Source organism: Flexivirga oryzae, from assembly GCF_014190805.1.
Classification (GTDB): domain Bacteria; phylum Actinomycetota; class Actinomycetes; order Actinomycetales; family Dermatophilaceae; genus Flexivirga; species Flexivirga oryzae.
In genome coordinates this window covers 171,523-286,865 of the sequence record NZ_JACHVQ010000003.1, presented here as the reverse complement: position 1 = coordinate 286,865, position 115,343 = coordinate 171,523, and the positions used below count along the sequence as shown (strand labels likewise).

Sequence of the window (115,343 nt, the reverse complement as noted above, 5' to 3'; positions counted from 1 at the left end):
TGGCGCGGCACCCGCGCCACGACCCGCGTCCTGTTCGTACCCAACCGGATCGGGGACCGGGAGCAGCGGTCGGCGTCGCTGCTGCAGCACGTCCCGGGCACCGATGTCTGGCACATCGCCTACCAGCTGCGGTCCGACCACCGCGGCTCCTACCAGTTCGCGGTCGACCACCAGCCGATCGAGGACGGCCTGTCCGCCGACGCGCTGCAGCAGCACCTCACCCGGCTGGCCCGCCGCGGCGTGCCGGATCCGCTCTGTCCGCAGACGGTTCCGACCCGGTGGCGGCCGGGCAGCGCGAGCGTCTTCGCACTGCCGGACGCTCCCTCGGAATGGTGGCGATCGGGCGCCGCGCGCGTCGCCGGTCGGGTCGACACCGTCGACTGGTCGCCCACTGCGCCGGTCGTCCCGCGGCCGGTGCACCGCTACCGCGCGCCGGGCGACGAGGCCCAGCCGTTGCTGTTGCTCTGCGACGGGGACATGTGGTTCGAGCACCTCGGCCTGCCCGCAACCCTGGACGCCGCCATCGCGGTCGGCGCCCTGCCGCCACTCACCGTGCTGGCCCCCAGCGCGATCGACCTGACGCACCGGTGGACCGACCTCGCACCGACCGGCGGGTTCGCCGACGCCCTGGTCGCGGCCCTGCCCGACCTCGCCGCGGATCTCGGGCCGATCCGCGCCGACCGGCTGGTGGTCGCCGGCCAGAGCCTCGGTGGCCTCACGGCGCTGTATGCCGCCGCACGCCACCGCGACCTGCACGGCGTCATCGCGCAATCACCCTCGCTGTGGTGGCGACCCGGTTCCGCGCACACCGTGCCGCACCTCGAGCAGCTCGAAGAGCCCTGGTTGGCAGAGGTGTTCGAGAACGCTCCGGCCAGCTCGACCACCGTCCGGATCGACGTCGGGGCACACGAGGGCGCCATGCCCCAGGCCGCCCGGCAACTGGCCGAGGTGCTCGCGGCCCGAGGACAACCGACGCGACTCACGGTCTACCACGGGGGCCACGACTATCCGTGCTGGCGGGTGGCGCTGCTCGACGGACTCGCCGCCCTGTTGTGCACCTGATCCAGAGCCTTTCTATATAGTCTGCGTCGTGGACGATTCCCGTCGACCTCCTCACGACCACCGGAGCAGCGACCGACCCAGTGGCCCGAGCGGTGGTGTGCCGCAATGAGATTGCACGGCAGCTTCGCACTCGTCACCGGCAGCAGCGGGGGGCTCGGCGCAGCCGTCGCCCGGGAACTCATCCGGCACGGCGTGCGTGTCGTCGTTCACGGCCGTGACGCGACGCGCACCGCAGCTGTCGCCGCCGAGCTCGGTACGGCGCACGTGCTCGGTGACCTGGCCGACCCGGCCCAGGTGCAGCGGGTCGCAGACGAGGCGACCACCGCGCACGGCCGGCTCGACCTGGTCGTGCACAACGCCGGCATCGGCTGGCAGGGTGGCTTCGACACCATGCCGCCCGAGCGGATACCGGAGATCGTGGCGACCGACCTCACCGCCCCGGTGCTCCTCTCGCGTGCGGTGCTCCCCAGGCTGCTGGAGCGTGGCCGCGGCCACCTGTGCTTCGTGACCAGCATCGCCGGACGCACCGGGGTCGCCGGCGAGGCGGTGTATGCCGCCACGAAGGCCGGCCTGGACGCGTTCGCCGACTCGCTGCGGCTGGAGGCGACCGGCAGTGGCGTCGAGATCAGCACCTTCGTGCCGGCAGTCGTCGACACCGACTTCTTCACCCACCGCGGGACGCCGTACGAGCGCCGCTCGCCGAAGCCCCGCGACCCCGAACGTGTTGCCCGGCAACTTGTTTCACTGATCGCCTCCGGTGGTAGTGAACGGTGGAGCGACCCCGCCCTGCGGGTCGCCCCGGTGGTCCGGGCGGCATGGCCCGCGGCATACAACCGGCTGGCGAGGCGTTGGGGGGAAGAGACACGTCTTTCGGGAGGAGACGACTGACCGATGCTCTGGTTGGTGCTGCTGCTCGCCTGCGCGGCCGCGTTCGCGTTCGCGCTGTCGGCCATGCTCGAGCAGCGTGCGGCCACCCAGGCCACCCGGTCGCACTCGCTGGAGACGGTGCACGGGTTCTCCGCGTTCGTGCGGGCGCTGGTCCGGCGCAAACTGTGGCTCACCGGTTTCGTCATCAACAACGTCGGCTTCCTGATCCAGGCGGCCGCGCTGCACCTGGGCAGTGTCGCGCTGGTGCAACCGGTCATGGTCAGCCAGGTGCTCTTCGCGCTGCTGCTCACCGGGCTGGGCAGCCGGCTGCGTCCGAGCGCCAGGGACTGGTGCTACGTGCTGTGCATCTGCGCCGGGCTGATCGTGCTGCTGTCGGTGAGCGGCGCCGCCCCACTGCACGGCACCCCCAACCGCGAACTGGTCATCTGGGTGCTGCTCGCCATGGCGGCGCTCGTCGTGCTGCTGGTCGGCTCGGCGCGCGGACAGCAGGACGCCCGCATCGCCAGCATGCTGCTCGCGATCGCGGCGGGCGTCTGCTTCGCCGGCAACGCGGTGCTGACCAAGCTGACCGTGGAGGACCTCTTCGGCCCCGGCGTGCTGCACACCGCTCTCGACTGGCCCGGCTACAGCCTGGCCGTCGCGACCGCCTCCGGCCTACTGATCGAGCAGGCCGCGTTCGCACACGGCACCCTGCCGTGGGCGGTCGCGGCCATGAGCATCACCAACCCGGTCATCAGCTACCTCGCCGGGATCTTCGGCTTCCACGTCGCCATCCCGCACACCGCGGGTGCCCTGGCGGCCGTGTCCGTCACCGCCGTCCTCATCGGCATCGGCATCAGCGGGCTGGCGCACTCGCCGATCACCCGCAGCAAGACGCAGGGGCATTCACAGGTAGCGGTGCCATCATGAGTCATGCCTTTGCCACCAGCGGCGGCCACACCGGCCTGTCAGCTGATCATCGACAAGGAATTCGTGCGCGCTTCGGCGCTGCGCGCGGGTCGGCTCGCTCTGGAGGCCGCCGTCGTCCCTGCCCTGCTGCTGTATGCCGCACTCGCGACGGTCGGGCAGTTCTGGGGACTGATCTCGGTGCTGGTCTGGTCCGGCCTGATCGTGGCGGTGCGACTGCGCACCCAGTCCAGTGTGCCGCGCACCCTGTTGATCGCCGTGTTGATGCTGGTCGGGCGCACCTCACTGTCGCTGGCGCTGTCCAGCATCTACGTCTACCTGCTGCAACCGATCGCCGGGTCGCTGATGATGGCGTTCATCTTCCTGGGCAGCGCCGCCATCGGCAAACCGATCACCAAACACCTGTGCCGCGACTTCATCGCACTGCCGCAGATGCTCTTCCACGACAAGCGGGCGCACCGGATGTTCAGCCAGGTCTGCATCCTGTGGGGTGCGTCCCGGCTGGTCGACGTCGGCATGAACATGGGCTTCCTGCATCTCGGCGCGCGCAGTGCGCTGCTGTCGCGCGGGGTCTTCAGCACGTCGCTGACGCTGCTGACCATCGTGGTCTGCATCGCGTGGGGCTGGAGCCGGCTGCGGCGGATGCCCGAGTTCTCCATCGCCTTCGCTTAGTCACCCCCTGGGTAGGTAGCCCAGACCGAGGCACGAGGGGGCGGTCAAGCGAACGACCACAGACACAGGCGAATGACCGCGCCCGAGGCACGAGGGGGCGGTCAAGCGAACGACCACAGACACAGGCGAATGACCGCGCCCGAGGCACGAGGGGGCGGTCAAGCGAACGACCACAGACACAGGCGAATGACCGCGCCCGAGGCACGAGGGGGCGGTCATGAGCGCGACCCACTCCCCGCACCACGGGCACCACGGACACTTCCAGCTGCACCTGCCACGCGTGCGGGTGCACTGGCCGGCGGTGCCGCACACCCGGCGCCCGCACCTGCTCGGCGAACTCGTCCTCGGCGGGGCACTGTTCGCGGCATACCTGTTCGTCGACTCGTTCGGCAGTGCCAGCCGCACGGCCGCCGCACGCTCGCACGGTGAGCACGTGCTGCAGCTGGAGCAGTGGCTGCACGTCGACGTCGAGCACGGGCTGAACAACTGGCTGGCCGCCCGGCCGGGGCTGATGACCACCGCCAACTACGAATACGCGACGACCTACCTCATCTCGGCGGCGCTGCTGCTGGTGATCACCTACGTGTGGACGCCGCGGCTCTACCGGCAGGCGCGCAACTCCTTCATCCTGCTCAATCTGCTGGCCTTCGCGTGCTTCGCGGTGCTGCCGGTGATGCCGCCGCGGATGCTGCCCGGTTTCATCGACACGGTCGCCACGGGCGGCACGGTTGGTTCGTGGGGCTCGCCGATCGTCGCCGACGCGAACCAGCTGGCCGCCATGCCGTCGCTGCACATGGCCTGGGCGCTGTGGGTCAGCGTCATGCTCGCGCGGATGGCGCACCGCCAGTGGCTGCAGGTGGTGAGCGCCGCCCACGTCGGGGTGACGTTGTATGTCGTGCTCGCCACCGCCAACCACTACGTCCTGGACGTACTCGGCGCGGCCGTGGTGGTGGGCGTCGCCGTGGCGGTCACCGAGTGGTGGGACCGCGGCCGGCCGGGCGACCGGCTGCCGACATCGGACGCGTTCTTCCTGGACGTCGAGGCGCCCGGGAACGCGCAGAACGTCGGTGGCCTCGCCCTGCTCGGCGGCGCGCCCAGCTACGCGCAGATCCGCGACAACCTTGCCGAGCACCTCGACGTGCTGCCGCATTTCGCCGACCGACTGGCCGGTGCGCAGACCCACCGCTGGGTGCCGGCCGGACCGATCGACTGGTCGCACCACCTGGTCGAGGTGACCCTGCCGGAGGGCACGGACCTGGACTCGTTCGTCGGTGAACTCACCGGTGCCGCATTGCCTCGGGACCGGCCGCTGTGGCGGGTCTGGTTGATCCGCGGGCTCGGCGACCGGGTGGCCTTCTGCATCGTCATGCACCACTGCATCGCCGACGGCATCGGTGCGGTCGCGAAGCTGTTGCACATCCTGGCGCCGCCGTACCAGCTGCCCGTCCCCGATCGTCCGGGACCGACGTTGCTGCGACGCGGCGGCGGCGTCATACAGGGGTTGGCGCAGTTGGCGACCGACGGGAAGCCCGCGGCGGTGCTGCCCGCAGGTGGGCCGCGGCGTGGTTTCGCCACCATCGACGTGCCCCTGGCGGCCGTGCAACAGGTCGCGCGCAGCCACCGGATGCGGGTCACCGAGCTGCTGCTCGCGGCGACCGGCATCGCGCTCGCCGAGGTGGATCCGGTGCTCGCGTCGGCCTGCGACGACCGGTTGCGCGTCTCGGTCCCGGTGATGCTCAGGGCACCGGGCGTGGGATCGGACGACGGCGGCAACCTGACGGGTGCGGTCATCGTGGATGCGCCGGCCCGTGCGACTTCGATCGAGGACGTGCGCGACGAGGTATGCCGCCTCAGCGCTGCGCTGCGCACCCCGACCCGGGCGCTGGCGTCGCGGTGGGTGATGTCCTCCGCACTGCGCGCGGTGCCGCACGGCGGCCGGCGGTGGTTCGCCCGGACGGTCTACGGCCGTAAGTACTTCCAGGCGATCGTGTCCAACATGCCGGGTCCGGACCAGGCGTTCACGCTGTCCGGCTGCCCGCTGCTGCGGGTGCACCCGATCCTGCCGCCCGCCCCCGGCATACCGCTCACGATCGGCGCGCTCAGTTGGAACGGCTCGCTGGGGATCACGGTCGTGACCGACGCCGACGTGCTCGACGCCCGGGCGTTCGCGGACGCGCTGCAGGAGCGGGTGTTGCAGACGCGGCGGGCCGATGACGACGGCGCGGAGATGGCGCTGCGCTGAGCGCGCGTACTTTCATCAGATGACATCGGACCGCGCTCTCCCGAATACCGCGGAGTGTTCTCCGTGTGGTTGCTCGGCACGTTGTTCGGTGCCGCCTTCATCTCGCTGATCGCCGGGATCCTCGGCGGCCATGGACGTCTTCGACCCGCGGGCCACCGCACCAGTGATGCGCATAACCCGCATCATTGGTGCTAAGCTTGTCACATGCGTACCACCGTCCGGCTCGACCCCGAAGTGCACGCGGCAGCGGAGCGCCTGCGTCGCGAGCGCGGCATCGGCCTGGGTGAGGCGGTCAACGAGCTGGCCAGAGCCGGTCTGGACCGGCAGGGCGTCGAGCAGACTCCGTTCGTGCAACGGACCGCGCCACTCGGCGCACGGATCGACATCTCGAACATCGCAGACGTCCTGGAGCTGCTCGATGAGACCGAGGAGTCATCCGACTCGTGATCGTCGACGCGAACGTGCTCATCTACGCCGTGGACGAGACGTCCGTACACCACCGGTCGGCAAAGGCGTGGCTCGAAGATGCCCTCAACGGTCCTGCCCGCGTTGGCCTGCCGTGGGTATCGCTGATCGCGTTCCAACGGATCACCACCCATCCCCGGGTGATGATCCATCCGCTCCGGGCCGCCGAGGCGTGGTCATTCGTGCAGAGTTGGGTGGATGCCGAGAACGCTTGGATAACTGTCCCCGGGCCCCGCCATGGCGACATCCTGCGGCGCTTCATCCTCGACGGCGACGTCCGCGGAAATCTCGTCACCGACGCGCACCTGGCTGCTCTCGCGATCGAACACGGCGTCGGTCTCTGCTCGTTCGACAGTGACTTCGCGCGGTTCGCGGATCTGCCCTGGTTCAATCCCGCTCAGGGTTGAGCAGTGTCGCGCTGATCAGTCCTCCGGGGGCGCACCCCACACCAGCGCCAGGAACAGCTGCGCGCGTTGATCCGGGTCGTCCAATGCATCGCCGAACACACCGCGCAACTGGTCGAGACGGTAACGGACGGTCTGCGGGTGGATGTGCAACTCCTTCGCGACGGCCGCGCGAGAGCCGAAGTGACGCAGCCAGCTGGCCAGCGTCTCGGTGAGACGCTCCTGGCTGCCCGCCGGCAGCTTGTCCATCGGGGCAAGGACCCGAGAACGCAACGCTGCCAACAGTTCCGGGTTGCGGTGCACGAGCAGCGTGTCGATGTGTTCGGGCACGAAGATCATCCGGTCGGGCAACACGCCCGCGCCCTGCAGGCGCCGCGCGCCACGGGCGACCCGCATGCTGCGGCGGGCCTCGGTGACCGCGACCGGGGGGCCGACCACCGCCGGCACTTCACCCAGTGCACGCTGCAGCCGCGGTCCGATCCCGGCCACCCACGGCACCAACCAGCCGACGACGTCACCGACGTGCACGACCAGCCACTCCGGATCCAGCCGCGGCCGAGTGGCCAGCGGCGGGTCGTCCTGGTCGCGCAGCAGCACGAACGCCAACTCGTCCGGCACCGCCCACCCCGCCTGATCGGCCGCCAGCAGCACCGCATTGCGGTCCGGCATGGTCGACATCAGCAGACCGGACAACTCGCCGCGAGCCCGGTGCGACACCAGGCCGCGCTCGGACTGCTCGCGCACGTAGCCGTCGGTGGTCCGTGCCGAGATGTCGTGGGTCAGCATGAACAGCGTCTCCGCCAGCCGCGACAGCCGCCGGGTGTCGAGCCCGACGTCCATCGCCTCGCGGGAGATGTGCGCCCAGGCCACCCTGGCGCCGGCCTGGTATGCCGTGAGGATGCCGTTCAGGTCGCGGCCCTGCTGGAACTGCGCGCGTCCCAGCTGGTCGAACATCGCGACCAGCAGCGGGTCCAGCTCCGGCGCCACCACCGGCTGCTCGAGGGCTTCACCGCTGATCGTCGCGAGCAGCCGGGGCACCACCTGGTCCGCGGCGTCCGACAGCGAAGTGCCCCGTTCCGACGCGAAGGCCAGACAGGCGGGCCACAACATCTCGAGTTCCTCGGCGACCGCCGCCATGATCTCAGCGAAGCGAGCGTGCAGACGTGACTGCAGGATCCGCAGCTCGGGCGGCGGTCCCGCGACCCCGGCGACCTTCAACGTCTGCCCCATAACACTCAGGTCTATCACTTGATGACAAACAATCTCCGGTTATGTCACACCTTCCGGTGCAGCGCCCCCGGACCCATTCACGGGAGGATGGAAGCAAATGATCGGAGCCGCCTCATCCCCCGACGTCGCCACGGCGGACGTCGCACCCGGTGCAGCGACCGAGAACTTCCCGGTTGCGCTGCGGATCCTGCCTGTTCGCTACCGGGACGCGCTGCTCGTGATCTACCGGGTGGCACGGACGATCGACCAACTCGGAGACGCTGCTCCCGGTGATCGGGTGGCGGCACTGACCGCCTTCCGGGCGGACCTGCACCGGTTGCGCGACGGGGGACAGCCATCGGAACAGGTGCTGCGTGACCTTGCGCCACAGGTGACGCGGTTTGCCCTGCCACTGCAGTGTTTCGACGATCTCATCGAGGCCAACCTGATCGACCAGCGCGTCACCCGGTACGCCGACTTCGACGCACTGCTGGACTACTGCGCGTTGTCCGCACACCCGATCGGCCGGTTGGTGCTCGCCGTCTTCGGGCAGTCGACACCCGCTCGCGTGGGGTGGAGCGACTCGGTCTGCGCCGCCCTGCAGGTGCTGGAGCACTGCCAGGACGTCGTCGAGGACCATGCCGCCAGCCGCGTCTACCTGCCCGCCGACCAACTCGCCGAGGCCGGGCTCACCGACACCACCATGCTGCGGCCGGCGAATACTCGTGCGCTGCGCGGCGTCGTGCTGCGCCAGGTCGCCACTGCACGCGAACTGCTCGACGCCGGCACGCCGCTCGTCGGGCAGTTGCGCGGCTGGGCACGCATCGCCGTCGCCGGGTATGTCGCCGGCGGCCTCGCCACCGCGGACGCGATCGACCACACCGGCGGCGACATCGTCACCGACGCTCCGGTCAAGCCGTCCCGAATCACCACGCTGCGACACGGCATTCGGTTGCTGCTGACAAGGAGGGCGTGAAGTGTCGATCGACGAGGCGTTCGCAACGGCGGAGCAGGTCACCCGCAGCGAGGCACGCAACTTCTACTACGGCATCCGGCTGCTGCCGGTGCGCAAGCGCCAGGGACTGTGCGCGCTCTATGCCCTCGCACGTCGCATCGACGACATCGGTGACGAGCAGGCCCCGCTGGAACAGAAGCGCGCCGCACTGTCCTTGGTGCGCAAGGAGTTGTCCGACATCGACTCCGCGACCGACCCAGTACTGGCCGCCGTCGCCGAGACAGCGCGGCGTTTCCCGGTGCCGCTGGACGCGTTCGACGAGCTCATCGACGGCGTCGAGATGGATCTCGCCGGCGCCAGCTACGAGACGTTCGACGACCTGCGCATCTACTGCCGCTGCGTGGCCGGCTCGATCGGCCGGCTCTGTCTGTCGATCTTCGGCAACGGCACCGATCCACGCGCCCCGCAATTCGCCGATCAACTCGGAATCGCGTTGCAGCAGACCAACATCCTGCGCGACATCCGCGAAGACCTCCTGCTCGGTCGGGTGTACCTGCCCCGCGCGGAGCTGGACGAGTTCGGTGTCCGGTTGCAGCTGGACGACGAGGGCACGCTGCACGATCCGGATGCGCGGCTCGCGACATACATCGGGTTCGCGGCGGAGCGGGCCCAGCACTGGTACGAGCTCGGTCTGCGGCTGCTGCCCGAGCTCGACCACCGCAGCGCTGCATGTTGCGCGGCCATGTCGGGCATCTACCATCACCTGCTGGTGCGCATCCAGGCGAACCCGACCGTCGTCTACGACCGTCGAATGTCGTTGCCCGCCCACGAAAAGGGGCGTGTGGCGCTCACCGCGCTCGCCAAGGCGGTGCTGCCCGTATGACGGGGCGTGCCCAGGTCAGGGTCTGCGTGGTCGGCGGCGGCCTCGCGGGGATCACCGCCGCCCTGGAGCTGGCCGACGCAGGCTGTGAAGTGACCCTGCTGGAGTCCCGCGCCCGGCTCGGCGGGCTGACCCATTCCTTCCGGCGCGGCGACCTGTGGGTGGACGGCGGGCAGCACGCGTTCCTGCGCTGCTGCACCGACTACCTCGGGCTGCTCGATCGCCTGGGTGTCCGGCACCTGACCTACCTGCAGGACCGACTCGACGTGCCCATCGCCAGTGAGGCATCTGCGACGCGGACACACCTGCGCCGCAACGACTTACCCGCCCCGTTGCACCTCAGCGGGTCACTGCTGCGGCACCGGTGGATGCCGCTGCGCCAACGATTGCTGGTCGGCCGGATCGCGCTCGCGTTGGGCAGGATCGACCCGGACGATCCGACAGTCGACGAGCAGACGTTCGGGGGCTGGCTGCGGTCCAAGGGCGCCGACAACCGGTCGATCGAAGTGCTCTGGGAGCTGATCGGCAAGGCGACGCTCAACGCCGACGCGGACCACTGCTCGTTGGCCCTGGCGGCAACGGTGTTCCAGCTCGGCATGCTCCAGGACAAGGGCGCCTCCGACCTCGGCTGGGCACGGGTCCCGTTGCAACAGCTACACGGAGACGCCGCCGAGCGTGCGCTGGCCGCAGCCGGATGTACGGTCCGGTTGCGCGGCAAGGTCAGCGCGATCGTTCCTGGTGACTCCGGGGTCGAGGTCACCACCGCAACCGATACGCAGCGGTACGACGCGCTCGTCAGCGCCGTCCCCCCTGCGGCGCTCGAACGCCTCCTCGATCCCGCCGTCCTCGGGCTGCCCTCCGACATCGCCGCGCGGCTCGGCCTGTCCCCGATCATCAACGTCCACCTGGTCCTCGACCGACCGGTCATGGACACCGATTTCGTGGCCGCAGTGGACAGCCCGCTGCAATGGGTCTTCGACCGCACCGCAGCAGCGGGCCTGCAGGAGGGGCAGTACGTCGCCGTGTCGATCTCCGCGGCCGACGACCTGATCGGGTTGACCAACGCCGAGCTGCGGGACTGGGCGATGCCGCACCTGCGCGCACTACTGCCCGGCCTGGCCGAGGCCGAGGTGCGCGACTTCTTCGTGACCCGTGAACCGGAGGCGACCTTCCGCGCGGCGCCGGGCAGTGCGCGCTGGCGGCCAGGGGCCAGGACGGCCTGGCCGAGGCTCGCGCTGGCCGGCGCGTGGACGGCCACCGGATGGCCCGCGACCATGGAAGGCGCTGTGCGCAGTGGTCATTCGGCTGCACAGGTCGTGTTGGACGGCCACTTCCACCCCGCCATCACAACGGAGGGACCCCGCATGAGCACCCCACAGCACTCTCCTTCACCCCGCACCGCCGACAGCGAGCTCGGCAGGGCGCAGGAGCTGACCCGCACCCTCGTCAACCCCGCACTCCACAAGGCCGTCGACACGCTCGACGGTCAGGAGCGGCTGGTCGTGGCCTACCACCTGGGCTTCGTCGACACGCACGGCAACCCGGTCGCCGAGGACGGCGGCAAGAAGCTGCGGCCGACCCTCGCGCTGCTCGGAGCCGCGGCCCTCGGAGTCGAGCCGGCGCACGTCGTCAGCGCCGCCGCCGCGGTGGAGCTGGTGCACAACTTCTCCCTCGTGCACGACGACATCATGGATCGCGACCGCACCCGACGGCACCGCGAAACGGTGTGGTCGGTCTGGGACGATGCGACAGCGATCCTGGCCGGGGATGCCTTACAAACACTGGCATTCGAGACCATGCTTGCCGACCCCAGCCCGCACGCCGCGGCCGCCGCGCACCTGCTGGCCACCACGACCCGTGAGCTGATCCACGGGCAGATGCTCGACATGGACTTCGAGACGCGCAGCCACGTCTCACTGGCCGAGTGCCGGACGATGGCCGCCGCCAAGACCGGGGTCCTGTTGTCCTGCAGCGCCGAGCTCCCGGCGGTGCTCACCGGTGCCGGCCGGGAGCGACGTGCCGCGCTGGCGGCATACGGACGCGGTGTCGGCGCGGCCTTCCAGCTCGTGGACGACCTGCTCGGCATCTGGGGTGACCCGGAGACGACCGGCAAGTCCAACCACTCCGACCTGCTGGCGAAGAAGCGCTCGCTTCCGATCAGCTGGGCCCTCGAACAACCGGGTAGTGACCCGATCGCCCAGTGGTTCTCGTCCGGAGAAACCACGGACAGCGAACTACGCCGGATCGCAACCGAGCTCGACAATCTCGGCGCACGCGACTGGTGCCGCAGCAGCGCGGACCAGGCGGTCGAGGGAGCGATATCGGCGCTCCACGGAGTCGACTTCGACCCCGCCGCGGTCGCTGGACTCACCGAAATGGCGCACTACGTCGCCGGAAGGGAAGTCTGAATCCCATGACAGAGACGCTGGCCGACACCAGCTCGGGAGGCACTGCCGACGTGGCGCGGTCCACGCTGGAACGTGCGGTGCAACGACTACGCGACCTGCAGTTGCCGAGCGGTGCGTGGAAGGGCGAGCTCGAGACCAACGTGACGATGGATGCCGAGGACATGATGTTGCGCGTCTTCCTGGGCATCGACACCGAGGAGACCCGCGACCGGACCGCCTGCTGGATCCGCAGCAAGCAACGGGCCGACGGCACCTGGGCGACGTTCGCGGGCGGACCCGGTGACCTGGCGACCACGGTCGAGGCGTGGATCGCGCTCCGCATGGCCGGAGACAAGCCGAATGCCGAGCACATGCTGCTCGCCCGTGAATTCATCGTCGGTGCAGGTGGGTTGGAGCAGACCAGGGTCTTCACCCGCATCTGGTGTGCGCTGTTCGGTTGGTGGGACTGGAAGGACCTGCCGAACATGCCGCCGGAGTTGATGTATCTCGGTAGGCGGGTCCCGCTGAACATCTACGAGTGGGGGTGCTGGGCCCGGCAGACGATCGTGCCGCTCACCGTCGTCGGCACGGTGCGTCCCGTGCGCCCGATGCCCTGGAACCTCGACGAGCTGCGCACCGGATCGACACCACCACGGCCGTCGGGTTTCAACATTCCCAACGCTTTCCAGCAGGCCGACAAGGTGCTGCACCTCTACGACAAGCACGCGATCGGCCCGGTGCGCCGCAACGCGCTGCGCCGAGCCGCCGAGTGGATCATCGCCCGCCAGGAGGCGGACGGTGGCTGGGGCGGCATCCAGCCGCCCTGGGTCTACTCGATCCTCGCCCTGCACGCCCTCGGCTACCCACTGGAGCACCCCGTGCTGCAGGCCGGCATCGCCGGCCTCGACGGTTTCACCATCACCGAGGACACCCCGGACGGCCCGATCCGCCGGCTCGAGGCCTGCCAGTCACCGGTGTGGGACACCGGGCTCGCCCTCAACGCGCTGCTGGATGCCGGTGTGGATCCACACGATCCGGCACTGCGCAAGGCCGGCGAGTGGTTGCTGGACGAGCAGATCACCACGGCCGGTGACTGGACGGTGCGCCGCCCGAAACTGCCGTCCGGCGGGTGGGCGTTCGAGTACGCCAACGACGTCTACCCGGACACCGACGACAGCGCGATCATCGTCATGGCGTTGCGCCGGGTGATGACCCACCGGGGTCCGCTGCAGCAGCAGGCGGTGTCACACGGGATCGCCTGGACCGCCGGCATGCAGTCCAAGGACGGTGGCTGGGGGGCCTTCGACGCCGACAACACCAGTCGGTGGCCCGCCCAGTTGCCGTTCTGCGACTTCGGCGCAGTCACCGACCCGCCCTCCGCCGATGTCACCGCCCACGTCGTGGAAATGCTGGCGGCCGACGGACGTTCGGGCGGCGCCCGGTGCAAACGCGGCGTGCAATGGCTGTTGGACCACCAGGAGCAGGACGGCTCCTGGTTCGGCCGCTGGGGCGCCAACCACGTCTACGGCACCGGAGCGGTCCTGCCCGCCCTCGTGGCCGCCGGGGTCAAGCCCGACTCCGCACCGATCCGTGCCGCGGTGCGCTGGCTCGCCGACCACCAGAACGACGACGGCGGCTGGGGCGAGGACCTGCGGTCGTACGACGACCCCGCCTGGATCGGTCGCGGTGAGTCGACGCCGTCCCAGACCGCGTGGGCCCTCATGGCGCTGGTGGCCGCCGGCGAGTTCGGGGCACCGCTGCAACGCGGCATCTCCCATCTCGCCGAAACCCAGCGGCCGGACGGCGGCTGGGACGAACGCAAATTCACCGGCACCGGCTTCCCGGGCGACTTCTACATCGCCTACCACCTCTACCGTCTCGTCTTCCCGGTCTGGGCACTCGGCCGGGCGGTCCGCGCCCTCGACTGGCACAACCGTGGTGGCTCTCGGCACCGCGAACGAACCTCCGGGGGATCGTCGTGAGCGAGCGAGGGCAGGTCCTGACACCCCTGCGCATCGAGCGGATGGCGGTGGAGCACGGGATGCGCCGTGCGCCATACGTTTCCGGTCGCGGCCCGGACGGGCGTCCACCGCGCACGGATGTGCCGACCGTCGTCGCCGGCGTCGCCGGTGCGCTGTCCCCGGACGTTCGCCCGGCCGACCTGGTCGTTGCCGACCGGCTCCGCACCGGCGGCGCCGACGTGGCCCTCCCGTCCGCACCGCTGCTCGCCGGCGCACTGCGCCGTGCGGGCCTCACCGTCCACGTCGGTGCCGTGGAGACGGCAGATCACGTGGTGACCGGTGACGAACGGCTCCGGCTCGCCGAGCGGGGTTCACTCGCCGTTGACACCGAGTCCGGCTATCTGGCAATGCAACTCGATCCGCGACAGCTGGCCGTGGTGCGCGCGATCGTCGACACTGCGGACGACCCGTTGGTGCACCCCGGCACCCTCAAGCGGGGTGTGGCGGCACTGCGCACGCTGCGCCGCGCCGCCCCCGTCATACAGGACTGGATGGACGCGTGCGCCGACCGCACGGTCGTCCGAGCCGAGCCCCAGTCATTCTGCGCCGGCGTCGAGCGGGCGATCGAGATCGTCGAGCGTGCCCTGGCCCGGCACGGCGCACCGGTCTACGTGCGCCGGCAGATCGTGCACAACACACACGTCGTCGCCGAGCTGGAGCGCCGCGGCGCAGTTTTCGTGCAGGAGTTGGAGGAAGTCCCGGAAGGTGCGGTCGCAGTCCTCGCGGCCCACGGAGTCGCACCGTCGGTGCGCGTGCAGGCGATCGAGCGGCGCCTGCAGGTGATCGACGCGACCTGCCCCCTGGTGGCCAAGGTCCACCAGGAGGTGCGCCGCTTCACCGGCGCCGGCCGCACCGTCTTCCTCATCGGGCACGCCGGCCACGAAGAAGTCGTCGGCACCCGCGGCGAGGCCCCGGACCACGTCGTCCTCGTCGAGTCGATCGACGACGCACGAACGGTGCAGGTGCCCGACCCGGACCAGGTCTCCTACGTCATGCAGACGACCCTCTCGGTCGAGGAGGCCGACGAGATCGCTGCCGTGCTGCGCGAACGGTTCCCGGCACTGCAGTCACCCCGACGTGACGACATCTGTTACGCGACCAGCAACCGGCAGCAGGCCATCCGCGACGTCGCCGCGGTCACCGACCTGGTCCTGGTCGTGGGCTCGCCCAACTCATCCAACTCGACACGCCTCACCGAGGTGGCCCGCGCAGCCGGGACCCGTGCCCACCTCGTCGAGGACGCCGCCGCCCTCGACCTGCGCTGGCTACGCGGCGTGCACCGCATCGGTGTCAGTGCCGGCGCATCCGCCCCGCCATCGCTGGTCACCGAGCTCATCGATGCGCTGGCCGCCCTGGGTGACCTCGAGGTCACCCACGTGGGCGGCATCACCGAGACCGTCCAATTCACCCTGCCCCGAGAGGTTGTCTGATGCCACACATGCCGTTCCGCCAGTCCGTTCGCCTCGGGCAGTACCTCGCCAAGCAGAAGCTGCTCCGCCGCGACAAGTTCCCGCTGCTCGTCGAACTCGAGCCGCTGTTCGCCTGCAACCTCGCCTGCGTCGGGTGCGGCAAGATCCAGGAACCGGCCGCGACCCTCAAACAGCGCATGCCGGTCGAGCAGGCCGTCGCCGCCATCGAGGAATGCGGTGCACCGATGGTGTCGATCGCCGGGGGCGAACCCCTGATGCACCCGAAGATCCACGAGATCGTCCAACAGTTGCTGGACCGCAAGAAGATCGTCTTCCTCTGCACCAACGCGCTGCTGATGGAGCGGCACATCGACAAGTTCACGCCACACCGCGACTTCGCCTGGATGGTGCACGTCGACGGCATGAAGGAACGGCACGACGCATCGGTCAGCAAGGAAGGTGGCTTCGAGGCGGCCATCGCCGCGATCAAGCTGGCTCAGTCGCGCGGGTTCCGGGTGATGACGAACACCACTGTGTTCAACAGTGATTCACCCCAGGATGTCATCGACGTGCTCGACTACCTCAACGACGAGATCAAGGTCGACAACATGCAGATCGCGCCCGGGTACGCCTACTGGAAGGCGCCCGACCAGGAGGGCTTCCTCGGCGTGGAGGAGACCCGCGCGCTGTTCTCCAAGGCGTTCGGGCAGGGTCGCCGCAAGAAGTGGCGGCTGAACCACTCGCCGTTGTTCCTGGACTTCCTGGAGGGCAAGGTCGACTACGAGTGCACGCCGTGGGCGATCCCGTCATACAGCCTCAAGGGCTGGCAGCGTCCCTGCTACCTGCTCGACGACGGCTGGGTCTCGACCTACCAGGAGCTGATCGAGGACACCGACTGGGAGGCGTTCGGTCGCGGCAAGGACGAGAGGTGTGCCAACTGTATGGCGCACTGCGGCTACGAACCGACCGCCGTGATCGCGACGATGGGGTCCCTGAAGGAGACCATCCGGGCGGCGGTGGCGTGATGTCCGCGCCGGAGCTGCTGCATCACGTCACCTCTCCCGGTGACCTGAAAGTCCTGCCGGGAGAGGCACTTCCCGAGCTTGCGGCACAGATCCGGCGCCGACTCATCGACGTGGTGACCCGCACCGGCGGCCACCTCGGCCCCAACCTTGGCGTCGTCGAGCTCACCATCGCCATCCACCGCGAGTTCGACGCGCCCAGGGACGCCATCGTGTGGGACACCGGGCACCAGAGCTACGTCCACAAGATCCTCACCGGGCGTGACGACCGGCTCGAGCAGCTGCGCACCGCGGGCGGCATCACCGGCTATCCCTCGCGGGCCGAGAGCAGCTTCGACATCGTCGAGAACTCCCACGCGTCAACGGCTCTGTCGTATGCCGACGGGCTGTCCCGCGGCTTCGAGATGACCGGCCGCAAGCGTCGCGTGGTCGCCGTCGTCGGCGACGGTTCACTGACCGGCGGGATGGCGTGGGAGGCACTGAACAACATCGGCGCGAGTGACCGCCCGGTGATCGTCGTCCTCAACGACAACGGCCGGTCCTACGACCCGACCGTCGGTGCTCTCGCCCGGCACCTGGCCGAGCTACGTGCCGGGACCGCGACATCGAACCTGCTGGAATCATTGGGCTTCGGCTACATCGGCGTCGTCGACGGACACGACTTCCGCGCACTGGACAAGGCGCTGAAGGCAGCCCGGGCCCACACCGGCCCGGTCGTGGTGCACGTCGTGACCCGCAAGGGATGCGGCTACCCACCGGCCGAGCAGGACGAGGCGGACCGGATGCACACCGTCAGCCCGGCGCCCGCGCCGGCCGCCGTCACCGACGACACGACCTGTGAACCGCGAACCGAAGCCTGGACAACGGTTTTCGGCCGGGAGCTCGCCGCGATCGGTGAGGAGCGTGCGGACATCGTCGCACTCACGGCGGCGATGCGGCTGCCGACCGGCCTCGGCGCCTTCGGCGAGCGCTTCCCGCACCGCCTGGTCGACGTCGGCATCGCCGAGCAGCACGCCGTGACATGCGCTGCCGGCCTGGCCACCTCTGGTCTGCACCCCGTCGTGGCGATCTACTCCACGTTCCTCGGTCGTGCCTTCGACCAGGTACTGATGGATGTCGGATTACACCGCCTCCCAGTGACTTTCGTGCTCGATCGGTCCGGCGTCACCGGGCCGGACGGGCCCTCGCACCACGGTATGTGGGACGTGTCGATGCTGCGGGGTGTCCCCGGCATCCGTATCGCCGCTCCGCGCGACAGCGTCCGGCTGCGCGAGCTGCTGCGCGAGGCGTTGGCCCACGAGTCCGGGCCGACGGTCCTGCGCTATCCGAAGGGCAGGGCCCCGGCACCTATCTGCGTGCACACCCGCATCGGGACCGTCGATCTGTTGACACCGCACCAGTCGTGCAGCCAGGTGCTCGTCGTGCCGAGCGGTCCCCTGGCGACCGTGGCTGTGGAGGCGGCCCGACGGCTCGCCGGGATGGGTGTCTCCGCCACGGTGGCCGACCCGCGCTGGATCCACCCGCTCGCACCGGAACTGATGACACTCGTCGCCGACCACCAGGTGGTGATCACGCTGGAGGACAACGCGATCGGCGGCGGGCTCGGGGCGGCACTGTCCATGGCGGCACACCGGGCGGGCCTCGCGACGCGCGTCATACCCATGGGGTTGCCGGTCGAGTTCGTCCCGGTCGGCGAGCGCGCCGACCTGCTGGCCCGCTACGGCCTCGACGCCGAGCACGTCGTCGACACGGTGCTCGCCACCCGGTGGCGCCGGGGCACCAGCAGGGCCGCGGCCGTCTCCCTCGCCAGCACCTGACCCCCACAACCGACCGGCTCAGAAAACACCGACAGGACAAGAAAACCAGCCCGTTTCGAGGCGGTTTTGCTTGTCCTGTCGGTTTTTGCTGAGCCTTTCGCTGAGTGGTGGGCGGGTGGCGGGCGGGGCCGCTGTCAGTGGGCCGGGCCCGCCGCCGGCGGGAGGGCCGCCCGGTGTGCGCCGCCGATCACGCTGCCGAGGTAGGCCGGGGCTCCCACGATGCCGAGCCCGACCACGCCGAGCAGGACCGCGTCACCCACCGAGTCCATCGCCCGGACGGCCGCCGCGACACCGCACACGACCGCCGCGACCGCCCACAACCGCTGCGCCGCCGCGCTCGTCTGCCGGCGCGCGTCCACGAAGGCCCACACGAACGCGACCACCGCGGCAACCACGAGAGGCACCACACCGACACCGATGTCGGCATTTGCTGCCGGATCGTCTCCGTCCAACAGCCAGATGGCGGCACGCAACAGCGCCACCGCCAGAACCATCACAACCACCGCGCGTAGGGCGCCCCCGATCAGTGTTCTCATACTCGCGAACCTAGGACCGCGCGAGCGGCCACGGATCGGTGGAAACACCCCACTACCCCCGGGTAGTTCTACTCAACCTCGGGCTGATCGGCCCACCAGCGCAGCAGTTCCTCGCGCGCTGCGTCCTCACCCACCGGCCCGTTGTCCAGCCGGAACGCGAGCAGGTGCTTGTACGCCCGGCCCAGCACCGGCCCCGGCTTGATGCCGAGAACCTGCGCGATCTGGTTGCCGTCGAGCTCCGGGCGCACCGCGTCCAGCTCCTCCTGCTCCCGCAGCGCGGCGATGCGCACCTCCAGGCTGTCGTATGCCGCCGCCAGCGCGGCCGCCTTGCGGCGATTGCGGGTGGTGCAGTCCGACCGGGTGAGCAGGTGCAGCCGGGGCAGCAGCGGACCGGCGTCGGTGATGTAGCGACGTACGGCCGAATCGGTCCACGGCGAATCGACGGCCCCGGCGACATCGCGGGACGGGACGCCGGGTCCGCCATACCCGTGGAAGCGCAGATGCAGCTCGGTCAGCCGCGCCACCTGCTTGACGGTGTCCTTGTCGAACCGCAGCGCCCGCAGCCGCTTGCGCACCAGCTTGGCCCCGACCATCTCGTGGTGATGGAAGGAGACCCCGCCGCCCTTCTCGAAGCGCCGGGTCGCGGGTTTGCCGATGTCGTGCAGCAGCGCCGCCAGTCGCAACACCAGGTCGGGGCCCGGCACCAGCTCCGGGTGCTCCAGCCCGGGCACCGTGCGCTGCCCCTCCAGCGCCATCGCCTGCTCCAGCACCGTCAGGGAGTGTTCGTAGACGTCCTTGTGGCGGTGGTGCTCGTCGATCTCCAGCCGCAGCGCGGGCAGCTCGGGCAGCACGAAGTCGGCGATACCGGTGTCGACCAGCAGCGCCAGGCCCGCGCGCGGGTCGGGCGCCAGGAGGAGTTTGACCAGCTCGTCGTGCACCCGCTCGGCGGAGATCATCTCGATCGAGCCGGCGAGGTCGGTCATCGCGGCACGCACCCGCGGGTCGACGGTGAAGCCGAGCTGGGCGGCGAACCGCGCGGCACGCATCATCCGCAACGGGTCGTCGCCGAAGGACACCTCGGGCGCCGACGGGGTCATCAGGGTGCGGGCCGCGAGCGCCGCCATCCCGTCGTAGGGGTCGACGAACTGCAGATCGGGCAACCGCAGCGCCATGGCGTTGACGGTGAAGTCCCGCCGCACCAGGTCCTCGGTGAGCGACTCGCCGAAACTGACCACGGGTTTGCGGGTCTGCCGGTCGTAGGCGTCGGCACGATAGGTCGTCACCTCGACGATGTCGTCGCCGCGGCGGGCACCGATGGTGCCGAAGTCGCGGCCGATGTCCCAGGTGGTGTCGGCCCACGGCTTCAGCAGGGCCTCGATCTGGTCCGGGCGCGCCGACGTGGTGAGGTCCAGATCGTGGGAGCGGCGCCCGAGGAAGGCGTCCCGGACCGGTCCGCCGACCAGCGACACCTCGTGGCCGGCGTTCGTGAACAGGTCTCCGAGCGAATGCAACAGCGGCAGGACCGGCGCCAGGTGACCGACGGCACGCCGCTGCAGTGCACCGAAGGAGACCTGTTCGTCGCTGACTGGGGGCTTGGGCACCCCCACAGGGTAGGCGAGCGCGTCACCCGCTCGCCGTCGCACACAGCCATCCACCCGTCAGTCCGATCCTCCGATCAGCCCGGTGCTCGCGCGCATGCGGTTTACAGTGTTGGAATGACCACCTATCCGCCGCGTGCCGACCGCCCCCTGCGGCGGCTGCCTGCGGTGGAGGAGACGTCGGCGGGTGGGGTGATCATCGACGTCGCGGGTGGCTTCGCCTGGATCGCACTCATCGCCCGACACAACCGCGCCGGACGCCTGGAGTGGTGCCTGCCCAAGGGCCACGTGGAGCCGGGCGAGACACTGGTGGAGACCGCGGTTCGCGAAGTGCGGGAGGAAACCGGCATCATCGGACGTGCCCTGGTCACCCTGGGCACGATCGACTATTGGTTCAGCACCCCGCAGTTGCGCATCCACAAGCGGGTCCATCACTACATGTTGGAGGCACTCGGTGGCGAGATCAGCATCGACGGCGACCCCGATCACGAGGCCGTCGACGCGCGCTGGTTCCGGCTGGACCGTGTGCAGCGGAAACTGACCTTCCCCAATGAACGACGCATCGTCCAGACAGCGTGGCAGCACCTGGCCCCGTCGGCATGAGCACCTGGTCGCGCTCTGCGCGGCGCTCCTGACCGCAGCACTGTGCCTGCTGCCGTTCGGCGCCTCACGCGCGGCCGCGGCCGCCGTGTCCAGCACGGTGCGCATCTCGTTGGTCGGCAACGAGCCCGCGGTGTCCGCGTCCGGTCAGGCCGTCATCGTCTCCGGAACGCTCACCAACACCGGGTCGGCCGCGATCGACGACCCGGTGGTGCACCTGTCGATCAACGGCGAGCGCCTGCTCGACACCCGGTCCGCGGCGAACGACTGGATGTCCGGGAAGCTCGATCTACCGGTGCAGCAGGTCGCCACCGGCACCACCGACCCCCTCGCGCCGGGAGCCACGACGTCGTTCGCCGTCACGATCCCGGGCAACAAGCTGAAGTTCTCCTACGGCCTGGCGTCGCTGCCGCTCGCCGTCACGGTCACCGACGGGCGCACGTCGAGCGCCTCCGGGGTCCGTGGCACCGCCCGCAGCACGCTGCACCAGCAGAACGCCACGGTCGACTCGCCGTTGCGACTCACGGTCGTCATACCCCTGACCCTGCCGGCCGACCCCGACCTGTTCGGGCCGTCGGGTGCGACGCGGGCGGCCGCCTGGGAGCGCGCGGTGGGACCCGATTCCCGGGTGCAGCGCCTGCTCGACGCCTTCGCCGGTATGCCGGTGGCCTTCGCGGTGGACCCGGAGCTGCTCGACCCACCGGCGGCCGCGGACGACAACGTGCCGTCCGCCACCCCCACCCCGTCGGGTAGCTCGACCTCCGGGACGCAGCAGTCGGACGGCTCCACCAGCGCGCAGTCGACTGAGGGCACCGAGGATGCCACGACCGCGCCGAACCCGACCAGCACGGCGGCTGCCACGTCCGGCGACGCCACGACCACCGGGACCGCGTCGGGCACCGCAACCGGCGGATCGACCGGTGACGAGAGCCGGACGACGACGTCGGAGTCGCCGTCGTCGTCCTCGTCCAGCAGCACCGCCGCTCCGAACTCCCCGGCCGGACGGATCGCGACGGCGGTCGACGGCCTCGCGCAGCGGCTGGCGGCCCTCGACGACCCGGGGTCGGTCTGGTGGCTTCCCGCGGACGACCCGGACCTGGTGGCACTGGACGCCGCCGGGCGGGACGGCCAGGCGTTGCTGCGCCGCGACCTCACCCGTGCGTTGCCCGACACGGCCACCGACATCAGCACCACCCGCGTCGTCATCCCGGCCGGTGACACGCCCCGTTCGATCGTCACCGCCGCAACCAAGCGGCTGGCCGGTGACGGCCGAGAGGCGATCGCGGTGCTGCCCGACCGGATGTTGCCTGCCGCGTCGGCCGCGGCGACGACTGCCACCCACCGGGCGTCCGGGACCTCCGGGGTGCTGACGTATGACGAGCGCCTGTCCCGACTGTTCGGCGCGTCGTCCACGTCACCAGGGACCCAGACCGGTCGCCTGCTCACCCAGTCACTGGCGATCTACCAGCAGTCGCCCGGCTCCTCCCGGTCCCTGGCCATCCTCGCCCCGCGCACGGGCGGCGCCAACCCGACGGACCTGGCCGCCCGGGTCGGCGCTCTCGAGACGGCTACCTGGCTGCAACTGCGATCGGGGGCCCAGACCGTGAAGTCGCTGCGCTCGGCCCCCCGGGCGACGCTGCTGACGCAGCCGCGCAAGGGCACGCCCTACCCGACGGTCCCTGCCACGGCGATCACGGTGACCGAGCTGCGCGACCTGGACCGGTCCCGGCGCCAGCTGGCCGCCCTGCAGAGTGTGCTGGTCGGCGGCGACGAGGTCCTGCCGCAGCGCACCCAGGCACTCGACATCATCGGCTCCACCCGCTGGCGGGGATCGGTCGCCCGGCTCGCCTCGGTCGCCGACCGCGACGACGCGGCCGTGTCGGCGATGCTGGGCAAACTGTCGATCCGGTCCTCCACCATCAACTTCTTCGCCGACTCGGGCGACATCAGCGTCACGATCGCCAACGACCTCAACCGGCCGGTGCACGGCGTGTTGCTGAACCTGCGGCCGCGCAAGGTCTTCATCCAGGTGACGGACGCGGAGAAGTCGGTCGACGTCGACGCCGGCGCACACGCCGCCACCCGGTTCCACATCAAGGCGGTGGGCGCGGGCACCGTCCCGGTCGACGCCCTGCTGCACGCACCCGACGGCGCACCGCTCGGCCCGCCCGGCGCGCCGTCGCAGCTGAAGATCAACGTTCATCCCACCTCGGGGTGGATCATGTGGGTGCTGGGCGTGCTGGCGGCGCTCGTCCTGGTGATCGGCCTGTGGCGCGCCGTACGCCGTGGCCCCCGCGCCGCGTCGGAGGCGACTCCGGCGGACGAACCGACCCCGGAGGAGACCATCGTCGACGCCGGACCGGGCGCCCCGCAGCCGACCGACGACGAGGGCACAGGAGACCGATGACCGACGAGCGCCGACCCACCCTGGGTCAGCTGTATGCCGAGTCCGGTGCACCGCCGTCCGTCCTGCAGGGTTCACCCGACAGCGGTGCCAGCCTCGGCATGCTCTACTCCGCCTGGATCGGCGAGGACTCCGGGTACCTGCCGCTGCCCGACCCAGACGTCGTACAGGCCCGCAAGGACGCCATCGCCCGCGGCGAGGACCCGGACGCGGCGGGCGGCACCACGGCCCTGCCGGTGCCGGTGCCCGAACCCGCCGCGGAGGGTGGTCTCGGACGGGCCAGCGCGATCATGGCCCTGGGCACCCTGACGTCCCGGGCGCTGGGTTTCCTGCGCACCATCCTGCTGGCCGCCCTGGTCGTCGGTGTGGCCGGCAACGTCTGGGACACCGCCAACACCATCCCCAACCAGATCTACCTGCTGCTGGCCGGCGGCGTGATCAACGCGGTGCTGGTCCCGCAGATCACCCGGGCGCTGAAGGACCCGGACGGCGGCAAGGCCTACACCGACCGGTTGCTCACGCTGGCCATGGCGATCCTGCTGGCCGCGACGGTGATCTTCATGATCGCCTCGCCGCTGGTGTTCAAGCTCGGCTACCTGAACGCGACCGGCGACACCTGGAAACTCGGCATCATCTTCTCGCTGATCTGTATGCCGCAACTGTTCTTCTACGGCCTCTACACGCTGCTCGGTGAGGTGCTCAACGCGCGCAGCAGCTTCGGTCCGCTGATGTGGTCGCCGGTGCTGGCGAACCTGTTCGCCATCGCCGGCATCGGCTGGCTGCTCCTGCAGTACCCGCACCACCCGATCACCGACCCGTCCGCGTGGACCACGCAGATGATCCTGGTCCTGGGTGGCTCGACCACCCTCGGCATCGTCGCCCAGGCGGTGGTGCTGATCATCCCGTTGCGACGCTCCGGGTACACCTGGCGGCCGAACTTCTCCTTCCGCGGTGTGGGACTGCGCAGCACCTCCACGGTCGCCGGGTGGGCGTTCGCCGCGGTCATCACCCAGCAGGCGGGCCTGTTCCTGGTCACCAGCAACATCCTCAACCAGGTGCCGTCGGCCAAGCTCGCCCAGACCAACGCGTTCCTGTTCTTCATGCTGCCGCACTCGCTGATCACGCTCAGCCTGATCACCGTGCTGTTCACCCGAATGTCGCGCGCCGCGCACGAGGGCCGCACCCGCGCGGTCACCGACGACTCCGAGCTGTCGCTGCGGCTGTCGTCCGTCGCCACCATCCCAGCAACCCTCGGCATGCTCGCCATCGCCGGCCCGCTGTGCGGCTTCTTCTACCCGTCCATCTCCACCGCGGTCGAGCGGCAGAGCATCGCACTGCTGATCGGGCTGGTGCCGTTCACCGTGTGCGTCGTCGTCCAGCGTGCCTTCTTCGCCTACGAGGACGCGCGGACACCGTTCATCATGCAGTTGTGGTGCACGATCATCACCGCCGTGCTCGCGGTGCCGTGCCTGCTGCTGCCCGACCCGTGGATCGGCTTCGGGGTCAGCCTCGCCGGATCGATCGCCTACTTCGCCGAGGCGACCATCGGTTTCCGCTCGTTGCGGGCCAAGCGACTGCCGCAGCTGCGCATGGTCGGTGTCATGCAGACGTGGGCCCGGCTGATCGTCGCGTCCGTGCTCGCGCTCGCCGTCACGTTCGCGGTGCGGTGGCTGCTCAGCGAGGTGGTGGGCACCAGCTCACGGGCGACCAACCTCGCCATCCTGGTGCCGACCGCACTCGTCTTCAGTGCTTTGTATGTCGTCTTCGCGCGCCGTCTGCACGTCAGGGAGGTCGAGGAACTCATCGACGCGGTCGGCAGCAAGCTGGGCGGCGCCCGGCGGCTGCTGGGCCGTTCCTGAGCGAACGCCGGAACGCGGGTGGACACCGCCGAGCACGCGAGGGATCGGGCCGCGTGGTGGTTCACCTGCGGGCTATTCTTCGTCCTCTCGCTGCTGACCACGGTCCCGTGGCTGCACCACATCGGCGGGTGGCTCGACGAGGGAGCCACGATGTCGGCCGCGAGCCGGAGCATCGCGGACCTGGTCACGCTGTCCACGCACCACGACGCGGTCCTGGGCACCTACTACGCGACGGTGCACAGCTGGCTGGCGGTCGCCGGCCCGTCGCTCACCTCGGCGCGTGCCCTGTCGGCGGTGTGTCTGGCCGCCGCCACCGTCGCCGTGCTCGACTGCGGCCGGGCCGTCGGTGGCCGGGTGGTCGGCTGCGTGGCCGGCGCCCAGCTGCTCGTCATACCCGGCGTCTCCTGGGCGGGACTGGACGCCCGGCCCACCGCACTGGCCACCCTGTTGCTCGCCGTCCAGTTGCGGCTACTCCTACGGGCTCGCGGCCGGGTGCCCGGGCCCTGGTTCTACGTCGTCTCGGTGATCGCCGGCTGGGTGCAGCTGACGACGATCCTGCAGCTGGTGTGCACGATCAACCGGTCCACCGTGCGGCGCGTGCGGCTGTGGGCGTCGACGGGTCTGGCGGTGCTGTGCGTCATACCCGTGGCGTGGGCGGGGCACCGGCAGTCGGCACAGATCGGCTGGATCGACGACGGCCCGGTGGCGCAGTTGACCTCCGTGTTCGTCGGCAGGTTCGCCGACGCACCCAAGTCGACGACGTTCCTCACCGGCCCGGTCGGCGTGACCAGCGCGGTTCTCGGGGTGGTCTACCTGGCGTTGTGCATCGCGGCGGTGTGGAGACTGCGTTCGCCCGAGGCGCGGCTGCTGGCCGGGTGGGCGTTCGCCCCGGCCGTCCTGGCGGTGCTGGCCGGGCCGCTCACGGGTGGCACCGTGTATCTGGCGCGCTACTTCGCCGCGTCGCTGCCGGCGGCGTTCCTCCTGGTGGGCCTGCTCGCCCGCGACGTCTGGTCGGTTGCCCGGGTACGACACGCCGGCTGCGTCGTCGCGGCCGCCCTGGTCGTCGCGCTGTGCCTGCCGAGCCTCGCGGCGTCCCGGGTCGCCGACGGCAAGTGGGGTGAGGACAGCCGACAGGTCGCCGCCGAGGTCGGGGCCTCGGATGCGCCGGTGATCTGGCTGGGCGACTCGCTGAGCGTCGCGATGACCTACCCGCAGCTGGTCGGTGACACCGCACAGCTGCCGACCAGGGCGTCGGCACTGCGCTCCGACTGGCTCTGGGGCCGGCGGTCCACCACCGGACGGGCCGTCCAGCGGGCGCGGCAACTGCACCGGGCCGTGATCGTCACCCCGACGCGGGACTCCGCGGCGGTCCGCCGGGCGCTGCACCGCGCCGGTTGCGCCGCGACGCACGTGCAGCCGCACCGGCGATATACGGTGCTCGCGGTCTCCTGCGGACGCTGATCCAGGCACCGGGCGCGTGTCCGCACGGGGGCACTGCGGGTCGCCACTTAGTATGTGGGCGGTGTGTCGGTGCCCTCTGCGCCGACACCGATCATCGGCACCGCGTGGCAGCGGTGACCGTCACGGCGAACAGGGAGCCACGAGGCAGTGCAGGCAATCGGCGAGAACACCGTGCTGGCACAGCGCTACACGCTGACCCGCAAGCTGGCCGGGCAGCGTGATCAGGAGCTCTGGATAGCCACCGACGCCACCCTGGACCGAGAGGTCAGCGCGACCGTCTTCTCGGCCGACTCCGTCCACGCCGAGGCCGCACTCGACAGTGCCCGGCGGGCCGCGGGCGTCGAGGACCACCACCTGCCCCGGGTGCTGGACGTCGGTGTCGAGGACGGCACCGCCTATGTCATCTCCGAAGCGCTGCACGGCGCGGAGTCCATCGCGGCCATGGTGCAGTTCGACCCGCTGCCACCGGAGGAGGTGCGCCGGCTGGTCGGCGAGGCGGCGAGCGGGCTCGGCGCCGCAGCGGCACGCGGCCTGCACCACCTGCAACTGACCCCGCACGACATCGTCACCTCCCCGGACGGCGCGGTCTCGGTGCTCGGGCTACCCACCGACGCGGCGCTCGCCGGTGCCGAGGAGCTGTCGTCCGAGGACGCCTCCCGGGCCGACACCGTGGCGCTGGTCCAGATCGCGTACGCCGGGCTGACCGGTCACTGGCCCGGCGACGACCCGGTGCCCGGGGTGCCGGACGTGTCGCGCCGCGCGGACGGTGAGCTACCCGCGCCCAGCGAACTCGCCTCCGGGGTCCCCGGGGACCTCGACGCCCTCTGTCGTACGACGCTCGGCGCCGACGAGGGTCCCCGCACCCCCGGCGAACTCGCCCGGCAGCTGGCGCCATGGTCGTCCGAACGTGTCACCAGTTCCACGCGCCGTACCACCGGCTCCGGCGGACAGTCGGGGGCGGCGACGCTGCGCGCCGTACCCGGTGGTGGCGGCTCCACGACGGCCCCTGCCTCTCCGCCACGGGCACCCGCGGCCGACGCCGAGGACGCCACCGCCGAGGTCCCGGTCAAGACGGCGCTGCCCCGGGCCGCCGCTTCAACGGTGGCCGCGACCATCCCCGAGGGCGACGAAACGGCGCAGATCTCCCGCGCGGACCTGATGAAGGCCCGGGAGCGCACCGCCGCGCCGCCGCCGGCCGATGACGACTGGGATCCCTCGTTCACCGAACTGGAATCACCGGTGCCCGGGCTCGGTGGGCACTTCGAGCCGGACAACCACAGCAGCCGGCTCGCGCTCGCGCTGGTGGTCCTGCTGGTGATCATCGCCGTCGTGTTCGCCGCCATCGGTCTGCAGGGCATCGGCCGGTCGTCCTCACCGGACTCCACCGCTGCGGCGTCCGGCGCCGCGCCGGCCGCGTCGTCGTCGGCCTCCGGCACGACCTCGTCGAGTACGACGGAGTCGGCCCCGGTCGCGGAACCTCTCACGATCAGCCGCGTGACGTCATACGGCATCAACGGCGGGGAGAACAACGCCCTGGCGAAGTACGTCGTCGACGACGATGCGGACACCTACTGGAACACCGGACAGTACGGCGCGGCGGATCTGGGCGGACGCGGCGGTGGCACGGGGCTGCTGATCGATCTCGGCAGCCTCAAAACCCTCAACGACCTCAGAATCACCACGGCGGGCAGCGATTCCACCATCAACGTGTTCGTCAGTGACAAGATCGAGCCGGTGAGTACGCGGCAGCCGGAGACGACACTCAAGGGCAGGGGCACGCAGACAGCGGACCTGCACGGGGTGCAGGCGCGCTACATCACCCTCTGGGTGACCTCGCTGAGCAAGCAGTCGGACGGGGCCTACCAGGAACGCATCAGCAAGGTCGCGGTGTACTCGTGACGAACGTGGCCGAACTCGGCGACCGGGAGCTGCTCGCGGCGCACTGCGCGGGCGACCCCGACGCGTTCGGCGAACTGTTCCGGCGCCACAAGGACCGCATGTGGGCCGTGGCGTTGCGTACGACCCGCGACCCGGAGATCGCTGCCGACGCGGTGCAGGACGGATTCATCTCGGCGTTCCGCCGGGCCGATTCGTTCCGTGGCGACGCACAGGTCACCACCTGGTTGCACCGCATCATCGTCAACGCCTGCCTGGACCGGCTGCGTCGCATCAAGCCCACCTCGGAGCTGCCCGAGTACGACCTGGCCGACCGGTACGACGCGCACTCCAGCACGGTCGTGCGGCTGGATGTGCAGGAAGCACTGGGCAAGATCCCCGAGGGCCAACGGCTCGCGCTGACCCTCGTGGACATGCAGGGTATGCCGGTCGCCGAGGCCGCCGAGGTGCTCGGTGTCGCGGAGGGAACGATCAAATCCCGCTGTGCGCGTGGCCGCACCGCGCTGGCTGCGCTGTTGCGCGATAAGCACGGCGACGGCTACGTGGGCGGTTCATAATGACGAGGGAACCAACCGGTTTCCTCGCTCGTCAGACCCACGACTGATGTTGGTGTCCCCCACAGCCGCCCTGTTCTTCGCAGGCCGGAACCCCGACCGTGCATTCGTCGTCTCAGCTGCTGAACCGATTGGAGGAAAGCCGTGACGACACCTCCCGATGACTTCGAGAACGACCCCACGGGCATGCGTGACCTGCTGCGTTCACTGCCCGACCCCGGGCCGATGCCACAAGACGTGGCCGACCGGATCACTGCTGCCCTCGCCGAGGAGCAGCAGGGGCGATCCGATGCCGACCGCGGCAACGTGACGCCGCTCACCCGCACCGCTCACCCGGCCAAGGGCACGGGCGGTGGGCGTCGCTGGATGCAGGCGGTCGGCGGCCTCGTCGCGGCGGCTGCCGTCGCAGCGGTCGCCGTCGTCGGCGTCAACTCCCTGCGCCACGACAACGCGCCCACGTCCGCGCTACCGCCCGGCTCCACGCAGAGTTCGGTGAGCGGTGACCAGCTCGTCGGCCGCATGCAGGTCCAGTCCACCGGCACCGACTACACGCCCGCGTCCTTCAACACGCAGGCGGCGAGTATGGCGACCGGCTCGGCCAGCGGACAGCCCGATGCCGGGATCCTGACCGAGTTCGGGTCCCTCACCAAGCCGAGCGCGCTGCTCGCGTGTGCGCGTTCCATCGGTGGCTCCCTGCTCAACGACCCGTCGAGCATCAAGGTCGACCTGGCCACCTTCCAGGGCAAGCCTGCAGTGGTCATCGTCGTCACCAACGAGGGGAAGAAGACCGCCTTCGCCGTCTCCTCGACCTGCAGCAAGGGCGACCGGCCCTATGCCGCACCGCGGACGATCTGACGCTCCACCGGTTCGGGTGGCGGGCACGGTCCCGGGTGCGGAACATTCCCCGCCTACCATCTGTTGTGCAATGCGTGCCCTGCTGCACAGCGGGCAGGGCCGTTGTCACCCGAACCGAAGGAAGACTCCGTGAGCGAGCCTCGCAACCTGATCATCATCGGCTCCGGCCCGGCTGGTTACACGGCCGCGGTCTACGCGGCCCGGGCCAACCTTCACCCGTTGGTCTTCGAGGGCTCGGTCACCGCCGGTGGGGCGTTGATGAACACCACAGAGGTCGAGAACTACCCCGGGTTCGCCGACGGCATCATGGGCCCGGAGCTGATGATGCAGATGCGTGAGCAGGCCGAACGCTTCGGTGCCGACCTGGTCCGCGACGACGTCACGGCCGTCGACCTCACCGGTGAGGTCAAACGGGTCACCGACGGTGAGGGCAACGTCCACGAGGCCAAGGCGGTCATCCTGGCCATGGGGTCGGCATACCGCGAACTCGGCCTGGAGGACGAGAAGCGCCTGTCCGGCCACGGCGTGTCCTGGTGTGCCACCTGCGACGGCGCCTTCTTCCGGGACCGGGACATCATGGTCGTCGGCGGCGGGGACTCCGCGATCGAGGAAGCCACCTTCCTGACCCGCTTCGCCACCAAGGTCACCGTGGTGCACCGCCGCGACCAGCTGCGCGCGTCCAGGATCATGGCGGACCGGGCCGCCGCCAACGACAAGATCGACTTCGCCTGGAACAGTCAGATCGTCGGCATCCACGGCGACCCGAAGGTCAGCTCGGTGACCCTGCAGGACACCCGGACCGGAGACACCCGCGACGTCGACACCTCGGCGGTGTTCGTGGCCATCGGGCATCTGCCCCGCAACGAGCTGATCATCGGCCAGGTCGACACCGACGCCGAAGGTTACGTCCTGGTCGGGCAGGACACCACCGCCACCAATCTGCCCGGTGTCTTCGCCTGCGGTGACCTGGTCGACCACACCTACCGCCAGGCCATCACCGCCGCCGGCTCCGGCTGCGCCGCCGCCCTCGACGCCGAGCGATACCTGGCCGACCACGAAGCGTCGACCGCGCCGGAAGCGTCCGCCGCGGTCAGCGTATGAGACTCTGATCTTCTTCATTCCCAACGTAATTCAGCGCTAACAGATCAAGGAAAGGACCCTCACGCAATGGGTGCAAACACCAAGGAAACGTCCGACGCGACCTTCGAGGCCGATGTCCTCAAGAGCGACAAGCCGGTGCTCGTCGACTTCTGGGCGCCCTGGTGCGGGCCGTGCAAGATGATCGCCCCGATCATCGAGGAGATCGCCGAGGCCAACGCCGACAAGATCTCCGTCGTCAAGCTGAACACCGACGACAACCCGGCCACCTCCGCCAAGTACGGCATCACCGGCATCCCGACGCTGAACGTCTACCAGAACGGTGAGGTCGTCAAGACCATCGTCGGCGTCCTGCCCAAGCCCAAGCTGGTCAAGGAGCTCGAGCCGTTCATCGGCTGATCTCTCCGCAGTGCGAAGGCGGCTCTCCCGGCTGGGAGAGTCGCCTTTTGCGTTGCTGCTGTTGGGTTTCCGGGTTGCGTGCAGTGGACGGTGCTCTGTGGCTGACTGTCGGGGGTGCTCTTCATCCTGTTGGCCGGAAGGACAAATCACGCGACTCAACTGATCCTGCCGTGCAGTTGGTCGATCAGGTGATGAGCCCATCTCCCGAGATCGACCAAGCCACGGCCACGTCGCATACTCGAGAGTCGAATCCGTCCTGACTGCAACGTATTTCAACTCCAAAGGCACTTCGGTAGGCAGCGAAGGCGGTGGGCAGGTCGTCGTGCCCGGCCTATGCAGCGGAACGGAGCGCTAGCGGAGTGCAGCGGAGTGAGTCGGGCACGGCGGCCTGGTCGCCGCCCGACCAAGCCAACCACGGGTGCCGTGCGGGGACCTCGATACGCCCTCGCCTAGCGGCTCGGGCTACTCGGCCACCGCTGAGTAAGTACTTCGGTGACCGCTGGGTGAGTACTCGGTGACCGCTGAGTGATTACTCGCCCAGCGGCTCGGGCTACTCGGCCACCGCTGAGTGAGTACTCGTCCGGTTCCGCCGCGAATTCTGTTGCGTCGCAGGGAAATTCAGTCGTGAGAGACGCCGAGTTGGTCCATGATGCGGTGCAGGTCCTCGACGCTGGCGAACTCGACGGTGAGCTTGCCGCGCTTCTTACCGAGGGCGATCTTGACGCGGGTGTCGAGTTGGTCGGACAGGCTGGCGGCGAGGGAGTCCAACTGCGGGTGGTGCTGGCCGGCGCGCGGGGAGCGGCGCACCGTCTTCTCCTGGTCACCACCGAGCGCGACGATCTCCTCGGTGCTGCGGACGGACAGGCCCTCGGCGACGATGCGCTGGGCCAGCCGCTCCATGGCGGCCGCATCCGGGAGCCCGAGCAGGGCGCGGGCATGCCCGGCGGACAGGACACCCGCAGCGACGCGGCGCTGCACGAGGGCGGGCAGCTTCAGCAGCCGCAGGGTGTTGCTGATCTGCGGCCGGGAGCGGCCGATGCGGCCGGCCAGCTCCTCGTGCGTGCACCGGAAGTCGTCGAGCAGCTGGCCGTAGGCGGCGGCTTCCTCGAGCGGGTTGAGCTGTGCACGGTGCAGGTTCTCCAGCAGGGCGTCGCGCAGCATGTCGTCGTCGTCCGTGCTGCGGATGATCGCCGGGATCGACTCCTTACCGGCCGTCCTACTCGCGCGCAGGCGGCGTTCGCCCATGATGAGTTCGTACTCGATGCCCGCATCGGCGCCGGTGTCGGCGGGCAGGCGGCGCACCACGATGGGCTGCAGAACACCGATCTCACGCACGCTGTGCGCGAGTTCGGCAAGTTCGTCCTCGTCGAAGACCGTGCGGGGCTGGCGCGGGTTGGGCCGGATCGAATCCACCGGCAACTCGGCAAAGGCCGCTCCGGGGACCTCCTGCAGAACGGGCGCCTCGTCGGCGTGCGGCGCCTCGTCCGTGGCAGCCGTGACGTCGTCAGCGACGGTGTGCGTGCCGTCGGCATCGACTGCTACCGAGTCGTTGTTTCCCGTGAAACCAGCGTCGCCGGACTGTTCACGGGTCGCCGTGGTGGCGGCAGCACCGGGGAAAAACACGTCGGACGGTCGGGGACTCCCGGTGGTGGGGGTGGGTGCTGTCGGTATCAAGGCACCGAGGCCGCGCCCCAGTCCGCGTCGTTTTTCGCTCACTCGGCAATCGTAGTGCTACGCGCCGCCAGCTCTTTCGCAGCCTCGGCATAGGACAGCGCGCCGCTGCTGGACGGGTCGTAGGTGAGCACGGTCTGCCCGTGACTGGGTGCTTCGGAGATCCGCACGGAGCGCGGAATCGTGGATTTGAGGACCTGGTCGGTGAAATGGTTGCGGACCTCGTCGGCAACCTGCGCCGACAACCGGGTACGCGCGTCATACATCGTCAGCAGGATGGTGGACACGTGCAGTTCGGGGTTCAGGTGAGCCCGGATCAGCTCGATGTTCTTCAGGAGTTGGCTCAGCCCCTCCAACGCGTAGTACTCGCACTGGATCGGAATGAACACCTCACGTGCGGCGACGAACGCGTTGACCGTGAGCAGCCCAAGGCTCGGCGGGCAGTCGATCAGGATGAAATCGAACACGCCGGGAGCGCCCGGGTGCTCCTGGTAGTGCTCGATGGCGCGCTTCAACCGCGATTCGCGCGCGACGAGCGACACCAGCTCCAACTCGGCGCCGGCCAGGTCGATGGTCGCCGGGGCACACCACAGACCCGGTATGTCGGGGCATTCCTGGAGCACTCCGGCCAACTCCTGGTCCTCCACCACCACGTCGTAGACGCTGGGAACCTCGGCGTGGTGCGGGATGCCGAGGGCGGTGCTCGCATTGCCCTGGGGATCGATGTCGATGACCAGCACCCGCAGGCCGAACTGGGCGAGTGCCGCCGCCACGTTCACCGTGGTCGTGGTCTTACCGACGCCGCCCTTCTGATTGGAGATCGTCAACACCCGTGGCTGGGCCGGTTTGCCGACGCTGCTGCCGGCCAGTGCCTGGCGGCGCCGCGCGCGGTCGACCAGCTCGTCGGCCAACGGCGACGTGGACGGTGCGTGCTCCGGACCCTGTGCCGTCGCGCCGTCGACCGATGTTTCACGGGAAACCGGCTCCGGCACAGTGGCCGGTTCCGGTGGAACAACGGGATGCTCCGCGGTGCCGGCCGGGACCGGGTGCAACGCGCCGACGAGTACGGTCGGGTGCAACCGCGCGGCATTGCGCCAGCCGACCGGCTCGGACGACGACGCCACCGCAGTCGTGGGTTCGTGCCACCCGGTGGGCAGTGAACTCGTCGTCACTGTTCGCCTCTCCCTTGGTCCTGGTGCTCGGCTCCGCCGGCTGCGTAGTTCGGCAGAGAAGTGCTGTCAGCGGTTGTCCGCGGAGCGCCCACTCGGTGCCCGTTTGCGACGATTCGCCCTCTTCGCGCTGGACGGACCCAGTCGACGAGGAGTCCCGATCGCCAAACGCGCAACGGTCGTGGGTTCGTCCAACACACCGACGCCGCACTCGGTGATGTCGATCGAGGTGACTCCGACCTCGGTCAGCAGCGAGCGACAGCCGTCGATCTCTTCGGCCACTGACGCACCCTTCATCGGCAGCCACCATCCGCCGGGGCGGACGAGGGGTACGGACCACACTGCCAGATTCTCCAGCGCGGACACCGCGCGGGAGGTCACGACGTCTGCCGCGGGCACTTCGTCCCACAGCGCCTCCGCGCGGCCACGCGCGACCTGCACGTTCGTCAGCTCGAGTTCCTCGACCACCTCGTGCAACCACCGGACCCGACGCAGTAGTGGTTCGACGAGCGTCACATGCAGGTCCGGGCGGCGGATCGCGATGACCAGTCCGGGAAGTCCGGCCCCGCTGCCGACGTCGATCACCGTGGCGTCCTCGTCGATCAACTCGGTGATGACCGCACAGTTGAGGATGTGGCGCTCCCACAGGCGCGGGGTCTCACGAGGCCCCAGCAGACCGCGGATCACGCCGGAACCGGCGAGGATCTCGGCGTACCGGAGGGCTTCCGGCAGCCGGTCGGCGAAGATCCGCTCGGCGGCCACAGGGGTCTCCGGGACCGCGGCGGTCTCCAACCGCTCGGTCTGCCGTGCGGAATCAGGTTTCACGTGGAACGTCCTCAGTCGTCCGCGGGCAGAACCACCACGAAACGCCGCGGTTCGGCGCCTTCGGACTCCGAGCGCAGACCGCCGGCGAGCACCGCATCGTGGACCACCTTGCGTTCGAAGGCGGACATCGGGTCAAGTGCGACCCGCTCACCGTCCGCCTTGACCGACGCAACCGCCTCCTGGGCGATCTTGACGAGCTCAGCGCGACGGTCCGCCCGGAATCCGGCGATGTCGAGCATCAGGCGACTGCGGTTGCCGGTCTCGGCCTGGACCGCGAGGCGCGTGAGTTCCTGCAGCGCGTCCAGCACCTTGCCGTTGGGGCCGACCAGGCGACGTGGCACACGGCCCTCCTCGGAGTCGACGATGGAGACCGAGGCCCGGTCCCCGTCGACGTCGACGTCGATGTCGCCATCCATGTCGACGATGTCCAGCAGGGTCTCCAGGAAATCGGCCGCAACCTCCCCCTCGCGATCCAGGTCGACGGCCTTGCTCGGCTGTGCTGCCACGTCCGAGGACTCCTCCGCGGAGAGCGGATCGTGGGTGGTCACGTCAGTCATTCTTCACTCCAGTGCAGTTGGTCAGGTGGTCGAGGCGGCGGAGTCTCGCGGAGCGAGCCGCCCACGGCGATCACGCCACAGCGGATCGACGCTCGAGCGCGAGGGTGCTACCGCTTGCGCTTCTTGTTGCGTTTGGGCTGGACTCGCTGGCCACCCGACTTGCCGGCGGTGCCGCCGTCGGCGGTAACCAGTCCCGGGCTGCCGGGCGGTGTCTTGGACTTGGCGAGTTCGACCGCCGAGGTGTCGGCCGCCTCGTCGTCGTGCGAGTGCAGACCCGGGATGCTGAGCTTGGTGATCGGCTTGCCCTTGGCCTTGCGGCGTTCCTCGAGCGCTCGCTCGGCCTCGGAACCGGGGGCAGGCATCCGGCGAATGGTGTAGAACTGCTGACCCATCGTCCACAGGTTGGTGGTCACCCAGTACAACAACACACCGATCGGGAAGTTCACACCGGAGATCGCGAAGAACACCGGCATGATGTACATGATGTACTTCTGCTGCTTGGCCAGCGGATTGTCCAGGGCGGACGCCGGCATGTTCTTGCGCATCAGCTGGTGCTGCGTGGTGAACACCGTGACCGACATGATGATGATCAGCGCGATACACAAGGTCCGGGTGGCGCCCACCGGCGAGTCTCCCGGGTGCAGGAACGCCGAGGACAGTTTGACGCCGAAGAGAGTGGAGCTCTCGGCCTGCGCGGCCAGGCTCCTGGTCATCACACCGATCGGGTGATGGGTGCCGTGGCCGATGTCCTTGAGCCGGTCCAACACCCGGAAGAGTGCGAAGAAGAACGGTGACTGCAGCAGGATGGGCATACAGGACGAGAACGGGTTGGTGCCCGTCTTCTTGTAGAGCTCCATCGTCTCCTCAGTCATCTTCTGACGAGACTCGGCGTCCTTCTTGCCCTTGTACTTCTTCTGGATCTTCTGGATCTCGGGCTGGATCAGCTGCATCCGCCGCGACGACTTGATCTGCTTGACGAACAGCGGGATCAGCAGGATGCGCAGCACGATCACCAGGCCGACGATGGACAGGGCCCAGGTCCAGCCGCTCGCCGCCGGCATGCCGATCGCCGTGAACGCCTTGTGGAAACCCACCATGACGAAGGCGACGAACCATTCGAGGGGGTACAGGATCGTGTCGAAGAAGTCGTAGATGGCGCAGTCCTTTAGTTCAGCGGCGCCGGCGTGGGTGTGCCGGAGCGGTCCGCGGTGTCAAGAGGCGGAACGTGGTCGACACCGCCGGGGTTCCACGGGTGGCAGCGGGCCAACCGGCGGACGGTCAGCCAACTACCCCGGAAGATCCCGAAACGGGTCAGCGCGGTGATCGCGTAGGTGGAGCAACAGGGGGTGAAACGGCAACTCGGCGGGAGCAGCGGCGAGATCAGCAGCTGGTAGAGCCGGACCAGCCAGATCAGTGGCCTCGCGAGCAGCTGACGCAGTGTCACGGGATCACCCGCGCCTGCGACGCACTGCCGCGTCCAGCAATCGGTCCAGATCGTCACGCAGGAGCGCGGCCGGCGCGGTCCCGGCGGCCGGGGTTGCCCGGATCACCACGTCCAGCTCGGTCGGCAGGCCCGGCAGCAGGTCGGCCATCTCGTGCCGCAACACCCGCTTCGTGCGATTGCGGATCACCGAATTGCCGACCGCCTTCGACACGACCATGCCGACCCTGCTGATGTCTCCGCGGGGCGGTGCCACCGTGACCACGAGTCGTGGACCCGCGGCCCGTCCGGAACGACGACTGCGCAACACTGCGGTGAAATCCGCACTGTCGCGCAGTCGATGCTTCGTCGGCAACACCTCGCCCGACCCAGCGCCGAAGCCCCCGGGGGTCGCTCAGGCCGAGATCTTGGCGCGGCCCTTGCCGCGCCGAGCCGACAGGATGGCGCGACCGGCGCGGGTGCGCATGCGCAGACGGAATCCGTGCGTCTTGGCGCGGTGGCGGTTGTTCGGCTGGAAGGTGCGCTTGCTCACTGTCGTCTCCGTCGAAATGTGCGGGCCGGTGTCGGCCCGGGTCGTGCTTCGGTCACTGGGATCTTCGCGGCACGTAGGACGCATGACGTCCACCTGCCGGAGGCAACCGAACTGGTCGAGGCAGGTACGCGCGAAGATGGTTCCGATCTACGATACGGGCCGCCGACGGACAGGGTCAAACCGAGCGCGACCACGATGCGGCCGCGGCCAAACCCACCATGAAACCGGTGATCGCCGCCCGCTGCCACACGCCACGCCGACGACGGAAAAAAATCTGCGCACGCGGCTTGCCGGACAGCAGTTCAAGTTGTTAGCGTCAGCGTCTTCCCGGTCAGTTCACCTTCCCGCGACAACGGCACGCCCAGCTTCATTCACAGCCTGTGGATAACCATGTGGATGACGGGCGTAGCATGTGCACAGCGGAGCCGTGCTGGACCCACCGTGAATACCGCCATCTGCCAGGGAGGACGCAGTTACCGTGAGCGAACCGGACATCGATCTCGCTCACGTCTGGCACGGTGCGATGCTCGGCATCGAGGACTCCGGCATACCCGCCCGGGACCGCGCCTATCTGCGACTCGCCCGGCTCGCCGGCCTGGTGGGAGACACCGCCCTGCTCGCGGTTCCGTTCGACCACACCAAGATCTTCGTCGAGACGACCCTCAAGGACCCCATCTGCTCGGCGCTCGGTGCGCAACTCGGCACCGACATCCGGCTCGCGGTCACGGTCGACGAGAGCCTCCGCCCCGCGGAGGAGGAGATCACCGAGCAGCCGCGTCCGGCCGGGCCGGAGCTGTCCGACGCCGAGGAGGACCTGTTCAGCGCGGCCGCCGCTCGCGACCGGTCGCCGGTCCTCACCGAGCCGGTGCCGGACGCCAGGCTCAATCCGAAGTACACCTTCGAGACCTTCGTGATCGGCGCGGGCAACCGCTTCGCCTGCGCCGCCGCCCAGGCCGTCGCCGAGACACCGGCCCGCTCGTACAACCCGTTGTTCGTGTATGGCGACAGCGGACTCGGCAAGACGCACCTGCTGCACGCGATCGGCAACTACGTGCGCAACTACTACCCGCACATGCGGGTGCGCTACGTGAACTCCGAGGAGTTCACCAACGACTTCATCAACTCCATTCGCGACGACAAGGCATCCAGCTTCCAGAAGCGGTACCGCGACAACGTCGACGTGCTGCTGATCGACGACGTGCAGTTCCTGCAGGGCAAGGACGGCACGCAGGAGGAGTTCTTCCACACCTTCAACGCGCTGCACAACAGCGAGAAGCAGATAGTGCTCACCTCCGACCAGCCGCCGAAGATGTTGTCCGGTCTGGAGGACCGCATGCGATCCCGCTTCGAGTGGGGCCTCACCACGGACGTCAAACCGCCGGATCTGGAGACCCGCATCGCCATCCTGCGCAAGAAGGCCGTGGCCGACTCGATGCAGCTGCCCGACGAGGTGCTCAGCCTGATCGCCAGCAAGGTACCCAGCAACATCCGGGAGCTCGAGGGTGCGCTGATCCGGGTGACCGCCTACGCGTCGGTCTCCAACCAGCGCGTCACCGAGGAACTCGCCGGCCGCGTCCTGAAGGACCTGATGCCCTCCTCCGGGTCCGGCCAGATCAGCGCGATGGCGATCATGCGGCAGACCGCGAAGTACTTCGGCCTGTCCGTCGAGGAGCTGTGCGGGTCGTCCCGGTCGCGGACACTGGTCAATGCCCGCCAGATCGCGATGTACCTGTGCCGGGAACTCACCGACCTGTCGCTGCCCAAGATCGGTCAGCAGTTCGGCGGCCGCGACCACACCACGGTGATGCACGCCGATCGCAAGATCCGGCAGCTGATGGGTGAGCGGGCGCATCTCTACGAGCAGATCAGCGAACTCACCACGCAGATCCGCCGCGCCACCGCCTGATCCGGGCGTCGTACACACCGCTTTCCACAGCACCTGTGGAAAGCGGCACCTCCGCGCAGGCTTGTCCGTCCCCCCGCACGACGTGTCGTGAGTCGACCGCGCCAGGACGGGGGCGCCGATCCGCCGCCCGTCGCAGCAGCTTGTCCACACCCTGTGGACAAGCATGTGGGTATTCTTCCTGATGTGACTGATGTGACACCTGGTGTCTCCACATCACGCGGTGTACAACACCGCTGACCCTGTGGACAACTGGGCCGACACACCACGTCGGGTTGCGAACAGCCTGTGGACAACAATCTTCGTCCACCGAGCGGCGAGGTTATCCACAATCTGCGGCCACAGGCCGTCCACAACCTGCTCGGGCGGTATGACGCCCCACACCGGAGTTATCCACAGTATCCACAGTTGCGACTACTACTACTGACCAGAGAACAATGACGATTTCGTCATTGACCACTGGGGATTCACGGCACATACGAAAACTCCCCCGCCGGCCGGGGCCGACGAGGGAGCCTTGACCACCCAGGGCCTCACGCCTTGCGCGCGAGCTCCTTGGTGCGGGTGTTGTTCCGCGCCGCGATCGCACGGAACACGTTCGTCCATGCGCCTTCCAACGCCGCATGGCCCATGAACAGGCCCAGGTGACCGGCGGTGACCAGCTCCTGGTGCTGCTCCCGCTTCGGGGTCCCGACGTGGTCGGCGAGCGCGAACATCTGCTCCGGAGGGGTGATGTGGTCGGTGGTGCCGGCCAGCATGAACACCGGGCAGGTGATGTTGCCCAGGTCGACGAACTCGCCGCCGACCCGCAACTTCTGCTGGATCAGCTCGTTGCGGATGAACAGGTGCTCGACGATCCACAGGTAGAACGCACCGGGTACGTCCTGGCCCCACGCGAACCAGTTCTCGAAATCGGTGTAGCGCTGGACGTAGGCGTCGTCGTGGATGTGGCCCCACAGCGCCGCCAGCCGGGAGATCTCCTCCGGAGGCTCCAGCATCTTGAAACCGATGATCTGGTTCTCGCCCAGGTGGTTGCCCCGGCCGAGGTCGACGAGTTTCTCGTAGAAGCGCATCTCGCCGCGAGCGCTGAGGCCGCGCACCCACTCCTGGATGGCCGAGTGACCGGCGTGGAAGTCGATCGGTGCCCCGGCGACGGCCAGGCTCTCGACCGACTCCGGCCGCAGGGCCGCGTAGATCGCTGCGAGCCAGCCGCCCTGGCAGTCACCCACCAGGTTGATCCGGCCACCGAGCTGCTCGACGGTCTCGTCCAGGATCGAGACGAAGTCCTCGATCGACGACGACGCGGTCAACTCGGTCGCGGGGTTCCAGGAGAGCACGTAGACCCGCTCCAGACCCGCGTCACGCGCGGTCCGGACCTGACTCTGCTCCGCCGAGTAGTCCACGATCGTCGACGCGTGTCCGGCCTGGGGAGGCAGGATCACGGTCGGCGTGCCGTGCTCGGAGGTGGAGAAGTCCAGCAGCGCGGCCTGCGGCCAGCTGCGGACTGTCCGGTGCCGGGTGGACCAGGAGGGCTGGGTCCGATCGGCGACCGTCTCCCACCAGTGCAGCAGGTCCTCGGTGAACCCGACGGTGGTCAGCCGCGAGTGCGCGAGCGCGGAGCCCGCGTAGTCGAGCCAGCCGTTCCAGATCGAGAACGCCGCGTCGGTCGGAGCCTGCACCCAGCGTTCTCGCTGAGTGCGGGCTCGTTCCCCGGCGGTCACTTCAGGGCGTCGCGCGCCGCGGTCGTGAACGCGTTGCTCACCTCGGTGACGAACGAGGCGTAGGCCGTCGCCAGCGCGTTGACGAAGTCGATCTGCGAGGCTCCGGCGGCCTTCTCCTCGAAGTCGACGAGGCCCTTCAGGGTCTTCTCGTAGGCGTCCAGCGACAGGTTGCCGCTCTTCTTGGCAGCCTCGATCATCTTCTCGTTCAGCTCACGAACGCGGGCAGAAGCTGCCTCGAGGTCGGGGGTGAACGCCGCAGCGGCGTCGGCGGCCGGGTTGCTCTTGGAAGTAGCCATGATGTCTCTTGTTCCTCTCGTTGCGATCGATCCAGTACCGAACCGATCTCCTGCAGACGATGTTAGCAAGAGTCAGCTAACTATGCAAAGAGTTAGTGCCGCACGTAGGTGCCGGGTGCGTCCTCCAGCGGCTTGTACTTGCGGTTGCCCAGCCTCTTGGGTGCCGGCACCAGCTTGCCCGCCCGCGCGACCGACCATTCGATCCAGTCCTCCCACCAGGACCCGTCCTGCCGGGTAGCTTCCTCGCGCCATTCCAGGGGGCTCTCCGGGTTGTCGGCGCCTGCGGGCAGGGCCTCGAACCAGGCCTTCGGTGACGGCGGGTTGACCACCCCGGCGATGTGCCCGCCGGAGCTGAGCACGTAGCGCACCTCGCCGGTGAACAACTGGGTGGCACTGTACGACGTGGTCCACAGCACGATGTGGTCGTTGACCGCGCCGACGACGTAGATCTCCGAGTCGACGTCGCCCAGATGCAGGTGCTGGCCGCCCAGCTCCATCTCGTCCTTGGCCAGGCGGTTCTCGCCATACAGCAGGCGCAGGTAGCTGGAGTGCATCGCCGCCGGCATCCGGGTGGCGTCGCCGTTCCAGGCGAGGATGTCGAACGGCTGCGACGCCTTGCCCAACAGCCAGCGTTCGGGGATGTAGCGGAAGATCAGGTCGCGGGCTCGCAACAGGTCGAACGCCAGGGCCATGTCGTTCTCGTCGAGGAAGCCGGTCTCGCCCATCCGCACGTCGATGCGGTCCAGCGACTGCGGGTCGACGAACGCCGCCAGGTCACCAGGCTCGGAGTAGTCCAGGATCGTGTTCAGCAGGGTCAGCGTGCCGAGGCGGGTGTCCTGGCGCGCCGCCAGGTGGGCCGCCGCCATCGACGCCATCGCCCCGCCGAGGCACAGCGACAGCACGTCGATCGTGTCGCTGCCGGTGACCTCCTGGACGATGTCCATCGCCTGCAGCACGCCCTGCTCCAGGTAGTCGTCCATCGTGACGTCGGCCATCGATGCGTCCGGGTTGCGGTAGCTGATCATGAACACGGTCCGGCCGTGCTGCACCGCCCACTCGACCAGGCTGCGGCTCGGCGCCAGGTCCATCACGTAGAACTTGTTGATCCACGGCGGGCTGGCCAGCAGCGGGATCTCGTGCACCTGCTCGGTCTGCGGGGAGTACTGGATCAGCTCCATCAGGTCGTTGCGGTAGATCACCGACCCCTTGGTGGCGGCCATGTCCTCGCCCAGCGTGAACACCGAGGCGTCGACCTTCTCCGGCATACCCTTGCGCTCCACCAGGTCGGACAACGCCAGCTTGGCACCGTCGACGAGCGACCTGCCGGCCGTGTCGAGCGCCTTGCGCATGGCGACCGGGTTGGTCAGCAGGAAATTGGTGGGTGCCGCCGCGTCGGTCAGCAGGTGGGCGGTGAGGGCCGCCTTCAGGTCGGTGAGGTCGTCGGTGTGCCCGGCCGCGAGCACCTCGTCCACGTAACGGCAGACCAGGTCGTAGAACTGGCGGACGGCGAAGTAGTAGGCGCTTTCGTCCCAGGACGCGTCCGAGAAGCGGCGATCCTTCGGGTTGGGCTCGATCGGTGGCGCGACCGGCACAGAGAACGCCTTGCCGGCGGCCGCGAACGGCAGCGTCGCCAGTCCGGTCATCAACCGGACCCCCGCGACCGCCATCGGTGCGGGGTTGCGGGCCGCCTGACCGATCGCGGACGCCGTCGCGGTCGTCCACCCCAGCGGGTCCAGCTTGGCCTGGATCTTGGTGAGCATGTCCGGCTCGTTCTTGTCAGTGACCATCACTGCTCCTCGTAGTAGCGGAAGAGTCCGTCGGTCACACAGACCGGCTTGGAATTGTCCGGCACGGTGAACGTGCCGCGGTAACGGACCTGGACGCCGCCGGCCACCGGCTCGACCGACACGATGTCCAGGGTCATGCTGACCGGCGATCCGGCCGGCACCGGCGCCGGGAAACGCACCTTCTCCAGCCCGTAGTTGACCACCTGGGCGGCGTCGGTCACCTGCAGCACCTCCCACATCAGCGCGGAGGCGAGCGACAGGGTGAGGTAGCCGTGCGCGATCGTCGTCCCGAACGGCCCGGATCTGGCCCGCTCCGGATCGGTGTGGATCCACTGCCGGTCCTCGGTCGCCTCGGCGAAGGCGTTGATGCGCTCCTGGGTCACCTCGATCGCAGGGGCGGTGCCGACCGTGGTCCCCACCAGCGACGGAAGCTCGGCGATCGTCACGCGGACCGGGAGCTGTGTGTCGGTGTCTGTCATCTGGTTGTCGTCCTTGCGTCTCGTTAGGTTGATCGTGCGCCGAAAACCCGCAGCTGCCAAGGGGTTAGCGGTCATGAAATCACGCGAAGGCACTGACTCCGGTGATCGCGCGGCCGACGATGAGCGATTGCACGCTGTCGGTGCCCTCGTAGGTGTAGACGGTTTCGATGTCGGCGTGGTGGCGGGCCACGTGATGGTCCAGCAGGATGCCGTTGCCGCCGAGGATGTCGCGCGCCTGAGCACACACCGCGCGGGCGCCCGCGGCGGTCTGCAGCTTGGCGAGTGCCGCGTGCTCGATGGTCGCCCGGTGCTCGGCCTGCAGCTCGGCGAGGCGTCCGCACACCATCTGCATCGCCGTGATCTCGGTCAGCATGTGCGCGAGCTTGTCCTGGACCAGCTGGAACTTCGCGATCGGCCGGCCGAACTGCTCGCGGCGCAGCGCGTAGGTCACGGCGGCGTCATACGCACCGATCGCGTGGCCGAGCCCCTCCCAGGCGACGGTTTGGCGTGACTTGGCCAGCACGATGTTGGTGTCGGCGAAACTGCGGGAGCCGGCCAGCCGGTTGTCGGCCGGGATCCGGACGTCGTGCAGCGCGATCTGGGCCTGGGTGATGCCTCGGCCGGCCGTCTTGCCGCGGATCGGGGTTGCGTCGAAGCCCGGGACCGGGTCGTGCACGCCGTCCGGGTGCTCGACCACGAACCCGCCGACCTTCCCGTCGTCGTCGCGGGCCCACACCACGACCACGTCGGCCAGGTGGCCGTTGCCGATCCAGCGCTTGGCGCCGTTCAGTACCCAGCTGTCCCCGTCCCGGTGTGCGGTGGTCTCGAGGCTGACGACGTCCGAACCGTGGGTGGGCTCGGTCAGCGCGAACGCACCGGTGCGGGTGAAGGTGGCCATGTCCGGCAGCCAGCGCTGTTTCTGCTCGTCCGAGCCGAGCAACCCGATGCTGGCCATCGCGAGCCCGGAGTGGACGGCGTTGAGCGTGCTGAGGCTGCCGTCGCCGCGGGCCAGCTCGGACACCACGATCCCTTCGAGCAGCGGGCCGAAACCAGGACAGCCGTACCCCTGCAGGGAGCCGCCCGCGACACCCAGCGCGCCATACCCCTGCTTGATCTCGGCCGGCATCTCGGCGGCCTCCCAGTAAGCGGCCGCCCGCGGCACCACCTGCCGGTCGCAGAACGCCCGCACCCGGTCGCGGACGGCCAGCTCGTCGTCGGTCAACCGGTCCTGCAGGCCGTAGAAGTCGGTACCCCGGGCCAACCCGAGGTCGTCACCGGACGGCAGCGGGTTGTCGGCGCTCATGAGGTGGCCTCTTCCTTGAGCTCGTTCTTGCGGATCTTGCCGGTCGCGGTCTTCGGCAGCGACGGGCGGATGTCGACCGATTTGGGCGCCTTGTAGCGGGCCAGCAGCGTCTTCACGTGGTCGATGAGTTCGGCCTCGGTCGCCTGCGCGTCCTGGCGGAGCACGACATACGCCTTGGGTACCTCGCCCCATCGCTCGTCGGGAACGCCGATCACCGCGGCGTCCACCACCGCCGGATGCCGCTGCAGGGCCTGCTCGACCTCGATCGAGGCGATGTTCTCGCCGCCGGAGATGATGACGTCCTTGCTGCGGTCGACGACCTGGATGTACCAGTTCGGGTGCTGCACGCCCAGGTCACCGGAGTGGAACCAGCCGCCCGCGAACGACTCGGCGGTGCTCGCCTCGTCCTTGAAGTAGCCCTTCATCACGGTGTTGCCGCGCATCACGATCTCACCGAGCGACACACCGTCGGCGGGCACGTCGGTGAGCTCGGAGCCGTCCTCGCCGGAGGAGGTGACGATGCGGGCGCGCTCGGCGACCGACGAACCGATCCCCTGCAGGGACAGCTTGTCGGCGAGCTCGCGAGGGCTCAGTTCGTCCCACGCGTCCTGCCACTCGCAGATCGTGTAGGGGCCGTAGGTCTCGGTGAGCCCGTAGACGTGGGTGATCTGCGCACCGAGCTCGTGGAATCGCTCCAGCGTCGCGGGGTTCGGCGGGGCGCCCGCGGTCACCACCCGGATCGGCGTCTCCAGCGGGTGCGCCTCGGCGGCGTCGCCCATGATCGACAGCACCGTCGGCGCGCCCGCCAGATGGGTGATGCCCTCGCCGTCGATCAGCCCCCACAGCGCCGGGCCACGCACCGCGCGCAGGCAGACGTGCGTGCCGCCCGCGGCGGTGACACCCCAGGCGCTGCACCAGCCGTTGCAGTGGAACATCGGCAGCGTCCACAGGTAGTGGGTGTCGGCGTCGAAGCCCTGGTGCTGGGCCTGACCCAGCGCGTTGAGGTAGGCGCCGCGGTGGGTGTACATCACACCTTTGGGTCGGCCCGTGGTGCCCGAGGTGTAGTTGATGGTGATCGTCGACGTCTCGTCGTCGACCGTCCAGGGCAGGTCGTCGCCGGCGCTGCCGCCGGACAGCAGGTCGTCGAAGGTGCGGAAGCCGTCGGGCGGGTCACCCGCCGACCCGTCCTCGGCGGGCAACAGCACCAGCTGCGCACCGCTGCCGGCGAGCACCTGCCCGGCGGCGTCGGCCACGTCCGGGTCGGTGAGGACGATCCGCGCCTCGGAGTGCTCCAGGATGTAGGCGATCTCCGGCGGGGACAGCCGGGTGTTGGTCGCGACCAGCACACCGCCGGCGAGCGGCACCGCGAAGTGCGCCATCACCTGTTCGGCACTGTTCGAGGCCAGGCTGACCACCCGCTCGCCGGGTTGCAGCCCGGCCGCCCGCAGGGCCCGCGCGAACTGCTGGGTCCGGTCCGCGACCTCACGCCAGGTGAACCGGCGCGGGCCGTCCACGACCCCGGTCTTGTCCGGGTAGGCCTCGGCGGTGCGGGCCAGAAAACGCAGCGGGGTGAGAGGAACATCCAGTCCGGACATGGGCAGGCTCCATCGCGGTCGAACGGTTGGCTCCGTGCCCACACCTTGACCGATGAGTTCGGCCTACTGTCCAGTAGCCCCAGGAATGTCCGCGATGTGAGAACGGGCCGTCCGTTCACCGTGGATACCGACCGTTCGTCGCACCATTCGGCGCGTCATGGGCATCGCGGGCAGGCGGCTAGATTGGGTCTCGTGTCCGCGAAAGATCCGATCGACGACCTCCCGTCCAGTCTCGGCGAGCTGATCCGCAAGCAGCGGCAGTTGGCCGAGTTGCCGATGCGCCAACTGGCCAGCATGGTCGGCATCTCGAACCCCTACCTCTCGCAGATCGAGAACGGCCTGCGGGCACCGAGCGAGCAGGTGCTGGACAACATCGCCCGCTCCCTCGGGCTGTCCCCGGAGGATCTGCGACTCGAGGAGGACGAGGAGACCGAGTCCGACCTGCGTGCGGCGATGAAGGCGGACCGGTCCCTGACCGCCGCGCAGCGCCGCGCGCTGGTCGAGGTGTATGACGCGATGGTCGCCGCCAACCGGGCCAGGACCGAGGGCTGAACCGGGTCGGATCCACGATCTTCGCCTCGTGCCCAGTGGCGGTCCGTTCGGCGCGGCGACTAGGGTCATCGTGCGCCCGGATCGACCGTGCGGTTCGCGGTCTGCCGGCCCGCGGCGTGAAGCACTGCTCCGAGAGGCGTCTCGTCATACCCGACGGGAGCCTTTGAGAACAAGGATGGTTTGTACGTGAAGCTCATCGTCGAACGCGATGTCCTGGCCGAGGCCGTGACCTGGGCCGTGCGTGGCCTGTCCACCAGGCCCCCGGTGCCGGTGCTGGCCGGTGTGCTGCTCGATGCGAGCAACGAGGGTCTGACCCTCAGCGCGTTCGACTACGAGGTGTCCGCGAAGGTCACCGTCGACGCGCAGGTCGACGAGCCGGGCCAGGTGCTGGTCCTCGGCCGGCTGCTGGCCGAGATCTCCCGCTCGCTGCCGAACAAACCGGTGACGATCACCGCCGACGAGCACAAGGTCGAGCTCACCTGCGGGTCCAGCCGCTTCTCGCTGCAGCAGATGCCGACCGCCGACTACCCCACGCTGCCGACCTCTCCCGACCCGACCGGTGCGATCGCCGGCGACGTCTTCACCGAGGCGGTGTCCCAGGTCGCGATCGCCGCCGACCGCAGCGACACCCTGCCGATCCTCACCGGCGTCCGCCTGCAGATCGAGGGCGACAAGCTCAGCCTGCTCGCCACCGACCGTTACCGGCTCGCGCTGCGCGAACTCACCTGGAACCCCACGGACGCCGACGCGGAACAGACCGCGCTGATCCCCGCCCGGACCCTGCTGGACACCGCCAAGGCGCTCGGCGCGTCCGGTGCTGTGCAGGTGGCCCTCGGCAACGCGGCCGGCGGCGACGGCCTGGTCGGCTTCGAGGCGGGGCAGCGCCGCGCCACGACCCGGCTGCTGGACGGTGAGTACCCCAAGGTGTCCTCGATCTTCCCCAGCAGCGTCGACTCGGTCGCCGTCATCGACACCGCCGCGCTCACCGAGGCGGTCAAGCGCGTGTCGCTGGTCGCCGAACGCAACACTCCTGTGCGGCTTCGGTTCTCGGAGGGTCAGGTCGCGATCGAGGCCGGCCAGGGGGACGACGCACAGGCCTCCGAGGCCGTCGAGTCCACCCTCACCGGGCCGGAGATCGAGATCGCGTTCAACCCGCAGTTCCTGCTGGACGGGCTCGGCGCGCTCGGCACGAAGTTCGCGCGGATGTCGTTCACCCAGCCCAAGAGCCCCGCGGTGCTGTCCGGGCAGGCCGAGGCGGACGGCGACGCCGACGAGTCCTACCGCTACGTCCTGATGCCCGTCCGCTTCGCGAGTTGACGGCGCGGAGTAGCGTCGGGGACGACTTCCGACATACATCGACGAAAGGCGTGGCATGCAACTCGGTTTGATCGGCCTGGGCAAGATGGGCGGCAACATGCGCGACCGCCTGGAGGCGGCCGGGCACGACGTGGTCGGCTACGACACCAACCCCGAGGTCTCGGACGTCAAGGACCTGAAGGAACTGGTCGACAAACTGGCTGCGCCGCGCAACGTCTGGGTCATGGTGCCCGCCGGCAAGGTCACCCAGTCGGTCATCGACGAGCTGAAGGGGCTGCTGGAGAAGGGCGACCTGGTCATCGACGGTGGCAACAGCAAGTTCACCGACGACGGTAAGCACGAGAAGGAACTCGCCGAGAAGGGCATCGAGTTCGTCGACTGCGGCGTCTCCGGCGGCGTGTGGGGCAAGGACAACGGCTACGGCCTGATGGCCGGTGGCAGTGCCGCGAACATCGAGCGGCTCATGCCGATCTTCGACGCGTTGCGCCCGGAGGGCCCGCGCGACGAGGGGTTCGTGCACGCCGGCGACGTCGGTGCCGGGCACTACGTGAAGATGGTCCACAACGGGATCGAGTACGGCATGATGCAGGCGTATGCCGAGGGCTACGAGCTGCTGGAGGCCAAGGAGATCGTCAAGAACGTCCCCGCCGCCTTCAAGGCGTGGACCCGCGGCACCGTCGTCCGGTCCTGGCTGCAGGAGCTCACCGCGGACGCGCTGGAGAAGGACCCGGGGCTGAAGGACATCGAGGGCTTCGTCAACGACTCCGGCGAAGGCCGCTGGACCGTGCAGGAGGGTGTCGAGTACGGCGTGCCGATGCCGGTGATCTCCGCCTCGCTGTTCCAGCGGTTCTTCTCGCGCCAGGGCACCGAGTCCCCTGCGATGAAGGCCGTCGCCGCCATGCGCAACGAGTTCGGCGGGCACGCCGTCACCAAGAAGGGTGAGAAGGGCGTGGTCACCGACCACTGATCGGGTCGGTCGTGTCGAGCAGGAAACCGATCGCCGCGGGGTAGGCGTCGAGCCGGTTGGCGCGCTTGGCCAGCCCGTGCCCCTCGTCGTCATACACCCGCAGTTCGCAGGGGACGCCCCTGTCCGTGAGGGCGGCGTGGATCTGCTCGGCCTCGGACAGCGGTACGCGCGGGTCGTTGGCTCCGTGGATGGCGAACAGCGGCGCACGCAACTGGTCCAGATAGGTGATCGGCGAGCACCGGATCAGGGTGTCCCGGTCGTGCTCCAGGCTGCCGTACTCGCGTTCGCGGTAGATGCGCCGATAGTCCGAGGTGTTCTCCAGGAAGGTGACCAGCGAGGAGATGCCGACGATGTCGACCCCTGCGGCCCACAGGTCCGGCTGGGTGGCCAGACCGGCCAGCACCATGTAGCCGCCGTACGAGCCACCCCACAGCGCCGACCGATCGGGGTCGAGGTCGAGGGTCGGGAGCCAGTCGTGCAGCGCACGCAGGTCCTCCACCGAGTCGAGCCTCAGGTCCACGTCGTCCAGGCTCACCCAGCGTTTGCCGTAGCCGTCGGAGCCGCGCACGTTCGGTTGCAGGACGGTGAAGCCTGCCAGGGCGAGGCCCTGGATGACCGGGTTCCAGAACCGTTCGGCCTGTGCCTCGGGACCGCCGTGAATATGCAGAACCGTTGCGCCCGTGGGATTTTCGGGTGAGTAGACGAAGCAGGGGACCTGCTCGCCGTCGGATGTCGGCACCCGGTGACAGCTTGCCTCGACCAGCCGCTGACGCAGCGCCGGCGGGATCTGCTCGACACCGTCGATCATCCAGGAGACCTCGCCCGACACCGTGTCGACGGTGGCGATCGAGCCGGGATCGACACAGGCACTCAGCCCGAGCACGACGCGGCTGCCGTCGTGGGCCCAGGCCACGGAGGTGGACACGTAGTCGCGGCCCAGATCGATCGCCCTGCGTAGGGTGCCGTCCGGTTCGTGCAGGGCGAACCGGCGGGATCCGTCGACGTTCGTCGTGACCAGCAGGGTCTTGCCGTCCGGGGCGGCGGACAGGTGCAGATCGTGGGCGTCGTCGGCGAGCAGTGTCTGCCAGTCGGACCCGTCGACCTTGGCGCGCACGATGGCACGGAAGTCACGGTCGCGGTTGCTGACGAAGATCAGCTGGTCGTCGGAAAGCCAGTGCGGACTGGAGTGTTCGGCGGGTTCGTCGGCGGGGGTGATCGGGCCGGGTGACTCGTCGCCGACGACGGACAGCTGAGCTGCGGCCGGCTGCGTGGTGAGTGCGACGAGTGCGCAGCGCCGCCCGTCCGGTGACACGCGTGACTGGGCGACGTACCCGGCGTCCTGCGCGACCACGTGCTCCGCTCCGGTGCGCCAGTCGCGGACCACGACGTCCCACGAGGCACCGTCCCGACGATTGGTGGAGTAGACGAGGTGCTCCTCCGTCACATCCTCCAGCGTGTGCACGAACCGGGCGTCGTGCACCAGCGGTGACAGGTCCTCGTCGGTTGCGGGCAGCGGGCCGTCGAGGTCGAGCAGGGACAGTTGCCAGTTCTCGTCACCACCTGAATCATGCATGATGACAACGGATCTCGTGCCTGGCACCCAGCGACCGAGGCACCGCCCGGCCAGCGCGGTCAGCCGGGTCCGGGAGCCGTCCGGGCCGATCCGGACCAGCTGCATGGTGCCCGAGGCGTCGTTGCCGGCGAGCACGGCGCCGTCGGCGCCGACGTCGTGCGCTACCCAGCTCTCCAGCTCCAGCAGGGTCGTCAGATCGGTCGCGTCATACGAAGTCACCGGTCCAACCTAGAGGGGCCGGCTGCGCACCGGCTCAGTGCGCCTTCTCCAGCACCGAGTTCAGCCAGGTGAACAGTGCCGGCTCCATCCGGGCCCAGGTGCGCCAGTTGTGTCCACCCTGCTGGAGCACGTATCCCGGCGCGAGCGTGGTGGGCGGGCGGATCGCGCGAGCGAGTGCGGTGATGTTGGACGGCGGACTCCAGCTGTCCTGCGCGCTGGTGGCGGCGAACAGTGTCACCGGAGGGCGGGAGCGGGCAAGCGTGAGCGGAGCGTTGGCGGTCCGCAGGGCGGTGCGCTTCAGCACGGTCGGGTCACCGGCGAACGGATCGGAGTCCATGCCGGCGCCGATGCCGAAGACCTTCGGGAACTGCATCGGCAGCTTGATCGCGCAGAACCCACCGGTCGAGATCCCGATCAGTGCCCAGGCCCGCGGTGCGGAGAGAACGCGGAAGTGGTGCCGGATCAGCCCCGGCACGTCCTTACTGAGCCAGGTCGCGCCGCGCACGGCGGGTGTGTTCGAGCAGTCGGTGTCGACGCCTCCCGGCGTGATCTCGGGTATGACGACGACCGCTGGCGTGAGCCGATGGGAGGCCATCAGGTGGGCGATCGCTCCCGGCATACCGCCCCGGGTGAGCCAGTCCCGCGGCTCACCCGGAGATCCGTGGAGCAACTCGATCACCGGGAAATGCGTTTTGTGGTAGGCCTTTTCGGCATACTGCGGTGGTGTCCACACGTAGACCTCGCCGGCTAGACGAGACTGAGGACCGCGGAAATACGTGCTCACCGTGCCATTGATGGATCGGGTGAACGTCGCGGTCCGAGGTGGTGGCCCGGCCATCACCAGTGCTCCCGAGTTGTCCGTGCCCAGCAGGTCGGACCACGATGCGTACAGCCCGAAGTGGCTGTTCACCCACGTGCTCACCACTGCAACGGCGGTCACCTGGCACAACACCACGAGCCCGAGTCGTTGCAGCAACCGGAGCAGCGCAGGGCCCGCGCACCCGCGACCACAACGACACGGTGGCGACCACCACGACGACGGTCACGGCGATCAGTGCCAACCAGAAGGTCTCCCCCGTAAGGCTCATGGCGGCAACGTATGCGCGCAGTCCGAGTGTTCGTCGCGAGATTGCTGAGCGAATTCAGCAGCAGTGTCTGTGTTTTCGCTGGACTAGACGGCGGTCGAGGATTCTGCGGGTTCGTGGGTGGTCTGCAGTTCGTTGTCCGAGGCCCACTGCCCGATGTCCTCGTGCTGTATGGCGGCCGCCATCAAATCCGGGAAGAGGTCCGGGGTGCAGGCGAACGACGGCACCCCGATACCGGCGAGGGCGGCGGCGTGCTCCGCGTCGTAGGACGGACGACCGGAGTCGCTCAACGCCAGGAGCGCGATCATGGTCGCGCCCGACCCCACGACCGACGCCGAGCGGCGCAGCATCTCCTCGGCGATACCGCCCTCGTAGAGGTCGCTGATCAGCACGAGGATGGTGTCCTGCGGCCGCTGGATCAGCCCCTGGCAGTAGGCGAGGGCGCCGTTGATGTCCGTCCCGCCGCCGAGCTGCACCCCGAAGAGCACGTCGACGGGGTCGGCCAGCTCGTCGGTCAGGTCGACGACCTTGGTGTCGAAAACGACGAGATGGGTCCGCACCGAACGCAACGAGGACAGCACAGCACCGAAAATGCTTGAGTAGACGATGGATTCGGCCATCGACCCGGACTGGTCGATGCACAGGACGATCTCCCGCTCGATCTGCGTGCGGCGGCGGGCGTGTCCCACCAGACGCTCGGGCACGATCGTGCGGTGCTCCGGCAGGTAGTGCCGCAGGTTGGCCGCGATGGTGCGTTGCCAGTCGATGTCGCGGAACCTCGGGCGCCGCGTGCGGTGGGACCGGTCGAGCGCGCCGGAGACGGCTTGCACGGTCCGTGCTGCCAGCCGTTCCTGCAACTGGTCGGTGACCTCCCGCACCACCTGGCGGGCGGTCTCCTTCGAGTGCTCGGGGATGGCGCCGCTCAGTCCGATCAGCGTGCTGACCAGGGCGACGTCGGGCTGCACCGAGCGCATCATCTCCGGCTCCAGCAGCATCTCCCGCAACCCGAGCCGATCCATCGCGTCCTGCTGCATGACCTGCACGACGGAGGACGGGAAGTAGCCGCGGATGTCACCGAGCCACCGCCCCACGTTGGGTGTCCGGCCGCGACGCGTCGACCCGTAGAGGGTGGCCAGCGCATCACTGCGTTTCTGGTCGTCCGGCGACAGCTCGACCTGGCCGAGGGCGCTGTCGGCCTCGGCCGGCTCGCCGAGCACCAGCCGCCACCTGGTCATCCGGTCCTCGGCGGTCTCCTCCTCCGCGACGTGGTCATTTTTCATCGGGTCACCTCCAGGCCGAGCAGTTCCGCTGCGTGATGGATGGCGGGCAACGCCTGCTCGAGTTCGTATGTCGTTCCGGCCCGGTCACTTCCGGGTTCGCCCAACCGCGCGATCAGCTCACCCATCTGTTGCCGGTCGGTCGCCTCGAAACGGGAGAAGGTCCGGTGGACCAGGGGCAGCAGGTCGTCGAAGGTGGATTGCCGGATGGTGGAGATCCACCCGTCGATGATCGCCAGCAGGTTGCGGTCGTAGATGAGCAGGGCGGCATCGCCGGCCAGGAAGCCGTCCAGCCAGGCTGCCGACTCCGCCGCGTGCGCACCGACCGACAGCTGCCGGGACAGGCGCAGGGTGGCCTCCGCGAGGTCGATCTCCTGAGCGTCCAGCAGCATCCGGTTGACTCGTCCGGCCAACGAACCGTGGAGGGCGGCACCCCGGGCCACCGAATGCAGCGCGGCGCGCCACGGCCGGTTGAGGGCGTCGACGTCGAGTAACGCGATGCCCTCGGCAGCGAGCTCCACCAAGGACCGCAGTGCGGCAGCGGCGTCGTCGTCCAGACCGTGACTCGCGCCCGGCAGGGCGATGGACGCACGGGTCACGATGGTGTGCAGAACCGCGTCGAGCCGGCGCACATCGACGCCCCTGACGTTGCCGTAGCGGCGGGTGCGCGCCAGCGGACCGATGGTGCCGAGCAGGACGCCCGCGTCGTGCTGGCGCGCCGTGCCGGCCTCGAGGGCCGCGACGACGGCGTCCAGCGCTTCCGGCAGGTCCGCGACCATCGCGTCCGACACCAGAGCCGTGATCCGGGTGAGATCGTCGCTCTCCCGGGCGATCTCACGCACCCGGGAGTCCGCGGCCGCGGCGACGGTGGTCCCGTGCAGGCTCGCCTCCACTACCTGCACGGCCAGCTCCGGCCGCCACTCCAGCTCCCAGGACTCCCGGAACGTGCCCGTGCCGCGCGCATCGATCTCTGTGCCCCAGTCGATCTGCAGCAGCCGCAACCGGTGCAGCAGCACCGAGCGCGCCCGGCCGGCGTCGCGGCGCAGGTCCAGGTCCACCGTCTTGGCGACGGCGCTCGGCTTCAGCCGGGTGCTGCGCTGCTGTCGCGCCAGGTCGGCCGCGAGCGGCACCATCGGTGCGCCGTCGGGCACCGTGCCGAGGTCGTTGCCGACGACCAGGTTGTCGTGGACGAGTCGTAGCGGGACGGGCGACCCGGAGCACAACACGGCCTCGGCGGCGTCGTTCAGTTCGCTCAAACCGACCGACGGGCGTCCGCGCAGGGTCGCCAAAGTCGTTGCCAGTCGGGCGCTTTCCACCACCGAGGCCGTCGACGCGTCGATGCCCTGCTCTCGCAGTTCGCGTGCGACCCGCACCAGCCAGGACGACGCGACGTCCTCGTCACCGCTGTCCCAGTGCAGGAAGAGGTGCTGGTACCAGCCGGGCGAGGTGACACCCGCGCCGTACCCGCTCTCGACAGCGAGCCGACCGGCGGTCCACGGTGCCCAGGTCGCGGCCACCTTCGTCCGCGGCAGCTTGGCGAGCAGCCGGTTGTCCGCTGCCGCGGCGGGGAACGAGTCCAGCTGGAGCATCGGCGCATGAAAAGCTCCGCACACGAAGGCGATCCGCTCCTTACCGGCCTTGATCGCCGCGCGGACGCGGCGCCGCATGGCCGCCTCCCGGCGGGCGTTCCACAGCACGTCGGGGTCCGAGTCGGGACGGGTGTCCTGCTCGCGGGTGGCGGACATCGCCTCGCTCACCAGCCGGAACTGCTCCAGTCCGGATTCGGACCGGTGCTCGATCGCGTCCTCCCACCAGCGTTCCGGGTCGTCGTAACCGGCCGCTTCGGCCAGCAGGCCGATCGGGTCGGGTGGTGTGGCGGGCGTTGTCGGGCCGGCCTGATCCGTGGGTTCTGCTGTGTCGGAGTCGGTTTCGTCCGGTGGTGCCAGCTCGTGTATGGCGGGCAGGTCCGCGAAGCACACGTCGACACCGGCGGCCAGTGCCCACCGCATCGCGACCCACTCCGGAGAGAACACCGCGAGCGGGTAGAAGATCGCATTGCGCGGCCGGTCCACGGCATACACCAGCCCGGCCACCGGCGGGCGCAACTCGGGTGACGCCGCGAACGGCAGGGTCTGGTCCAGCTCCGGGACGCCCTCGATGACGACCAGGTCCGGCCGCAGCTCGTCCAGGGCGCGGCCCACGGCGCGCGCGGAGCCCGGTCCGTGGTGCCGGACCCCGAGCACCTCGAGCCGGGCGGACGACGGTGCCGCCACGTCAGCTCAGTTCGCGGCAGGCGTCGTAGAGGTCCCGCCATTCGCGCCGGTCGCGGACCACGGTCTCCAGATACTCCTGCCACACGACGCCGTCCTGGACCGGGTCCTTGACCACGGCGCCGAGCAGCCCGGCCGCGACGTCCTCGGCTCGCACGGTGCCGTCGCCGTAGTGGGTGGCCAGGGCCAGCCCGTTGGTCATCACCGAGATCGCCTCCGCCGTGGACAGCGTCGAGGAGGGGGACTTCAGCGTGGTGCGCTGATCGGTGGTGACGCCCGAGCGCAACTCGCGGAACACCGTGACGACCCGCTCGATCTCCACCAGCTTCGCCAGATCGACCGGCAGATCGAGGCTCTCGCCGAGCGACCGCACCCGGGTCCGGACGATCTCCACCTCCTGCTCGAGCGAGTCCGGCAGCGGCAGGACGACCGTGTTGAACCGGCGGCGCAGCGCCGACGACAGGTCGTTGACGCCCTTGTCCCGGTTGTTGGCGGTGGCGATGACGTTGAAGCCGCGCTGGGCCTGCACCTCGTCGTCGAGCTCCGGCAGCGGCAGTGACTTCTCGGACAGGATGGAGATCAGGGCGTCCTGCACGTCGGCCGGGATCCGGGTCAGCTCCTCCACCCGCACGAGCGAGCCGTCCTCCATCGCCCGCATCACCGGGCTGGGCACGACGGCCGACCGGGTCGGACCCTCGGCCAGCAGCTTCGCGTAGTTCCAGCCGTAGCGCAGGGACTCCTCGGGGGTGCCCGCAGTGCCTTGCACCACCAGGGTGGACGTACCGCTGATCGCGGCCGAAAGATGCTCTCCCAGCCAGGATTTGGCAGTGCCCGGCACCCCGAGCAGCAGGAGCGCGCGATCGGTGGCGAGTGAGGAGATCGCGATCTCGACGAGCCGCCGCGAGCCGAGGTACTTCGGGGTGACGACCGTTCCGTCCGCGAGGGTCCCGCCGAGCACGTAGGTCGCGACCGCCCACGGTGACAGCCGCCAGCGTGGTGGACGCGGCCGGTCGTCGATCGCCGCGAGGGCGGCGAGCTCGTCGGCGTACTGCTGCTCGGCGTGCGCACGCAGCAGGGTGGAGTCGGTCATGAGAACACCTCGTCGATCGATGTGAGCAGAGTGCGGTACTGCAACAGCTCGCGCAGAGCGGATGCGGCGGTCTTGTCGTCGGGGCCGAGTGAGGTCAGCCAGTCCTCGACGGACGGCAACAGGGCGGTCGGGAGCCCGTCGGCCATCGCCGCGACGACATACGTCATCGCCTGGACGTTCGGCGCCCGTCGGGCGACGCCGACCACCATCCGGGCGAACGTCTCACTCCACGGAGTGGACAGCACGTCCAGGTCACGCAGCGTCAGGTTCAGTTCGACCTGTCGCAGCCGGTCGGTGAGGACCTGCTCCCGGCGGACCGGGGGCAGCACCGCGAAGAGCTGGGTGGACCACTGCCGCCGCAGCAGGACGTCCGCCCACTCGGCGTCCCGCCGCGCCGTGGCGGCCGCGACCAGGCCGGCGAGCGCGTCGGCGTCCTCCACCGACCCGGCCACCGCCGCCGACTTCAGACCCGCGGACTCCCACACCGAGAACGGCGCACCGGCCACGATCCGCCGCAGCCAGTAACCGCGGCGGGAACGGCCCGGCCCGGGGTCGATCAGTCCGTCGCGGACGCCGCCGTCGTCCGGGTCGTCGGGCAGCGCGACGTTGACCTTCTTGCGCAGCAGGCCCTGGGCGGAGATCAGCGGCGCGAGGCGGGCCGCCATCCGACCCGCCCGGCGCGACTCGGGCAGGTGGTCCAGCAGGTCGACGGCCGCCGCGCGGACCGCCTTGGAACGATCGTCCAGGCACCGCTCCAGCAACTCCTCGTCGGCCATGCCGATCCCGGACCGTAGTGCGATGAGGCCCGCGGCGCGGCGCCGGGCGGGCAACTCGTCCCAGGCGTGTTCCAGCAGGTCGCGGCCGCCGTCGGCGTCCCGGGCCCGGGCGGCGTGCACCAGGTCCGCGAACCCCTCGTCGGTCAGGTCGGCCGGCTGGAACGCGTCGTCGGTGCCGCTGCCGGTGCCGATCGCCCACCGCCAGGTGGGCCGCTGTCCGCCCAGCCAGTTGCCGCGCGCCCCCAGCACCCGCCGGGCCGCACTGCGCAGTTGGGGCTGCGATGTCGCGAGTTCGAGCAGCGGTGCCACCTGCTCGGGCGGTATGACGCACCCGGCGCGCTCGGCACGTACACACCAGTGGTCGAGCAGCCGGTCGCGCATCCTGAGGCCCACCGGGCGTTGCCCGATGAGCAGGGCGAGCAACTGGACGGCTCGCGGTGACGCGACGACACGGGTCTCCGGTGGCGCCGGAGCGGGCGGCGGTGCGATCACACCGGCGGACCGCCCGGCCTGCCGCAGCGTCGCACCGAGCGCGGCACCGTCCAGCACCGCGGTCTCCCGGTCCGCGTCCGGCCGCGCCGCAACGCCCAGACCGGTGGACGGCCACGCCGGTGGCTCCCGGCGTGCGGTCCCGACGAGTGCCGCGCCGCGCAGGTCGTCCCACCACAGGCCGAGCTCGGCGTCGTCCGTCATACCGGCACCACTCCTGCGGGGGTGGTGGCCGCCAGCGGCCGGAACGCCGGACCGTCCAGTTCGCCGAAGACGTCGACGGGGTGACCGCCGGTGACCGCCAGCGCCGTCCACACCTCGGCGTCCTCGGTCAGCGGGAGGCGGCAGCCGTCGGCGTCGACGATCTGCGGCGCCGGCTGCGCGGTCAGCACCGCACCGGAGAGCACCACCGGGTGCAGGTCGACGAACGGGTTGGTGGCGGCAGCGGCGGCGCCGGCCGCGACAGCCGCGCTCAGCGTGCTGCCCGGTGGGAGCGCGGCGGCGGGCTGCACCGGGGTGTCCGCCGTCTCCACGAACCGTGCACGTTTCGGCGCGCTGCCGGGGTAGCGCGCCAGGGTGGCCGTGACGAGGCTGCCGGTGAGTTGTGGCGCGACGAGCACGCCCTGCCCGGCGGCGAAGTCGAGCACCTGCAGCAGTTCGCCGGTCGTGGTCTCCCGCAGCCAGGTGCGTTGCTGGCGCAGCCGGCCGTCGTCGGAGCGGTGCGCGCCCAGCACCAGCCAGGTCCCGCTGACCCGGTCGCCGTCCGGCAGGTCGGCGGCGGCATACGACCACCCGAGGGCGGCGCGCAGGTCCGCGAGCGTGTCCGGGGTCAGTGCGTCACGGCGTTGCCAGGTGTGCACGATCAGCCACCAGCGGCCGACGCCGTCCAGCAGCACGTCGGCCCAGTCGTCGCCGCGGTGCACCGCCGACGCCATGTCGCGGACACTCTCGGCCAGCCGCGGACACTGCGCGTCGACCAGCCGGGCCGCCGCGCCGTCCCACCACGAGTAGGGCCGTTCGTGGGCCGCGGCCAGGCCACCCCGGACGAGGTCCCGCAGCCATCCGGCGAACTGCTCGATCCCCGCGTCCATCAACGCGATCCGCTGCTCGACCCGCTTCGCGCGGGCCTCCGGGTCGGCGGGAGCCTCGCGGGGCGTTCGCGCCTTCGCGGCACGCTCGGAACGCCCGGCCGCCCACTCCCCGGCGAAGTCCGCCGCCCGGTCCGCGGCACCGACCCCGTCCTCGCCGGCGGCCCACAGCATGAGTAGGGCGAGCGCGTGCTTGCACGGGAACTTCCGGCTCGGGCAGCTGCACCGGAACGCCGGACCGCTGAGGTCCACCGACACCTGGTAGGGCTTCTTGCCGCTGCCCTGGCAGTTGCCCCAGACGAGCAGGTCGGTGCTGCCGGTCTCCGACCACGGACCGGGGGACGAGAGTTTGCGGGCGGCGGCGAGCGAGGAGTCGTCCGGAGCCAGTCCCCTGACCTGCTCCAAGCTCCAGCGCGCCATTCCCCACATCCAACCCGACCGGACGGTGTTCGAGGGGCTGGGCGGACCGAACCCCTGTTGCAGACGGTATGACGCCCGCTGTCGACCCGCAGTTCCGGGTCGCCGGGACACCTAGACTCGGGGACGTGTTCGTGCGGCATCTGACCCTGAAGGACTTCCGGTCCTATGAGTCCGCCGACCTCGAATTCAGCAGTGGCGTCAGCACTTTCGTCGGACTGAACGGTCAGGGCAAGACCAACATCGTCGAGGCCGTCGGCTACCTGGCGTCGCTCTCGTCGCACCGGGTGGCCCAGGACGCGCCGCTGGTCCGGGCGGGTGCCGAGCAGGCGATCGTGCGCGGTGCCGTGGTCCGTGACGGCCGCGAGCAGCAGATCGAGCTGGAGATCAACCCCGGCCGGGCCAACCGGGCGCGGCTGGGCAGGTCACCGGTCACCCGGCCCCGTGACGTGCTCGGCACGCTGCGCACCGTGCTGTTCGCGCCCGAGGACCTGGCCCTGGTCAAGGGCGACCCGGGCGAGCGCCGCCGGTTCCTGGACGACCTGTTGGTCGCCCGGCAGCCGCGCTGGGCCGGAGCCCGCAGCGACTACGACAAGATCCTGAAGCAACGCAACGCGCTGCTGAAGACCGCCCGGTCGGCCCCGGATCGTGCGGCCGCGCTGGCGACACTGCCGGTCTGGGACAGTCACCTGGCGTCGGTGGGCGCCAACCTGGTCTACGCCCGGCTGCGGTTGTTGCGCGACCTGCAGCCCTACCTGCAGCTGGCGTACGACGAGGTCAGCGCCGGCCAGTCGGAGGCGCGCACGTCATACAAGAGCTCCCTGTATGCCGAACTCGCCGACCAGCTGGCCGCCGGCGAGGTGCCGGAGCTGGTGGACCTGGAGGCCGGTTTCGCCAAGAGTTTCGAGCAGCAGCATCGTGCCGAGGTGGAGCGCGGACAGACCCTGGTCGGCCCGCACCGCGACGACGTCGTGCTGCAACTGGGGCCCCTGCCGGCCAAGGGTTACGCCAGTCACGGCGAGTCCTGGTCGTTCGCGCTGGCGCTGCGGATCGCGGCCTTCCAGTTGTTGCGGCACGACGTGGGCACCGACCCGGTGCTCGTCCTGGACGACGTCTTCGCCGAGCTGGACGCCGGCCGCCGCCGCCGCCTCGCGCTGATGGTGGCCGACTGTGAGCAGGTGCTGATCACCGCGGCGGTCGACGACGACGTGCCCGGGTCGCTCGCGGGCAACCAGTTCCAGGTCACGCTGGGCGAAGTGGCGCCGTCATGAGCGACCACCTATTGATCGAGAGGACGACAAACAGTCCGAGAGGAGTAGCAAACCATCCCGTTTTACTACTCCGCTCGGCCCGGTTCTGCTCCTCTCGGTCCGGTAGTGGGCCGACGCGATGAGCGAGGAACCACCCGAGGCTGACCGGCCGGACGACGACGAGCCGCTCGACGCGGCCCGCGATGCGCTGCAGCGCGCCCGGGTCGCCGCCCGGGAGAAGGGATTCCGGCCCGGCTCCCCCGCACCACGGCGCCGTCGCAAGGCCGCCGACCTGGGCACCGGCCGGGCGCGTGACGACGGCCGCGACCCGGCTCCGATCGGCGATCAGTTGGACCGGCTGCTGGTCGAGCGCGGCTGGCAGGTCGACGTCGCCGCCGGCTCGGTGATGGATCGCTGGCCGGAGATCGCCGGCGAAGCCGTGGCCGAGCACTCCCGGACCGTCTCGTTCGAGGGCGGTGAGCTGACCGTCCGCGCCGACTCCACCGCGTGGGCGACCCAGCTGCGACTGCTGTCCTCCACTCTCCTGGGCAAGATCGAACAGGCGGTCGGCGCCGACGTCGTGCAGTCGCTGCGGATCGTCGGCCCCAACGCGCCCAGCTGGAAGAAGGGCCCCCGCACGGTCCGCGACGGACGGGGCCCCCGCGACACCTACGGGTGAGCCAGGTCGCACACCGAATTTGCCCGGGGCACCGGCCAGCCACGTACAGTGGTGCGAGTTTGTGCACAGCCATGACCCCAACCGGCAGGAAGCAGTTTCGACGTGAGTCATGACCACCCAGGTCAGGACGACAACCCGAGCGGGGGCCGGGACGAGTTCGACCATTTCTTCACCGATCGAGGTGCGACGCCCGGACACCAGGACCCGGACGCTACCGCCTGGGCCGGTCGGCCCTACGACGCCGACCAGACCCAGACGGCGGCCCACGCGCCGTACGTCCGGCCACCGCACCAGCAACCGCGGTACGACGAGTACCCGCCCGCGGAGCAGACCGAGGCGGTCGAGCACACGCCATACGTGCGCCCGCCGCAGGAGCCGCAGTACGACGAGTACGAGCCGGCCGGCCAGGGTTACTACCCGCCCGCGGGCTATTACCAGGAACCACCGCAGCGCAAGAGCACGATGTGGGCGCCGGTCGCGGTCATCGTGGCCTCGCTCGCCATCGTCGCGGTGGTCATCGCGTTCATCCTGAACAACTCGACCGGCCGGATGACGCAGGGCGCGTTCACGCCGACGGCAACGGTGACCGAGACCACGACACCGACTCCGACGCAGTCCTCGGGCGCGTCGTCCTCGCCATCACCCAAGTCGTCGAAGTCGCACAGTTCCTCGTCCAGCTCGGCGCAGCACTACGCGACCTCGCTGCCGGGCTCGGCCTCGTCCTGCCCCGGCTCGGACAGTTACGGCACCGGGCCGAAGACGTCCTGCGGTTTCGCCGCCGTGGTGGCGACGCTCTACAACGCCAAGAAGGACAGCGACGGGAACGCGTCCTTCCGGGCCAAGTCGCCGACCACCCACGACAAGTACAACGTCAGCTGCCACGGGGACTCCTACGCCACCTGCACCACGGACACCGGAGCCATCGTCTACGTCCTGCACAAGTGAGCGGTCGCTGAACGCGTCGTGAACGCGCTCGTGGCCCGGGCCGTGTGTAGGGACTCGCGAAGTGGGCGCTCCGGCCCGCAAAATGCCGTTCACGGCACGTCTCGTGCGGTTTTCCGATGCCGGCAGGGTATGCTTGGAGACAGATTCTGAGCTTCGTCGCCCCCTCCTGCGGCTCGCCTCTCGGCGAGCCGCACGTGTGCCCGCTCGGAGTCCACCCGCGTCACCTCTGAAGGAGCACTGTGTCCGACACGCCTGCGCACGATCCGTCCGACGACGAGCAGCAGCCGGTGATCCCGCCTGCCGCGGCAGAGGACGACGGCGGGGCCCCCACCTACGGCGCCGACGACATCCAGGTGCTGGAGGGCCTCGAGGCCGTCCGCAAGCGCCCGGGCATGTACATCGGGTCCACCGGCATCCGCGGCCTGCACCACCTGGTCACCGAGATCGTCGACAACTCCGTGGACGAGGCGATGGCGGGGTACGGCGACCACATCGAGGTCACCATCCTCGCCGACGGCGGCGTCCGGGTCCGCGACCACGCCCGCGGCATACCCGTCGAGATCAACAAGGCCTACGGCGTCTCGACCGTCGAGCTGGTGCTCACCCAGTTGCACGCCGGCGGCAAGTTCGGCGGTGGCGGGTACAAGGTCTCCGGCGGCCTGCACGGCGTCGGCTCGTCCGTGGTCAACGCGCTGTCCACCAAGCTGACGGCCGACGTGCGGCGCGACGGCAAGATCTACTACATGGAGTTCGACCACGGTGCGCCGCTCGGCCCGCTGGAGGTCATCGGCGAGACCGACAAGGACGATCACGGCACCACGATCACCTTCTGGGCCGACCCGGACATCTTCGAGACGGTCGACTACGACTTCGAGACCATCCGGTCCCGCTTCCAGCAGTACGCCTTCCTCAACAAGGGCCTGGCCATCACGCTCACCGACGAGCGCGCCCAGCAGGTCGACGAGGGTGCCGAGGACGAAGCGGCCGCGGGCGCCAGCGCCCAGGACGAGGTCGAGGACGCCTCCGGCAAGCCCCGCACCGTCACCTACCGGTATGACGACGGGCTGATCGACTACGTCAAGCACCTCAACGCCTCCAAGCGCAGCGAGCCGGTGCACGACGACATCATCGCGTTCGAGCACGAGGACGGTGAGCGGCTGCTGTCGGTGGAGGTCGCGATGCAGTGGACCACGGCATACAGCGAGTCCGTGCACACCTACGCCAACACGATCAACACCCACGAGGGCGGCACCCACGAGGAGGGTTTCCGGGCGGCACTGACCTCGCTGGTCAACACCTTCGCCCGCAACCAGAAGCTGCTGAAGGACAAGGACGACAACCTCACCGGTGACGACATCCGTGAGGGGCTGACCGCGGTCGTCTCGGTCAAGCTGGGTGAGCCGCAGTTCGAGGGCCAGACCAAGACCAAGCTCGGCAACTCCGAGGTCAAGGGCTTCGTGCAGTCCGCCGTGCGTGACGAGTTCGACCACTGGCTGCAGCAGCATCCCCGGGAGGGCCAGGGGATCGTGCGCAAGGCCATCCAGTCGGCCGCGGCCCGGATGGCGGCCCGCAAGGCGCGCGAGGCCACCCGACGCAAGGGGCTGCTGGACACCGCGGCGATGCCCGGCAAGCTGAAGGACTGCCAGAGCAACGACCCGACGATCTCCGAGGTGTTCATCGTCGAGGGCGACTCCGCCGGCGGTTCCGCGGTGCAGGGTCGCAACCCGTTCAACCAGGCGATCCTGCCGATCCGCGGCAAGATCCTCAACGTCGAGAAGGCCCGCATCGACAAGGTGCTGGCCAACAACGAGGTGCAGTCGCTGATCTCGGCGTTCGGCACCGGCATCGGCGAAGAGTTCGACATCGACAAGGCCCGCTACCACAAGATCGTGCTGATGGCCGACGCCGACGTCGACGGCATGCACATCCGCACGCTGCTGCTGACCCTGTTGTTCCGCTTCATGCGCCCGCTCATCGAGGCCGGCTACGTCTACCTGGCGCAGCCGCCGCTCTACCGCATCAAGTGGACCAACCGCGAGCACGAGTTCGCGTTCTCCGACAAGGAACGCGACGGACTGCTGAAGATCGGTCAGGCCGCAGGGGGCCGGTTGCCCAAGGAGAACCCCTACCAGCGGTACAAGGGGCTGGGCGAGATGAACTACCAGGAGCTGTGGGAGACCACGATGGACCCCGAGCACCGCACGCTGCTCCAGGTGACGCTGGACGACGCGGCCGCGGCCGACGAGATCTTCGCGGTGCTGATGGGCGAGGACGTCGAGAGCCGGCGCGGGTTCATCCAGCGCAACGCCAAGGACGTCCGCTTCCTCGACATTTGACTTTGGTATGACGAGAGCCACTCGCAGCGCCGAAGAAGTCTCCACGCACCAAAGCGAACAAGAGTGACAACCAAGGGAACTCATGACTGACGACACGACGCCACCCACCGGCGGCGACGGAGAAGGCCCACGGTCGAACGTCGACCCGATCGACCTCAACACCGAGATGCAGCGCAGCTACATCGACTACGCGATGGCGGTCATCGTGAGTCGCGCGCTGCCCGACGTGCGTGACGGGATGAAGCCGGTGCACCGCCGCATCGTCTACGCGATGTTCGACGGCGGCTACCGCCCCGACCGCGGCTACAACAAGTGCAGCCGCGTCGTCGGTGACGTCATGGGTCAGTACCACCCGCACGGCGACAGCGCGATCTACGACGCGCTGGTGCGGCTGGTGCAGCCCTGGTCGATGCGCTACCCGCTGGTCGACGGGCAGGGCAACTTCGGTTCACCCGGTAACGACGGTGCCGCCGCACCGCGATACACCGAGTGCCGGATGGCCCCGCTGGCCATGGAGCTGGTGCGCGACATCGAGAAGGACACCGTCGACTTCGAGCCCAACTACGACGGCAAGACCATGCAGCCGACGGTGCTGCCGGCGCGGTTCCCCAACCTGCTGGTCAACGGCGCCTCCGGCATTGCGGTCGGTATGGCGACACAGATCCCGCCGCACAACCTGCGCGAGGTCGCCGCCGGTGCCCAGTGGCTGCTGACGCATCCGGAGGCCACCCGCGAGGAGCTGCTGGCCAAGCTGCTGGAGATCATCCCCGGTCCGGACTTCCCGACCGGCGCGCTGATCATGGGCAAGAAGGGCATCGAGGACGCCTACCGCACCGGCCGCGGGTCGATCGTGATGCGGGCGGTCGTCAATGTCGAGGAGATCCAGGGCCGGCAGTGCCTGGTCGTCACCGAACTGCCCTACCAGGTCAACCCGGACGCGCTCGCCGAGAAGATCGCCACCCTGGTGCGCGACGGCCGCGTCGCGGGTATCGCGGACCTGCGCGACGAGACGTCCGGCCGCACCGGGCAGCGCCTGGTGATCGTGCTCAAGCGCGACGCGGTCGCGAAGGTTGTCCTGAACAACCTCTACAAGCACACCCAGCTGCAGCAGAGCTTCGGCGCCAACATGCTGGCGCTGGTCGACGGGGTGCCGCGCACGCTGCCGATCTCGGCGTTCGTGCGCTACTGGGTGGAGCACCAGGTCGAGGTCATCCGCCGGCGCACCGCATACCTGCTGCGTCAGGCCGAGGAGCAGATCCACATCCTGCGCGGTTACCTGAAGGCGCTGGACGCGCTGGACGAGGTCATCGCGCTGATCCGCCGCAGCCCGTCCGCCGACGAGGCGCGCGGTGGCCTGATGGAGCTGCTGGACGTCGACGAGATCCAGGCGACCGCCATCCTCAACCTGCAGCTGCGCCGCCTGGCGGCCCTGGAGCGGCAGAAGATCGTCGAGGAGCACGACAAGCTGCAGCTGGCGATCGAGGACTACCAGGACATCCTGGCCAAGCCCGAGCGGCAGCGGCAGATCGTGAGCGACGAGCTGGCCGACATCGTCGACCGCTACGGCGACGACCGCCGCACCCAGATCGTGCCCTTCGACGGCGACATGTCCATGGAGGACCTGATCCCCGAGGAGGACGTGGTCGTCACGATCACCCGCGGCGGCTACGCCAAGCGCACCAAGACCAGCGAGTACCGCTCGCAGCGGCGCGGTGGCAAGGGGGTGCGCGGCGCGAGCCTGCGCGGTGACGACGTGGTCGAGCACTTCTTCACCACCACGACCCACCAGTGGCTGCTGTTCTTCACCAATACCGGCCGGGTCTACCGCGCCAAGGCGTACGATCTGCCGGAGGGCAGCCGGGACGCCAAGGGTCAGCACGTCGCGAACCTGCTGGCGTTCCAGCCGGGTGAGCAGATCGCCCAGGTGATGGAGCTGCACGACTACGAGCAGGCGCCGTACCTGCTGCTGGCGACCAAGCGCGGGCTGGTCAAGAAGACCAAGCTGACCGACTACGACTCGCCGCGCACCGGCGGGCTGATCGCGGTCAACCTGCGCGACGGCGACGAGCTGGTGGGCGCGGCGCTGGCCAGCTCCGAGGACGACGTGCTGCTGGTGTCGCGCAAGGGCCAGTCGGTGCGGTTCCACGCCACCGACGACGTGCTGCGCCCGATGGGCCGGTCCACGTCGGGTGTGACGGGCATGAAGTTCCGGGACGGCGACGAGCTGCTGTCGATGAGCATCGTCCCCGAAGGGACCGAGCGCGAGCAGCTCTACCTGTTCGTCGTCTTCGAGAACGGCCTGGCCAAGCGGACCGACGTCGAGGAGTACCCCGTCAAGGGTCGCGCGACGCTCGGTGTGAAGGTCGCCGCGATCTCCGACCGTGGCGGCGACCTGGTCGGTGCGCTCGTGGTCGAGGCGAGTGACGAAGTGCTCGTCGTGATGGAGAAGGGCAAGATCGTCCGCTCCCACGTCGACGAGGTCCGGGCCACCGGCCGGTCCACCCAGGGCGTGCAGTTCGCGACGCCGGACAAGAAGGATTCGATCGTCGCCGTCGCCAGGAACGCCGAGGACGAAGTCGAAGACGACCCCGATGATGGCGTACCGTCGTCAGAGGCGTCGCAGGATGACGCCACCGACGCCGAGCCACCGGCCACCGACGGACCGGAGGCGGACGCCGACCAGACTCCGGACGAGCCGGGAGACGATGAGTGAGCACTGACGGATCCGACGCCAAGGGCGCCGGAACGACGGCGACCGACACCGGGGCGGTGAAGCTCCCCGGTCCCGCAGCGGGCGGCAAGAAGCGCACGACGCCACCGCGGCCGGCTCCGAAGAGCGGCCGCCCGGCGGCCCGGACCCCGGGGCGAGCGGCACCCCAGCGCGGCGGTCGCCGCCCGGGCCGCACCACCCCGCGCCGGGTGCGGCTGACCGTCTCGCGGGTCGACCCGTGGTCGGTGATGAAGATCGCCTTCCTGCTCTCGGTGGCGATCGGCATCGCGATGGTGGTCATGGTCGCGATGCTGTGGATCGTGCTGAAGGGCATGGGCGTCTGGGACAACATCAACGACCTGCTGCGGACGCTGGAGACCAACGGCAAGAGCTTCGACATCATGGACTACGTGGGCTTCGGCCGGGTGGTGTCGCTGTCGGTGGTGATCGCGGTGGTCGACGTGCTGCTGATGACGGCGTTCGCGACGCTCGGTGCGTTCCTCTACAACATCTGTTCCTCGCTGGTCGGCGGCGTGCAGATGACGCTGTCCGACGACTAATAACCTCACCGCTGGTCGGGCGGCGCCCAGAGTAGGCCGCGAGGAACGAGCGGGCGTACCGAAGGGTAGCGACGAAGGAGCGTATCGAGGCCAGGGCGTCATACACCCTCGTTTTGGTGCTGCCCGCCTCGGTGAGATAGTCTCGTCCGGCGCCCGGGGTGACTGCCGCGGGACGCCGGACGGTGCACGGGCCTATAGCTCAGTCGGTTAGAGCGCTTCCCTGATAAGGAAGAGGTCACAGGTTCAAGTCCTGTTAGGCCCACCACCACCGTCCCGCCCACGATCGGAGCCCGGAAACCATGTTGAAGAAGCTCGCCCTGCTGATCGCCGTCGCCGGTGCAGCCGTCGTCGCGAAGCAGAAGCTCGGCCAGAAGAAGGACACCAAGGACCTCTGGGCGCAGGCCGCCGACAAGCCGGCCGGCAACTGAACCCTCGGCCCGCCACAGGGGACAACTGAACACGGGGCATTAGCTCAGTTGGTAGAGCACCGCCTTTGCAAGGCGGGGGTCAGCGGTTCGAGCCCGCTATGCTCCACGGAACAATCCCGAGTCGCCCGGCGGCTCGGGATTCTTGTATGTCGTACCGCTCGGTCACGTGACCGCGTCCCCACCGGAGAGTCATGGCCGGAGGATGGCGTTCGGCCGGAAGCCCATCGCCACCATCACGCTGCGGACGAAGTCCTCGTAATAGGCCTGCGGGTCGAGGATCATCGCGCGACGGTGCGGCTCGAGGCTCAGGTGTCCGACCAACGCTGCCCAGGCGCCCAAGGTGATCTGGATGCTGACCGGGTCGAGTGGCGCCCCGTCGGCGGACGTCCAGGGCGGCACCAGCGCTGCGACCGGGTTCCCGACCGGCGGCGGTACGAGCTGACTGCGCGCCATCGCGTCGGCGACCACACCGGCGACAAGGGAGCCGGCCCGGGCGCGCTGGGCGTAGACCGGTTCGGTCCACTCGTCCTCGGTGTGCATCGGGATGCTGTAGAGGAGGCCGAACTGGTCGGGGCTGTCGACGGCCCAGCCGCGCAACGCGCACGTGATGGCTTGCCACTGACCGGCGGGGCTGCGATCGCCGGCCGTCCGACGGGCGTCCGTGAGCTGCTCGATCAGCGAGCTGTAGGCATCCACGCGTAACTCGGCCAGCAGCGCGGCGCGATCCGGGTAGAACCGGTAGAGGCTGGACGGTGGTATGTCGACCGCGCGCGCGACCGCGCGCATGCCGATGCCCCGGGCGCCCTTGTCGCGCAGTTGCTCTCGAGCGGGCCACCTTGATCGCGATGCGGGTGCGGGCGCGTCGGGTCGTCCCGCTCGAAACGGTACGGCGTACCGCGGCTTCCTCGGACGAGTCAGCCACCATGGGACGGGTCGCATTGTGGGAACTGCTGGAAAAACGGATCAGCCTGCGTACATTGTTCGCAGTTGAGGTTCATTGGCGTTCGCTGCGGGCTTGAGGGGTCCAGGTCCGACGAACACCGATCCGTCTCATAGCTGCCGGTAGGGACGCCGGCAGCGTTGCACCGCCCCCACACGTGGGCTCTGCGGACAGGCGGCCATCGTCGATGGCGCAGTACTCGGAACATGTGGGGGGGCCCGCGAAGTGTTTGGCGATACGTCAGTTCGGCGGTACGGCACCTGGTGGGGCGGACCTACGACGGGGCCGTCGAAGTGAAGGTCATGGTGACCGGCGCCGCGGCACCGGCCGGAGCGACCCTGCTGACCCAGTTGCGCGACCGTCGGATCCCGGTCGTGGCCGTCGACGCGGACCATCCTTCGAGCACGGCCACCGGCCACCGGGTGCCACCGGTGAGCGACCCGCACCGCCTCATCGCGTTGCGGCAGCTCGGTCTGCGGGAGAACGTCACGGTGCTCATCCCCACCCTGCGGGAGGAGCTACCGCAGATCGCCGCAGCCAAGTCCGCGTTCGATCCCGCGGTCCACGTGGTCGTCGCCGGCGCCGGCCCGGTCGTCATCGCGCAGGACCTGCTGTACACCGCGTGGCAGTTGCAGGCACGCGGTGTGCCCACACCCGCGTTCGGTACGACAGCGGACTTCCCGGACGCGGCTGCCGCCTTCGGTGCCCTCGGTGGGCCGCTGGTCATCAAGTCCCGCACCGGTGGCGGCCGGTCCCGCGTCGTCCAGGGTCCCGACCAGCTGGACTGGGCGTCGTTGCGCAACGACGACCTGATCCAGCGCCACGTGCCCGGTGCCGAATACCTGCCGGTGGTCTACCGGCCCGCCCCTCGCAGCGGTGTCAGGTCGCTGGCGATCGCCGCGGTCCGCGCGCTCGGTGTCACCGGCCCCGCGACGGTCCAGGTCCGGCGCGATGCGGACGGTCACCCGCAGGTCCTGAAGGTGCTCGCCCGGTTCGTGGCGTCCAGTCACCTGGTGCCGGAGCTGCTGGACGTGTGCTCGCCGCGACCAGTGCCCACGCGGTGTCGCCGTCGGAGAGTGCGCTGTGAGCTGGGGTCCCCGTCACGGACGCCCGGTCCGAATTCTGCGTGACCCCACGGCGATTCGCGGCCGCACGATCGACGCCGGCGCACGTGTCTCCTGGTTGCTGCGGGTGAATCGGCTCGCGCGTTCGCACGGTTCGGCGGCACAGTTCGTCGAGCGACTCGAGGCGCACGGACACCTGGTGGGCCAGAGCTCGTTGTGTCGTTACGAGACCGCGGTCGAGCCCGTTCCCTTGTCGGTCGTCAGCGGATACGAGCTCGCACTCGGCCTGCCCCGCGGGCGTCTGGTGGGTGTCTGCGGTGGGCTCGACCAGATGTTCGGCGGTGCTCTCGCGCCGGCACCGAGTCCGGAGCAGTTGCGCCGGCCCGAGCTGTTCGACGCCTTGGGTGAGTGGGAGACCCGGATCGATTCGGGTTCGATGAGCGGCAGCGACTGGGCCCGGCTCGCGGAGATCGTGAGCCAGCCGACCGGGCCCGTCCTGCCGCCGTCACTGCTGCGCAGCTGGGTCCGGGTGCTGGTCGAGGAGAGCATGCGTGCCGTGCGCGAGGCGTACACCACCCGGCTGCACGCCCTGGGACTGCTGCTCGCCGACCCGCGCATCAGCCGCATCGTGCTGGGGGTCCTGGAGGACGTGAGCGCCGAACCCGGAACGCAACCGATGGTGGATGTGCTCGCCGTCCTCGGGACATCCTCCGACCCGAACGTGGTGCGGTGGCTGATCCAGCGGTTCGAGCGCGCCGAGGGAGAGCTCCGCTGGGGCGTCGGATACGCACTGGTGGGGCTGATCTGCCGGGAGACGATGCCCGCGAAGCTGGTCCCGGCGCTCACCCGCGCCGTCCTCAACGTGGCCGCCGAAGGCCCGGGGACGGGCCTGCCGGGGTTCATGGTTGCGCAACGGTTGTCCGCCGAACTCATGCAGCGGGTCGTCGGTCGGCTCGGGACGTACCCGGCTCTGACGGCCGCGGGTGCCCGCGTGCAGAGTCCGGCGAACCTGCGCGAGTATCGCGCGGCCGCCTTGCAGGAGTCGGGGCTGGAGGACCCCATGGTCGACCGGCTGTTGCGGGAGGCGCTGTCGCCCGACTTCGTCGAACGACGGCACTATTCGTCCCTGCTGCTGGCTGCCAGCCCCTACCGGGACACGCTCGCCAACGCCTGTCTCGAGGTCCTGGGCAACGGTCACGAATCGTATGTCGGGGACGCAGCGGCCGGCTGCCTCGTCTACCTCGCCCGCGACAAGCACCGGCGTCGACTGGTCGAGCTGCTGGCGACCGCGCCGAGGCAGCGCCGGGCCCTGCTGGCAGCGCTTTCTCGCTGCGGTGGCGTCCCGGCCGACGTCGACCTGGCGGGACTCCCGGCCTCGCCCGAGATGGCTCCTCACGTGGTGCGCGCGGCAGGAATGAGCGGCCACCCCGCCGTGCACACCTTCGCGACACACCCGGAGCTGAGCGGCAGTGACCTCCAGACCACCGCGCAGTGGTGGCGACGCACCGGCCCTGCCGTCACCGACACCCGCCGCGATCCTCGCCCGGTCGTGATGGACCTCGCCGGCTGACCGGAACGAGCACCACGCTGCCGGCGACATGTGCTCGGCCCACCCTTGCGCTATTGACCTACGCGTAAGTAACTTAGACGAGCTCTGTGATCCCCCTCACCCTCGATTGGACGAGTCATGTCACGCACTCGGATGTTCGGAACGGCCGTTGCCGTCGCGCTCGCGGCGGGAGCTCTCGGCGGCGTCACCGCTGCGCCGGCGCACGCCGCGACCGACGGCTCCTTCACCTACCACGGCAGCAAGCCGCTGGCGTCATACGCACCGGGGGCGGTGCTCGACACCCGCACCATCGACTACCACCTGCTCGGGATCTCGCTGCCGCTGAAGGTCGAGCAGATCCTCTACCGCACCCAGAACGCCGTCGGCGCCCCGATCGCGAATGTGACGTCGGTGATCCTGCCGCCCGGGAAGGCGAAGGCAGGCGCCGCGCTGTCGTACCAGTCGTTCTACGACTCGCTGAGCGTCGCCGACAGCCCGTCGCGGGTGATCGCCGGCAACCAGCGCTTCCCCGGCGGGGTGATCGCCAACGTCGAGACGACGCTGATCGCCCCGATGCTGCTCCAGGGTTATCCGGTGATCGTCCCCGACACCGAGGGTCCCACCGCCGACTTCGCCGCCGGGCCTGAATACGGCACCACCACACTGGATTCGATCCGCGCAGCCAGCACCGCAGCCGGCACCGACGTGAACACCGGCACCAAGCTGGCGCTGTTCGGCTACTCCGGCGGGGCGATCGGCACCAACTGGGCGGCCGCGCTCGCCCCGTCGTACGCGCCCGACGTCAACAAGCGGCTCGTCGGAGCGTCCGAGGGTGGGCTGCTCGTCGATCCGGCGCACAACCTGAAGTACGTCTCCGGTGCGCCTGTCTGGGCCGGGGTCGCGCCGATGGCGGTCGCCGGAGCGGCGCGCGCGTTCGGGTTCGACGTCTCGCCATACCTCAATGCCAAGGGCACGCAGGTGATGAACGGTGTCCAGAGCGATTCGATCGCGGAGGGGCTGCTCGCCAACCCCTTCATCACCTGGCAGCAGATGGTCAAGCCGCAGTATGCCGACCCGAACTCGGTGAAGCCGTTCGTGGACGCGGTCAACAAACTCAACCTCGGGCAGCGGCCCTCGCCGACCACGCCGATGTTCATCGAGCAGGGTGCCGGCGGCTTCTGGGAGGGCACTCCCGGAAACAAGGCGGGCATCGGTGCCGGTGACGGTGTGATGATCGCCGGGGACGTGCGCACCCTGGCGCGGCAGTACTGCGCCTCCGGCACCCCGGTGAAGTACACCCAGCCGAGCCTGCTGTCGCACGTGGGCGCCGCTGTGCCGTGGGCGGTTTCGACGATCGGCTGGATCAACGACCGGTTCGCAGGCAAGGCTACTCCGAGTTCGTGCGGGTCGATCCCGGCCGGGAATTCGCTGGCACCGGAGGTCTATTCGGGCAGCTGATCAGCGCTGCCGGTCGAGGTATGGCGCCCGCCCGGTCATCGGACGGGCGCCATACCTTGTCGATCAGCTGTTGTTGGCGAACGACTTGAGCGCGGCCGCGGACCCGTTGAAGCGGTCCTGGTCGAGGTTGTTCGTGACGGCGTACTGCCAGATCGTCTGCTTGCCCCAACCGCCGGGGAGCGTGCCGAGCGTGCCCGGGTGCGCGAACCACAGCGCGCTGCTGTGGAACGCCGTGCTGTTGCCCGTGCAGTCCTGCCACCAGGACCGGTTCGTGTAGATCACCGGGGTGCGACCCTCGCGGGCCTTGTACTCCGCGACGAACGCCTTGATCCAGCTGACCATCGCAGCGGGTGTCTTGCTGTAACAGGTGCCCTCGACGTCGAGTGCTCCGGGCAGCGTGTAGCCGTCGGCCTTCCACGCGCCACCGTGGTTGATGAACCAGTCGGCCTGCACCTTGCCGGACGCACCCGCCGGGTTGGCGAAGTGGTACGCGCCGCGGATCATGCCGGCGTTGCGGGCGCCCTTGTAGTTGCGGGAGTACGTCGGATCGGTCCAGGTGCTTCCCTCGGTCGCCTTCACGTAGGCGAAACGGACCCCCGAGGAGTACTGGCTCGCCCAGTTCATCGTGCCGTTGTTGTCACTGACGTCGATGCCGTGGACGCTGGCGGGCGCGGCGCCGATGCGGTGGGACGCGTTGTTGTTCTTCAGTGTCGAGTTGAGGTTGCCCTTGGCTCCGGAAGCGAACTTCTGCGACGCGCCCGCATAGCCGGAGTTGTAGTACACCGTGACCGTCTTGCCGGTCCGGTTCCACACCGATGCGGCGTTGTTCTTGACGCACAGGCCCTTACCGTTGCCCGGCCCCTTGAAGTCGTAGCAACTCGGCTGGGTGGCGCCGTAGTCGCTGATCGACGTGCTGAAGTCCGACAGGGAGCCGGCTTCGTTCGAGTTGTAGTAGAGGCAGAATTCGCCGGTCTCACACACGCCGTTGCGGGCGGTGGCCGCGTGCGCCGGTGCGGCGGTGAGCGCGCCGGCGCCGAGCAAGAGGGTCGGTGCCGCGACCAGCGCCGCGGTGAGCTTGAAGTGTGTCCTGCGCATGGTGGTTTCCTCCTGGTTCCGCTGTGATCAGGAACCACCGTCCTCAGGTGCGCTGCGAGGTCACTGCGACGGCGCTGCGATCCGAACGCAGCGGGTCTGCGGGTCGAGTACGCGTGCCGCCTTGCGGCTGGGACTGGTCAACCCGCAGGGTTACTCGTAGACGTACTTGTGCGGCCCGGGGTAGATCCAGGAGAGCGCGTCACGCAGCCGGTCGCGCCAGTCCTCCCAGGAGTGGCCGTCACGCGCCTCGACATACCGGACCCGCATGCCCGCGCGTTCGAAGACGGGCACCATCGAGCGGTCGTAGACGATCAGGTCCTCGTACGTTCCACATGAAACGAACAACCGGCCCGCGACCTTGCGCGGGGCGGTGCGGTAGCGGTTCATGAAGCGCACCACCGGGTCGAACGCCGGGCCACCGCCGTGCTCGGTGCCGATATCGGTGAAGACGAACGATCCGGACTGCAGGATGAGCGACCCGAAGACGTCCGGGTGCCGGTATGCCGTCGAAAGGCCGGCCACAGCGCCGAAGGACGCGCCCATCAGGCAACGTCCCGAAGGGGTTGCCAGTAAAGGGAATTGCTCTTCCACCGTCGGCAATAGTTCCTTGGTGATGAAACGCGCGTGCTGCACGGAGTTGGCGTATTCGCGGTTGCGATCGCCGGGGTTGGTGAAGACCACCACGGTCTCGGCCATGTCCAGTCGGTGGATCAAGTTGTCCAGCACGGTCTTCATCGCCGCGTAGTGCAGGTAGTCGTCGCCGTCGTGGACGATCAGCAGCGGGTAACGGTGCGTGCTGCGGAACCGCGCGGGCAGGTAGACACGGCATTCGCTTTGACGTCGCAGTGCCTTGGATTGCACTGTCAGATCGACGATTTCGCCAGATCGAGCATCAGGATCCGGGTGCACCCAGTCCGGAACCACGTAGCCCGTGGCCTGGCACACCGAGGACGAGCCGACCGGGCTGTTCGCCACGTGCGGGTTGAGCGGGTCGTTGCCCTGCTCGTGGTGGTCGCCGCGTCGGATCTCGAGTTGATACTCGACCCGTGAACCGGCGGGCAACTCCAGGACGACGAACCACAGCGAGGTGTCGCCCAGGCGGCGCATCGGGACGCGCTGGGGCTGGCCGACGATGCGGTGTCGTACCCACACCTCGTCGGCGTTGCCGCGGAAGAGGAACGTGCACATCTCCCCCTCGACCACAGGCACCTGGTGGTGCTGGAGGAAACGGTCGACAGCGCTCTCGTCCAACGGTTTCCGGGCACGAAGCCGATGGATCGCCAATTGCTTAGCCATTGGTTCCCTCCCCCGCCGGCTCGTCGAGTTGCTCGATGGCTCCGGAGGCCCCGATCACGGCTGTCCCGGTCGGCAGCGACCCGTCCGTGTTGACCGCGACCCGAGCTCCGGGATCCAGCGGCACGCATACGGCGGGCGCGAATCGCTTTGCCAGCAGTGACATCCGGTCCAGGTTGGTCATCTGCAGACGCTTGTGCGCCGACGGCAGCAGCACAGCACCGCGGAGCAGGCCGAGCCCGTCGTCATACACCTCAGGCGCCCGCGGCCCGCGGATCGCATTGTCATTGAAGAGAACAACGCGTTCGGAGAGGACCATCGCGCCCGCGGACCAGGCGATGATCGGTAGGTCCGCCAAGCCCGCAGGCACGACATTGAACAGGTGCAGCGCATCGAGCAGTTCGGCGACGTGCCCACCGGCGATGACCACGGCTGCGCTGTCCGCCAGTACCTGTGCCACTTCCGCACGATGGGCGGCGATGAGGGGGTGTTCGTGCGGCTTGGTCACGTCGTAGAACTCGGCCTCGACCTCACGGACCCGCTCCAGGTGGCGGCGATCCAGGGATCGCAGCACCTCCTCGGCATCGCGCAGCGCGAGCTCCTTGACCCGCTCGGACGACTCCGCATGTTCGCGCAGTTCGGTGATCGCCCGGGAGGTGTGCCCGACGCCGATCAGGTAGAGGTCCTGCATGTCGGACAGCACCGACTGGCGCTGCCGGTGGGCGGCTGCGAAGTCCGGGTCGCGGTCGAGAACGTCCTGGCGGCGGGTCCAGAGTGCGAGATTGATCGCTCGTCCACCGAGATGTGCGTTGAGTTCGTCGTCGGCGACCTCACGCTCCTGCCAGCCGGCGGTGATCGTCGCGAACGGGCCGTCGAGCTGAAGCCCGGCCACGACCTTGTCGAGGGCAGGGCGGCGCTGCGGGCCGAGCAGCACCATGCAGGGATGGTCCGGGCTCATCTTTCGGTCGCGCCTCTTCCCCTCGCTGCGGGCCTCGCTCGTTCCTCACTCGTATCCTCGCTCGGGTCGGCGCTCACTCCGCGTGCACCTGCACCGTCCGGCCCACGTCATCGAGCATCTCGCGGAGCACGTCGTAATTGTTGTGCCGCATACGGATCCAGGCGTTGGCCATGTAACCGGCCTCGACCGGTTGAGTAGCGGAGCCGACCGGCAGGTTGGCGTCGATGACCCATTCGCCGTACCGGGAGTTGATCTCGTCGACGCCGTCGATCGCCGTGATCGTGCCGTCCCGGTCCGGGCGCAACGCGATGATGCCGGCGGCATACGTCCTGCTCGGCACGTGCCACACCTGGTGATGGACGATCGAGTCGGCCCACGCGCGGTAGATGTCCATGTCGTTGCCGGCGGCATACAGGTCCCAGCAGCCGACGCCCGGCGGTCGAGCGCCGATCTCGCTGAAGCGCAGGCCTTTCGGGCTGACGAAGTATTCCATGTGGGTCGGTGAGGTGCTGATACCCAGCACCTCGTTGACGCGTTCACCGAGCTCGCGCAACTCGCGGTAGAAGGGGACGGAGTCGACCCGGTTGGTCGAGATGAACTGCGGACTGATCCACCGGTTGCGCATCGCTTCGAGAACACCGGGGTAGTAGTGGGACGCGAAGTCGATAGCGATGGCGCCGTCGACGCTCAGGGTGTCGTAGAAGCCCTCGTGTCCTTCGACGAACTCCTCGATCGCGATCGACTCGGTGCCGCCGAAAGCCGCTGCGGCATCGAGTAGTTCGCGATAGTTGTCGACGCGGGTGGTTCCGGCGGCCCCGGCACCGTCGCGGGGTTTGAGGATGACCGGATAGCCGTGCTCGTCGACGAAATCGCGCAGGTCGTCGACGTCGTGCGCGGCCGCCGATGCAGCGGTGGGCACTCCCGCCTCGCGGAGCGCTTCCTTCATCGCCGGCTTGTCGCGGCACAGCCAGGTGGTGCGCACGGATGTTCCAGGTATGCCGAGCGCCTCGCGGACGATCGCCGCGGGCAGGGTGTGCGCCTCGATCGTGGCCTCCAGGCCGTCGATCCAGGCGATGGACTGGAAGTGCTCGACCGCAGTGCGGAGCTGGTCGACGTCGGTGACCGACCCGACCTGGTAGTAGTGGTCGATCCAGGACTGCAGCTGCTCGTCCAGCCACTCCCACGGGGTTTCCCCGACAGCGAAGACGGTTGCGCCCACCTCGTGCAGCGCTCGCGCGAACTCGCGCTGGTTGCGCGGAAAGTTCGGCTCGACGAAGACGATGTTCATGGAACGTCAGGCTAACGGCATTTCAGCCTGAGTACAGGGTGAAGCGTGAGGAGCCGCAGCGGGCGCGCTGTCGGTGGCGGGTGGGACGGTGGGGTTGTGGCAGAGGGCACTTTCCTGCACGCCGACCTCGACTCGTTCTATGCCAGCGTCGCGCAGCGCGACGACCCGTCGCTGCGCGGCAGGCCGGTCGTCGTCGGCGGCGGCATCGTGCTTGCGGCCAGCTATGAGGCGAAGGCGTGCGGCGTGCGGACGGCGATGTCCGGGCGGATCGCCCGTCGACTGTGCCCGGACCTGGTCGAGGTGCCCGCGACGTTCACGGCGTATGTCGAGGCGTCACGCGCCGTGTTCGAGGTGTTCCGGGACATCACGCCGGTCGTCGAAGGCATCTCGATCGACGAGGCGTTCCTCGATGTCGGCGGCCTGGCCAGGCTCAGCGGTGCGCCGAGCCGGATCGGCGCCGAGCTGCGACGCCGGGTCAAGGCGGAGGTCGGGCTGCCCATCTCGGTCGGCATCGCGAGCAGCAAGTTCCTGGCGAAGGTCGCCAGCGCGGCGAGCAAACCCGACGGACTGCTCAGCGTGCCGGTCGGGGGCGAGCTGGACTTCCTGCACCCGCTGCCGATCGAGGCACTGTGGGGTGTCGGGAAGGTGACGTCGGTCCGGCTGCACGACCGGGGCATCGCGACTGTCGGGGCACTCGCCCGGCTGTCACCGGAGACGCTGACGTCGATCGTCGGGCCGGCGAGCGGTCGCCACTTGCACGCCCTGTCACACGGGTTGGACCCGCGGCGTGTGGAGACGGGCCGCCGGCGCCGGTCGATCGGTGCGCAGCGGGCGATCGGCCGCGGGCGCCATACCGGCGAGGAACTCGACGCCACCCTGGTGAGTCTGGTCGACCGGGTCACGCGGCGGATGCGGTCCGGTGAGCGGATCGGCCGGACCTTCGTGCTCCGGCTGCGCTTCGATGACATGACGCGGGTGACACGGTCACGAACCGTCCGTCGTGCGACGGCCGGCACCGATGCGTGGCTGGTGGCCGGTCGGGCGTTGCTCGACGAGGCGATGCCGCTGATCGTGGACCGTGGGGTGACGTTGATCGGCATCAGCATCACCGGCCTGGACGAGGCTGAAGACGAGCAACTCGAGCTGCCCTTCGACACCGACGCCCCCACCCGGCTCGACGGTGCACTGGACGCGGTGCGTGACAAGTTCGGCAGTACAGCGGTGACGCGGGCGGTGTTGCTCGGCCGGTCGGAGGGCTTCAGCGCCCCGCAGCTCGATTCGCACTGAATGACCGTCTGCGACATGCGCCGGGCGAATAGCTGACCCGGCGCGCTCGCCGAGTTGACCCCCGCCATGCCGCGCTGGCCGAGGTGCCCCCACGCGCTGGCGACCCCGCTCCCCCCGCGCTGGCCGAGTCGGCGACCCCGCTCCCCCCGCGCTGGCCGAGTCGGCGAGCCCGCGATATTGCGCTGGCCGAGTAGGCGAGCCGGCTATTTTGCGCTGGCCGAGTAGCCGTGGGGGAGCGCAGCGGAGGAACGGCGTATCGAGGTCCGCGCACAGTTTTTGGCGTACTTCCGATACGTTTCAGAGCGAACGTATCGAAGAAATGTTCGCACAACCTCTGTACTTCCTGAACGTCACCCGATAGAATCATGACAACGAAACCATCCAGGGGAGAGGGGGACTCGATCACCGTGGCCATCGACTCACCCTTGCGCATCCCCGGTCAACCGGCAGCGGTGGAAGCGGATACGACTTGCTGGGACGGGCCCGATCCCGCCCGGCGGCCGGTGCCGGGTCTGGGGCCACGGCTGGCCGAGCAGGTGAGGGCCGTGGCCGGCGCGCTGGACCAGTTACCTCGCGTGTTCGACCAGCTCGGCGAAGACCACCTCACCGACCTGGTCAGTGTGTTGCTGGGTGTGCAGGAGCGGGCCGGGCAGGTCGCCACGCTGGCGACGGCGAACGCGTGCGAACGGGGTGTGGTGGATGCCTCGGACGCGGCCAACACGACCGGGTGGGTGCGCGCCCGGGCGCGGGCCGCCGGGACCAGTATCGAACCCTCGGCCGCCAGTACGGTGTCGGTGGTGGCCGAGGCGTGCCGGGACCGGCGCAACCACGTGATCGCCGCGGCGGTCCGCGACGGGTCCTGCACCCTGGCCACCGCCCGGACCGCGTTGCGGCAGACCGTCAAAGTCGCCGAAGTGTTACCGGCCGCGGCCCGCGAAGACATCCAGGCGTGGTTCCTGCAACTGGACCCGGCGCTGGGGTCCCGGGGCGTGACGGAACTGACCCGGCGGATCATCGCCAACTATGCCGCGGACAAACTCTCCGGGGAGGACGCGCACCTGGAGAAGGTGGAGTCGTTGACCTGGCGGACGTTGCCGACCGGGATGATCCGGTTGATCGCGGACCTGTGCCCCGCCAACGCCGCCATCCTCAAACAGGCCATCACCGCGCTGTCCGCACCCCACCCCGCCCAGCACAAGGACACCAGCACCACCGAGACCACGGGCGAGACCACCACCAGCCAGGAAAGCAACCCCACCGGCGCCACCGGCGCCACCGGCGCCACCGGCGCCACCGACGCCACCGGTGCCGCGGGCGACAGTGGGCCCGAGCCCACCCACGACGCGGACACCACCACCGGTGACACCGGCGTCGCCGGTGACGCTGGTGACACGACTGGTCGCGCCGGTGCCGCGTTCGGCCTGCACCCCGACGTCCAGCACGACGACTGCGACGATGACCTCGATGGGGCCACCAGCAACGGCGCCACCGGCACGGGCGCCGTGCCCGACCGGGTGCGGGATGAGCGAACCCCGGGCAAGCGCCGGGTGGACGCGCTGATGGACCTGGTCGCCGCCGGCGCCAAGACCGTGTGCGGGGACGGGATGGGCATCGGCGCCGGCGCCACCGTGTTGGTCACCATGGACCTACACCGGCTCCTCACAGACTTGGACGGTGCCATCACCATCGGCGGGGAGATCCTCGACGCGGGCACCGCCCGCCGCCTGGCATGTGACGCGGACCTGATCCCCGTCGTCCTCGGCACCAAGAGTCAACCCCTGGACGTGGGGCGTGAAAAACGGTTGGCCACCACAGGGATACGGGCCGCCGTCGTCCACCGAGACATGGGATGCACCTTCCCCACCTGCGACCGACCTCCGGGTTTCTGCGAGATCCACCACATCCTGCCCTGGTGGGCCGGCGGCAGCACTGCCCTGACCAATTCTGCGATGCTGTGTCGGCGACATCACCAGATCGTCCACCGGCACGGGTACTACGCCACCATCACCCCCGACGGGGTGCACTGGGACCTGACCGAAGGCGCCATGCCCGGCTGGCGTGCCGACAAAGTCGCCTGACCACCAGACCGGCCGGGACCTCGATGCGGGCTCACTGGTCACTCTTACTCGGCCACCGCTGAAATGGGTTGCGCGGGGTGATGACTCGGCCACCGCGGGTGTGTGCGGGACCTCGATCACGGTCTCGCCTAGCGGCTCGACCTACTCGGCCACCGCGGGTGTGTGCGGGGTGATGATTCGGCTGCCGCGGGTGTGTGCGGGACCTCGATGACGGTCTCGCCTAGCGGCTCGACCTACTCGGCCACCGCTGCTTACTCGGCCACCGCTGGTGTGTGCGGGACCTCGATCACGGTCTCGCCTAGCGGCTCGACCTACTCGGCCACCGCGGGTGTGTGCGGGACCTCGATCACGGTCTCGCCTAGCGGCTCGACCTACTCGGCCACCGCGGGTGTGTGCGGGGTGATGATTCGGCTGCCGCGGGTGTGTGCGGGACCTCGATGACGGTCTCGCCTAGCGGCTCGACCTACTCGGCCACCGCTGCTTACTCGGCCACCGCGGGTGTGTGCGGGACCTCGATCACGGTCTCGCCTAGCGGCTCGACCGACTCGGCCACCGCTGCTTACTCGGCCGCCGCGGGTGTGTGCGGGGCCTCGATCACGGTCTCGCCTAGCGGCTCGACCTACTCGGCCACCGCTGAAATCAACGCCGCTGCTTACTCGGGCAGCGCTGGTTACTCGGGCACCGTTGGGAAGACCTTGTGGGAGAGCGCGATCACGGCGGGCAGGACCGGGTTCGGGTCACCGCGCCGCCAGATGAGCCGCACTTCGGCGGTCGGCTGGCTCGGTCGTAGCGGCTTGAAGATCACGCCGGGCGCGGGGACGTTGTCCCGCACCCCGCTGAAGTTGAGGGCAACGCCCTGACCGACGGCGACCAGCATCAACTGGGTGGACGAGTCCGGGGCGATCTGGGTGACACGAGGGACGAAACCGCCGTTGACGCCCAGCACGTTCAACCGGTTCGGCAGCGTGGCGCCGCTGGCGCCCGGCAGGACGATCCACGACTCGTCGACCAGATCGCCCGGGGCGACCGCCGATTGCCCGGCCAACCGGTGATGCTCCGGCAGCGCAACCAGCAGCTCCTCGTGCCCGAGCAGCCGCGACTCGACCTGCGCCGGCAGGAAGTCCCAGCGGCCGATCAACATGTCCAACGACCCGTCCAGCACCCGCTGCAGACCGGTGTGCGAGAACTGCGAGCTGAACAGTTCCAACGTGATGCCCGGCCGTTCGCGCTGGATGCTGCGCGCGAGTGCGCTCACCAGCCTGTTCACCGAGGCACCCGCGAATCCCAGTCGCAGTCGGCCGGTTTCGCCTGCGTCCGCCTGTTGCACGATCTCCTTGATGCGCCGCGACAGCAGGACCAGCTCCTGCGCCGGCTCGATCAGCGCGGCCCCCTGCGGCGTCAGTGTCACCTGGCGGGTGTTGCGCTCGAACAGCTGCACCTCCAGGTCCGCCTCGATCTGCCGGATCAACCGGCTGAGCGGCGGCTGCGCCATGTGCAACCGCTCGGCGGCCCGGCCGAAATGCAGCTCCTCGGCAACAGCCAGGAACGCCTGTGCCTGATGGACGTCCACAGGGCTCAGGTTACGGTGCGTCGTCGCCACTCGTGGTCGCCTCGAGCCAGCGCGTCACCTGATCGCGGTCGCCGTCGAGGATCGGAGCCGACTTCGAATAGTCGAGCGGACTCTCGCTGAACCGAATCGGGTTACGTATGGCGGGGATCCGCCGCTCACCCGTCCCGGTCTCCACCACCGGCTCCAACCCGAGCTGCTCGGCGAACTGCGTGCCTTCGGCGACGGTGAGAATCGGCGCCGCGGGCACGTTCGCCGCCCGCAACAACTCGAACCAGTCCGCCGCCGGCCGGGTCTTGAGCCGCTCGGTCAACAGGACGCGCAACTCGCCGCGGTTCGCGTTCCGGGCCTCGTTCGTCGCAAACCGGGCATCCCCGGGCAGTTCCGGCAGCTCCAGGCAACGGCACAGTGCGGCGAACTGCGGGTCGTTGCCGACGGCGATCACGATCTCCTTGTCAGCGGCGGGCAGTGGCTCGTACGGATACAGACTGGGGTGCTCGTTACCCATCCGGGTCGGCACGACACCGCCGGCGACATACGCGGAGGTCTGGTTGACGAGCCCGGACAGCGCCGACGACAGGAGATTGACCTCGACGTGGTCACCCCGCCCCGTCTCGTCCCGCACCCGCAACGCCGCAAGTATGCCGAGCGCGGAGTGCAGACCGGTGATGACGTCGAACACCGCGACTCCCGAACGCATCGGCTCGCCGTCGGCCGAACCGGTGAGCTCCATCATCCCGGACAGCGCCTGCACCAGCAGGTCGTAACCGGGCAGGTTCGCACCCCCGTCGGTGCCGAAACCGGAGATCGACGCGTAGACCAGGTCCGGCCGCTCCTGCCGCAGCGTGGCGGCGTCGAGGCCGAACTTCTCCAGCCCGCCCGGCTTGAAGTTCTGGATCACCACATCGGCCCGGTCGACGATCCGCCGTACGACCGCGAGATCGGCCGGGTCCTTGAAGTCCAGCGCGATCGAGTACTTGTTGCGGTTGACCGACAGGTAGTAGGTGCTGTCGTCACCGCGTCGCGGCGGCGACCACCGGCGGGTGTCGTCACCGCCCGGACTCTCCACCTTGATCACCAGTGCACCCAGGTCGGCGAGCAGCATCGTGCAGTAGGGGCCCGCCAGCACCCGGCTCAGGTCGGCGACCACGACGCCCGCGAGCGGGCCGACCGCCGGTCGCTCGAAGATCTCCTCGAGTGTGGACCTGTCTTCGTGCGCCATGCTGGGTGTCCTCTCCACGATGTGTTCAGCAGCACTCTGGCGGACAACGCACCCGGCACGCGAGCACCAGACCGACAAGCCACACACACCAATACCCTCTAGGTATTGATCGGCCTATTCAGTTGCATTTCAGCGTGGTTATCCGGGAACGTCGAGAACGAGCAATCCGCGAAAGATGACCTGGAGGACCCCCATGGCGAACAACCCCGCTGCCCGAATCGACCCGCTGGACCCGGCCGGTCTGGCCGACCTGTTCACCGACGACGAGCGTGCCGTCGCCGCGGCGGTGCGCCAGTTGTGCGCGGACCGGATCGACCCCTACGTAGCGGACTGGTTCGAGCGCGGCGAGATCGACGACGTCCGTGGCCTGGCCAAGGAGCTCGGTTCGCTGGGTCTGCTCGGCATGCACCTGGAGGGCTACGGCTGCGCCGGTATGTCGGCCACCGACTACGGGCTCGCGTGCCTGGAGCTGGAGGCGTCCGACTCCGGCATCCGTTCGCTGGTCTCGGTGCAGGGGTCGCTGGCGATGTTCGCGATCTGGAAGTGGGGCAGCGAGGAGCAGAAGCAGCAGTGGCTGCCGCGGATGGCGTCCGGCGACGCGATCGGCTGCTTCGGGCTGACCGAGCCGGACGCCGGCTCCGACCCGGGCAGCATGCGCACCCGGGCCCGCAAAGATGGTGACGACTGGGTGCTGACCGGCCGCAAGATGTGGATCACCAACGGCAGCATCGCGGATGTCGCGGTGGTCTGGGCACAGACCGACGAGGCCGAGAACGGCCGTGGGATCAGGGGATTCGTCGTTCCGACCACCACTCCGGGCTTCTCCGCGCCGGCGATCAAGCACAAGGGGTCCCTGCGCGCGTCGGTCACCGCCGAGCTGGTCCTCGACGAGGTCCGGCTGCCCGCCGACGCCGTACTGCCGGACGTCCGCGGCCTCAAGGGCCCGCTGTCCTGCCTCAACGAGGCCCGCTACGGGATCACCTGGGGCGCCATGGGCGCGGCACGTTCCGCACTGCAGGCCGCACAGGCCTACGCCACCGAGCGCACCCAGTTCGGCAAGCCGATCGGTGCCTACCAGCTGACCCAGGCGAAGCTCGCCGACATGCACCTCGAATACGCCAAGGGCGTGCTGCTCGCGACACACCTGGGCCGCCGCAAGGACGCCCACCGGTTGCTGCCGGAGCAGGTCAGCCTCGGCAAGCTCAACAACGTCCGCGAGGCGCTCGAGATCTGCCGGACCGCCCGCACGATCCTCGGTGCCAACGGGATCTCCTACGAGTTCCCGGTGATCCGGCACATGAACAACCTGGAGTCGGTGCTGACCTACGAGGGCACCGTCGAGATGCACACGCTGGTCGTCGGCCAGGCCGTGACCGGTCTGTCGGCCTTCCGCTGATCAGCCGCGCAGCAGTTGCTCCAGGGACGTCGCCGGCCGGCCCAGCAGCCGCTCGACGTCCGGGGTGACCTCGGCGAGTTCGCCGGCCGCGATCGCGGTGTAGGTCGACACCCAGGCGTCCAGCTGCCACTGCGGCGCGTTGTATGACGCCCGCGACGTGTACGCCTCCGGCACTGTCTCCGGGTGATAGGCGGTGGCCCGACCGGTCACGGCGCCGATCGTCTCGGCGACCTGCGCGAGGCGCAGCGACCGCGGCCCGGTGAGCGTGTAGGTCGCATCCGTGCTCGCCTCCGGCGCACGCAGCACCGTGGTCGCGACCGCGGCCACGTCGTCGCGTGCCACCGCCGCGACCGCACCGTCGCCGGCCGGGCCCCGGATCACGCCGTCCGCGCCCACCCAGTGCACCAGCACGTCGAGGTAGAAGTTGTCGCGCAGGAAGGTGAACTTCAGCCCGGACCGCCGGATCAGCTGCTCGGTCGCGAAGTGGTCCCGCGCGAAGGTGAACGTCGCGGTCGGCGAAGCACCCGCGAACGAGGTGTAGACGATGTGCCGCACGCCCGCGGCAGCCGCCGCATGCACGAAGTTCTGATGCTCACGCAACCGGTCCGGGCTCTCGGTCGCCGACACCATGAACGCGGTGTCCACCCCGTCCAGCGCGGCCGCGCACGTGGCCGGGTCGGCATACGAGCCCTGGATGATCGACGACCCGGCGAGGGACGGTGCCCGATCGGGTGACCGGACGAACAGCCGTGTCGGAACGCCGGATCGCGCCAGCGCATCCGCCACCCGGCCGCCGATCGCACCGGTCGCGCCGGTGATCAGGACCGGGCGGTCACTCCTGGGCGGCATGCCGGCCCTTGCGGCCGGACACGGCCGCATCGACCTGCTGCTCCGCGTCACCGACGGCGTCGTCCGAGCCCGGCAGCGTGACCGGTTCGGTCTCCGCTTCGGCGGCAGCGGCGTCACGACGCTCCACCTCGGGCAGCTCCGAAGCGGCGACGGCGCCACCACCGGACTGCTGCTTGCCGCGCACCAGCAGCGCGACGGCGGCGGCGCCCGCGACCAGCCCGAGCGCGATGAACAGCTTGCCCTTCCGGTGGCGTTTCGTGGCGACCTGCGGCACCACCAGCTCCACGGTGCTCCGTGCCTGCTCGGGCAGCGCGGCGTAGGCCTGGTCGCTCGCGGCGCGCGCCTTCTTCGCAGCCTTCTTGGCGGTCTTACCGGCCGACTTCTTGGCCTTCTTCGTCGCCTTGGCGACCTGGGGCTGGGCTGCATCGACGGCGTCGCTGAGTCTCTCGGCGGCCGACTCGATGACCGGAGCCGCCTTCTCCCGGGCGACGTCCGTGGCGTCACCCACCGTCGACACCGCTTCGGCGACCTTGTCCTTCGCCACGTCCTTGCGCGAGGTCTTGCTGAACACGTGAGCCCTCCTAGACATGTGAGATCCCCTTCATCCTGCCAACCCGGACCGCAGAGTCATAACGCCGGTCGGATGCACTGGATGGTGCGACGCCTCCGGGATGCGACACTGGGGCGCATGATCGCAACGCTGCACACCAATCACGGCGACATCAAAGTCAACCTCTTCAGCAACGACGCCCCCAAGACCGTCGAGAACTTCGTCGGCCTCGCGCAGGGCACCAAGGAGTACCGCGACGACGCCGGTCGCACCAACCCCACGCCGTACTACGACGGCCTCACCTTCCACCGCATCATCCCCGGCTTCATGATCCAGGGCGGCTGCCCGCAGGGCGTCGGCATCGGCGGCCCGGGCTACGAGTTCGACGACGAGATCTCGCCGGAGCGCAACTTCTCCGCGCCATACATCCTGGCCATGGCCAACGCCGGCAAGCGCGGCGGGCACGGCACCAACGGTTCGCAGTTCTTCATCACCGTCGCGCCGACCACCTGGCTGCAGGGCAAGCACACCATCTTCGGTGAGGTCGCCGACCAGCCCGGCCGCGACGTGGTCGACAAGATCGCGGCCGTGCAGACCGGTGCGCAGGACCGCCCGGTCGAGCCGGTCGTGATCGAGAAGGTCACCGTCGAGTCCTGACCGAGTCGTCCGTGACCAACTCGATGGGGGATCTCCCCCACTGCCCACGCCACCCGGACCGGGTGGCGTTGGTGTCATGCCAGCGCTGCGGCCGGCCGACCTGTGCGGAATGCCAGCGGCCGGCCGCGGTCGGCGTGCAGTGCGTCGACTGCGTCAAGACGCACCAGAAGCAGTCGCGCAGCCTGGTCACCGCGTTCGGCGGCCGGGCCGTCCAGGGGCGGCCGGTCGTCACGATCACCCTGATCGCGATCTGTGTGGTCGTGTGGGTCGCGCAGAAGGTCGACCCGACGGTCACCACCGACATGCTCTACGCGCCCGTGCTGTCCGGTCAGGACCCGTGGCGCTTCCTGACCGCGGCGTTCGTGCACTCCCCGGACACGCCGTTCCACCTGCTGTTCAACATGTACGCCCTGTGGATCGTCGGGCAGTACCTCGAGCCGATGCTGGGGCGCGCCCGGCTGCTCGCGCTCTACCTGATCTCCGCGGTCGGCGGGTCGGTCGGGTACGAGTTGCTCGCGTCCACCCCGAACTCGCCGACCGACTACCCGACGGGCTGGGTGACCCCGACCGTCGGCGCCTCCGGTGCGGTCTTCGGCCTGTTCGTCGCGGTCGTCGTGCTCAACCGCCGGCTCGGCCTGGAGAGCGGGCCGATGATCGGGTTGATCGTGATCAACGCCGTGATCGGTTTCGTCCTGCCCGACATCGCCTGGCAGGCGCACCTGGGTGGTGCCGTCACCGGCGGGCTGTGCGCCGGCGCGATCGCGCTGCTCGGGCGCACCCGCGCGCGGTGGCAGTGGCCGGCGCTCGCCGCGATCGTGGTGCTGCTGATCGCGCTGGCCGTCATACGTTTCGAATCCGTGCACCTGCCGGTCGGCTGACCCCGGCCGATTTTCAGCGACACCACATCTTCGCCACAGCCTGTCGAGGGCCGTTTCGTAGCCCGCAGGTATGAACTACGGCGGCTGGCCGCCCGGAACGACCCGGTCGGCACGGGATGCGAGGAGTCGGCCGGGTGGGCAGGAAGAAACAGTGGTGGCTCGCGTTGGTGGTCGCGGCGGTCGTCGCGGTGGGCGGCGGGACGTGGTGGTTCATCGACGCCCGCAGGACCGATAGCGGGCAAGGGACGTCGGCGGGCGCGGCGACCAGCGTTGCGCAACCGGTCACCTTGGGCACCGTGAGCCGCACGGTCAGTGTCTCCGGGACCTTCACCCCGACGCACGTCGCAAACCTCAACTTCGGTAGCGGCGGCACCGTCACCGCGGTCACCGCGACCGTCGGCGAAAAGGTCACGGCCGGAGAGAAGCTCGCCACCATCGACGCGACCTCCCTCAAGGCGGAGGTCACCGCCGACCAGGCGAGCCTGACGGCCGCGCAGGCGCAGCTCACGTCGGCAGAGTCGTCCGACGACAGCTCGCAACTCAGCAGCGCGAAGGCGCAGGTCACCGCGGCCGAGGCGAAACTGACCGCCGCGAACCAGGCCGTGACGGACGCGACCTTGCGCAGCACCGTCTCCGGCACCGTCGCGGCCGTCAACCTCACCGTCGGTGACCAGGTCAGCGGAACCTCGAGCAGCTCCGGAACCGGCGGCGGTGGTGCGGCGAGTTCGGCTTCCGGCGGTGCCAACCAGGGGACCGGGTCGTCCAGCAGTTCGTCGGCCCAGGTGGTGGTGGTCGACACGACCAAGTGGACGGTCGATGCGTCCGTGAGCGCCGCCGAGTTGTCCTCGATCAAGAAGGGCCAGGTCGCGTCCGTCTCGGTGTCGTCCTCCACGTCGTCGGACACCACCGGCCGGCAGTTCTTCGGCGGCGCGAACGCCTCCGGCGGCACCGGATCGTCGCGCCGGACCGGATCGTCGGGCTCGACCGGCAACTCCGGCACGACGTCGTCGGGCGGTTCGGGCAGCAGCGCGAGTTCGGCCGCGTCATACACCGGCACGGTGACGACCGTCGGCATGATCGCCAGCACGAGCAACACCTCCGTGGCGACGTTTCCGGTGACGATCGTCATCGACGGTTCGCACACCGGGCTGTATGACGGCACCAGCGCGACCGCGCTGATCACCACCAGCCAGCAGAAGAACGTCCTGTCCGTCCCCACGGCGGCCATCAGCACGTCGAGTTCCGGCACGCCGACCGTCACCGTGCAGGACGGCAAGGCCACCAAGCAGGTGACGGTCACGGTGGGCGGGGTCTACGGCACCCGCACCCAGATCCTGTCCGGTGTCTCGGCCGGTCAGCTGGTGGTCGTCGCGTCACGCAACCCGTTCGGCACCCAGTCCGGATCGAGTCGCTCGGGTTCGTCGGGTTCGTCCGGTGGACTCGGCGGATTCGGTGGCGGCGGAGGCTTCTCCGGCGGGGGCGGCAACTTCCCGGGTGGCGCGCCGGGAGGCGGCCAATGAAAGCCGTGCCCACCCCACCGGTGCTCGCGCTGCGCGAGGTCACCAAGGTCTACCGGAGCGGCGACCTGGAGGTGCACGCGCTCCGCGGCGTGGACCTGGAGGTCGAGGAAGGTGACTTCGTCGCGATCATGGGGCCGTCCGGGTCGGGGAAGTCGACCCTCATGCACATCCTCGGCTGCCTCGACGTACCCACTTCCGGCAGCTACGAGTTGGACGGCCTGGACGTGTCGGAGATGACCGAGCGCAGCCTCGCTCAGGTGCGCAACACCAAGATCGGCTTCGTCTTCCAGCAGTTCAACCTGCTGCCCTCGCTGAGTGCGCTGCGCAACGTCGAGCTGCCGCTGGTGTATGGCGGGCTCGGTCGCCAGGAGCGCCGCGACCGCGCGGTCGCGGCGTTGGAGCGGGTCGGGCTCGGCGACCGCCTCGACCACCGGCCGACCCAGTTGTCGGGTGGCCAGCAACAGCGCGTCAGTGTCGCCCGGGCGCTGGTGACCGAACCCGACCTGATCCTCGCGGACGAACCGACGGGCAACCTGGACTCGGTCGCCACCCGGGATGTGCTGGGCCTGTTCCAGGAGCTGCACGACGCCGGGCACACCGTCCTGCTGATCACCCACGAGGCGGACATCGCCGCCCAGGCGTCCCGCCAGGTGTTCATCCGCGACGGGCACCTGTTCACCGACGAGGCGGCCTGATGGGCGCCGCGGAAACACTGCGCACCGCCTACGAGGCGATCGGGCACCGGCGACTGCGCTCGGTGTTGACGGTGCTCGGCATCACCATCGGCATCGCCGCGGTGGTGCTCACCGTCGGCCTCGGGCAGGGTGCCCAACAGCAGGTCGCCAGTCAGATCAACGCCCTCGGCACCAATCTGCTGGTGGTCTCCCCCGGCAGCTCGACCTCGACCTCCGGGGTGCGCGCCGGGCGCGGTTCGGCGACGACCCTGACGAGCGCGGACGCACAGACCCTGGCCGACTCGAAGGTCGCGCCGGACATCGAAGCGGTGGCCCCGACCATGAGCGGCTCGGCGGAACTCGCGGTCGGCGACACCAACTGGACGACCTCGGTGGTCGGGACGACCCCGAGCTGGCTGCAGGTGCGCGCCCGGTCGATCGCGCTCGGACGCTTCCTCAGCGCGGACGACCAGGACAACGCGGCTGCGGTGGTCGTGCTCGGATCCACCACGGCTCAGGAGCTTTTCGGCGTCCGGTACCCGGTCGGGCAGACGGTGACGATCGCGGCGCAGAGCTTCACCGTGGTCGGCGAGCTCAAGTCGGCCGGGTCCACCTCCACGACCGACCAGGACGACACCGCCATCGTCCCCGAGACGACGTATGCCGCGCGTCTCGCCTCGTCAGGCTCGACGAGTCTTTCCGACATCTACCTGCAGGCGCGCAGCTCGTCGGCGTTGTCGGCGGCCTACCAGGAGGCGACGAACGCCCTGACCACCGCGCACGGTGTCACGTCCTCGGCCGCGGACTTCACGGTCACCAGTCAGGCCTCGCTGGTCCAGACCGCGACGAGCACGGCGCACACGCTCACCGTGCTGCTCGGTGGGATCGCGGCGATCTCGTTGCTGGTCGGCGGGATCGGCGTCATGAACATCATGCTGGTGTCGGTGACCGAGCGGATCCGGGAGATCGGCCTGCGGAAGGCGCTCGGTGCGACGCCTCGCGTCATACGAGCTCAATTCCTGTCGGAGGCAAGCATTCTCGGACTTGTCGGCGGCGCCCTGGGGATCGTGATCGGGCTGATCGGCACCCGGGTGCTGCCCAACCTGGTGGGGCAACCGGTGAGCATCTCCGTCGAGGCGGCCGTCCTGGCCCTGGTGGTCTCGATCGTCGTCGGCGTTGTCGCCGGCGTCTACCCAGCGTCCCGAGACGCCCGGCTCGCGCCCATCGAAGCATTGCGAAGTGAGTGAAACATGGTGAAGAACAAGACTTTCGGTGCGCTGTCGGGTGTCGTGGGCGTGCTGTTGCTCGCCGGCTGCGGCGGTGCGGCGGCATCGGTCTCGACCCCGTCGGGGACCAGTCCGGCGAGCGGGTCGACCGCGGGACCGCGGGGCAACGGCTTCCGGCAACCCGGAGTGAGCGGGGTCATCGCGTCGCACACGGGGAGCACCGCGACGGTGAACTCGACCAGCGGCCAGTCGTCGACGGTTACCTGGACCTCGAGCACCTCGATCATCGAACAGCGACAGGCCACGCAGAGCGCACTGACGAACGGCGCCTGTGTCGCGGTCCGCTCGCAGGGGGCCGGATTCGGTGGCGCCGGAGGCGTTCGGCCGTCCGGCCGTCCGTCCGGGTTCCCCAGTGGGCGGCCATCGGGTGTGCGCCCCTCGGGCACACGCTCGTTCGGGACGTTCACCATCCCCAGCAAGGTGACCGCGAACGGCGTCACCATCGAGCAGGCAGCGGCGTGCGGGACGGCCGGGTCACGTTCCGGCGGAGGCGGATTCGGCGGCTTCGCAGGGAAGGTCTCCAACCGGTCCGCCACGGGCTTCACGCTGACGGTCACCGTCCGGGCGAGCGCATCCGGCACTTCGTCAGCTGCGCCAACGACGTCGACGAAGAAGGTTGCCGTGACGACGAACTCGTCCACGACCTACACGCGCGAGACCAAGGGATCCGGGAGCAGCGTGGTGCCGGGTGAGTGCATGACGGCGCTCGGCACCGAGTCCGGCAGCAAGCTCGCCGCGCGGCAGATCGTCGTGTCGCAGTCGGTGAACGGCACGTGCGACTCCGGTTTCGGCTTCGGTGGCCGCGGTGCCGGGTCCGGTGACGCAGGAGCGAACAATGCCTGATGCGAGCCGTCCCCGCAGGGTCATCGGCTGGACCAGTGCCGGGCTTGCGGTCGCCGTGGTCGCGGCCGGGGCCTTCTACGTCGCACAGTCGGCGGACGCCGGCGTCGCCGGCAACTACCGCACGGCAACGGCGACGAAGGGATCGGTGAGCCAGCAGGTCGCGCTGACCGGCACGGTCGAGCGCGTGAAACAGGCTTCCGTGGCGTTCCCCGTCAACGGCACGGTCGCGTCGGTCGGCGTCACCGTCGGTCAGCGGGTGACCGCCGGCCAGGAACTGGCCGCGCTCGATCCGACCGCACTCAAGGTGGCGGTGGTGACGGCGCAGGCCACGCTGGCGTCCGACAAGGCGCAGCTGGCCAGCGCACAGGCGGGTACCACCGGGTCGTCGTCGAGCTCCGCGCAAACCACCGGGTCCGCGGTCCCGTCCGGCTCGTCGGGCTCGTCCGGGTCCACGCGGCCATCCGGGTCGTCCGGGTCTTCGGGGTCCGGGTCCGAGCTGGCCGCCCTGAAGTCCACCTCCGGCACGCTGTCCCGGCAACTGCGGACGCTGCAGTCGGCCAATACCGCCGAGGGCCGCAGCTGCGCGCAGTTCCTGACCGGTGGCGGTTCGACACCCACCGGCTCGGCGGCGGACTCGCGGGCGGTACTCGCCGTTTCGGCGGCTGACGCCCGAAACACCGGCTGACGCCCGGAACGCCGATTGACCCCGCAATGTCGCCGTCAGCGGGCGGTGTGACCGTCAATGGGCGGCGCCGGCGCCGTCGTCGTGTATGACGACGCAGCAGTGGCCGGGCCGCGGCGCCAACTGCGCCCGACCGGGATCCTCCCCGCGCCCGGCGAGCAGCCCGCGCAGCAACGCGTGGTTGAGCCCGCAGACGAGGTCGACGTGTCGCTCCACCAGGTGGTGGAACGGGCAGTTGCGCAGGTCGATCGTCCCGTCGACCAGCTCGGGGTCGTACCCGCGGCGGCGCAGGATGTCGAGCAGGTCGTCCCCCTCGGCGGCGGCCGCACGCCCCTCGTCGGCCGCCGCGGTGAGCAGCGCAGCCCGGACGTTGCCGGAGTCGTCTGCGTCGATGGCCTCGGCGAGCAGCCCGGCGAGGACGTCGTACCGGCGCGGCGGGACGGTGACCGACAGCTCGTCGCGGGTCCGCTGGTAGAGCTTGGCGGGTCGCCCGGCGCCCGGCCCGGTCTGCCCGGCCGGCCGCGCGTAAGTGGTCGCCAGCAGCCCGGCGTCGGCGAGCTTGTCGAGGTGGTATGCCGCCAGGGTGCGGCTGATCCCGACGGCGTCCGCGGCGGCGTCGCGTCGTACGGCACCTTCCTGCCGCAGGACGTATTCGTAAAGCCTCCTGCGCACCGGGTCGGCCAGCGTGGACAGCCCGGCGAGCGGGTCGCTCTCGCCTGCGTCGTTCATCCCCTCGAATCTATCACCAATAAATCTTGACAAATATCGGTCGTCGCGGGTACTTCTAAAACCGGTGACGTTGTCGATAGAAGAGGTGTGGCCATGTCCGTCGTGCTGGCGCCCGAGCCCGAGCAGCTGTCCTGGTCGGGTGAGCGCCCGATGGATCTGGTCGCCGCGGAGGCGGCGGCCGCGCAGTTCCTGCGTGCCCTGGGCGTCGAGCTGGACTCCGAGCACCTGCGCGCGACGCCGCGCCGGATGGCAGGAGCCTGGGCGGAGATGCTCACGCCACGCCCGTTCCAGCTGACGACCTTCCCCAACGACGAGGGGTATGACGAGCTCGTGCTCGCGCGGGACATCCCGTTCCGGTCGGTCTGCGAGCACCACCTGCTGCCGTTCACCGGGCGCGCCTGCGTCGCCTACCTGCCGGGTGAACGCATCGTCGGCCTGTCCAAGCTGGCCCGGATCGTCGAGCACTTCGCCTGCCGCCCGCAGACGCAGGAGCGGCTCACCAAGCAGGTCGCGGACCTGCTGGACGAGCAGCTGGCACCCCGGGCGGTCGGTGTCGTCATGGAGGCCGAGCACTCCTGTATGACGCTGCGCGGCGTCCAGGCGACCGGGTCCGGCACGGTCACGTCCACGCTGCTCGGCGACCTGCGCAGCGACCCCCGCTCGCGGCAGGAGTTCCTGTCGCTCGCCGGCGTCCAGCGCTGACCGCGCACGACCCGGTCGATCACCCGATCGAAGTTACACACATGTGGTTTTCCACCGCTTGTGGATAAGACTGTGGACAACGCGACAGGTATTGCGGCGGCAGGCCCGGAACGGCACGAATCATGCCGCGATCGCCCAGAACTCGCTCCGATCGGAGTTACATCGGTGTAGTTTTCCACGGCCTGTGGATAACCCTGTGGACGACCACCGTGCGGTGTCACGTCTGGTGTCCCTGCGCGCCGATGAGGTCCTGGACGAGGCGCAGGGAGAGCCTGCCGGCCTGCTGACCGCCCGGTGCCTCCGCCGCGCGTTCCATCGCCCATCGATCCAGCACGCCCAGCACGGTGACGGTCAGTTCGACGGCGAGGTCGGCGGGGATGTCCTGCCGGACGAGGCCGAGGTCGAGTCCGCGGCGCAGTGCGGCATTGAGCCAGCCGGCCACGTCGTCACGCAGCGCCTGTAGCGCCCCGTCGGCTTCGGCCGTGTCATCGCGGTGATACATCAGCCCGAGGTGGCGCACCTCGGGATGCCGGTCGGCGGTGTCGGCGAGCGAGTCCACCAGGCGCGCCATCGCGGGCCAGAAGTCCGTTGCGGTGAGCGTGTCGAGCTCGGGGACCGCGAGCCCGGACCCGAGCTCTTCCCGCAGCGCGAGGACCACGCGGTCGTGCAGTCCCCGTTTGCCGTCGAAGTAGTGGTAGAGCGAACTCTTCGCCCAGCCGGCCGTCTGCAGCACGTCGTTCATCGACGCTGCCCGGTAGCCGTCCCGCGCGAACGCAGTTGCCGCGGCGAGGAGGAGGGAACGCTCACTGGCGGGGTCGACGGGTCGCGCTGGTCGGGCCATGGGTGGAGCCTACCGAATTTGTAGACCGGCTGGTCCATAAATCGTGTACTGTCTGGTCCAAGAACTCGGACGAGCCCGGAGACGGACAGTAAGGAGACATCGGCATGGCTTCAGATCGACGTTCGGACAGCGCGCCGCCCATCGACGGTCGGCGCGTTCTGGTGGCCGGCGCGACCGGCTATCTCGGCGGGTACCTGGTGCAGGCCCTGCTGGCTGCGGGGTGCCGGGTGCGCGTTCTCGTGCGCCGGGCGGAGCAGGCGCAATCGTTCCCCGACACAGTGGACGTCTTCGTCGGACAGGTCACCGAACCGGCGACCCTGTCCGGGGTGGCCGACGACGTCGACGTCGTCTTCTCCGCGCTCGGCATCACCCGCCAGCGCGACGGCGTGAAGTACCTGGACGTCGACTACCGCGGCAACCTCGCGCTGCTGCGGGCGGCCGAGAAGGCGGTCGTGACCCGGTTCGTGTACGTCTCGGTGCTGCACGGGCGGGAGCTGCGGCACCGGGTGCGGCTGGTCGCGGCGAAGGAGAAGTTCGTCGACGCACTGACGGCCTCGCCGATCTCCGCAGTGGTGGTCCGCCCCACCGGCTACTTCTCCGACATGGGCGAGTTCCTCGCGATGGCCGGCCGAGGTGCCGTGTCCCTGATCGGTGACGGGCAACATCGGATCAACCCGATCTCGGGTCGCGACGTCGCGACCGCGTGCCTCGCGGCCGCCGGGTCGAGTGCGACGGACGTCCCGGTCGGTGGGCCCGATGTCCTCACCTACGAGGGGATCGCGCGCGCGGCGTTCGCCGCGCACGGCACCTCGCCGCGGATCCGCCATCTGCCGCGTGGTCCGGTCGTCGCCGCGGTCCGGGTGCTCGCCCGGTGCACCCCCGAGCATGTCCACGGGCCGGCGCAGTTCCTGACCGCCGTACTGACCCACGACATGGTGGCGCCGGCGGCCGGGTCCGACCGGCTGGCCGACCATTTCGCCCAGCAGGTCGCGGACGGCGGCCGGGGAACGACCACCGACCGCATCGGGACGGCGAAATAGCGATGGCCACGGCAACGGACCTCCGCCCGGAGCGGGTCGGCTCGCGTTTCGGACTGTGGGTGGTGACCGCGGTGCTGGGCCTGTTCCTCTTCGCGGCCGGCGCGCCGACCCCGCTGTACGGGATGTATGCCGCCCGGTGGGGTTTCACGCCGGCGACGTTGACCGTGATCTTCGCGGTCTACGCGGTCGCGTTGCTGGCTACCTTGCTGGTCACCGGGTCGCTCTCGGACGCGGTCGGCCGCCGCCCGGTCATCCTGGCCGCGCTGGCGTTGCAATCGCTGAGCATGGTGGCGTTCCTGGTCGCCGACGGACTCGGCTGGCTCTTCGTCGCGCGGATCGGCCAAGGGGTGGCGACCGGCCTGGTGACGGCGGCGGTCGCGGCGGCGCTGATCGACCATCAGCCCGCGAACCGGCCCGGGTTGGGGCCGTTGCTGAACGCCGTGACGCCGATGCTCGGCCTGGCGTTCGGGTCGCTGGTGGCCGGTGCGCTGGTGCAGTACGCCCCGCACCCGCTGCGCCTGGTCTATGCGCTGATGCTGGCCGGGTTCGTGCTACTCGCGGTGGCGATGCTGCGGGTGCCCGAATCGGTCGCCGAACGCCGCCCGGTCGACCTGCACCCCCGGATCGGTGTCGCCCCGGAAACGCGAGCGATGTTCTGGGTGGCACTGCCCTGCATCGTCGCCTGCTGGGCGCTCGGCGGTCTCTTCCTGTCCCTCGGGCCCTCACTGATCAGGCAACTGGGCCATTCGACCAACCACCTGCTCGGCGGCGCGACCGCGTTCGCGTTGTGCGCGGCCGGCGCGCTCGCCGGGGTTCTGGTGCGCGGCTGGACCTCGCACCGGGCGATGCTGACCGGGTGCGCGCTCCTCGTCGCGGGACTGGTGATCGCCGTCACGGCGATCACCACCGCGCACGTGGTGTTGCTGCTCGTCGGCAGCGTGGTTGCCGGTGCGGGCTTCGGCGCGGCCTTCCTCGGGGCGTTCCGGACCCTGGTGGTGGCGGCGGACCCGGCGCGCCGCGGCGAACTGATCGCCGCGTTGTACGTCGTGGCCTATCTGGCGTTCTCCCTGCCGGCCGTGGTGGCCGGTCTGCTGACGACCCGGGTCGGGTTGCGGGCCACCAGCGTGGGGTACGCAGTCGTGGTCGCGATGCTCGCCGCGTGCTCGATCGCCGCCGCCGCGCGGCGTCAGCGGCGGACGGGGTGAGGCGGGAGCGGGTTCAGCGCCAACGGGTCGTCATACCGAAGCCGACGAGGATCAGGACGAACCCGATCGCCATGTTGCCCAAGCCGATGCCGGGGATCGGATACTTCTCGGCGGACAGGTAGTAGACGACCAGCCAGAACAGCCCGACGACCATGAAGGTGCACAGCGTCGGCACCCACCAGCCGGGGCTCGGTGCGTCGATCGCCTGGGCGGCACGCTTCTCCTCGCGCTCGACGTCGGCGGTCTTGCGCGCCGTCCGTTTCGCCTCGCGGGCGGCCTCCCGCTCGGCCCGCTTGGCCTCGCGGGCCGCCTCCTTCTCGGCGTCCCGGAGGGCCGCCCGGTTGGCCGCCTTCTTCGCCTCGAGGTCGTCGATGGCCTCGGTCGCGACCTCCGCCTTGTCGCCGGTCGCGGCGCGGGACTCCTGCTCGGCGATCAGCTCGGCCTCGTCGGTGTCGGCCTGGTCGGCTGGCTTGTCTCGCTCGCTCACGTACGTCGCTCCTACAGCGGAATGAAAGAATCTCGGACAAGACTAAGTCACCGGCGCTGTGACACCGGTGTCCGGCGACCACGAAAGGGGTGCGGCATGTGGCGACCACGGAACAGATGGGCGTATGCCGTGCCGGTGATCGGCGTCGCCGCCGGTCTGCTGTTCGGTGTCAGCGCCGCCACCTCGCAGGGTTCCGACCTGCGGCCCGGCACCCGGGACCTGGTGCAGGTGGTGCAGGACGGCAACCACCGGGTCGCCAAGCAGGCCGCGACCGTCGCATCCCTGCAGACCCAGGTGGCCCAACTCGGCAAGCAGGACGCGCCCGGCTCGACGAAGCTGAAGAAGACGATCCGGACCTCCGACGGGTATGCCGACACGGCCGGCCTCAGCGAGGTCACCGGGCAGGTCGTCACCGTGTCGCTGAACGACTCCAGCCGCGACCCGTCGACGCTGCCCGACGGCGCCAACCTCGACTGGCTGGTCGTGCACCAGCAGGACGTCCAAGCAGTGGTCAACGCACTCTGGGCGGGCGGCGCGAGCGCCATGATGCTGATGGACCAGCGGGTGATCTCGACCTCGGCGGTGCGTTGTGTGGGCAACACCCTGCTACTGCAGGGCCGCGTCTACTCGCCACCGTTCGTGATCAAGGCCATGGGTGATCCGGCGAAGCTGAAGAAGGCGCTCGACGACGACCCCTCGGTGCAGAACTACAAGGCCTACGTGTCGCTCGCCGGGCTCGGCTACGACGTGAGCACGTCCAGCAAGGAGACGTTCCCGGCATACCAGGGCGCGTTGGACCTGAAATACGCGAAAGTCAAGGAAGCAGCGCAGAAGTGACGAAGATTCTGGTGATCGACAACTACGACAGTTTCGTCTTCACGATCGTCGGCTACCTGCAGCAGCTGGGTGCCGAGACGACCGTGGTGCGCAACGACGCGGTCACGCCGCAGGAGGGTGCGCCGTACGACGGGGTCCTGGTTTCACCCGGCCCCGGCACCCCCGAGGAGGCCGGTGTCTCCACCGCGATGATCGCGGCGTGCGCGCAGCGGGAGCAGCCGATGTTCGGCGTCTGCCTGGGCCACCAGGCGCTCGGGGTCGTGTATGGCGCCACGGTCGACCGGGCGCCGGAGTTGCTGCACGGCAAGACGTCGCGGATCGTGCACACCGGGTCCGGTGTCCTCGCGGGCGTTCCGATGCCGTTCACCGCCACCCGCTACCACTCGCTCGCGATCACCTCCGACACGGTGCCCGACGAGCTGGAGGTCACCGCCCGCACCGACAGCGGCGTCATCATGGCGGTGCAGCACCGCACGCTGCCGCTGCACGGGGTGCAGTTCCACCCCGAGTCGGTGGTGACCGAGGGCGGTCACCGGATGTTCGCCAACTGGCTGGAGCTGTGCGGGCTCACCGGCGCGGTGCAGCGGTCGGCCGGACTGGCGCCGCTGGTCCACCAGAGCTGACCGCGGGACGCGCCGCGAGGTGTGTCGCCCTTCCGGTCCGCACACAGTGCGCCATACCGCACTGTGTGCGGACCGGAAGGACGCCGTGGCTCAGTCGCCGTCGTTGCCGTCGCCGCCGTGCATGCTGGTGCTCGGCTTCGACGGTGACGGCGGATTGCTCGGGGACGACGACGAGGTGCCGCTGGGCGAGCTCGACGAGGTGCTGCTAGGTGAGCTCGACGGACTCGTCGGCGAGATGGTGATCGTGGCGGTGGCCGTCGACGTGGCCGAGTACGTGCCCACGGTCAGCGTCACCGTCGAGTCCTTGTCGACCAGCTTCCCCTCGGCCGGCGAGACCTTCTGCACCTTCCCGGCCTGGCCCGGGTCGGACACCGGGATGAACTTGGTCTGACCGACCTTCAGGTGTGCCTGCAGGATCGCCAGCTGCGCCTCGCCGGCCTCCTTGCCGAGCAGCCCGTCGGGGACGTGTTCCTTGCCGTCGCTCACGGTGAGGGTGATGGTCTGGCTGGGGTCGGCGGACGATCCCATCGGCGGCTGGGCGCTCACGACCTCGCCCTTGTCGTACTCGGTGTCCGACACCTGTTTGCTGGCGACCTCGACCTTGTTGAAGCCCTCCTTGGCGAGCGTCTTCCGTGCGGCCGCGACGCTCTGGCCGGTCACGTCCGGCACCTGCACCAGCCCGGGACCCTTGCTGACGTTGATCAGGATCTGGTTGGCCGGGTCGACCGAGACACCGTTGCGCGGGTCGGTGCCCACGACATACCCCTTGGCGACCTCGTTGCTGAACACCGGGTTGACCTTGACGTCGTCGAATCCGTGCTGGCGCAGGATGCTCCTCGCCGCGGCCTCGGACCGGTTCACGACGTTGGGGACGACCTCTGTCGGGGTGCCGCTGTCGCCGCGGCCGTTCATCACGAGGTAGCCGATGCCGAGGATGGCCAGCAGCGCGACGACGCCCGCCGCGACCCACAGGCCGGTCAGTTTCCGCTGCGGCTCGGTCTCGTGGATCTCCCGGGTGTTGTCGCGGCGCCGGGGCGGCGGGACGGGCGCCTGCGGCTCGTGGTGCATCACCGAGGCTCCCGCGGCACCGGCGCTCAGCACGGCGCTGGCACCGGCGCTGAGCGGTGCGCCGGTCCGCGCGGCCTGCAGGTCGGCGCGGAACGCCGCGGCGTTCTGGTAGCGGTCGTCGCGCGCCTTGGCCAGCGAGTGCAAAGTCACCGCGTCCATCGGACGGGGCACCGAGGGCTCGTAGGTCGACGGCGGCTTCGGTGCGTCGGTGATGTGCTGGTAGACCAGCGACACCGGCTCACCCACGAACGGCGTGCGGCCGGTCAGCAGCTCGTAGAGCACGCAGCCGGCGGAGTAGAGGTCGGAGCGGGCGTCGACGGTCTCCCCCTGCGCCTGCTCCGGTGACAGGTAACGCGCCGTGCCGACCACGGCCTGCGCCGAGGTCATCGTCGCGCCGGTGTCGGCCAGCGCCCGCGCGATGCCGAAGTCCATCACCTTGACGCTGCCGCCCTTGGTCAGCATCACGTTGGCCGGCTTGATGTCGCGGTGGACGATGCCCTTGTCGTGCGAATACTCCAGCGCCGACAGGATGCCCATGGTGACGCGGGCCGCCTCGTCCGGGGAGAGCCTGCCCTCCTCGTTGAGGATCTCGCGCAGGGTCTGCCCGTCGACATACTCCATGACGATGTAGGGGATGTCGACGGTGGCGCCGCCGGTCTCGGTGAAGGTGTCCTCGCCCGAGTCGTAGACGGCGACGATCGAGTGGTGCGACAGCCCGGCGGCGGAGTGCGCCTCCCGGCGGAAGCGGGTCAGGAAGGTGCTGTCCCGCGCGAGTTCGGCGCGCAGCATCTTGATCGCGACGGTCCGGCCGAGGCGGATGTCGTGCCCGAGGTGCACCTCGGCCATCCCGCCGCGGCCGATCAGCTCGCCGACCTCGTAGCGGTCGCCGAGGATCCGCGGCACGTCCTCGGTCACGAAGAGCCCTCCGGTGCATAGGTGACGATCCCGTTGTTGAACGGGCCGGTGTTCGGCGCGGTCGGCACCTGCGGGCTGCCGCCCCCGTGGGAGAGTATGACGACCACGACGATCGCGATCACCGCGACGGCGACCACGGCACCGATGACCGCGATCCAGCCGGCCCGCAGCGACCGATGTGTCCCCGCGGCCGGCTGGGCACCTGAGGTGGCCGGTTGCGGCCCCGAAGTCCGCGCCTTGCGCTGTGCCCGCGACAGCTTGTTGCTGCCGGAGTTCTGGGGCCGTCCGCCCGAGGTCTGCGGCTGACCGCCGGACTGCTGCGGTTGCCCGCCGGAGTGGGGACCGGACTGCGGGCCGGACGGGGGCCCCGACTGCGGACCGGACGGCCAGGAGTTCGGCCCCGACGGTCCGGCCGGCCCGCCGGCGACCGGGCGGGGTGCGGGGGTCCAGATGTTCAGGCCCATCTGCTCGCTGTCGCTGACCGCCTGTCGCAATGCGCGGCCGAACTCCTGCGCGGAGTCGGGGCGTTCGGCGGGGTCCTTGCGCAGTCCGGCGTGCACGACGGCGCGCAGCGGCGCGGGCACCTCGGTCGGCAACGGCGGCGGCTCCTCGTTGACGTGTGCCAGCGCCAGCGCGACGGCGCTGTCGGAGTTGAACGGCCTTCTGCCGCCCAGCATCTCGTAGGTCACGACGGCCAGCGAGTAGACGTCGGTCAGGGCGGTGGTCTCCCGGCCCATGGCGGCTTCGGGCGCGAGGTACTGGGCGGTGCCCATCACCTCGCCGGTCTTGGTCATCGCCGCCGACCCGACGGCCCGCGCGATGCCGAAGTCGGTCAGCTTCACCACACCGTCGGAGGTGACCAGCATGTTGGCCGGTTTGACGTCGCGGTGGATCAGCCCGGCGCGGTGTGCCGCGTGCAGTGCCGCCGCGGCCTGGCCCATCAGGTTGGCAGTGTCGGCGGCGGAGATCGGGCCGCGCTCGTGCAGGATCTTGGACAACGGTTTGCCCGGCACGAATTCCATCACCAGGTAGGCGAGGTTGCCCTCTTCGCCGTAGTCGTAGACCTGCGCGATGTTGCCGTGCGCGAGCGCCGCGGACAGGCGCGCCTCGTTGCGGAAGCGCTCGGTGAAACCCTCCTCGTCGGTCAGCCCCTCCTTGAGCAGCTTGACCGCGACAGCACGGCCGAGGATCTCGTCGCGCGCCTGCCAGACCTCGCCCATGCCCCCGGCTGCGATCCGGTCGGTCAGACGGTAGCGACCCCCCATCAGGTCCCCAGGTCGACTCATTTGCCAATCACCGCTTCCATCACCTGCCTGGCGATCGGTGCTGCCACCAGACCGCCACTTGCTTCCTGTCCGACCGTTCCGCCGTTCTCGACGAGGACGGCGACCGCCACCTTGGGGTTGTCAGCGGGTGCGAACCCGGTGAACCACACGTCGGCATTCCTTCCCTCGCCGTGCTCGGCGGTGCCCGTCTTCCCTGCCACCTTGATGCCCGGGATGGCCGCGTTGGTTCCCGTGCCCTCGCTCACCACGGACTCCATCATGTCGGTCAGCGAGTCGGCGGTGTCCTTCGAGATGGGGTTGGAGAAGGTCTTGGCGTCGGTCGTCTCGATCACGTCGAGGTTCTTGTCCCGCACCGATTGCACCAGGTACGGCGTCATCTCGTTTCCGCCGTTCGCGATCGCCGAGCTGACCATCGCCATCTGCAGCGGGGTGGCGCGCACGTCGTACTGGCCGATCGCGGACTGTGCGAGCTGCGGCTTGTTCAGGCTGTTCGGGAAGACGCTGGGTGTGACCGACATCGGGATCGTCAGCGATTGCCCGAAGCCGAACTTGGTCGCCATACTCCGCACCGCGTCCTGGCCCAGGCTCATGCCGAGCGAGGCGTAGGCGGTGTTGCAGCTGATCGTGAGGGCCCGCTTCAGGGTGACCTTGTCGTTCGCGCCGCAGTTGCCCGCCCAGTCGTTCGGCAGGTAGGAGTCGGTGCCGGGCAGCCGCAGCTTCGCCGGGCCGGGCAGCACCGAATCCTCGGTGTACTTGCCCGACTCGAGCGCCGCGGCGGTGTCGACCAGCTTGAACGTCGACCCCGGCGGGTAGAGGTTGCCGTTGATGGCGCGGTTCAGCAGCGGCTGGGCGGAGTCGTCGGACAGCTTGGTGAAGGACGACTGCACTTTGTCCAGGTCGTGGCTGGACAGCAGGTTGGGGTCGTAGGTCGGGCTGGTCACCATGGCCAGGATGGCGCCGGTCTTCGGGTCGAGGGCGACGACGGCGCCGCGCTGGTTGCCCAGGGCCTTGGACGCCGCCTCCTGCGCCTTGGCGTTGATCGTCAGCTGCACGCTCGCACCCTGCGCGGACTGGCCGGTGATGATGTCGGTGAGCCGCCGGTAGAAGAGTTTGTCGGAGCTGCCGTTGAGGAAGTCGTTGTAGCTGCGCTCCACACCGGAGCTGCCGTAGGTGAAGGAGAAGTAGCCGGTCACGTCGGCATACAACGGGCCCTTCGGGTAGGTCCGCAGCCACTTGAACTGGTCGTCGGTCTTCTTGGACACCGCGACCGCGTCGCCGCCGACCAGGATGGAGCCGCGCTCCTTGCTGTATGACGTCAGCAGCGTGCGCCGGTTGCCGGCGCGGTTGTCCAGGTCGCGCGCCTGCACGAACTGGATCAGCGTCGTCGCGATCAGCAACGCGCAGAACATCCCGGCGACGACCAGGCCGAGGCGGCGGATGGGAGCATTCACCGGGCGACCACCACCCTGCGCTGGCCGAGCTTGTCGAGTTGGCCGAGCTTGTCGAGGTCACGTGGGGTGGTTTCGACGGGCTCAACCGTCGCGTTGAGCTGGCCGAGCTTGTCGAGGTCCCTCATCGCGTCTTCACCACTTGCGTGTCGTCGTCGTTCAGCTGCTCGGCGCGTTCGTCGGTGGTGGGGCGCCGGGCGTGGTCGCTGATCCGCAGCAGCAGCGCGACGATCACCCAGTTGGCCAGCAGCGACGAACCGCCCGCGGATAGGAACGGTGTGGTCAGGCCGGTCAGGGGGATCACCCGGGTGACGCCGCCGACGACGACGAAGACCTGCAGGGCGATCGAGAACGCCAGACCGGTCGCGAGCAGTTTGCCGAACCCGTCCCGGGAGGCGATGGCGGCGCGCAGCCCGCGTTCCACGATGAGCCCGTAGAGCACCAGGATGGCGCACAGGCCGACCAGCCCGAGCTCCTCGCCGAACGAGGGGATGATGAAGTCGCTGTTGGCGAAGTAGGTCAGTTCGGGGTGTCCCTGCCCGAGCCCGGTGCCGAAGAGACCGCCTGCCGCCATACCCATCAGACCCTTGGCGATCTGATCGGACAGGCCCGTCTGGAACGGGTCGAGCCACAGCGACACCCGCTCCTGGAAGTGGGCGAACAGCAGGTAGGCGACGTAGGTGCCGACGAGGAAGAGACCGAGGCCGATGATGATCCAGGAGCGACGCTCCGTGGCGACGTAGAGCATGCCGACGAACAGGCCGAAGAACAGCAACGACGTGCCGAGGTCGGACTCGAAGACCAGCACCCCGAGTGAGGCGATCCAGGCGATCAGGATCGGGCCCATGTCACGGGCGCGGGGCAGCGGCAGACCGAGCACGCGGCGGCCGACGAGGGACAGTGCGTCACGGGTCTGCACGAGGTAGCTGGCGAAGAAGATGGTGATCAGGATCTTGGCGATCTCACTGGGCTGGAAGGAGAACCCGCCCAGGCCGATCCACACGCGAGAACCGTTGATGTTGCGGCCGATCCCGGGCAGGAGCGGGGTCAGCAGCAGGATGAAACCGGCCAGCCCGAAGATGAACGTGTAGCGCCGCAGCCGCCGGTGATCGGGCACGAAGAAGATCAGTGCGACCGCCGCGGTTGCCGCGACGGCCGTCCACATCAGCTGCTTCGGTGCGGCGTTCGGCGAGCCGGGTGCCAGGTCGATGCGGTGGATCATCACCAGGCCGAGGCCGTTGAGCAGCGTGACGATCGGCAGCAGCACCGGGTCGGCGTAGGACGCCTTCCAGCGCAGCACGAGGTGCAGGACGAACGCGACGACCGCGAAACCGCCGCCGAGAGTGTAGAAGTCGACCGGCAGCGAGTCGTTGACCGCGAAGCCGACGTTGGCGTAGGCAACGAGCACGATCGCGACGGCGACCACCAGCAACGCCAGTTCGGTGTTGCGGCGGGTCTTCGGTGCAGCGGCTCGGACGCTCACGTTCAGCAACTACTTCCGTCCGCGACCTGCGCCTGACAGGTCACCATGTCGGCGCGGAGGTTCTCGACGATGCCAATCGCCGCCTCCCGGCTGCCGGCCGTCATGCTGAGCGAGGAGACCTTGCTCCGGTCGAAGCTGGGCAGGTCGTCCACCCAGATGTCGCTCACGGTGTTGACCGAGTGCAGCCGGATCGGTCCGAGGTTCTGCGAGATGCCTTGGTAGATGGTCACTTTGCCGTCGTGTTCGGCGATGTAGTACTGCCGCTGGGTTGCGGCATACCCGAAGAAGCCGATGGCGGCGAGGATTGCGACGACCAGCAGCGCGAGCAGGCTGCGGCGCAGCCCCGTGAAGCGGCGCGGGCCCTCCTCGGCGAGCACGGGGCGACCGTCCTCGTCGTCGGTGCCGCCGTCGTCGGTCGGCGCGTTGGCCTCGCGGCTCAGGGCGGCGGCCTTCTCCGCGGGGGTGCGGGGCGCGGACTCGGCGTCGGAGCCGGCGCCCTCGTGCGCGGCCGCGGCGCCGACGATCTGGGGCGTCGTGGTGGACGACGAGTGGTCGTTGCCGTCGACGACGTCGGCGACGATGACCGTGACGTTGTCGCGGGTGGCCGCCTTGAGCGCGATCGCGATCAGCGCGTCGGCGATCTCGGCCGGGGTGCCGTCGCCGGTGACGATCTCCTCGATGGTGGAGTGCGCGACGTAGTCGGACAGGCCGTCGCAGCACAGCAGGAGGCGGTCACCCGGCTTCGCCTCGCGCAGCGACAGGTCCGGCTCGTCGTCCTCCCTGCCGGTCAGGACGCGGGTGACGAGGGAGCGCTGCGGGTGGTGCTCGGCCTCCTCGGCGGTGATGCGCCCGTCGTCCAGCAGCGTCTGCACGAAACTGTGGTCCTTGGTGATCTGGCTGAAGACACCGTCCCGGACCAGGTAGGCCCGCGAGTCCCCGATGTTGGCCAGTGCCAGCATGTTTCCGCTGCGCAGGAACGCGATGAGCGTGGTGCCCATACCTTCGAGTTCCGGGTCGGAGTCCATCTCCGTGCGCAGTCGCGCGTTGGCGTCGTGGACCGCGGAGGCGAGGCGGCGCAGCGCCTCGTCGGAGCCGTAGGACTCACCGTCCAGGCCGATCAGTTCGCTGACGACGGTCGAGCTGGCCATGTCACCCGCCGCGTGCCCGCCCATGCCGTCGGCGAGCACGAGCAGGTCGGGGCCGGCGTATGCCGAGTCCTCGTTGCGGGTCTTGCTGCCGAGACCGAGATCGGTGCGAGCGGCATACCGCAGGGTGATCGACATGGACTACTTCCTGGCCTCGAGGACGGTCTGGCCGATGCGGACCCGAGCGCCCTCGCCGATCGGCACCCCCTGCCCGATGCGCTCGCCGCCGACGAAGGTGCCGTTGGTGGAGCCGAGGTCGTCGATCAGCCAGCCGTCACCGTCGCGGTAGATGCGCGCGTGCCGGCCGCTGGCGAAGTCGTCGGAGAGCACGAGGGTGCACTCGGGGTTGCGGCCGATGAGCACACCGTTGTCGGTCAGCGGCACGCTGCCGCCGCGCATCGGGCCCTCGATGATCGCCAGCCGGGTCGGCCCGCGGCGGATCGGCTTGGCCGGGCGTGCCGGCGCGGCCTGGCCGCGGCTGCCGCGGGAGACGACGTGTGTGCCGTAGAGGTCGCCGCGCAGCACGCTGACGATGCTGAAGATGAACGCCCAGAGCAGCGCGAGCAACCCGAGCCGGATCGCCGTGAGAGTGAGTTCGCTCACCGGGTCCCGCCTTCGTGCAGGAGGAGGTGGGTGCGGCCGATGGTCAGGCGGTCGCCGTCGGCGAGGTGGATGGAGTCGATCGGGTCACCGTTGACGTAGGTGCCGTTGGTGGAGCCGAGGTCACGGATGGTGATCACCTGGTGCGGGCCGTCGTAGGTGATGCGGATCTCGCTGTGCCGCCGGGAGACCCCGGGGTCGTCCAGCACGATGTCGGTGTCGTCGTCGCGGCCGATCACGGTGATCGCCCCGAGCAGCGGGTAGCGCTCACCGTCGATGTCCAGCCACGGGCGCTGCCGCAGCCGCCGCGGCGCGGCCGGGGACGGCCGGTGGTCGTCCCGCTTCGGGCGCGCCGGGTGGGCCGGCTCCGCGGCGGCCGCGTAACCGCCTTCGTTGGCCGAGTAGGGCGAGCCGCCCGAGGTGCCCGAGCCGCCCGAGGTGGCCGAGTAGGGCGAGTCGCCCGAGGTGGCCGAGTAGGGCGGGCTGCCCGAGGTGGCCGAGTAGGGCGAGCCGCCCGAGGTGGCCGAGTAGGGCGAGCCGCTAGGCGAGCCCGTATCGAGGTCCCCCGGGGCTGCGGGTCGAGTGCCGGAGGAGCGCAGCGGGGGAGGTGTATCGAGACCAGGCGCATCACCGCCGTACTGCGGCTCCTGCCCCGCCGGTCGCCGCGGGTCGTCGGGGGTGCGCGCGGGCGGCATACGTCCCGGCATACGCCGCATGTCCGGCTGCACCTGCCGCGCCGTCGACGGCCGCAGCCGGAAGACGCCGGTCTCCAGCTCGGAGTCCTCGGTGAACTGGACGCTCACCGGCCCGCCGGGCTGGTAGCGCTGGCTCTCCGCGTGCTCGGACGCGGTGGCGATCAGGTCGTCGGCCAGGTCGTCCTCGTGCTCGCTGACCAGGGCCTCGTAGTCGGTGCTGGACAGCTCGATGACGAACAGATTGGGCACGATGTGCCGCTTGCCCTTGCCCGCACTGACGGCCCGGTCGTCCATCGCGCGGCGCATCGCGCTCGCGATCTCCACCGGCTGCACCTCGGAGCGGAACGCGCGCGCGAACGCGCCGTTGACACCGCGCTCGATGCTGCGCTCGAGTTTGTCGAAGATGCCCACGCGTTCGCCTCCTTGCTCCGGTCGTGACGGGTCGTGCGTCGTGGCGGTCGCGCCGCGCACGCCATGGTAACTGTGTGGCGTATGACGTCCCGGCATACGCGCTGGGATCCGACCGATTCGAGACTTCCCGCCTCCTACCCCCGCGGCTGACGGCCCAACCCGCCATTGACGCTCGAGCTAGCCGTTGACCCCCCAATTGCGCCGTCAACGGCCGTTTCGACCGTCAACGGCCGCGCGGGGCGCAGGATCGCGGTGCGCAGGCGCCGCCGATTTGGCGTTCGGCGGCAGAACAAGGCACACTTGACCCGCACTCGCGCGAGTGGCGGAACGGCAGACGCGCTGGCTTCAGGTGCCAGTGTCCGAAAGGGCGTGGGGGTTCAAATCCCCCCTCGCGCACGTTGAGAAACCCCAGGGTGACCTGGGGTTTCTTCCATTTCGGGCGTAGCGTGATTGCCCCAGGTGGGCACCAGTGACTCTCGGAGGTCCTGGTTATGGCGTGGATAGAGAAGCGCAAACGCGGCGACGGTGGCGTCTCTGCGAGGGTGCTGTGGCGGCTCGGTGGCGCCCGGGACGGCGCAAAGCAGATCGAGACGTTCGGCGCCGGCTCGGACGCGCAGAACCTGGCGCGGGCGGACGGCTTCAAGAAGATGGTCGAGGCCGCCGGTCAGCAATGGCCCGATGGCTGGGTCAAGGGCGAGGGGTTCGTCCGACCCAAGGGCGCGGACCCGATGACAGCGCCGCCGCGGTTCGTCGACATCGGTGAGGAATACGTCCGCCAGATCGTCGACCTCTCGCCTGGTCAGGGGACTGTCCGAATTTCGGTGTTTCTGGTCCTGGTTGTTAGTACTTTTCTGCGGTGGGCCAGCGGCCCTCGAAGACGGTCGCGAACACGTTCAGTGCTGGCTTCCATCGCATGGTCCATCGTGCCTGCCCGCGCCCGGTCGGGTCCAGTGACCGGGTGACCAGGTAGAGGCATTTGAGGGCGGCTTGCTCGTTCGGGAAGTGCCCGCGTGCACGGACTGCCCTACGATACCGGGCGTTCAGTGATTCGATCGCGTTCGTGGAGAACAGGATTCGCCTTATCTCGACGTCGTAGGCCAGGAACGGGGTGAACTCCTCCCAGGCGTTGGTGAACTTCTCGAACTCCGCCCGAGCAGCCTGAGCCGTCGGGGCGGTGTAGACCAGCTTCAACTCCCGGGCGATCTGGTCCCAGTACTTGCGACTGGTGAGCCGGAAACTGTTACGTAGCAGATGAATCACGCACGTTTGCACGGTCGCGTCCGGCCACGTCGTGGCCACCACCTCCGGCAGCCCCTTCAGGCCGTCACACACCACGAACATCGTGTCGGTGATCCCGCGGTTCTTCAGCTCGGTCAGCACCGCCAACCAGTACTTCGCACCCTCGCCATCCCCGGGAGTGCCGGCCCACAGCCCGAGCACGTCCTTGCACCCGTCCACGGTGACCCCGATCGCGGCGTAGAACGGCCTGTTGGCGACCTGACCGTCCCTCACCTTCACCACGATCGCATCAATGAAGATCGCCGCGTACACAGCCTCCAGGGGCCGGCAGAGCCACTCGTTCATCTCCTCACTGATCCGGTCGGTGATCCGGGAGATGGTGTCCTTGGACACCGACGCCCCGTAGATCTCCTCCAGGTGCGCGCTGATCTCCCCGGTCGTCAGGCCCTTCGCGGTCAGCGACAACACCACCTGCTCCACACTGCCGAGCTTGCGGTGGTGCTTGGGCACGATGACCGGCTCGAACGTGCCCGCCCGGTCCCTCGGCACCTGGATCTCGACCTTGCCGACATTGTCGGTCAGCACGGTCTTGGTTCGAGTCCCGTTGCGAACATTACGAGACCGGCCCGCGGGTACTACGTCCTGACCGCCAGAGCCAGGGGTGCCGCCACCGTCGTCGGCCGCCAGCATCTCGTGCTTGCTGTGGCCCAGGTGCTCGGTCATCTCCTCTTCCAGTGAGATCTCCAGCACCATCTTGGTCAGGTCCTTCAACAACGCCCCAACCATGGGGCGTGTCACGGACCAGAAACACCAAATTTGAGATAGTCCCTGCTTGCATTCCAGCGGTCATCGCAACGAGGGATGATTAGGCGAGGCTGATATGGAGTACATCTTTGTCAAGAGGGCAAGGGGTATTTCTCCCGAATAGTGAGATGCACTGTTGGGAGGAATGTTTCGTTCTGTGGCGCGTGGGGGCCGGCGCCGGCCGGTCTGGTCAGCGGTGTCTTAGCCTCGATCCACCGATGGGATCGGTTGGTTGAGCGCGTCGTGAAGTGAGAATGCCCTTGCGTGGCGGGAGAATTGGAGTTCTTGAGGCAACAATTCGACCGCGACACGAAGGGCATCTCGTAGGTGCGACTCTCTCACACTCTTGGGCGAACCTCAGTAGCGTTCGATGATCCGAATCTCGTGTCGGCTGGCGGACTGGTCCCGGTGCTGGCGCTGGCCGAGTCCGCGGGGCTGCGGGAACTGACCGATGAGCGGTTGTCGGTACCGACGGACAAGGGCGCGAACGCTGGTTTGAAAGTGGCGTCGCTGGTCGCCGGGATGGTTGCCGGCGCGGACAGTATTGATGACATGGGCCTGCTGCGGCACGGCGGGATGGGCCGGGTCTTCACTCGGGCGTACGCCCCCTCGACGCTGGGATCGTTCCTACGAGCGTTCACCTTCGGTCACGTCCGCCAACTGGACGCGGTCGCCTCGCGGTTCTTGATCGGCCTTGCCGATCGGGCCGGCACCGCTGAAACCGGGCCAGGTTCCGACGGCGGCTACATGTTGCTCGATGTCGATGACACGATCATCGAGGTCCACGGGCACGCCAAGCAGGGTGCCGGGTTCGGCTACTCCGGGGTCCGCGGCTTGAACGCGCTCCTGGCCACGGTCACCACGGCCGGCCGCGCGCCGGTGATCGTGGCCCAACGGCTGCGCAAGGGGGCGTGCGGGTCACCACGCGGCGCGAAACGACTGGTCGCCGACGCGGTGAAAACCACCCGCCGCGTGCTGGGTGAAGACCGGCCGGTGCTGGTTCGGGCGGATTCGGCCTTCTATACCCGCGGGGCAGTCCACGGCGCTCTCAAAGGGGGTGCCGCGGTGTCGGTCACGGTTAGGATGAACACCGCGGTGAAGAAAGCGATCTCGGCGATCGGTGATGACGGATGGACCCCGATCGAGTACACCGACGCCATCTTCGACGAAGAAACCAAGACGTGGATCTCGCGGGCCGAGGTCACCGAAATCGACTTCACCGCGTTCGCCTCAGCGAAGAAAGCTGACCGGGTCCCCGGCCGGTTGGTGGTGCGCCGAATCCCGGACTTCAACGCCGACAGGAACAAGGCAGCCGGGCAGGACACCCTGTTCGACGTGTGGCGCTTCCACGCGTTTTTCACCACCTCCGATAAGGCCGTGCTGGACACCGTGGCCGCGGACAAGACCCACCGACATCACGCGATCATCGAACAAGTCCACGCGGACCTGAAGAACTCAGCCCTCGCCCACCTACCCTCCGGACGGTTCAACGCGAACGCTGCCTGGCTGGTGCTGGCCGTAATGGCGTTCAACCTCACCCGTGCCGCCACGGCCCTGTCCGGCACTGACTTGGCCACGGCGACCACCGCCACGATCCGGCACAAGCTGATCACCGTGCCCGCACGAGTCGCGACCTCAGCGCGCCGGATCACCGTGCACCTGCCACGGGACTGGCCATGGGAAACCGCGTGGGCGGCGATGTTCGACCGCGTCAGCGACCCACCCGCCGTGCCCGTGGCCTGACCACCCAGCAGCCCGTCACTGCGCAACCAAGGACACAGTGGAACAACCCCGGCAGCGAGGCCGGCGCGTCAGCCTGTCCGCGACCGCTGATCCCACCACTCACACCGAGCACGTCGACACCGCAGGCTCATCGGTGGATCCAGGCTTAGCGACGCGTGGTCCAGGCTGATATGCGCGGGTTGGTTACCGCAGGACCGTGTGTTCGGCGGGAACGGGAGCCGCTGTCTAGAGATCGAACGTAACCAGTGAATGTCGTTGACACTCTTGGCTGTTCATAGCCTCGAAGCGGGTCGTTCCACACGCTGCAAGCCCATGTCGTGGCGCTGGCCCCCACGGCCAGCTCAAAGGGGGCTCGAGGGCTCTATTCGGCCATGGTGGCCAGCGACCAGCACCAGCCGGCCAGTTCCCGGGCGACGGCGACGTTGGCGACCACTGGCCGCTTCTTGCGCTCGGCATAGTGTGCCCACCGCTGGTGCAGGCGCCGGTTGCCGGCCTGTGCCCGGGCGACCACTGGTGGCGGGGCTTGCTCCCAGCGGCGGCGCAGGATCGCGGTGGGCCGGTATGGCTTGCGGTGGTGCCAGGCCGCCTCGACCAGTAACCGGCGCACGTGCGTGTTGCCGGTCTTGGTGATCGCGCCTTGGGCGCGGGTGGCACCGGAGGAGTGCTCCGAAGGCACCAGTCCGAGGTAGGCGCCGATACTGGCTCCGGTGAACCGGTCCCAGTCGTTGATCTCCACGGCGAGGGCGAACCCGGTCAGGGTGCCGATGCCGCGCAGGCACCCCAGCCGGCGGGTCATCGTCGTGAACTCGCTGTCGGCGGCCATCGCCGTGATGATCGCGTCCAGCCGGTCGCGGCGACCGGTGACCAGCACGACCTGCTCGTAGGCATCCTCGAACGCGGCCTGTGTGCCGGGCTGGTCGAACCGCTGGGACAGTAACCAGTCGTCGTGCTTGTGCGTCCACGCCTTCCCGCCGTAATACACAATCCCGTGACGCAGCAACAGTTTCGAGCACCGGTGCCGGGCACGCATCAGATCCGAACGGGCCGCTTCGCGGGCACGCACCAGATCCCGCGCGGCCTCCTGAGCCACCGACGGCACCCGCACCGGGGTGTACTCGTCCAGGCGCAGCAACTTCGCCAAGTGCAACGCGTCCCGCGCGTCGGTCTTGACCCGGTCACCGGCAGGGCGTTGCAGCTTGGAAGGCGCGACGACCTCGCACCGGATGCTCGCACCGGTCAGCGAACGCGCCAGCCCGAAACCGGTCGGACCCGCCTCATACGCCACCGCCACCGGGCCCGGCAAGTCCCGCACCCAGCCCAGAATCTGCTCACTCGACGGCACCAGCCGCGTCTTGAACACCTCACCCGTGACGCCATCGATCGCAGCCGCCGCCACAGATCGGGCGTGCACATCCAGCCCTACACTCGTACGCTCGGTAAACACCGGGGCCTCCCACAATTGTCGGATAGGCCGAGCAGGCAGCCCCTACTCGGTAACCCACGAATCTTGTGAGTGAGGCCCCGGCCCGCAACCCCCTCACCAACGAGCGGGTCACTCCATACGGTCTAGCAAGGCCGTGAAGAGGTCCTGAGGGGCCCGGTCGTCGAGGTCGATGCGGGGGCAGCCTGTTCAGCTCGGCCTCCACACGAGCCAGGTCCCGAGCGGTGTGGACGGCGAGATCGGTCGACTTCGGGAAGTACTGGCGCAAGAGCTCGTTGGTGTTCTCGTTGCTGCCGCGCTGCCAGGGGCTGGCGGCATCGCAGAAGTAGATCTTCGTGCCTGTGTCGGCGCTGATGTCGAGGTGTTTCGCCATCTCGGTGCCCTGGTCCCAGGTCAGCGTTCGCCGCAGCGTCGGCGGTAGTTCGCGAAGCGCCTTCATGATGGCGGCGTGTAGCTCGATCGAGTTGTGCGCGTTCAGATGCAGGAGCTTCACGTAGCGGGTCTGCCGCTCGACGAGCGTGCCGATGGCGGAGCGGTTGTGCGGGCCGACGATGAGGTCTC

The 115,343-nt window shown here is 69.3% G+C and carries 99 protein-coding genes, 3 tRNA genes and 2 pseudogenes (2 of these 104 only partly in view); 57 read left to right on the top strand and 47 right to left on the bottom strand.

The features are described from left to right. From FHU39_RS18295 to FHU39_RS18260, 8 genes are all read left to right on the top strand, one after another. Nucleotides 1–1,062 carry the 3' portion of an enterochelin esterase domain-containing protein gene (locus FHU39_RS18295; protein WP_183322139.1) on the top strand. 198 nt of this gene lie to the left of the window's left edge, so 1,062 of the gene's 1,260 nt are visible here — the last part of the coding sequence; its start codon lies beyond the left edge, outside the window; its stop codon occupies nucleotides 1,060–1,062. Between the two features lie 105 nt (nucleotides 1,063–1,167). Beyond that, nucleotides 1,168–1,950: an SDR family NAD(P)-dependent oxidoreductase gene (locus FHU39_RS18290; protein ID WP_183322138.1), complete on the top strand. Its 783-nt coding sequence runs from the start codon at nucleotides 1,168–1,170 to the stop codon at nucleotides 1,948–1,950. 3 nt (nucleotides 1,951–1,953) lie between these two features. Then, complete coding sequence (locus FHU39_RS18285; protein WP_183322137.1) at nucleotides 1,954–2,859, top strand: DMT family transporter; 906 nt, start codon at nucleotides 1,954–1,956, stop codon at nucleotides 2,857–2,859. Between the two features lie 3 nt (nucleotides 2,860–2,862). Next, entirely contained in the window at nucleotides 2,863–3,528 is a 666-nt protein-coding gene (locus tag FHU39_RS18280; protein WP_183322136.1) for a DUF3159 domain-containing protein, read from the top strand. Nucleotides 3,529–3,745: 217 nt separating this feature from the next. Then, nucleotides 3,746–5,770 (top strand): bifunctional phosphatase PAP2/O-acyltransferase family protein, encoded by a 2,025-nt coding sequence (locus FHU39_RS18275; protein ID WP_183322135.1) that lies wholly within the window; start codon nucleotides 3,746–3,748, stop codon nucleotides 5,768–5,770. A 54-nt stretch (nucleotides 5,771–5,824) separates the two neighbouring features. Beyond that, nucleotides 5,825–5,965 carry a hypothetical protein gene (locus FHU39_RS25255; RefSeq protein ID WP_425484797.1) on the top strand — a complete coding sequence of 47 codons (141 nt, stop codon included), beginning with the start codon at nucleotides 5,825–5,827 and terminating at the stop codon, nucleotides 5,963–5,965. A 9-nt stretch (nucleotides 5,966–5,974) separates the two neighbouring features. Beyond that, entirely contained in the window at nucleotides 5,975–6,217 is a 243-nt protein-coding gene (locus FHU39_RS18265; protein WP_183322134.1) for a CopG family transcriptional regulator, read from the top strand. Then, a complete protein-coding gene (locus FHU39_RS18260) occupies nucleotides 6,214–6,642 on the top strand; it encodes a TA system VapC family ribonuclease toxin (protein WP_183322133.1) in 429 nt (142 codons plus the stop codon). The genes FHU39_RS18265 and FHU39_RS18260 overlap by 4 nt, the downstream gene beginning before the upstream one ends. A gap of 15 nt (nucleotides 6,643–6,657) precedes the next feature. On the opposite strand, the gene FHU39_RS18255 is transcribed toward FHU39_RS18260, so the two are convergent. Further along, nucleotides 6,658–7,869: a PucR family transcriptional regulator gene (locus FHU39_RS18255; protein ID WP_183322132.1), complete on the bottom strand. Its 1,212-nt coding sequence runs from the start codon at nucleotides 7,867–7,869 to the stop codon at nucleotides 6,658–6,660. 97 nt (nucleotides 7,870–7,966) lie between these two features. Here FHU39_RS18255 and FHU39_RS18250 point away from each other — a divergent pair, with 97 nt between their 5' ends. The 7 genes from FHU39_RS18250 to FHU39_RS18220 are packed head-to-tail and all read left to right on the top strand — an operon-like array spanning nucleotide 7,967 to nucleotide 18,339. Next, a complete protein-coding gene (locus tag FHU39_RS18250) occupies nucleotides 7,967–8,824 on the top strand; it encodes a squalene/phytoene synthase family protein (RefSeq protein ID WP_183322131.1) in 858 nt (285 codons plus the stop codon). 1 nt (nucleotide 8,825) lies between these two features. Further along, complete coding sequence (hpnD, locus tag FHU39_RS18245) at nucleotides 8,826–9,686, top strand: presqualene diphosphate synthase HpnD (RefSeq protein ID WP_183322130.1); 861 nt, start codon at nucleotides 8,826–8,828, stop codon at nucleotides 9,684–9,686. After that, nucleotides 9,683–12,091: a hydroxysqualene dehydroxylase HpnE gene (gene hpnE / locus FHU39_RS18240; RefSeq protein ID WP_183322129.1), complete on the top strand. Its 2,409-nt coding sequence runs from the start codon at nucleotides 9,683–9,685 to the stop codon at nucleotides 12,089–12,091. The genes hpnD and hpnE overlap by 4 nt, the downstream gene beginning before the upstream one ends. Before the next feature lie 5 nt (nucleotides 12,092–12,096). Then, entirely contained in the window at nucleotides 12,097–14,052 is a 1,956-nt protein-coding gene (shc, locus tag FHU39_RS18235) for a squalene--hopene cyclase (protein WP_183322128.1), read from the top strand. Next, a complete protein-coding gene (ispH, locus tag FHU39_RS25070; RefSeq protein WP_221185675.1) occupies nucleotides 14,049–15,521 on the top strand; it encodes a 4-hydroxy-3-methylbut-2-enyl diphosphate reductase in 1,473 nt (490 codons plus the stop codon). Before shc ends, ispH begins: the two co-directional genes overlap by 4 nt. Next, nucleotides 15,521–16,525 carry an adenosyl-hopene transferase HpnH gene (gene hpnH / locus FHU39_RS18225; protein ID WP_221185674.1) on the top strand — a complete coding sequence of 335 codons (1,005 nt, stop codon included), beginning with the start codon at nucleotides 15,521–15,523 and terminating at the stop codon, nucleotides 16,523–16,525. Before ispH ends, hpnH begins: the two co-directional genes overlap by 1 nt. After that, complete coding sequence (locus tag FHU39_RS18220; protein ID WP_183322127.1) at nucleotides 16,525–18,339, top strand: 1-deoxy-D-xylulose-5-phosphate synthase; 1,815 nt, start codon at nucleotides 16,525–16,527, stop codon at nucleotides 18,337–18,339. Before hpnH ends, FHU39_RS18220 begins: the two co-directional genes overlap by 1 nt. Nucleotides 18,340–18,473: 134 nt before the next feature. On the opposite strand, the gene FHU39_RS18215 is transcribed toward FHU39_RS18220, so the two are convergent. Further along, a complete protein-coding gene (locus FHU39_RS18215) occupies nucleotides 18,474–18,875 on the bottom strand; it encodes a hypothetical protein (RefSeq protein WP_183322126.1) in 402 nt (133 codons plus the stop codon). Nucleotides 18,876–18,943: 68 nt separating this feature from the next. After that, nucleotides 18,944–20,476, bottom strand: coding sequence for a CCA tRNA nucleotidyltransferase (locus tag FHU39_RS18210; protein ID WP_343065991.1), 1,533 nt, complete (start codon nucleotides 20,474–20,476; stop codon nucleotides 18,944–18,946). A gap of 114 nt (nucleotides 20,477–20,590) precedes the next feature. Between FHU39_RS18210 and FHU39_RS18205 the strand changes: the two genes are divergently transcribed. From FHU39_RS18205 to trxA, 9 genes are all read left to right on the top strand, one after another. Continuing rightward, nucleotides 20,591–21,076, top strand: a complete 486-nt coding sequence (locus FHU39_RS18205; protein ID WP_183322125.1) for an NUDIX hydrolase — start codon at nucleotides 20,591–20,593, stop codon at nucleotides 21,074–21,076. After that, on the top strand, nucleotides 21,024–23,480 hold the full coding sequence (locus FHU39_RS18200; RefSeq protein WP_183322124.1) for a DUF6049 family protein: 2,457 nt from the start codon (nucleotides 21,024–21,026) through the stop codon (nucleotides 23,478–23,480). The genes FHU39_RS18205 and FHU39_RS18200 overlap by 53 nt, the downstream gene beginning before the upstream one ends. Next, nucleotides 23,477–25,336, top strand: a complete 1,860-nt coding sequence (gene murJ, locus FHU39_RS18195; RefSeq protein ID WP_183322123.1) for a murein biosynthesis integral membrane protein MurJ — start codon at nucleotides 23,477–23,479, stop codon at nucleotides 25,334–25,336. Before FHU39_RS18200 ends, murJ begins: the two co-directional genes overlap by 4 nt. A gap of 18 nt (nucleotides 25,337–25,354) precedes the next feature. Further along, nucleotides 25,355–26,797 (top strand): hypothetical protein, encoded by a 1,443-nt coding sequence (locus FHU39_RS18190; RefSeq protein ID WP_183322122.1) that lies wholly within the window; start codon nucleotides 25,355–25,357, stop codon nucleotides 26,795–26,797. A 147-nt stretch (nucleotides 26,798–26,944) separates the two neighbouring features. Then, complete coding sequence (locus FHU39_RS18185) at nucleotides 26,945–28,696, top strand: hypothetical protein (protein ID WP_183322121.1); 1,752 nt, start codon at nucleotides 26,945–26,947, stop codon at nucleotides 28,694–28,696. Further along, the gene (gene sigM / locus FHU39_RS18180; RefSeq protein ID WP_183322120.1) at nucleotides 28,693–29,250 is read left to right on the top strand and encodes an RNA polymerase sigma factor SigM; all 558 of its coding nucleotides are present in this window, start codon (nucleotides 28,693–28,695) and stop codon (nucleotides 29,248–29,250) included. The genes FHU39_RS18185 and sigM overlap by 4 nt, the downstream gene beginning before the upstream one ends. Nucleotides 29,251–29,391: 141 nt before the next feature. Beyond that, nucleotides 29,392–30,102, top strand: a complete 711-nt coding sequence (locus FHU39_RS18175; RefSeq protein WP_183322119.1) for a hypothetical protein — start codon at nucleotides 29,392–29,394, stop codon at nucleotides 30,100–30,102. A 129-nt stretch (nucleotides 30,103–30,231) separates the two neighbouring features. Continuing rightward, nucleotides 30,232–31,203: a thioredoxin-disulfide reductase gene (gene trxB, locus FHU39_RS18170; protein ID WP_183322118.1), complete on the top strand. Its 972-nt coding sequence runs from the start codon at nucleotides 30,232–30,234 to the stop codon at nucleotides 31,201–31,203. A 66-nt stretch (nucleotides 31,204–31,269) separates the two neighbouring features. Continuing rightward, complete coding sequence (gene trxA / locus FHU39_RS18165) at nucleotides 31,270–31,599, top strand: thioredoxin (RefSeq protein ID WP_183322117.1); 330 nt, start codon at nucleotides 31,270–31,272, stop codon at nucleotides 31,597–31,599. 618 nt (nucleotides 31,600–32,217) lie between these two features. Here trxA and FHU39_RS18160 read toward each other — a convergent pair. From FHU39_RS18160 to rpmH, 8 genes are all read right to left on the bottom strand, one after another. Further along, nucleotides 32,218–33,315, bottom strand: a complete 1,098-nt coding sequence (locus FHU39_RS18160) for a ParB/RepB/Spo0J family partition protein (protein ID WP_183322116.1) — start codon at nucleotides 33,313–33,315, stop codon at nucleotides 32,218–32,220. Further along, on the bottom strand, nucleotides 33,312–34,442 hold the full coding sequence (locus FHU39_RS18155) for a ParA family protein (protein WP_343065988.1): 1,131 nt from the start codon (nucleotides 34,440–34,442) through the stop codon (nucleotides 33,312–33,314). Before FHU39_RS18155 ends, FHU39_RS18160 begins: the two co-directional genes overlap by 4 nt. Nucleotides 34,443–34,508: 66 nt before the next feature. Next, on the bottom strand, nucleotides 34,509–35,264 hold the full coding sequence (gene rsmG, locus FHU39_RS18150) for a 16S rRNA (guanine(527)-N(7))-methyltransferase RsmG (protein ID WP_343065987.1): 756 nt from the start codon (nucleotides 35,262–35,264) through the stop codon (nucleotides 34,509–34,511). Nucleotides 35,265–35,275: 11 nt separating this feature from the next. Further along, nucleotides 35,276–35,821: a Jag family protein gene (locus tag FHU39_RS18145; RefSeq protein WP_183322115.1), complete on the bottom strand. Its 546-nt coding sequence runs from the start codon at nucleotides 35,819–35,821 to the stop codon at nucleotides 35,276–35,278. A gap of 107 nt (nucleotides 35,822–35,928) precedes the next feature. Further along, nucleotides 35,929–36,918: a membrane protein insertase YidC gene (gene yidC, locus FHU39_RS18140; RefSeq protein WP_246336704.1), complete on the bottom strand. Its 990-nt coding sequence runs from the start codon at nucleotides 36,916–36,918 to the stop codon at nucleotides 35,929–35,931. Between the two features lie 68 nt (nucleotides 36,919–36,986). After that, entirely contained in the window at nucleotides 36,987–37,265 is a 279-nt protein-coding gene (yidD, locus tag FHU39_RS18135; RefSeq protein ID WP_343065986.1) for a membrane protein insertion efficiency factor YidD, read from the bottom strand. A gap of 4 nt (nucleotides 37,266–37,269) precedes the next feature. Further along, nucleotides 37,270–37,620 carry a ribonuclease P protein component gene (gene rnpA / locus FHU39_RS18130; RefSeq protein WP_183322114.1) on the bottom strand — a complete coding sequence of 117 codons (351 nt, stop codon included), beginning with the start codon at nucleotides 37,618–37,620 and terminating at the stop codon, nucleotides 37,270–37,272. A gap of 36 nt (nucleotides 37,621–37,656) precedes the next feature. Further along, nucleotides 37,657–37,794 (bottom strand): 50S ribosomal protein L34, encoded by a 138-nt coding sequence (rpmH, locus tag FHU39_RS24380; RefSeq protein WP_183322113.1) that lies wholly within the window; start codon nucleotides 37,792–37,794, stop codon nucleotides 37,657–37,659. Between the two features lie 478 nt (nucleotides 37,795–38,272). Between rpmH and dnaA the strand changes: the two genes are divergently transcribed. Further along, a complete protein-coding gene (dnaA, locus tag FHU39_RS18120; protein WP_183322112.1) occupies nucleotides 38,273–39,700 on the top strand; it encodes a chromosomal replication initiator protein DnaA in 1,428 nt (475 codons plus the stop codon). A 530-nt stretch (nucleotides 39,701–40,230) separates the two neighbouring features. Here the strand turns inward: dnaA and FHU39_RS18115 are convergent. The 6 genes from FHU39_RS18115 to FHU39_RS18090 all read right to left on the bottom strand — a co-directional run bounded on the left by FHU39_RS18115 (nucleotide 40,231) and on the right by FHU39_RS18090 (nucleotide 46,878). Then, nucleotides 40,231–41,376 carry an alpha/beta fold hydrolase gene (locus FHU39_RS18115; RefSeq protein ID WP_183322111.1) on the bottom strand — a complete coding sequence of 382 codons (1,146 nt, stop codon included), beginning with the start codon at nucleotides 41,374–41,376 and terminating at the stop codon, nucleotides 40,231–40,233. A 38-nt stretch (nucleotides 41,377–41,414) separates the two neighbouring features. Then, on the bottom strand, nucleotides 41,415–41,714 hold the full coding sequence (locus FHU39_RS18110) for a hypothetical protein (RefSeq protein ID WP_183322110.1): 300 nt from the start codon (nucleotides 41,712–41,714) through the stop codon (nucleotides 41,415–41,417). Nucleotides 41,715–41,806: 92 nt separating this feature from the next. Then, nucleotides 41,807–43,501: a PHA/PHB synthase family protein gene (locus FHU39_RS18105; protein WP_221185670.1), complete on the bottom strand. Its 1,695-nt coding sequence runs from the start codon at nucleotides 43,499–43,501 to the stop codon at nucleotides 41,807–41,809. After that, nucleotides 43,501–43,980, bottom strand: a complete 480-nt coding sequence (locus FHU39_RS18100) for a MaoC family dehydratase (protein WP_183322109.1) — start codon at nucleotides 43,978–43,980, stop codon at nucleotides 43,501–43,503. Before FHU39_RS18100 ends, FHU39_RS18105 begins: the two co-directional genes overlap by 1 nt. Before the next feature lie 79 nt (nucleotides 43,981–44,059). Then, nucleotides 44,060–45,283, bottom strand: coding sequence for an acyl-CoA dehydrogenase family protein (locus FHU39_RS18095; RefSeq protein WP_183322108.1), 1,224 nt, complete (start codon nucleotides 45,281–45,283; stop codon nucleotides 44,060–44,062). Next, nucleotides 45,280–46,878, bottom strand: a complete 1,599-nt coding sequence (locus FHU39_RS18090; RefSeq protein ID WP_183322107.1) for an AMP-binding protein — start codon at nucleotides 46,876–46,878, stop codon at nucleotides 45,280–45,282. The genes FHU39_RS18095 and FHU39_RS18090 overlap by 4 nt, the downstream gene beginning before the upstream one ends. Nucleotides 46,879–47,070: 192 nt before the next feature. Here FHU39_RS18090 and FHU39_RS24785 point away from each other — a divergent pair, with 192 nt between their 5' ends. The 3 genes from FHU39_RS24785 to gnd all read left to right on the top strand — a co-directional run bounded on the left by FHU39_RS24785 (nucleotide 47,071) and on the right by gnd (nucleotide 49,714). Next, nucleotides 47,071–47,430, top strand: a complete 360-nt coding sequence (locus tag FHU39_RS24785; protein WP_221185669.1) for a helix-turn-helix domain-containing protein — start codon at nucleotides 47,071–47,073, stop codon at nucleotides 47,428–47,430. Between the two features lie 186 nt (nucleotides 47,431–47,616). Continuing rightward, nucleotides 47,617–48,747, top strand: a complete 1,131-nt coding sequence (dnaN, locus tag FHU39_RS18080) for a DNA polymerase III subunit beta (protein WP_183322106.1) — start codon at nucleotides 47,617–47,619, stop codon at nucleotides 48,745–48,747. A gap of 37 nt (nucleotides 48,748–48,784) precedes the next feature. Further along, the gene (gene gnd / locus FHU39_RS18075) at nucleotides 48,785–49,714 is read left to right on the top strand and encodes a phosphogluconate dehydrogenase (NAD(+)-dependent, decarboxylating) (protein WP_343066015.1); all 930 of its coding nucleotides are present in this window, start codon (nucleotides 48,785–48,787) and stop codon (nucleotides 49,712–49,714) included. Here the strand turns inward: gnd and FHU39_RS25065 are convergent. The 7 genes from FHU39_RS25065 to FHU39_RS18040 all read right to left on the bottom strand — a co-directional run bounded on the left by FHU39_RS25065 (nucleotide 49,701) and on the right by FHU39_RS18040 (nucleotide 60,001). Continuing rightward, the gene (locus FHU39_RS25065; RefSeq protein WP_221185667.1) at nucleotides 49,701–51,506 is read right to left on the bottom strand and encodes an alpha/beta fold hydrolase; all 1,806 of its coding nucleotides are present in this window, start codon (nucleotides 51,504–51,506) and stop codon (nucleotides 49,701–49,703) included. The two genes, gnd and FHU39_RS25065, sit on opposite strands and share 14 nt — an antisense overlap. A gap of 34 nt (nucleotides 51,507–51,540) precedes the next feature. Further along, nucleotides 51,541–52,446, bottom strand: coding sequence for an alpha/beta hydrolase-fold protein (locus FHU39_RS18065; RefSeq protein ID WP_221185666.1), 906 nt, complete (start codon nucleotides 52,444–52,446; stop codon nucleotides 51,541–51,543). A 231-nt stretch (nucleotides 52,447–52,677) separates the two neighbouring features. Next, nucleotides 52,678–53,871: a VWA domain-containing protein gene (locus FHU39_RS18060; protein ID WP_183322104.1), complete on the bottom strand. Its 1,194-nt coding sequence runs from the start codon at nucleotides 53,869–53,871 to the stop codon at nucleotides 52,678–52,680. Further along, nucleotides 53,868–56,141 (bottom strand): DUF5682 family protein, encoded by a 2,274-nt coding sequence (locus tag FHU39_RS18055; RefSeq protein WP_183322103.1) that lies wholly within the window; start codon nucleotides 56,139–56,141, stop codon nucleotides 53,868–53,870. The genes FHU39_RS18060 and FHU39_RS18055 overlap by 4 nt, the downstream gene beginning before the upstream one ends. Before the next feature lies 1 nt (nucleotide 56,142). Further along, a complete protein-coding gene (locus FHU39_RS18050; RefSeq protein WP_183322102.1) occupies nucleotides 56,143–57,228 on the bottom strand; it encodes an ATP-binding protein in 1,086 nt (361 codons plus the stop codon). Continuing rightward, on the bottom strand, nucleotides 57,225–58,697 hold the full coding sequence (locus tag FHU39_RS18045) for a DUF5691 domain-containing protein (RefSeq protein ID WP_183322101.1): 1,473 nt from the start codon (nucleotides 58,695–58,697) through the stop codon (nucleotides 57,225–57,227). Before FHU39_RS18045 ends, FHU39_RS18050 begins: the two co-directional genes overlap by 4 nt. Beyond that, complete coding sequence (locus tag FHU39_RS18040) at nucleotides 58,694–60,001, bottom strand: SWIM zinc finger family protein (RefSeq protein WP_183322100.1); 1,308 nt, start codon at nucleotides 59,999–60,001, stop codon at nucleotides 58,694–58,696. Before FHU39_RS18040 ends, FHU39_RS18045 begins: the two co-directional genes overlap by 4 nt. 125 nt (nucleotides 60,002–60,126) lie before the next feature. Between FHU39_RS18040 and recF the strand changes: the two genes are divergently transcribed. From recF to FHU39_RS18000, 9 genes are all read left to right on the top strand, one after another. Then, nucleotides 60,127–61,269, top strand: coding sequence for a DNA replication/repair protein RecF (gene recF / locus FHU39_RS18035; protein WP_183322322.1), 1,143 nt, complete (start codon nucleotides 60,127–60,129; stop codon nucleotides 61,267–61,269). Nucleotides 61,270–61,387: 118 nt separating this feature from the next. Next, on the top strand, nucleotides 61,388–61,927 hold the full coding sequence (locus tag FHU39_RS18030; protein ID WP_183322099.1) for a DciA family protein: 540 nt from the start codon (nucleotides 61,388–61,390) through the stop codon (nucleotides 61,925–61,927). A gap of 102 nt (nucleotides 61,928–62,029) precedes the next feature. Continuing rightward, on the top strand, nucleotides 62,030–62,872 hold the full coding sequence (locus FHU39_RS18025; RefSeq protein ID WP_183322098.1) for a hypothetical protein: 843 nt from the start codon (nucleotides 62,030–62,032) through the stop codon (nucleotides 62,870–62,872). A gap of 239 nt (nucleotides 62,873–63,111) precedes the next feature. After that, entirely contained in the window at nucleotides 63,112–65,208 is a 2,097-nt protein-coding gene (gyrB, locus tag FHU39_RS18020) for a DNA topoisomerase (ATP-hydrolyzing) subunit B (protein ID WP_425484796.1), read from the top strand. Nucleotides 65,209–65,290: 82 nt separating this feature from the next. Beyond that, complete coding sequence (gyrA, locus tag FHU39_RS18015) at nucleotides 65,291–67,921, top strand: DNA gyrase subunit A (RefSeq protein ID WP_183322097.1); 2,631 nt, start codon at nucleotides 65,291–65,293, stop codon at nucleotides 67,919–67,921. Further along, a complete protein-coding gene (locus FHU39_RS25060) occupies nucleotides 67,918–68,478 on the top strand; it encodes a DUF3566 domain-containing protein (RefSeq protein ID WP_343065984.1) in 561 nt (186 codons plus the stop codon). The genes gyrA and FHU39_RS25060 overlap by 4 nt, the downstream gene beginning before the upstream one ends. 188 nt (nucleotides 68,479–68,666) lie before the next feature. After that, nucleotides 68,667–68,743, top strand: a tRNA-Ile gene (locus FHU39_RS18005). A gap of 34 nt (nucleotides 68,744–68,777) precedes the next feature. Further along, entirely contained in the window at nucleotides 68,778–68,906 is a 129-nt protein-coding gene (locus FHU39_RS23855) for a DLW-39 family protein (RefSeq protein WP_246336703.1), read from the top strand. A gap of 33 nt (nucleotides 68,907–68,939) precedes the next feature. Next, nucleotides 68,940–69,012 (top strand) — tRNA-Ala (locus FHU39_RS18000). Nucleotides 69,013–69,095: 83 nt separating this feature from the next. Here the strand turns inward: FHU39_RS18000 and FHU39_RS17995 are convergent. Next, nucleotides 69,096–69,845 (bottom strand): TetR/AcrR family transcriptional regulator, encoded by a 750-nt coding sequence (locus FHU39_RS17995; protein ID WP_183322096.1) that lies wholly within the window; start codon nucleotides 69,843–69,845, stop codon nucleotides 69,096–69,098. Between the two features lie 264 nt (nucleotides 69,846–70,109). Between FHU39_RS17995 and FHU39_RS17990 the strand changes: the two genes are divergently transcribed. The 3 genes from FHU39_RS17990 (at nucleotide 70,110) to FHU39_RS17980 (ending at nucleotide 73,917) form a co-directional block, all read left to right on the top strand. Beyond that, complete coding sequence (locus FHU39_RS17990; protein WP_183322095.1) at nucleotides 70,110–70,976, top strand: ATP-grasp domain-containing protein; 867 nt, start codon at nucleotides 70,110–70,112, stop codon at nucleotides 70,974–70,976. After that, nucleotides 70,930–72,480 carry a hypothetical protein gene (locus FHU39_RS17985; protein ID WP_183322094.1) on the top strand — a complete coding sequence of 517 codons (1,551 nt, stop codon included), beginning with the start codon at nucleotides 70,930–70,932 and terminating at the stop codon, nucleotides 72,478–72,480. Before FHU39_RS17990 ends, FHU39_RS17985 begins: the two co-directional genes overlap by 47 nt. Before the next feature lie 117 nt (nucleotides 72,481–72,597). Beyond that, nucleotides 72,598–73,917, top strand: a complete 1,320-nt coding sequence (locus FHU39_RS17980; protein ID WP_183322093.1) for a lipase family protein — start codon at nucleotides 72,598–72,600, stop codon at nucleotides 73,915–73,917. A gap of 63 nt (nucleotides 73,918–73,980) precedes the next feature. Here the strand turns inward: FHU39_RS17980 and FHU39_RS17975 are convergent, their stop codons facing one another. The 4 genes from FHU39_RS17975 to FHU39_RS17960 all read right to left on the bottom strand — a co-directional run bounded on the left by FHU39_RS17975 (nucleotide 73,981) and on the right by FHU39_RS17960 (nucleotide 78,551). Beyond that, nucleotides 73,981–75,012 (bottom strand): GH25 family lysozyme, encoded by a 1,032-nt coding sequence (locus FHU39_RS17975; RefSeq protein ID WP_183322092.1) that lies wholly within the window; start codon nucleotides 75,010–75,012, stop codon nucleotides 73,981–73,983. A 150-nt stretch (nucleotides 75,013–75,162) separates the two neighbouring features. Then, nucleotides 75,163–76,308, bottom strand: a complete 1,146-nt coding sequence (locus FHU39_RS17970) for an alpha/beta hydrolase-fold protein (protein WP_183322091.1) — start codon at nucleotides 76,306–76,308, stop codon at nucleotides 75,163–75,165. Continuing rightward, nucleotides 76,301–77,242 (bottom strand): Type 1 glutamine amidotransferase-like domain-containing protein, encoded by a 942-nt coding sequence (locus tag FHU39_RS17965; protein ID WP_183322090.1) that lies wholly within the window; start codon nucleotides 77,240–77,242, stop codon nucleotides 76,301–76,303. Before FHU39_RS17965 ends, FHU39_RS17970 begins: the two co-directional genes overlap by 8 nt. Before the next feature lie 94 nt (nucleotides 77,243–77,336). Next, nucleotides 77,337–78,551, bottom strand: a complete 1,215-nt coding sequence (locus tag FHU39_RS17960; RefSeq protein ID WP_183322089.1) for an ATP-grasp domain-containing protein — start codon at nucleotides 78,549–78,551, stop codon at nucleotides 77,337–77,339. 96 nt (nucleotides 78,552–78,647) lie between these two features. On the opposite strand from FHU39_RS17960, the gene dinB reads away from it, so the two are divergent. Continuing rightward, the gene (gene dinB, locus FHU39_RS17955) at nucleotides 78,648–79,838 is read left to right on the top strand and encodes a DNA polymerase IV (protein WP_183322088.1); all 1,191 of its coding nucleotides are present in this window, start codon (nucleotides 78,648–78,650) and stop codon (nucleotides 79,836–79,838) included. Between the two features lie 365 nt (nucleotides 79,839–80,203). Next, complete coding sequence (locus tag FHU39_RS17950) at nucleotides 80,204–81,916, top strand: HNH endonuclease signature motif containing protein (protein ID WP_183322087.1); 1,713 nt, start codon at nucleotides 80,204–80,206, stop codon at nucleotides 81,914–81,916. Between the two features lie 670 nt (nucleotides 81,917–82,586). Here the strand turns inward: FHU39_RS17950 and FHU39_RS17945 are convergent. Both FHU39_RS17945 and FHU39_RS17940 read right to left on the bottom strand, forming a co-directional pair. After that, on the bottom strand, nucleotides 82,587–83,486 hold the full coding sequence (locus tag FHU39_RS17945) for a LysR substrate-binding domain-containing protein (RefSeq protein WP_183322086.1): 900 nt from the start codon (nucleotides 83,484–83,486) through the stop codon (nucleotides 82,587–82,589). A 10-nt stretch (nucleotides 83,487–83,496) separates the two neighbouring features. Then, nucleotides 83,497–84,705, bottom strand: coding sequence for a CaiB/BaiF CoA transferase family protein (locus FHU39_RS17940; RefSeq protein WP_183322085.1), 1,209 nt, complete (start codon nucleotides 84,703–84,705; stop codon nucleotides 83,497–83,499). 193 nt (nucleotides 84,706–84,898) lie between these two features. Between FHU39_RS17940 and FHU39_RS17935 the strand changes: the two genes are divergently transcribed. Beyond that, a complete protein-coding gene (locus FHU39_RS17935) occupies nucleotides 84,899–86,101 on the top strand; it encodes an acyl-CoA dehydrogenase family protein (protein WP_183322084.1) in 1,203 nt (400 codons plus the stop codon). Here FHU39_RS17935 and FHU39_RS17930 read toward each other — a convergent pair whose 3' ends face one another. Together FHU39_RS17930 and FHU39_RS17925 are read right to left on the bottom strand one after the other, a co-directional pair. Beyond that, nucleotides 86,102–86,950, bottom strand: coding sequence for an SDR family oxidoreductase (locus FHU39_RS17930; RefSeq protein ID WP_183322083.1), 849 nt, complete (start codon nucleotides 86,948–86,950; stop codon nucleotides 86,102–86,104). Then, nucleotides 86,934–87,521, bottom strand: coding sequence for a hypothetical protein (locus FHU39_RS17925; RefSeq protein ID WP_183322082.1), 588 nt, complete (start codon nucleotides 87,519–87,521; stop codon nucleotides 86,934–86,936). The genes FHU39_RS17930 and FHU39_RS17925 overlap by 17 nt, the downstream gene beginning before the upstream one ends. A gap of 117 nt (nucleotides 87,522–87,638) precedes the next feature. On the opposite strand from FHU39_RS17925, the gene FHU39_RS17920 reads away from it, so the two are divergent. The 7 genes from FHU39_RS17920 (at nucleotide 87,639) to FHU39_RS17890 (ending at nucleotide 94,043) form a co-directional block, all read left to right on the top strand. Then, on the top strand, nucleotides 87,639–88,157 hold the full coding sequence (locus FHU39_RS17920; protein ID WP_183322081.1) for a peptidylprolyl isomerase: 519 nt from the start codon (nucleotides 87,639–87,641) through the stop codon (nucleotides 88,155–88,157). Between the two features lie 11 nt (nucleotides 88,158–88,168). Then, nucleotides 88,169–89,035 (top strand): rhomboid family intramembrane serine protease, encoded by an 867-nt coding sequence (locus FHU39_RS17915; protein ID WP_343065983.1) that lies wholly within the window; start codon nucleotides 88,169–88,171, stop codon nucleotides 89,033–89,035. A gap of 134 nt (nucleotides 89,036–89,169) precedes the next feature. Beyond that, nucleotides 89,170–90,555, top strand: a complete 1,386-nt coding sequence (locus tag FHU39_RS17910) for an efflux RND transporter periplasmic adaptor subunit (RefSeq protein ID WP_183322080.1) — start codon at nucleotides 89,170–89,172, stop codon at nucleotides 90,553–90,555. Then, a complete protein-coding gene (locus FHU39_RS17905) occupies nucleotides 90,552–91,250 on the top strand; it encodes an ABC transporter ATP-binding protein (RefSeq protein ID WP_221185664.1) in 699 nt (232 codons plus the stop codon). The genes FHU39_RS17910 and FHU39_RS17905 overlap by 4 nt, the downstream gene beginning before the upstream one ends. Then, nucleotides 91,250–92,476: an ABC transporter permease gene (locus FHU39_RS17900; RefSeq protein WP_183322079.1), complete on the top strand. Its 1,227-nt coding sequence runs from the start codon at nucleotides 91,250–91,252 to the stop codon at nucleotides 92,474–92,476. The genes FHU39_RS17905 and FHU39_RS17900 overlap by 1 nt, the downstream gene beginning before the upstream one ends. 3 nt (nucleotides 92,477–92,479) lie before the next feature. After that, nucleotides 92,480–93,358 carry a hypothetical protein gene (locus FHU39_RS17895; RefSeq protein WP_183322078.1) on the top strand — a complete coding sequence of 293 codons (879 nt, stop codon included), beginning with the start codon at nucleotides 92,480–92,482 and terminating at the stop codon, nucleotides 93,356–93,358. Next, a complete protein-coding gene (locus FHU39_RS17890; protein ID WP_183322077.1) occupies nucleotides 93,351–94,043 on the top strand; it encodes an efflux RND transporter periplasmic adaptor subunit in 693 nt (230 codons plus the stop codon). Before FHU39_RS17895 ends, FHU39_RS17890 begins: the two co-directional genes overlap by 8 nt. A 54-nt stretch (nucleotides 94,044–94,097) precedes the next feature. Here the strand turns inward: FHU39_RS17890 and FHU39_RS17885 are convergent, their stop codons facing one another. Beyond that, nucleotides 94,098–94,769: a helix-turn-helix transcriptional regulator gene (locus tag FHU39_RS17885; RefSeq protein WP_183322076.1), complete on the bottom strand. Its 672-nt coding sequence runs from the start codon at nucleotides 94,767–94,769 to the stop codon at nucleotides 94,098–94,100. Between the two features lie 93 nt (nucleotides 94,770–94,862). On the opposite strand from FHU39_RS17885, the gene folE reads away from it, so the two are divergent. Then, nucleotides 94,863–95,471 (top strand): GTP cyclohydrolase I FolE, encoded by a 609-nt coding sequence (folE, locus tag FHU39_RS17880; RefSeq protein ID WP_183322075.1) that lies wholly within the window; start codon nucleotides 94,863–94,865, stop codon nucleotides 95,469–95,471. Nucleotides 95,472–95,688: 217 nt separating this feature from the next. Here the strand turns inward: folE and FHU39_RS17875 are convergent, their stop codons facing one another. Then, nucleotides 95,689–96,312 carry a TetR/AcrR family transcriptional regulator gene (locus FHU39_RS17875; protein WP_183322074.1) on the bottom strand — a complete coding sequence of 208 codons (624 nt, stop codon included), beginning with the start codon at nucleotides 96,310–96,312 and terminating at the stop codon, nucleotides 95,689–95,691. A 104-nt stretch (nucleotides 96,313–96,416) separates the two neighbouring features. On the opposite strand from FHU39_RS17875, the gene FHU39_RS17870 reads away from it, so the two are divergent. Both FHU39_RS17870 and FHU39_RS17865 read left to right on the top strand, forming a co-directional pair. After that, on the top strand, nucleotides 96,417–97,352 hold the full coding sequence (locus tag FHU39_RS17870) for an SDR family oxidoreductase (protein ID WP_183322073.1): 936 nt from the start codon (nucleotides 96,417–96,419) through the stop codon (nucleotides 97,350–97,352). Nucleotides 97,353–97,354: 2 nt separating this feature from the next. After that, complete coding sequence (locus FHU39_RS17865; protein ID WP_183322072.1) at nucleotides 97,355–98,557, top strand: MFS transporter; 1,203 nt, start codon at nucleotides 97,355–97,357, stop codon at nucleotides 98,555–98,557. 13 nt (nucleotides 98,558–98,570) lie between these two features. Here the strand turns inward: FHU39_RS17865 and FHU39_RS17860 are convergent, their stop codons facing one another. Next, on the bottom strand, nucleotides 98,571–99,044 hold the full coding sequence (locus tag FHU39_RS17860) for a cell division protein CrgA (protein ID WP_343065982.1): 474 nt from the start codon (nucleotides 99,042–99,044) through the stop codon (nucleotides 98,571–98,573). A 96-nt stretch (nucleotides 99,045–99,140) separates the two neighbouring features. Between FHU39_RS17860 and FHU39_RS17855 the strand changes: the two genes are divergently transcribed. Both FHU39_RS17855 and FHU39_RS17850 read left to right on the top strand, forming a co-directional pair. After that, nucleotides 99,141–99,881, top strand: coding sequence for a DUF881 domain-containing protein (locus tag FHU39_RS17855; protein WP_183322071.1), 741 nt, complete (start codon nucleotides 99,141–99,143; stop codon nucleotides 99,879–99,881). After that, complete coding sequence (locus tag FHU39_RS17850; protein ID WP_183322070.1) at nucleotides 99,878–100,504, top strand: aminodeoxychorismate/anthranilate synthase component II; 627 nt, start codon at nucleotides 99,878–99,880, stop codon at nucleotides 100,502–100,504. The genes FHU39_RS17855 and FHU39_RS17850 overlap by 4 nt, the downstream gene beginning before the upstream one ends. A gap of 90 nt (nucleotides 100,505–100,594) precedes the next feature. Here FHU39_RS17850 and pknB read toward each other — a convergent pair whose 3' ends face one another. The 8 genes from pknB to FHU39_RS24365 are packed head-to-tail and all read right to left on the bottom strand — an operon-like array spanning nucleotide 100,595 to nucleotide 109,555. After that, nucleotides 100,595–102,487 (bottom strand): Stk1 family PASTA domain-containing Ser/Thr kinase, encoded by a 1,893-nt coding sequence (gene pknB / locus FHU39_RS17845; protein WP_343065981.1) that lies wholly within the window; start codon nucleotides 102,485–102,487, stop codon nucleotides 100,595–100,597. Further along, a complete protein-coding gene (locus FHU39_RS24370) occupies nucleotides 102,484–103,773 on the bottom strand; it encodes a protein kinase domain-containing protein (RefSeq protein WP_183322069.1) in 1,290 nt (429 codons plus the stop codon). Before FHU39_RS24370 ends, pknB begins: the two co-directional genes overlap by 4 nt. Beyond that, nucleotides 103,770–105,224 (bottom strand): penicillin-binding transpeptidase domain-containing protein, encoded by a 1,455-nt coding sequence (locus FHU39_RS17835; protein ID WP_183322068.1) that lies wholly within the window; start codon nucleotides 105,222–105,224, stop codon nucleotides 103,770–103,772. Before FHU39_RS17835 ends, FHU39_RS24370 begins: the two co-directional genes overlap by 4 nt. Further along, entirely contained in the window at nucleotides 105,221–105,349 is a 129-nt protein-coding gene (locus FHU39_RS24780) for a hypothetical protein (protein WP_281379784.1), read from the bottom strand. Before FHU39_RS24780 ends, FHU39_RS17835 begins: the two co-directional genes overlap by 4 nt. Beyond that, nucleotides 105,346–106,710, bottom strand: a complete 1,365-nt coding sequence (locus tag FHU39_RS17830; protein ID WP_221185699.1) for an FtsW/RodA/SpoVE family cell cycle protein — start codon at nucleotides 106,708–106,710, stop codon at nucleotides 105,346–105,348. Before FHU39_RS17830 ends, FHU39_RS24780 begins: the two co-directional genes overlap by 4 nt. After that, nucleotides 106,707–107,987: a PP2C family protein-serine/threonine phosphatase gene (locus FHU39_RS17825; protein WP_183322066.1), complete on the bottom strand. Its 1,281-nt coding sequence runs from the start codon at nucleotides 107,985–107,987 to the stop codon at nucleotides 106,707–106,709. Before FHU39_RS17825 ends, FHU39_RS17830 begins: the two co-directional genes overlap by 4 nt. Before the next feature lie 3 nt (nucleotides 107,988–107,990). After that, nucleotides 107,991–108,452 carry an FHA domain-containing protein FhaB/FipA gene (locus FHU39_RS17820; RefSeq protein WP_183322065.1) on the bottom strand — a complete coding sequence of 154 codons (462 nt, stop codon included), beginning with the start codon at nucleotides 108,450–108,452 and terminating at the stop codon, nucleotides 107,991–107,993. Continuing rightward, nucleotides 108,449–109,555, bottom strand: coding sequence for an FHA domain-containing protein (locus FHU39_RS24365; RefSeq protein WP_343065980.1), 1,107 nt, complete (start codon nucleotides 109,553–109,555; stop codon nucleotides 108,449–108,451). Before FHU39_RS24365 ends, FHU39_RS17820 begins: the two co-directional genes overlap by 4 nt. Nucleotides 109,556–109,868: 313 nt before the next feature. On the opposite strand from FHU39_RS24365, the gene FHU39_RS17805 reads away from it, so the two are divergent. After that, a tRNA-Leu gene (locus tag FHU39_RS17805) sits at nucleotides 109,869–109,951 on the top strand. Between the two features lie 444 nt (nucleotides 109,952–110,395). Here FHU39_RS17805 and FHU39_RS17800 read toward each other — a convergent pair. Beyond that, nucleotides 110,396–111,574: pseudogene (locus FHU39_RS17800) on the bottom strand (IS256 family transposase); the annotation flags it as partial. A 351-nt stretch (nucleotides 111,575–111,925) separates the two neighbouring features. Here FHU39_RS17800 and FHU39_RS17795 point away from each other — a divergent pair. Then, the gene (locus tag FHU39_RS17795; protein ID WP_183322064.1) at nucleotides 111,926–113,341 is read left to right on the top strand and encodes an IS1380 family transposase; all 1,416 of its coding nucleotides are present in this window, start codon (nucleotides 111,926–111,928) and stop codon (nucleotides 113,339–113,341) included. A gap of 361 nt (nucleotides 113,342–113,702) precedes the next feature. Here the strand turns inward: FHU39_RS17795 and FHU39_RS17790 are convergent, their stop codons facing one another. Continuing rightward, entirely contained in the window at nucleotides 113,703–114,785 is a 1,083-nt protein-coding gene (locus tag FHU39_RS17790) for an IS110 family RNA-guided transposase (RefSeq protein WP_183322063.1), read from the bottom strand. Nucleotides 114,786–114,893: 108 nt separating this feature from the next. Further along, nucleotides 114,894–115,343: pseudogene (locus tag FHU39_RS17785) on the bottom strand (IS30 family transposase) (it continues 769 nt past the right edge of the window).

Bases quoted from the DNA above. Each gene is read 5' to 3' on its own strand.
- FHU39_RS18290 (WP_183322138.1), top strand. From the start codon at position 1,168: ATGAGATTGCACGGCAGCTTCGCACTCGTCACCGGCAGCAGCGGGGGG.
- FHU39_RS18285 (WP_183322137.1), top strand. From the start codon at position 1,954: ATGCTCTGGTTGGTGCTGCTGCTCGCCTGCGCGGCCGCGTTCGCGTTC.
- FHU39_RS18280 (WP_183322136.1), top strand. From the start codon at position 2,863: ATGCCTTTGCCACCAGCGGCGGCCACACCGGCCTGTCAGCTGATCATC.
- FHU39_RS18275 (WP_183322135.1), top strand. From the start codon at position 3,746: ATGAGCGCGACCCACTCCCCGCACCACGGGCACCACGGACACTTCCAG.
- FHU39_RS18265 (WP_183322134.1), top strand. From the start codon at position 5,975: ATGCGTACCACCGTCCGGCTCGACCCCGAAGTGCACGCGGCAGCGGAG.
- FHU39_RS18255 (WP_183322132.1), bottom strand. From the start codon at position 7,869: ATGGGGCAGACGTTGAAGGTCGCCGGGGTCGCGGGACCGCCGCCCGAG.
- FHU39_RS18250 (WP_183322131.1), top strand. From the start codon at position 7,967: ATGATCGGAGCCGCCTCATCCCCCGACGTCGCCACGGCGGACGTCGCA.
- hpnE (WP_183322129.1), top strand. From the start codon at position 9,683: ATGACGGGGCGTGCCCAGGTCAGGGTCTGCGTGGTCGGCGGCGGCCTC.
- shc (WP_183322128.1), top strand. From the start codon at position 12,097: ATGACAGAGACGCTGGCCGACACCAGCTCGGGAGGCACTGCCGACGTG.
- hpnH (WP_221185674.1), top strand. From the start codon at position 15,521: ATGCCACACATGCCGTTCCGCCAGTCCGTTCGCCTCGGGCAGTACCTC.
- FHU39_RS18220 (WP_183322127.1), top strand. From the start codon at position 16,525: ATGTCCGCGCCGGAGCTGCTGCATCACGTCACCTCTCCCGGTGACCTG.
- FHU39_RS18215 (WP_183322126.1), bottom strand. From the start codon at position 18,875: ATGAGAACACTGATCGGGGGCGCCCTACGCGCGGTGGTTGTGATGGTT.
- FHU39_RS18205 (WP_183322125.1), top strand. From the start codon at position 20,591: ATGACCACCTATCCGCCGCGTGCCGACCGCCCCCTGCGGCGGCTGCCT.
- FHU39_RS18200 (WP_183322124.1), top strand. From the start codon at position 21,024: ATGAACGACGCATCGTCCAGACAGCGTGGCAGCACCTGGCCCCGTCGG.
- murJ (WP_183322123.1), top strand. From the start codon at position 23,477: ATGACCGACGAGCGCCGACCCACCCTGGGTCAGCTGTATGCCGAGTCC.
- trxA (WP_183322117.1), top strand. From the start codon at position 31,270: ATGGGTGCAAACACCAAGGAAACGTCCGACGCGACCTTCGAGGCCGAT.
- FHU39_RS18145 (WP_183322115.1), bottom strand. From the start codon at position 35,821: ATGACTGACGTGACCACCCACGATCCGCTCTCCGCGGAGGAGTCCTCG.
- yidC (WP_246336704.1), bottom strand. From the start codon at position 36,918: ATGGTGGGTTTCCACAAGGCGTTCACGGCGATCGGCATGCCGGCGGCG.
- FHU39_RS18110 (WP_183322110.1), bottom strand. From the start codon at position 41,714: ATGGCTACTTCCAAGAGCAACCCGGCCGCCGACGCCGCTGCGGCGTTC.
- FHU39_RS18105 (WP_221185670.1), bottom strand. From the start codon at position 43,501: ATGGTCACTGACAAGAACGAGCCGGACATGCTCACCAAGATCCAGGCC.
- FHU39_RS18100 (WP_183322109.1), bottom strand. From the start codon at position 43,980: ATGACAGACACCGACACACAGCTCCCGGTCCGCGTGACGATCGCCGAG.
- FHU39_RS18095 (WP_183322108.1), bottom strand. From the start codon at position 45,283: ATGAGCGCCGACAACCCGCTGCCGTCCGGTGACGACCTCGGGTTGGCC.
- FHU39_RS18090 (WP_183322107.1), bottom strand. From the start codon at position 46,878: ATGTCCGGACTGGATGTTCCTCTCACCCCGCTGCGTTTTCTGGCCCGC.
- FHU39_RS18060 (WP_183322104.1), bottom strand. From the start codon at position 53,871: ATGAAAAATGACCACGTCGCGGAGGAGGAGACCGCCGAGGACCGGATG.
- FHU39_RS18050 (WP_183322102.1), bottom strand. From the start codon at position 57,228: ATGACCGACTCCACCCTGCTGCGTGCGCACGCCGAGCAGCAGTACGCC.
- FHU39_RS18045 (WP_183322101.1), bottom strand. From the start codon at position 58,697: ATGACGGACGACGCCGAGCTCGGCCTGTGGTGGGACGACCTGCGCGGC.
- FHU39_RS18040 (WP_183322100.1), bottom strand. From the start codon at position 60,001: ATGGCGCGCTGGAGCTTGGAGCAGGTCAGGGGACTGGCTCCGGACGAC.
- FHU39_RS18030 (WP_183322099.1), top strand. From the start codon at position 61,388: ATGAGCGAGGAACCACCCGAGGCTGACCGGCCGGACGACGACGAGCCG.
- gyrA (WP_183322097.1), top strand. From the start codon at position 65,291: ATGACTGACGACACGACGCCACCCACCGGCGGCGACGGAGAAGGCCCA.
- FHU39_RS23855 (WP_246336703.1), top strand. From the start codon at position 68,778: ATGTTGAAGAAGCTCGCCCTGCTGATCGCCGTCGCCGGTGCAGCCGTC.
- FHU39_RS17995 (WP_183322096.1), bottom strand. From the start codon at position 69,845: ATGCGACCCGTCCCATGGTGGCTGACTCGTCCGAGGAAGCCGCGGTAC.
- FHU39_RS17980 (WP_183322093.1), top strand. From the start codon at position 72,598: ATGTCACGCACTCGGATGTTCGGAACGGCCGTTGCCGTCGCGCTCGCG.
- FHU39_RS17975 (WP_183322092.1), bottom strand. From the start codon at position 75,012: ATGCGCAGGACACACTTCAAGCTCACCGCGGCGCTGGTCGCGGCACCG.
- FHU39_RS17970 (WP_183322091.1), bottom strand. From the start codon at position 76,308: ATGGCTAAGCAATTGGCGATCCATCGGCTTCGTGCCCGGAAACCGTTG.
- FHU39_RS17965 (WP_183322090.1), bottom strand. From the start codon at position 77,242: ATGGTGCTGCTCGGCCCGCAGCGCCGCCCTGCCCTCGACAAGGTCGTG.
- FHU39_RS17960 (WP_183322089.1), bottom strand. From the start codon at position 78,551: ATGAACATCGTCTTCGTCGAGCCGAACTTTCCGCGCAACCAGCGCGAG.
- FHU39_RS17950 (WP_183322087.1), top strand. From the start codon at position 80,204: ATGACAACGAAACCATCCAGGGGAGAGGGGGACTCGATCACCGTGGCC.
- FHU39_RS17940 (WP_183322085.1), bottom strand. From the start codon at position 84,705: ATGGCGCACGAAGACAGGTCCACACTCGAGGAGATCTTCGAGCGACCG.
- FHU39_RS17935 (WP_183322084.1), top strand. From the start codon at position 84,899: ATGGCGAACAACCCCGCTGCCCGAATCGACCCGCTGGACCCGGCCGGT.
- FHU39_RS17930 (WP_183322083.1), bottom strand. From the start codon at position 86,950: ATGCCGCCCAGGAGTGACCGCCCGGTCCTGATCACCGGCGCGACCGGT.
- FHU39_RS17920 (WP_183322081.1), top strand. From the start codon at position 87,639: ATGATCGCAACGCTGCACACCAATCACGGCGACATCAAAGTCAACCTC.
- FHU39_RS17905 (WP_221185664.1), top strand. From the start codon at position 90,552: ATGAAAGCCGTGCCCACCCCACCGGTGCTCGCGCTGCGCGAGGTCACC.
- FHU39_RS17900 (WP_183322079.1), top strand. From the start codon at position 91,250: ATGGGCGCCGCGGAAACACTGCGCACCGCCTACGAGGCGATCGGGCAC.
- FHU39_RS17895 (WP_183322078.1), top strand. From the start codon at position 92,480: ATGGTGAAGAACAAGACTTTCGGTGCGCTGTCGGGTGTCGTGGGCGTG.
- FHU39_RS17890 (WP_183322077.1), top strand. From the start codon at position 93,351: ATGCCTGATGCGAGCCGTCCCCGCAGGGTCATCGGCTGGACCAGTGCC.
- FHU39_RS17885 (WP_183322076.1), bottom strand. From the start codon at position 94,769: ATGAACGACGCAGGCGAGAGCGACCCGCTCGCCGGGCTGTCCACGCTG.
- folE (WP_183322075.1), top strand. From the start codon at position 94,863: ATGTCCGTCGTGCTGGCGCCCGAGCCCGAGCAGCTGTCCTGGTCGGGT.
- FHU39_RS17875 (WP_183322074.1), bottom strand. From the start codon at position 96,312: ATGGCCCGACCAGCGCGACCCGTCGACCCCGCCAGTGAGCGTTCCCTC.
- FHU39_RS17870 (WP_183322073.1), top strand. From the start codon at position 96,417: ATGGCTTCAGATCGACGTTCGGACAGCGCGCCGCCCATCGACGGTCGG.
- FHU39_RS17865 (WP_183322072.1), top strand. From the start codon at position 97,355: ATGGCCACGGCAACGGACCTCCGCCCGGAGCGGGTCGGCTCGCGTTTC.
- FHU39_RS17855 (WP_183322071.1), top strand. From the start codon at position 99,141: ATGTGGCGACCACGGAACAGATGGGCGTATGCCGTGCCGGTGATCGGC.
- FHU39_RS24370 (WP_183322069.1), bottom strand. From the start codon at position 103,773: ATGAGTCGACCTGGGGACCTGATGGGGGGTCGCTACCGTCTGACCGAC.
- FHU39_RS24780 (WP_281379784.1), bottom strand. From the start codon at position 105,349: ATGAGGGACCTCGACAAGCTCGGCCAGCTCAACGCGACGGTTGAGCCC.
- FHU39_RS17825 (WP_183322066.1), bottom strand. From the start codon at position 107,987: ATGTCGATCACCCTGCGGTATGCCGCTCGCACCGATCTCGGTCTCGGC.